Source organism: Nostoc sp. (genome assembly GCF_036917575.1).
In the GTDB taxonomy this organism is placed as follows: Bacteria; Cyanobacteriota; Cyanobacteriia; order Cyanobacteriales; family Nostocaceae; genus Nostoc.
The window spans coordinates 57,672-173,014 of record NZ_JBALDC010000018.1 but is presented as its reverse complement, the minus strand read 5'-3'; the positions used below and the strand labels follow the sequence as shown (position 1 = coordinate 173,014).

103 protein-coding genes (1 of these 103 only partly in view) are annotated in these 115,343 nt (G+C 40.7%); 55 read left to right on the top strand and 48 right to left on the bottom strand.

Translation table 11 applies throughout. The features are described 5' to 3' along the window. Nucleotides 1-568, bottom strand: partial view of an ADP-ribosylglycohydrolase family protein gene (locus V7K79_RS04820; protein ID WP_335045196.1) — the 5' portion only. The gene continues 374 nt to the left of window position 1, outside the view; only the first 568 of its 942 coding nucleotides appear in the window; its start codon is at nucleotides 566-568; the stop codon falls past the left edge of the window. Between the two features lie 67 nt (nucleotides 569-635). Between V7K79_RS04820 and V7K79_RS04815 the strand changes: the two genes are divergently transcribed. From V7K79_RS04815 to V7K79_RS04795, 5 genes are all read left to right on the top strand, one after another. After that, nucleotides 636-845 carry a hypothetical protein gene (locus tag V7K79_RS04815; protein WP_335045194.1) on the top strand — a complete coding sequence of 70 codons (210 nt, stop codon included), beginning with the start codon at nucleotides 636-638 and terminating at the stop codon, nucleotides 843-845. 116 nt (nucleotides 846-961) lie between these two features. Further along, the gene (locus tag V7K79_RS04810; RefSeq protein WP_335045191.1) at nucleotides 962-1,501 is read left to right on the top strand and encodes a hypothetical protein; all 540 of its coding nucleotides are present in this window, start codon (nucleotides 962-964) and stop codon (nucleotides 1,499-1,501) included. 238 nt (nucleotides 1,502-1,739) lie between these two features. Beyond that, entirely contained in the window at nucleotides 1,740-3,656 is a 1,917-nt protein-coding gene (gene sir, locus V7K79_RS04805; protein ID WP_335045188.1) for a sulfite reductase, ferredoxin dependent, read from the top strand. A gap of 88 nt (nucleotides 3,657-3,744) precedes the next feature. Continuing rightward, a complete protein-coding gene (locus V7K79_RS04800; protein ID WP_335045186.1) occupies nucleotides 3,745-4,473 on the top strand; it encodes a 16S rRNA (uracil(1498)-N(3))-methyltransferase in 729 nt (242 codons plus the stop codon). 71 nt (nucleotides 4,474-4,544) lie between these two features. Beyond that, nucleotides 4,545-5,609 carry a tetratricopeptide repeat protein gene (locus V7K79_RS04795; RefSeq protein ID WP_335045184.1) on the top strand — a complete coding sequence of 355 codons (1,065 nt, stop codon included), beginning with the start codon at nucleotides 4,545-4,547 and terminating at the stop codon, nucleotides 5,607-5,609. 383 nt (nucleotides 5,610-5,992) lie between these two features. Here V7K79_RS04795 and V7K79_RS04790 read toward each other — a convergent pair whose 3' ends face one another. Continuing rightward, nucleotides 5,993-6,553, bottom strand: coding sequence for a hypothetical protein (locus tag V7K79_RS04790; RefSeq protein WP_335045181.1), 561 nt, complete (start codon nucleotides 6,551-6,553; stop codon nucleotides 5,993-5,995). Between the two features lie 517 nt (nucleotides 6,554-7,070). Here V7K79_RS04790 and V7K79_RS04785 point away from each other — a divergent pair. Next, nucleotides 7,071-7,706, top strand: a complete 636-nt coding sequence (locus V7K79_RS04785) for an esterase/lipase family protein (RefSeq protein WP_335045179.1) — start codon at nucleotides 7,071-7,073, stop codon at nucleotides 7,704-7,706. Between the two features lie 69 nt (nucleotides 7,707-7,775). Here V7K79_RS04785 and V7K79_RS04780 read toward each other — a convergent pair whose 3' ends face one another. Next, nucleotides 7,776-8,207 carry a VOC family protein gene (locus V7K79_RS04780; protein WP_335045177.1) on the bottom strand — a complete coding sequence of 144 codons (432 nt, stop codon included), beginning with the start codon at nucleotides 8,205-8,207 and terminating at the stop codon, nucleotides 7,776-7,778. A 422-nt stretch (nucleotides 8,208-8,629) separates the two neighbouring features. Between V7K79_RS04780 and V7K79_RS04775 the strand changes: the two genes are divergently transcribed. The 5 genes from V7K79_RS04775 (at nucleotide 8,630) to V7K79_RS04755 (ending at nucleotide 15,699) form a co-directional block, all read left to right on the top strand. Next, nucleotides 8,630-9,424 carry a TIGR00297 family protein gene (locus tag V7K79_RS04775; protein WP_335045174.1) on the top strand — a complete coding sequence of 265 codons (795 nt, stop codon included), beginning with the start codon at nucleotides 8,630-8,632 and terminating at the stop codon, nucleotides 9,422-9,424. A 300-nt stretch (nucleotides 9,425-9,724) separates the two neighbouring features. Then, nucleotides 9,725-10,507, top strand: coding sequence for a foldase protein PrsA (locus V7K79_RS04770; protein WP_335045172.1), 783 nt, complete (start codon nucleotides 9,725-9,727; stop codon nucleotides 10,505-10,507). Beyond that, nucleotides 10,456-13,158, top strand: a complete 2,703-nt coding sequence (locus V7K79_RS04765; RefSeq protein WP_335045169.1) for a type I secretion system permease/ATPase — start codon at nucleotides 10,456-10,458, stop codon at nucleotides 13,156-13,158. Before V7K79_RS04770 ends, V7K79_RS04765 begins: the two co-directional genes overlap by 52 nt. 456 nt (nucleotides 13,159-13,614) lie before the next feature. After that, complete coding sequence (locus V7K79_RS04760) at nucleotides 13,615-15,186, top strand: S8 family peptidase (RefSeq protein ID WP_335045167.1); 1,572 nt, start codon at nucleotides 13,615-13,617, stop codon at nucleotides 15,184-15,186. 339 nt (nucleotides 15,187-15,525) lie between these two features. Next, nucleotides 15,526-15,699: a hypothetical protein gene (locus tag V7K79_RS04755; protein ID WP_335045165.1), complete on the top strand. Its 174-nt coding sequence runs from the start codon at nucleotides 15,526-15,528 to the stop codon at nucleotides 15,697-15,699. A 252-nt stretch (nucleotides 15,700-15,951) separates the two neighbouring features. Here V7K79_RS04755 and V7K79_RS04750 read toward each other — a convergent pair whose 3' ends face one another. The 5 genes from V7K79_RS04750 to V7K79_RS04730 all read right to left on the bottom strand — a co-directional run bounded on the left by V7K79_RS04750 (nucleotide 15,952) and on the right by V7K79_RS04730 (nucleotide 21,986). Next, nucleotides 15,952-17,460, bottom strand: a complete 1,509-nt coding sequence (locus V7K79_RS04750; protein ID WP_335045162.1) for an HlyD family efflux transporter periplasmic adaptor subunit — start codon at nucleotides 17,458-17,460, stop codon at nucleotides 15,952-15,954. 56 nt (nucleotides 17,461-17,516) lie between these two features. Continuing rightward, the gene (locus tag V7K79_RS04745) at nucleotides 17,517-18,392 is read right to left on the bottom strand and encodes an SDR family oxidoreductase (protein WP_335045160.1); all 876 of its coding nucleotides are present in this window, start codon (nucleotides 18,390-18,392) and stop codon (nucleotides 17,517-17,519) included. Between the two features lie 320 nt (nucleotides 18,393-18,712). Then, the gene (locus V7K79_RS04740; RefSeq protein WP_335045158.1) at nucleotides 18,713-19,810 is read right to left on the bottom strand and encodes a fatty acid desaturase family protein; all 1,098 of its coding nucleotides are present in this window, start codon (nucleotides 19,808-19,810) and stop codon (nucleotides 18,713-18,715) included. A 404-nt stretch (nucleotides 19,811-20,214) separates the two neighbouring features. Beyond that, nucleotides 20,215-21,117 carry a S1 RNA-binding domain-containing protein gene (locus V7K79_RS04735; RefSeq protein ID WP_335045157.1) on the bottom strand — a complete coding sequence of 301 codons (903 nt, stop codon included), beginning with the start codon at nucleotides 21,115-21,117 and terminating at the stop codon, nucleotides 20,215-20,217. Nucleotides 21,118-21,245: 128 nt separating this feature from the next. Then, nucleotides 21,246-21,986 (bottom strand): dienelactone hydrolase family protein, encoded by a 741-nt coding sequence (locus tag V7K79_RS04730; protein WP_335045156.1) that lies wholly within the window; start codon nucleotides 21,984-21,986, stop codon nucleotides 21,246-21,248. Between the two features lie 276 nt (nucleotides 21,987-22,262). On the opposite strand from V7K79_RS04730, the gene V7K79_RS04725 reads away from it, so the two are divergent. Continuing rightward, on the top strand, nucleotides 22,263-23,246 hold the full coding sequence (locus tag V7K79_RS04725) for a GntR family transcriptional regulator (protein ID WP_335045154.1): 984 nt from the start codon (nucleotides 22,263-22,265) through the stop codon (nucleotides 23,244-23,246). 217 nt (nucleotides 23,247-23,463) lie between these two features. Next, nucleotides 23,464-24,663, top strand: coding sequence for an FAD-dependent monooxygenase (locus tag V7K79_RS04720; protein WP_335045225.1), 1,200 nt, complete (start codon nucleotides 23,464-23,466; stop codon nucleotides 24,661-24,663). A gap of 14 nt (nucleotides 24,664-24,677) precedes the next feature. Here the strand turns inward: V7K79_RS04720 and V7K79_RS04715 are convergent, their stop codons facing one another. From V7K79_RS04715 to tig, 4 genes are all read right to left on the bottom strand, one after another. Further along, nucleotides 24,678-25,595: an alpha/beta fold hydrolase gene (locus V7K79_RS04715; RefSeq protein WP_335045152.1), complete on the bottom strand. Its 918-nt coding sequence runs from the start codon at nucleotides 25,593-25,595 to the stop codon at nucleotides 24,678-24,680. 145 nt (nucleotides 25,596-25,740) lie between these two features. Beyond that, a complete protein-coding gene (gene clpX, locus V7K79_RS04710) occupies nucleotides 25,741-27,081 on the bottom strand; it encodes an ATP-dependent protease ATP-binding subunit ClpX (protein WP_334854361.1) in 1,341 nt (446 codons plus the stop codon). 9 nt (nucleotides 27,082-27,090) lie between these two features. Continuing rightward, nucleotides 27,091-27,789, bottom strand: a complete 699-nt coding sequence (clpP, locus tag V7K79_RS04705; protein WP_104905916.1) for an ATP-dependent Clp endopeptidase proteolytic subunit ClpP — start codon at nucleotides 27,787-27,789, stop codon at nucleotides 27,091-27,093. A 318-nt stretch (nucleotides 27,790-28,107) separates the two neighbouring features. Then, nucleotides 28,108-29,553 (bottom strand): trigger factor, encoded by a 1,446-nt coding sequence (gene tig, locus V7K79_RS04700; protein WP_335045150.1) that lies wholly within the window; start codon nucleotides 29,551-29,553, stop codon nucleotides 28,108-28,110. Between the two features lie 879 nt (nucleotides 29,554-30,432). On the opposite strand from tig, the gene V7K79_RS04695 reads away from it, so the two are divergent. The 3 genes from V7K79_RS04695 to V7K79_RS04685 all read left to right on the top strand — a co-directional run bounded on the left by V7K79_RS04695 (nucleotide 30,433) and on the right by V7K79_RS04685 (nucleotide 34,561). Next, nucleotides 30,433-31,470, top strand: a complete 1,038-nt coding sequence (locus V7K79_RS04695; protein ID WP_335045148.1) for an aspartate-semialdehyde dehydrogenase — start codon at nucleotides 30,433-30,435, stop codon at nucleotides 31,468-31,470. A gap of 152 nt (nucleotides 31,471-31,622) precedes the next feature. After that, nucleotides 31,623-32,507: a 4-hydroxy-tetrahydrodipicolinate synthase gene (gene dapA / locus V7K79_RS04690; RefSeq protein WP_335045145.1), complete on the top strand. Its 885-nt coding sequence runs from the start codon at nucleotides 31,623-31,625 to the stop codon at nucleotides 32,505-32,507. 281 nt (nucleotides 32,508-32,788) lie between these two features. Then, nucleotides 32,789-34,561 (top strand): ribonuclease J, encoded by a 1,773-nt coding sequence (locus V7K79_RS04685; protein ID WP_335045143.1) that lies wholly within the window; start codon nucleotides 32,789-32,791, stop codon nucleotides 34,559-34,561. 209 nt (nucleotides 34,562-34,770) lie between these two features. Here the strand turns inward: V7K79_RS04685 and V7K79_RS04680 are convergent, their stop codons facing one another. After that, nucleotides 34,771-35,382, bottom strand: a complete 612-nt coding sequence (locus V7K79_RS04680; RefSeq protein ID WP_335045140.1) for a hypothetical protein — start codon at nucleotides 35,380-35,382, stop codon at nucleotides 34,771-34,773. 515 nt (nucleotides 35,383-35,897) lie between these two features. On the opposite strand from V7K79_RS04680, the gene V7K79_RS04675 reads away from it, so the two are divergent. After that, on the top strand, nucleotides 35,898-36,275 hold the full coding sequence (locus tag V7K79_RS04675; RefSeq protein ID WP_335045138.1) for a Mo-dependent nitrogenase C-terminal domain-containing protein: 378 nt from the start codon (nucleotides 35,898-35,900) through the stop codon (nucleotides 36,273-36,275). A gap of 105 nt (nucleotides 36,276-36,380) precedes the next feature. On the opposite strand, the gene V7K79_RS04670 is transcribed toward V7K79_RS04675, so the two are convergent. After that, a complete protein-coding gene (locus V7K79_RS04670) occupies nucleotides 36,381-38,249 on the bottom strand; it encodes a caspase family protein (RefSeq protein ID WP_335045135.1) in 1,869 nt (622 codons plus the stop codon). Between the two features lie 202 nt (nucleotides 38,250-38,451). On the opposite strand from V7K79_RS04670, the gene V7K79_RS04665 reads away from it, so the two are divergent. From V7K79_RS04665 to V7K79_RS04655, 3 genes are all read left to right on the top strand, one after another. Next, nucleotides 38,452-38,943 (top strand): hypothetical protein, encoded by a 492-nt coding sequence (locus V7K79_RS04665; protein WP_335045132.1) that lies wholly within the window; start codon nucleotides 38,452-38,454, stop codon nucleotides 38,941-38,943. A 181-nt stretch (nucleotides 38,944-39,124) separates the two neighbouring features. Then, nucleotides 39,125-39,298 carry a 50S ribosomal protein L32 gene (rpmF, locus tag V7K79_RS04660; RefSeq protein ID WP_094328804.1) on the top strand — a complete coding sequence of 58 codons (174 nt, stop codon included), beginning with the start codon at nucleotides 39,125-39,127 and terminating at the stop codon, nucleotides 39,296-39,298. A 477-nt stretch (nucleotides 39,299-39,775) separates the two neighbouring features. Then, nucleotides 39,776-40,381: a sulfite oxidase-like oxidoreductase gene (locus tag V7K79_RS04655; RefSeq protein WP_335045129.1), complete on the top strand. Its 606-nt coding sequence runs from the start codon at nucleotides 39,776-39,778 to the stop codon at nucleotides 40,379-40,381. A gap of 71 nt (nucleotides 40,382-40,452) precedes the next feature. Here the strand turns inward: V7K79_RS04655 and V7K79_RS04650 are convergent, their stop codons facing one another. Then, nucleotides 40,453-41,835, bottom strand: a complete 1,383-nt coding sequence (locus V7K79_RS04650; RefSeq protein ID WP_335045127.1) for an aldehyde dehydrogenase — start codon at nucleotides 41,833-41,835, stop codon at nucleotides 40,453-40,455. A gap of 179 nt (nucleotides 41,836-42,014) precedes the next feature. After that, entirely contained in the window at nucleotides 42,015-43,172 is a 1,158-nt protein-coding gene (locus V7K79_RS04645; protein ID WP_335045124.1) for a hybrid sensor histidine kinase/response regulator, read from the bottom strand. A 185-nt stretch (nucleotides 43,173-43,357) separates the two neighbouring features. Here V7K79_RS04645 and V7K79_RS04640 point away from each other — a divergent pair, with 185 nt between their 5' ends. From V7K79_RS04640 to V7K79_RS04630, 4 genes are all read left to right on the top strand, one after another. Beyond that, complete coding sequence (locus V7K79_RS04640; RefSeq protein ID WP_335045121.1) at nucleotides 43,358-43,540, top strand: hypothetical protein; 183 nt, start codon at nucleotides 43,358-43,360, stop codon at nucleotides 43,538-43,540. Between the two features lie 12 nt (nucleotides 43,541-43,552). Continuing rightward, a complete protein-coding gene (locus tag V7K79_RS29925; protein WP_442938887.1) occupies nucleotides 43,553-43,702 on the top strand; it encodes a CU044_2847 family protein in 150 nt (49 codons plus the stop codon). A 9-nt stretch (nucleotides 43,703-43,711) separates the two neighbouring features. Next, complete coding sequence (locus V7K79_RS04635; protein ID WP_335045118.1) at nucleotides 43,712-45,277, top strand: AAA-like domain-containing protein; 1,566 nt, start codon at nucleotides 43,712-43,714, stop codon at nucleotides 45,275-45,277. A gap of 100 nt (nucleotides 45,278-45,377) precedes the next feature. Further along, entirely contained in the window at nucleotides 45,378-48,056 is a 2,679-nt protein-coding gene (locus V7K79_RS04630) for an ABC transporter substrate-binding protein (RefSeq protein ID WP_335045116.1), read from the top strand. Nucleotides 48,057-48,188: 132 nt separating this feature from the next. On the opposite strand, the gene ureC is transcribed toward V7K79_RS04630, so the two are convergent. The 8 genes from ureC to V7K79_RS04590 are packed head-to-tail and all read right to left on the bottom strand — an operon-like array spanning nucleotide 48,189 to nucleotide 55,258. Next, entirely contained in the window at nucleotides 48,189-49,892 is a 1,704-nt protein-coding gene (ureC, locus tag V7K79_RS04625; protein WP_335045223.1) for an urease subunit alpha, read from the bottom strand. Between the two features lie 25 nt (nucleotides 49,893-49,917). Further along, entirely contained in the window at nucleotides 49,918-50,586 is a 669-nt protein-coding gene (locus V7K79_RS04620; protein ID WP_335045114.1) for a Coq4 family protein, read from the bottom strand. A gap of 34 nt (nucleotides 50,587-50,620) precedes the next feature. Continuing rightward, nucleotides 50,621-50,935 (bottom strand): urease subunit beta, encoded by a 315-nt coding sequence (locus V7K79_RS04615; RefSeq protein WP_335045112.1) that lies wholly within the window; start codon nucleotides 50,933-50,935, stop codon nucleotides 50,621-50,623. Between the two features lie 21 nt (nucleotides 50,936-50,956). Next, nucleotides 50,957-51,259 (bottom strand): urease subunit gamma, encoded by a 303-nt coding sequence (ureA, locus tag V7K79_RS04610; RefSeq protein WP_190736634.1) that lies wholly within the window; start codon nucleotides 51,257-51,259, stop codon nucleotides 50,957-50,959. A gap of 25 nt (nucleotides 51,260-51,284) precedes the next feature. Next, a complete protein-coding gene (locus tag V7K79_RS04605; RefSeq protein ID WP_335045110.1) occupies nucleotides 51,285-52,121 on the bottom strand; it encodes an urease accessory protein UreD in 837 nt (278 codons plus the stop codon). Between the two features lie 55 nt (nucleotides 52,122-52,176). Further along, on the bottom strand, nucleotides 52,177-53,481 hold the full coding sequence (locus tag V7K79_RS04600) for a photosystem II assembly protein (protein WP_335045108.1): 1,305 nt from the start codon (nucleotides 53,479-53,481) through the stop codon (nucleotides 52,177-52,179). Beyond that, entirely contained in the window at nucleotides 53,474-54,412 is a 939-nt protein-coding gene (locus V7K79_RS04595) for an SPL family radical SAM protein (RefSeq protein ID WP_335045106.1), read from the bottom strand. The genes V7K79_RS04600 and V7K79_RS04595 overlap by 8 nt, the downstream gene beginning before the upstream one ends. Nucleotides 54,413-54,472: 60 nt before the next feature. After that, complete coding sequence (locus V7K79_RS04590; RefSeq protein WP_335045221.1) at nucleotides 54,473-55,258, bottom strand: methyltransferase domain-containing protein; 786 nt, start codon at nucleotides 55,256-55,258, stop codon at nucleotides 54,473-54,475. A gap of 118 nt (nucleotides 55,259-55,376) precedes the next feature. On the opposite strand from V7K79_RS04590, the gene V7K79_RS04585 reads away from it, so the two are divergent. Then, entirely contained in the window at nucleotides 55,377-55,607 is a 231-nt protein-coding gene (locus V7K79_RS04585) for a type II toxin-antitoxin system HicB family antitoxin (RefSeq protein ID WP_335045105.1), read from the top strand. 7 nt (nucleotides 55,608-55,614) lie between these two features. After that, the gene (locus tag V7K79_RS04580; protein WP_335045102.1) at nucleotides 55,615-55,842 is read left to right on the top strand and encodes a type II toxin-antitoxin system HicA family toxin; all 228 of its coding nucleotides are present in this window, start codon (nucleotides 55,615-55,617) and stop codon (nucleotides 55,840-55,842) included. A gap of 28 nt (nucleotides 55,843-55,870) precedes the next feature. Here V7K79_RS04580 and V7K79_RS04575 read toward each other — a convergent pair whose 3' ends face one another. From V7K79_RS04575 to V7K79_RS04560, 4 genes are all read right to left on the bottom strand, one after another. Further along, nucleotides 55,871-56,683, bottom strand: coding sequence for a DUF4351 domain-containing protein (locus tag V7K79_RS04575; RefSeq protein ID WP_335045100.1), 813 nt, complete (start codon nucleotides 56,681-56,683; stop codon nucleotides 55,871-55,873). Nucleotides 56,684-56,768: 85 nt separating this feature from the next. Continuing rightward, complete coding sequence (gene groL / locus V7K79_RS04570) at nucleotides 56,769-58,403, bottom strand: chaperonin GroEL (RefSeq protein WP_335045098.1); 1,635 nt, start codon at nucleotides 58,401-58,403, stop codon at nucleotides 56,769-56,771. Nucleotides 58,404-58,495: 92 nt separating this feature from the next. Then, nucleotides 58,496-58,807: a co-chaperone GroES gene (gene groES, locus V7K79_RS04565; protein WP_094348596.1), complete on the bottom strand. Its 312-nt coding sequence runs from the start codon at nucleotides 58,805-58,807 to the stop codon at nucleotides 58,496-58,498. A gap of 576 nt (nucleotides 58,808-59,383) precedes the next feature. After that, on the bottom strand, nucleotides 59,384-59,554 hold the full coding sequence (locus tag V7K79_RS04560) for a hypothetical protein (RefSeq protein ID WP_335045096.1): 171 nt from the start codon (nucleotides 59,552-59,554) through the stop codon (nucleotides 59,384-59,386). Between the two features lie 338 nt (nucleotides 59,555-59,892). Here V7K79_RS04560 and V7K79_RS04555 point away from each other — a divergent pair, with 338 nt between their 5' ends. Beyond that, nucleotides 59,893-60,570, top strand: a complete 678-nt coding sequence (locus V7K79_RS04555) for a response regulator transcription factor (RefSeq protein WP_012407592.1) — start codon at nucleotides 59,893-59,895, stop codon at nucleotides 60,568-60,570. A 1,130-nt stretch (nucleotides 60,571-61,700) separates the two neighbouring features. Here V7K79_RS04555 and V7K79_RS04550 read toward each other — a convergent pair. From V7K79_RS04550 to V7K79_RS04540, 3 genes are all read right to left on the bottom strand, one after another. Then, on the bottom strand, nucleotides 61,701-61,859 hold the full coding sequence (locus tag V7K79_RS04550) for a hypothetical protein (protein WP_335045094.1): 159 nt from the start codon (nucleotides 61,857-61,859) through the stop codon (nucleotides 61,701-61,703). A 77-nt stretch (nucleotides 61,860-61,936) separates the two neighbouring features. Further along, nucleotides 61,937-63,328 (bottom strand): asparagine--tRNA ligase, encoded by a 1,392-nt coding sequence (gene asnS / locus V7K79_RS04545; RefSeq protein WP_335045092.1) that lies wholly within the window; start codon nucleotides 63,326-63,328, stop codon nucleotides 61,937-61,939. Nucleotides 63,329-63,330: 2 nt separating this feature from the next. Beyond that, entirely contained in the window at nucleotides 63,331-63,693 is a 363-nt protein-coding gene (locus V7K79_RS04540; RefSeq protein WP_335045090.1) for a hypothetical protein, read from the bottom strand. 104 nt (nucleotides 63,694-63,797) lie between these two features. Between V7K79_RS04540 and V7K79_RS04535 the strand changes: the two genes are divergently transcribed. Then, the gene (locus V7K79_RS04535; RefSeq protein ID WP_335045088.1) at nucleotides 63,798-64,073 is read left to right on the top strand and encodes a DUF6439 family protein; all 276 of its coding nucleotides are present in this window, start codon (nucleotides 63,798-63,800) and stop codon (nucleotides 64,071-64,073) included. A gap of 86 nt (nucleotides 64,074-64,159) precedes the next feature. On the opposite strand, the gene V7K79_RS04530 is transcribed toward V7K79_RS04535, so the two are convergent. Further along, the gene (locus V7K79_RS04530) at nucleotides 64,160-64,609 is read right to left on the bottom strand and encodes an ATP-binding protein (RefSeq protein WP_335045086.1); all 450 of its coding nucleotides are present in this window, start codon (nucleotides 64,607-64,609) and stop codon (nucleotides 64,160-64,162) included. Between the two features lie 392 nt (nucleotides 64,610-65,001). Further along, the gene (gene rlmD, locus V7K79_RS04525) at nucleotides 65,002-66,408 is read right to left on the bottom strand and encodes a 23S rRNA (uracil(1939)-C(5))-methyltransferase RlmD (protein ID WP_335045084.1); all 1,407 of its coding nucleotides are present in this window, start codon (nucleotides 66,406-66,408) and stop codon (nucleotides 65,002-65,004) included. Between the two features lie 211 nt (nucleotides 66,409-66,619). On the opposite strand from rlmD, the gene V7K79_RS04520 reads away from it, so the two are divergent. The 5 genes from V7K79_RS04520 (at nucleotide 66,620) to purF (ending at nucleotide 73,025) form a co-directional block, all read left to right on the top strand. Beyond that, nucleotides 66,620-67,105, top strand: coding sequence for an allophycocyanin subunit alpha-B (locus tag V7K79_RS04520; RefSeq protein WP_335045082.1), 486 nt, complete (start codon nucleotides 66,620-66,622; stop codon nucleotides 67,103-67,105). Nucleotides 67,106-68,077: 972 nt separating this feature from the next. Beyond that, the gene (locus V7K79_RS04515) at nucleotides 68,078-68,392 is read left to right on the top strand and encodes a hypothetical protein (protein ID WP_335045080.1); all 315 of its coding nucleotides are present in this window, start codon (nucleotides 68,078-68,080) and stop codon (nucleotides 68,390-68,392) included. Further along, entirely contained in the window at nucleotides 68,379-68,687 is a 309-nt protein-coding gene (locus tag V7K79_RS04510) for a type II toxin-antitoxin system death-on-curing family toxin (protein WP_335045078.1), read from the top strand. The genes V7K79_RS04515 and V7K79_RS04510 overlap by 14 nt, the downstream gene beginning before the upstream one ends. A gap of 125 nt (nucleotides 68,688-68,812) precedes the next feature. Further along, on the top strand, nucleotides 68,813-71,209 hold the full coding sequence (gene purL / locus V7K79_RS04505; protein ID WP_335045076.1) for a phosphoribosylformylglycinamidine synthase subunit PurL: 2,397 nt from the start codon (nucleotides 68,813-68,815) through the stop codon (nucleotides 71,207-71,209). Nucleotides 71,210-71,525: 316 nt separating this feature from the next. Beyond that, nucleotides 71,526-73,025, top strand: a complete 1,500-nt coding sequence (gene purF, locus V7K79_RS04500; RefSeq protein WP_335045075.1) for an amidophosphoribosyltransferase — start codon at nucleotides 71,526-71,528, stop codon at nucleotides 73,023-73,025. Between the two features lie 73 nt (nucleotides 73,026-73,098). Here the strand turns inward: purF and lysS are convergent, their stop codons facing one another. Continuing rightward, the gene (gene lysS, locus V7K79_RS04495) at nucleotides 73,099-74,637 is read right to left on the bottom strand and encodes a lysine--tRNA ligase (protein WP_335045073.1); all 1,539 of its coding nucleotides are present in this window, start codon (nucleotides 74,635-74,637) and stop codon (nucleotides 73,099-73,101) included. A 64-nt stretch (nucleotides 74,638-74,701) separates the two neighbouring features. On the opposite strand from lysS, the gene V7K79_RS04490 reads away from it, so the two are divergent. From V7K79_RS04490 to V7K79_RS04475, 4 genes are all read left to right on the top strand, one after another. Beyond that, a complete protein-coding gene (locus V7K79_RS04490) occupies nucleotides 74,702-74,836 on the top strand; it encodes a hypothetical protein (protein WP_335045071.1) in 135 nt (44 codons plus the stop codon). A gap of 204 nt (nucleotides 74,837-75,040) precedes the next feature. After that, the gene (locus V7K79_RS04485; RefSeq protein ID WP_069068113.1) at nucleotides 75,041-75,256 is read left to right on the top strand and encodes a Nif11-like leader peptide family natural product precursor; all 216 of its coding nucleotides are present in this window, start codon (nucleotides 75,041-75,043) and stop codon (nucleotides 75,254-75,256) included. Nucleotides 75,257-75,524: 268 nt separating this feature from the next. Continuing rightward, nucleotides 75,525-75,953, top strand: coding sequence for a transposase (locus tag V7K79_RS04480; protein ID WP_335045069.1), 429 nt, complete (start codon nucleotides 75,525-75,527; stop codon nucleotides 75,951-75,953). A 130-nt stretch (nucleotides 75,954-76,083) separates the two neighbouring features. Then, on the top strand, nucleotides 76,084-76,317 hold the full coding sequence (locus tag V7K79_RS04475; protein WP_335045066.1) for an EF-hand domain-containing protein: 234 nt from the start codon (nucleotides 76,084-76,086) through the stop codon (nucleotides 76,315-76,317). 326 nt (nucleotides 76,318-76,643) lie between these two features. Here V7K79_RS04475 and V7K79_RS04470 read toward each other — a convergent pair whose 3' ends face one another. The 5 genes from V7K79_RS04470 to V7K79_RS04450 all read right to left on the bottom strand — a co-directional run bounded on the left by V7K79_RS04470 (nucleotide 76,644) and on the right by V7K79_RS04450 (nucleotide 80,421). After that, nucleotides 76,644-77,069, bottom strand: a complete 426-nt coding sequence (locus V7K79_RS04470; RefSeq protein ID WP_335045064.1) for a hypothetical protein — start codon at nucleotides 77,067-77,069, stop codon at nucleotides 76,644-76,646. Between the two features lie 72 nt (nucleotides 77,070-77,141). Beyond that, a complete protein-coding gene (locus tag V7K79_RS04465) occupies nucleotides 77,142-78,266 on the bottom strand; it encodes a geranylgeranyl reductase family protein (RefSeq protein ID WP_335045062.1) in 1,125 nt (374 codons plus the stop codon). 265 nt (nucleotides 78,267-78,531) lie between these two features. After that, entirely contained in the window at nucleotides 78,532-79,080 is a 549-nt protein-coding gene (gene frr / locus V7K79_RS04460; RefSeq protein WP_335045059.1) for a ribosome recycling factor, read from the bottom strand. After that, on the bottom strand, nucleotides 79,067-79,795 hold the full coding sequence (gene pyrH / locus V7K79_RS04455) for a UMP kinase (RefSeq protein ID WP_335045057.1): 729 nt from the start codon (nucleotides 79,793-79,795) through the stop codon (nucleotides 79,067-79,069). The genes frr and pyrH overlap by 14 nt, the downstream gene beginning before the upstream one ends. A gap of 71 nt (nucleotides 79,796-79,866) precedes the next feature. Beyond that, a complete protein-coding gene (locus tag V7K79_RS04450) occupies nucleotides 79,867-80,421 on the bottom strand; it encodes a thioredoxin family protein (protein ID WP_335045219.1) in 555 nt (184 codons plus the stop codon). Nucleotides 80,422-81,007: 586 nt separating this feature from the next. Here V7K79_RS04450 and V7K79_RS04445 point away from each other — a divergent pair. Further along, nucleotides 81,008-81,907, top strand: a complete 900-nt coding sequence (locus V7K79_RS04445) for an alpha/beta fold hydrolase (RefSeq protein ID WP_335045056.1) — start codon at nucleotides 81,008-81,010, stop codon at nucleotides 81,905-81,907. A 42-nt stretch (nucleotides 81,908-81,949) separates the two neighbouring features. Here the strand turns inward: V7K79_RS04445 and V7K79_RS04440 are convergent, their stop codons facing one another. After that, nucleotides 81,950-82,309, bottom strand: a complete 360-nt coding sequence (locus tag V7K79_RS04440; protein ID WP_335045054.1) for a hypothetical protein — start codon at nucleotides 82,307-82,309, stop codon at nucleotides 81,950-81,952. A 138-nt stretch (nucleotides 82,310-82,447) separates the two neighbouring features. Continuing rightward, a complete protein-coding gene (locus V7K79_RS04435; protein ID WP_335045052.1) occupies nucleotides 82,448-83,152 on the bottom strand; it encodes a diacylglycerol/polyprenol kinase family protein in 705 nt (234 codons plus the stop codon). Nucleotides 83,153-83,213: 61 nt separating this feature from the next. Between V7K79_RS04435 and yidD the strand changes: the two genes are divergently transcribed. The 5 genes from yidD (at nucleotide 83,214) to V7K79_RS04410 (ending at nucleotide 86,142) form a co-directional block, all read left to right on the top strand. Continuing rightward, a complete protein-coding gene (yidD, locus tag V7K79_RS04430) occupies nucleotides 83,214-83,465 on the top strand; it encodes a membrane protein insertion efficiency factor YidD (protein WP_334911188.1) in 252 nt (83 codons plus the stop codon). A gap of 117 nt (nucleotides 83,466-83,582) precedes the next feature. Continuing rightward, on the top strand, nucleotides 83,583-83,810 hold the full coding sequence (locus V7K79_RS04425) for a hypothetical protein (RefSeq protein ID WP_335045050.1): 228 nt from the start codon (nucleotides 83,583-83,585) through the stop codon (nucleotides 83,808-83,810). A 45-nt stretch (nucleotides 83,811-83,855) separates the two neighbouring features. Next, nucleotides 83,856-84,947, top strand: a complete 1,092-nt coding sequence (gene ychF, locus V7K79_RS04420; RefSeq protein WP_335045048.1) for a redox-regulated ATPase YchF — start codon at nucleotides 83,856-83,858, stop codon at nucleotides 84,945-84,947. Between the two features lie 515 nt (nucleotides 84,948-85,462). Beyond that, complete coding sequence (locus tag V7K79_RS04415) at nucleotides 85,463-85,702, top strand: AbrB/MazE/SpoVT family DNA-binding domain-containing protein (protein WP_335045046.1); 240 nt, start codon at nucleotides 85,463-85,465, stop codon at nucleotides 85,700-85,702. Then, a complete protein-coding gene (locus tag V7K79_RS04410) occupies nucleotides 85,699-86,142 on the top strand; it encodes a type II toxin-antitoxin system PemK/MazF family toxin (RefSeq protein ID WP_335045044.1) in 444 nt (147 codons plus the stop codon). Before V7K79_RS04415 ends, V7K79_RS04410 begins: the two co-directional genes overlap by 4 nt. Nucleotides 86,143-86,254: 112 nt before the next feature. Here V7K79_RS04410 and V7K79_RS04405 read toward each other — a convergent pair whose 3' ends face one another. The 4 genes from V7K79_RS04405 to V7K79_RS04390 form a co-directional block, all read right to left on the bottom strand. After that, on the bottom strand, nucleotides 86,255-87,166 hold the full coding sequence (locus V7K79_RS04405) for a hypothetical protein (RefSeq protein ID WP_335045042.1): 912 nt from the start codon (nucleotides 87,164-87,166) through the stop codon (nucleotides 86,255-86,257). Between the two features lie 135 nt (nucleotides 87,167-87,301). Beyond that, nucleotides 87,302-89,614 carry a hybrid sensor histidine kinase/response regulator gene (locus V7K79_RS04400; protein WP_335045040.1) on the bottom strand — a complete coding sequence of 771 codons (2,313 nt, stop codon included), beginning with the start codon at nucleotides 89,612-89,614 and terminating at the stop codon, nucleotides 87,302-87,304. 5 nt (nucleotides 89,615-89,619) lie between these two features. After that, nucleotides 89,620-90,069 carry a response regulator gene (locus tag V7K79_RS04395; protein ID WP_335045038.1) on the bottom strand — a complete coding sequence of 150 codons (450 nt, stop codon included), beginning with the start codon at nucleotides 90,067-90,069 and terminating at the stop codon, nucleotides 89,620-89,622. After that, entirely contained in the window at nucleotides 90,063-92,648 is a 2,586-nt protein-coding gene (locus tag V7K79_RS04390; RefSeq protein ID WP_335045036.1) for a GAF domain-containing protein, read from the bottom strand. The genes V7K79_RS04395 and V7K79_RS04390 overlap by 7 nt, the downstream gene beginning before the upstream one ends. 1,066 nt (nucleotides 92,649-93,714) lie before the next feature. Between V7K79_RS04390 and V7K79_RS04385 the strand changes: the two genes are divergently transcribed. The 9 genes from V7K79_RS04385 (at nucleotide 93,715) to V7K79_RS04345 (ending at nucleotide 107,434) form a co-directional block, all read left to right on the top strand. After that, a complete protein-coding gene (locus V7K79_RS04385) occupies nucleotides 93,715-94,539 on the top strand; it encodes a glycosyltransferase family 2 protein (RefSeq protein WP_335045035.1) in 825 nt (274 codons plus the stop codon). Between the two features lie 93 nt (nucleotides 94,540-94,632). Beyond that, a complete protein-coding gene (locus tag V7K79_RS04380; RefSeq protein WP_335045033.1) occupies nucleotides 94,633-95,859 on the top strand; it encodes a glycosyltransferase family 4 protein in 1,227 nt (408 codons plus the stop codon). Between the two features lie 199 nt (nucleotides 95,860-96,058). Further along, nucleotides 96,059-97,585, top strand: coding sequence for an efflux RND transporter periplasmic adaptor subunit (locus tag V7K79_RS04375; protein ID WP_335045031.1), 1,527 nt, complete (start codon nucleotides 96,059-96,061; stop codon nucleotides 97,583-97,585). Between the two features lie 3 nt (nucleotides 97,586-97,588). Next, nucleotides 97,589-98,962: a tetratricopeptide repeat protein gene (locus tag V7K79_RS04370; RefSeq protein ID WP_335045030.1), complete on the top strand. Its 1,374-nt coding sequence runs from the start codon at nucleotides 97,589-97,591 to the stop codon at nucleotides 98,960-98,962. A 2-nt stretch (nucleotides 98,963-98,964) separates the two neighbouring features. Then, complete coding sequence (locus V7K79_RS04365) at nucleotides 98,965-102,264, top strand: glycosyltransferase family 39 protein (protein WP_335045028.1); 3,300 nt, start codon at nucleotides 98,965-98,967, stop codon at nucleotides 102,262-102,264. Nucleotides 102,265-102,327: 63 nt separating this feature from the next. Next, nucleotides 102,328-103,296, top strand: coding sequence for a lysylphosphatidylglycerol synthase transmembrane domain-containing protein (locus V7K79_RS04360; RefSeq protein WP_335045026.1), 969 nt, complete (start codon nucleotides 102,328-102,330; stop codon nucleotides 103,294-103,296). 45 nt (nucleotides 103,297-103,341) lie between these two features. Further along, nucleotides 103,342-104,451 carry a hypothetical protein gene (locus V7K79_RS04355; protein ID WP_335045024.1) on the top strand — a complete coding sequence of 370 codons (1,110 nt, stop codon included), beginning with the start codon at nucleotides 103,342-103,344 and terminating at the stop codon, nucleotides 104,449-104,451. Nucleotides 104,452-104,649: 198 nt separating this feature from the next. Further along, entirely contained in the window at nucleotides 104,650-106,821 is a 2,172-nt protein-coding gene (gene ppk1 / locus V7K79_RS04350; protein WP_335045022.1) for a polyphosphate kinase 1, read from the top strand. Between the two features lie 196 nt (nucleotides 106,822-107,017). Continuing rightward, nucleotides 107,018-107,434 (top strand): response regulator, encoded by a 417-nt coding sequence (locus V7K79_RS04345; protein ID WP_335045021.1) that lies wholly within the window; start codon nucleotides 107,018-107,020, stop codon nucleotides 107,432-107,434. 129 nt (nucleotides 107,435-107,563) lie between these two features. Here V7K79_RS04345 and V7K79_RS04340 read toward each other — a convergent pair whose 3' ends face one another. After that, nucleotides 107,564-107,737 (bottom strand): hypothetical protein, encoded by a 174-nt coding sequence (locus V7K79_RS04340; protein ID WP_335045019.1) that lies wholly within the window; start codon nucleotides 107,735-107,737, stop codon nucleotides 107,564-107,566. Between the two features lie 543 nt (nucleotides 107,738-108,280). Here V7K79_RS04340 and V7K79_RS04335 point away from each other — a divergent pair. Continuing rightward, entirely contained in the window at nucleotides 108,281-108,850 is a 570-nt protein-coding gene (locus tag V7K79_RS04335; RefSeq protein WP_335045017.1) for a DUF2854 domain-containing protein, read from the top strand. 333 nt (nucleotides 108,851-109,183) lie between these two features. Here V7K79_RS04335 and V7K79_RS04330 read toward each other — a convergent pair whose 3' ends face one another. After that, nucleotides 109,184-109,444, bottom strand: coding sequence for a chlororespiratory reduction protein 7 (locus tag V7K79_RS04330; RefSeq protein WP_335045015.1), 261 nt, complete (start codon nucleotides 109,442-109,444; stop codon nucleotides 109,184-109,186). 756 nt (nucleotides 109,445-110,200) lie between these two features. Here V7K79_RS04330 and V7K79_RS04325 point away from each other — a divergent pair. Beyond that, complete coding sequence (locus V7K79_RS04325; protein ID WP_335045217.1) at nucleotides 110,201-111,232, top strand: GGDEF domain-containing response regulator; 1,032 nt, start codon at nucleotides 110,201-110,203, stop codon at nucleotides 111,230-111,232. 44 nt (nucleotides 111,233-111,276) lie between these two features. On the opposite strand, the gene V7K79_RS04320 is transcribed toward V7K79_RS04325, so the two are convergent. Beyond that, nucleotides 111,277-112,482 (bottom strand): histidine kinase, encoded by a 1,206-nt coding sequence (locus V7K79_RS04320; protein WP_335045014.1) that lies wholly within the window; start codon nucleotides 112,480-112,482, stop codon nucleotides 111,277-111,279. A 1,384-nt stretch (nucleotides 112,483-113,866) separates the two neighbouring features. Between V7K79_RS04320 and V7K79_RS04315 the strand changes: the two genes are divergently transcribed. After that, nucleotides 113,867-115,261 carry an S-layer homology domain-containing protein gene (locus tag V7K79_RS04315; protein WP_335045011.1) on the top strand — a complete coding sequence of 465 codons (1,395 nt, stop codon included), beginning with the start codon at nucleotides 113,867-113,869 and terminating at the stop codon, nucleotides 115,259-115,261. The last annotated feature ends 82 nt before the right edge of the window (nucleotides 115,262-115,343 follow it).

Genomic DNA, 115,343 nt, shown 5'->3' with positions numbered 1-115,343 from the left:
AAGCTGTTTGTGGGTCAGCCCCTTCTAAGAGCGCCACTGCAATACTAATATAAATGCCACAGGCCATTTGCGATCGCGCATGAGCATGAGTAATTGCCGAAACATCATGTACCCGCGCCAGCAATTCCCCCAAAGTTAAGTTTCTGTGACAATAAGCCATCGGCAAGATTCTCATTAAAGAACCATTGCCATTACTATTTTCAACCTTACCGCCAGCCTGATGGGGAACAACTCCCTGTTTCAGGCGCATAATTGCTGTATGAGTAGTTTGACCAATGTCAAAGACATCGCCACGGGGAGTCCAGTAAGCTTCCTTGTACCAGCGCCAGAAGGAATTAGCTATAGCATCCAACGAATACCCCCTACAAAGGCATTCTGCCAAGCAAAAGCTTAAGGAACTATCATCTGACCAAGTTCCTGGTGGTTGATTCCATGTGCCATAACCCAACATCTTTGTCACTGGAGATTTTACTCGTTCAGCACGGCTAGTAAACTCCACTGGCACACCCAACGCATCACCGACACACAAACCCATCAAACCAGATAACGTTTTTGCAGCGGTTAGCATTATTCAATCTCCACAAGAATTGCTCAAAATTAACTTTATAGATTCCTTCTATAGCTTGTTGCAACAGATGCTACAGCCTACTTTTTCATCATCTGTGAAAAGCTCGGCAAAAATTATTAATCGGGTATTTTATTTACCATATCCTGACTTAGTTTTGGTTCCAAAGATTGTGCCACTTTTTAAAGCGTCTATTTTGGGAACAAATAACCTGGATGAAAAGACCTTGAAAGTAATTATACCAGCTTATTTATTATTTTTAGGGATAGTTTATATTTAAGTTTTATGCATCAATAGTAAGATTCATTTAATAAAATCTGGAAAATATTTGGAACATTCTCACTTTATTTTCGACCTGGAATATACAAGTAAAAAATACAAAAACTGGTAAAAATTATGAAACGCTTACTCAAGTCTTTCGTGACAATTTCTACATTGTCTTGTTTAATAGTTGCTCCTTTTATTTTATCATCTGGTCAAGCTTCTGCTGAAACAAAAAAGGGTACTGATGCTAGTTATATTGGTGCTGGTGTTGCAGCTGGCGTTACCAGTGGCGGACAAGGTGTTAATGATAATGCCACATTTGGTGGTAATGTCACAGGTCGCGCGAAATTAGGAAATACACCATTTTCTGCACGCGGAAATGTCCTTTGGAGTGATAAAACAAGTGCCATCATCCCAGAACTTTCTGTGGATGTGCCTATTGCTAATAAAACTAATGCCTATTTAACTGGTGGTTATTCTTTTGTAGAAAAAGATGGTTCACCAACTCCTATAGGTAATAAAGATTCAGTAGTGTTAGGTGCTGGTGTTGAATCGGAAGTTGCTAACAACTTCCTTGTCTATACTAATGCCAAAGTCGGACTTGGGGCGTACCAAAATAGTGATGCTTCTGCTGTTAGCATCAATGGTGGTATTGGTTATCGCTTCAAATAAAAAATTATTGAGTCCTCAGTCAGTTTATACTTTACTTAGTACTCAGGACTCAGCACTTAAAACTCACTATTCTCAAAAGCTGGTTTTGCTAAGTATTACATCACTGACAAAGCCAGCTTTTGCCGTGCTAAAATTAAAATATTCCTCATTATTCCGGCCGGATTACCGGGGATGAAGTAGCCTAAGGGTGCTGATTCGGCGTCTACTAATGCTTTATTGAGAACACTATATAAGTCTAATGGTTAAATCTGCTCCTTCCCCCATCGCTAGCCGTAAGCCTTCCAAACTCGAAGGAATCAAGGAAAATAGTAATTTTTTACGTGAACCTGTAGCAACTGAGATCCTTGAAGACACTACCCATTTTACTGAAAATGCGGTGCAGCTTTTGAAGTATCATGGTTCTTACCAGCAGGATAACCGTGACAACCGTGCTAAGGGACAGGAAAAAGATTACCAGTTTATGCTGCGGACAAAAAATCCGGGTGGTTTGGTACCGCAGCAGCTGTATCTAGCTTTAGATAAATTAGCTGATGAGTATGGCAACCACACCTTACGAGTAACTACCCGTCAAGGTTTCCAAATGCACGGAATTTTAAAGAAGAATCTTAAATCAGCGATCGCCACCATTGTCAAGAACCTGGGTACGACTTTGGGAGCTTGCGGCGACATCAACCGCAACGTGATGGCACCACCAGCCCCTTTTAAGAATCGCCCAGAGTATCAGTATGCTTGGGAGTATGCCCAAAATATTGCTGACTTGCTCTCAGCACAGACAGGTGCTTATTACGAAATTTGGTTGGATGGGGAAAAAGCAATTAGTGCTGAAGAAGACCCAGAGGTGAAGGCAGCGCGACAACGTAATGGTAATGGCACAATTATTCATGACAGCGAAGAACCGATTTATGGCAATCACTATATGCCCCGCAAGTTCAAAATTTGCGTGACGGTGCCAGGGGATAATTCGGTGGATTTGTATTCTCAAGACCTGACGTTGGTAGTAATTACTAATAAAAAGAAACAATTAGAAGGATTTAATATTTTTGCTGGTGGTGGTTTAGGTAGAACCCACGGTAAAGAAGAAACTTTCGCTAGGTTAGCAGACCCCATCGGTTATGTGGCTAAGGATGACGTTTACGACATTGTGAAAGCGATTGTTGCTACCCAGAGAGATTATGGCGATCGCACCGATCGTCGTCACGCCAGATTAAAATATTTAATCAACGATTGGGGTGTAGATAAATTCCGCACCCAAGTCGAAGAATATTTTGGTAAAGCAGTCGAAGCTTTTAAACCACTGCCAGATTTTAAATATCACGATTTCCTCGGCTGGAATGAACAAGGTGATGGCAAGCTATTCTTAGGAATTTCCATTGACAATGGTCGAATTAAGGACGAAGGTTCGTTTCAACTGAAAACCGCCTTGCGGGAAATTGTTGAGCAGTTCAACTTACCCATCCGCCTGACAGCCAACCACAACCTGATTTTTTACGATATCGAACCAGATAACAAGGAAGCTATTCAAGACATTCTCAGCCGTCACGGTGTCGGAGATGACCCTAGCAAAATCGAACCTTTAGTACGGTATGCAATGGCTTGTCCGGCTTTGCCCACTTGCGGTTTGGCAGTCACGGAATCAGAACGCGCAATACCGGGTATTTTGGAAAGAGTTCGCGCCTTGTTAGATAAAGTTGGTTTACAAAAAGAGCATTTTGTGGTAAGGATGACAGGATGCCCCAACGGTTGCGCTCGTCCGTACCTGGCAGAATTGGGCTTTGTTGGTAGCGCTCCAGAATCTTACCAATTATGGTTAGGGGGTTCGGCAAATCAGACTCGACTGGCACAACCTTACATAGAAAAGCTGCACCATAATGACTTGGAAACCTTTTTAGAACCGATTTTTGTTTACTTTAAGAAATCTCGGAAATCGAAGGAAAAGTTTGGTGATTTTTGCGATCGCATTGGTTTTGATGCCATCCGCGAATTTGCTGCTACATACGAACCCCAAACAGCCGATGGTGCAAATAAATCGCGCCATCGGGTCAATTTGAAAGAAGAGATTTATAGCAAGTTGAAGGAAGTAGCAGAAAGTCAAGGTAAGCCGATGACTCAGTTAGTGACTGAAGCGCTAGAGGCTTACTTCCAGAATCTTTCGTAAGCTGAATAAATAATTAAACCATAAATGGATACAGATAGATTTATCTGTGTCCATTCATAGTTTGATATTCTTGAAATTCCAAAATCCTATGTCTCAACTGCAAAGAATTGCGATCACCCCCTCCCAACTCCAACAAGGGCAAATTTTGCTCACCAAAGAACAACAACATTATTTGGGGCGTGTGTTGCGATTGCGTGAAGGCGATCGCTTTATTGCAATGGATGGTAAGGGAAAATGGTGGTTAGCGCAGCTAGCAGGGGAACAAGCACAGATTTTAGAATCGCTTTTGGTAAAAACAGAATTACCTGTATCGATTACGCTGATGGTGGCGTTGCCCAAAGGTAATGGATTTGATGAAGTGGTGCGGTGTTGTACAGAGTTGGGAGTAGCTTGTATTGCACCAGTATTGAGCGATCGCACTTTACTTCATCCTAGTCCTCAAAAGCTTGAACGCTGGCGGCGCATAGCAGCCGAAGCCGCCGAGCAATCAGAGCGCTCATTCGTGCCAACAATTTTAGAGCCTGTTGCTTTTAATACAGGTTTGTCATTTGCAAACAGCCAGCAATATATCTGTGTAGCGCGTGGTGAATTTCCCCATTTAAAAGATTGCTTACAACACCAAGGACAAATGACAAATGACACAGGACAAAAAACAATTGTCATTGCTACTGGGCCAGAAGGGGGATGGACAACAGAAGAAATTGAAAATGCCAAGTCAGCTGGATTTAAACCTGTTTCCCTTGGTCGCCGCATCCTGAGAGCAGTTACAGCCCCAGTAGTAGCATTATCCTTAATTACCGCAACTTGTGAAGTATAAATGATTTATAGCTCACGCAAAATTACTTTTGCGCGAGACATCACTCCAACACATATTTTTTAAAATAAGTGATGATTGAGCAAGTTGCGATCGCTTTTGAGCATAAAGACTATCAAACAGCAGCTAAATTACTCAAACAGCTGCAAAAAGAATCACCTGAAAATCCTTGGGTACAATATTATCTCGGTCGGCTACATGAAGTAACTGAAAAGCATCAAGATGCAGAAAAAATTTATCGGCAACTGCTGCGAGGTACAAGGCATGTCAAAATAGTCACCCTCGCACGCCAAGGTTTGCGACGGTTACAAGAAATTGAGTTAGAAGAAAGACAAAGAGCTATTTCCCAAGCAAAATCTGAACTGAATAACACCGAACTTGGCGTACTAGTCTTAGAGCCACTCAGTAACGAACTGAAAACAAAAGCGTCTCGAAAATTCGCCCAAATTATGCAGTTAGACCCCTACACTGCACGACTGGTACTGCCAAGTCGTGGCTGGAAGTTGTATCGGACTGGCCAAGTGGGAGAACTAAAATTTTATGGCAAACAGCTACAGCAGGCTGGTATTCCTTGCTTTTGGGCAACAATAGCGCAAATTCAGCAAATTCAAGTTTATCAAGTCAAACATTTTCAAGCATCTACCCCACAAGCTACTGTTATTTGTCGTAACGAGGTAAATCAACTCGGTTCTCTCACCTTTGATTGGTCAGAAGTTACAGCAAGAGTAGTAGGACTTTTGCCCATTTTTGAACAAGTTGTAGATGTTAATCCCCGCCGTAAACTGGAATGGAAAACTCAAACACAAGACTATGCCCAGTTTTGTGATTTACACATACCCGGTAGACGCTGCATTCTCCGACTTTATGATAATGGCTATGAATTTCAGCAAGGTTTAGAAATTATTCCCCAAGTTAGCCAAAATACAATCAGAATTAATTGGAATAGTTTATCAAGTTGGATTGACCGGCAACTTCCTCAAGTCAAAATCTGGTCAGATTTCACATCTTTTGCAGATACAACATTATATAAAACCGAAATTTTGAGTCAAATCAAGTCTCACATCGATCTGTTTCGCAGAGAACAGACTAATTGGGATTCAACTTTCCATTTATATAGTGGACTGGTGTTTGTTAAATAATTTGTGCGTTGTACTTTTAACTGATGGCTACATCGGCAACGAAAATGAGATTTTAGCAAAGGTACAATAGCACTTACAACCAGGAAATCTCTTGCTGTAGCGCAGTTATGGGGACACGCTCGAATCAAATACTGTAAGGATTCAAATGGTGAGTTTTGAAACGTAGTGGTAAAATAGTCTTTGAGTTCACCGTCAACAAAGGTCAGGTAGAACGGGTAGTTTTGGATGAGCAAACCTCGACCTAAAAGATGCAATTGTAGTAGAGAAAATTAAGCGATCGCTCTTACTTTAAAGAGTTACCCTATCTACAATTGACGAAGTTATCTTAACCTTGCATCTTCACGTTTGATCTCTAGAGACCGTAAATTTACGGTCTCTAGGAATTATTTAGGTACTTTAATTTGACGTGCCATCTCTAGATAAGCACTCATATTCGCTCCTGGACGACGACGACCATTAGAGCTAGTAGCCGAAGGAGCAAGATATTTTGGTGCAAAGGTTGTTTCAGTTGGCTGCTCTTTAAGTACTTTGGCTGCTGCGGCTTTTTCTTTTTTGCCCGGTTCAACTTTAACACCTTCAGCAGTCTGGACTAGTTGAACGTCCGCTGGTTTGGGATTTTTAGCAGATTTTTCCTTAGTTTTAGCTTTAGTCGCGGCGGTTTTTGTTCCATTCGACGAATCTGGCTTAGATGCAGTTGGTGCTTCTGATGAAATTGTCTCTACTACTTTCTTCGCATTCGATGCAACTGTCGATGTAACTGTATCTGCTACTTTCTTCGCGTTCGATGCTACCTCTTGAGCAGCTTCTTTGGCGGCTTCTTTGGCTTCGTCCAATTCTAAGAAGTAGCCATTGCTTTTCTTCCCTGGCAACAATCCGGTAATGAAACCTAGAATACCGCCAAGGAAACCCTGAATACCCGAAATTAACTTTTTGATAAAATCCATTACAATTACTCCTGCCTTCTACCTTTTATATTTTGAACTCGACCGTAATTGTTAAAAATTACGACAGAATGTTACATTATCTAATTGGTGTCACCTCACCCTGGTGACAACCCTTATAGCCTTGTGCTTAATTAACATTGTAATAAAACCACAGGACAAATGTTCTATTACAAGCATTTGCAACCTGTACACACCGAAAACTAATTATTAAATTTTACTGTAGCTAAGAGCAAGATTCTGAAAGCAAGCTTTACAATAATTAACATTTCTTTGTTTGCTAAATACCCAATTGAAGTTAGACAGGCAGTTTACTCTCAACCAGTGAAAAGAGTGTCATAGCCAAATGGCAGATGGCTAAATTAATTTGTAAAACTTTATACAGATTATTTTTGAAAGCATTTCAGTTTTATTTGCAACAGTATTTTTTAAAGAATGCGAAAAGCAATAGCTTCAGTTCGTAGAGCAGTATGTATCTACAAAAGTGAAATAAATCCTTTAATTCAGTTAGATTTTGTAAATGAACATTGAAAATCAACAACGCAATCCCGTTTTGTTAATACACGGCATTGACGACACAGAAGCAGTTTTTCATAAAATGAGGGCATACCTTATACAACAGGGTTGGTCTGTATATAGCCTGAATCTAGTTCCTAATAATGGTGATGTGGGTCTTGATAAATTGGCAAAACAAGTAGCCGATTATGTTACAGCGACCTTTGCACCAGAACAATACCTAGATTTAATCGGCTTTAGCATGGGAGGAATTGTCAGTCGTTACTATGTTCAACGATTGGGAGGAATTAACCGCGTGCAGCGATTTATTACCATCTCTTCCCCCCATCGTGGAACTGTTGTGGCTTATGGTTCCCGGCGTCCTGGTTGCCTACAAATGCGCCCCGACAGCATTTTTCTCAAAGATTTAAATTCTGATGTTCTAATGTTGGGACAGTTAGATTTTACGTCTATCTGGACACCTTATGATTTAATGATTGTGCCAGCAAATAGTTCACAAATGCCCGTAGGAAGCCAAGTAATAGTACCAGTGACTCTACACCCTTGGATGCTGACAGACTCCAGGAGTTTAGCGGTAGTCACAGCAGCTTTAGCAAAGCCTATTAAGCTACCTTTGCTGAATCTAAAATCCAGTCAGTAGCCAGAATGCTTGCTACGCTTGATTTATTCATCTTTAATTACAAATTACGAATTACGAATTACGAATTTCTTAAGTCCTATCCCCAATTTGTGTATACTCGTAACTTCCAAAAATTGCCTCTGGGTGACGATAATACTTGAACTCCATGAGGTTATAAAAAGGATCTTCTAAAAAGAAAGTACGATGCTCAAGAGGAGAACCAACAAAGCGATTTTTGGTTGATTCGCGAAAAAGTAGCTGTTGTTGTTGTGCCCTTTTTAGTAAGTCTTGCCAGTCACGTTCTTCGGTAAAAATTAGCCCAAAGTGTCTGGGATAAATGGTTCGTTGCGGTGTCAAAGGTTCTTTTGTAAAATGAGCCACTAATTGATGACCGTAGAGATTAAGAATCAGGGCATGGTGATTTTCACGACCAGGAATACAACCCAAACCATCTACATAATATAGTTTTGTTTGAGCAATGTCATTTACAGGGAAAGCTAAATGGAATAAAGTTTGGCTCATAGCTTGTGTGAAAAAGACTAGTAGTTGATGTCATCTATAATTTATGCTATTAAGTTTTGATTGTGGTTAACTTGAACACAGTTTTTATTGACATTAAATTATATTCTTTATGCTTATGACTAAGATTGTGGACTGAGTAATACTTCAGCCACTGTACTCTGCGGTTACAAAAAAGAGTTTACCTAACTCAAAAGAAGTTTTGCATTTTGTTTAATGCACGTTCTTTAGTCAATATAGCAATAGTGTATGTATAAGACATGATTGATAGTTTGACACTCTGCTTTGAGAGCTATGTCTAGGCAATTTAGTTAACAATACAAACATATTACTTTACCTAGAGAGGTTTCAAAAATAAAGCACTAAGCATCACAAATTGGTTATTCTGTTGATATTCAGACAAAATTACTCATGATTAATTGCTGATGTCATCCTCAATTGATTCTATAAATCCCTGGTTAGTAGCAGTAGTATTAAACACAATTTTATTGGGTTTAGCTTGGATTGCTCCGAAAAAGCTACTTACCCCTGCTGGATTATTCCACGCCTGGTTATTGGCCATCTTAATTTGGGTAACATTAGGCTGGCAAGGATATGCAGTAGTAATGTTCTATTTTTTGGTTGGTTCTGGCGTTACCCGCATCGGTATGGCGCAAAAAGAGGCAGAAGGAATTGCTGAAAAGCGTTCTGGGGCACGAGGCCCAGAAAATGTTTGGGGTTCAGCTTTGACTGGGGCGCTGTGTGCCTTGGGAGTAGGAATAATAAATTCGGGATTCCTCGTACCTACTTCCCAGTTGCTAATTCCCAATCCCCTGTCGCTATTATTGTTAGCCTATGTAGCGAGTTTCAGCACAAAGCTAGCTGATACCACTGCTAGTGAAGTTGGTAAAGCTTATGGTAAAAGCACCTTTTTAATTACTACATTCCAACCAGTACCTCGCGGTACAGAAGGAGCGGTAAGCTTGGAGGGAACTTTAGCTGGGATTGTGGCTTCTGTAGCGATCGCATTTGTGGGTTGGGGAGTTGGCTTAATCGATCTATTGGGAGTAGCTTGGTGTGTGCTAGCAGCATTTATTGCCACCAACTTAGAAAGTGTGATTGGTGCAACACTGCAATCTAAGTATACCTGGCTGACCAATGAAGTAGTAAATATTTTTAATACATTAATCGGTGCGATCGCATCTGTGCTACTTGCTTGGACATGGATAACTTTCATTTAATGAGACAGAGAATAAACAATTACTCTGTTTAGGTGGGGCATTGGACATTGGTAGAAAATAACTGATTTGCCTTGCTACTGCGCCACCACTAATATTTTCAATCCTGATTTTGTTCCCACTAGACTGTAAAAGTAATCGTGGCAAATTATTTTATTTACTAACTATATAATTTTTTGACCATTTAGATGTAATTAGTTCATGGAATCTTTATCGTATTTATCCATTAATCACTAGATGATTTCTATATGATTTAAGTTAAAAGTACTATAAGATGTTTAACCATTTTCACACAATTAGTTCATGGAATCTTTATCATTTTTAACAATTAATGACCAAATAATTTCTATAGAGCAAGCAGTAAAGTACCTGCAAGCCTCTGGAAAATTAGGACAGTTCATTGGGGATATTCTCAAGCAGTACGTGATTGAAGAAGAAATCAGAACACGAGATGATATTGAAATTGGCAGTGCAATAACTGAACAGTCAATTATTGACTTTCGGCTGAAAAATCAACTTACTGACCCTCAAAGTTTTCAAGAATGGTTAAAGACAAATAACACAGATTACACTACCTTTCACACATCGGTCACTTTTGGTTATAAGTTAGAAAAATTAAAAGCTGTAGTCACGGAAACAAAACTTCCAGAATATTTTATTGAACGCAAAATTTTCTTGGATCGGGTGGTACTTTCCCGGATTGTTGTTGATAATCGAGAATTAGCAGACGAACTCCAAACCCAAATAGAAGAAGGAGGTAGTTTTGAGCAACTAGCTAAAGAGTATTCCCTTTCAGATGACCGAATTGTGAATGGCATGATGGGAATCGTCAGCCGAGGTAGTATGCCGGATATATTACGGGCAGCTATTGATGTGGCCAGTCCTGGACAATTGATCGGACCAATAGAAATCGTTAGCAAAGACTCTCCCCAAGGAGAAGGACCTTATGGTTTGTTTCGAGTAGAACAATTTCTACCAGCGTCTTTAGAAGATACTCAACTACAACAAGCACTACAAAATGAGTTGTTTGAAAAATGGCTAGCAGAGAAAATTCAAAAACTGACAGTCAAGTTACAAGTGAGTTAAAAATTCTAGATAATGAATCTTTACGATTAAAAGTGCTAGCTTCTTTGCCTTGGAATCAGCCGCCGCTATGCTGGTTGACTCCCGAACAACAATCCCGATTGGAAAATGAGTGCCAAACCCGCCAGTATCGTCTTGGAGAAAAAATCTGGTCAAACGATGTCGGTGGCTATCAATTCTTAATTGTGGCTGGGAAAGTCCGCTTGCGAGACGAAGGAATTGGCAAACCAATAGCCACCCTAGATGCAGGGGATTGGTTTGGCGACTTCCAAAAGCTGTCTGCGGATTTGAAAGCTGTAGCTGCTAGTAAAGAAGTAATAGTAGTTTATTGGGATACTGCACTGTGGGCAGAATTTTCTCACCCACAAATTCTGGAATTTTGGCAAGCTTTACCAGTAGAAATCGAGAGACAAAGAGAGACATTTTCCTTCTCTGCCACTCCTTCAGTAACATCAACCTTAGACGGTACTTCCAGCCCCCACAGCCTCCAACCTCAAAGAGGACTTCCAGCCGCCAATCTAATCACTGCAATTTATCCGTTTGTTGCCAACTGGAATACCGCTGCTGCCTGTTTGACAATGGTAGCGCAACAGTTAGAAAATTCTGTGCAACTCGAATGGGTGCAGCGCCAACTCAGAGGACAACGCCCAAAACAGGTTGTGGAAGCAGCCGAAAAGTTAGGGTTAGTGATGCGGCGGTTACAAGTGAGTTGGGGTGAATTGCGACAGTTGTCATTTCCAGCTTTATTACTGTGGAATTCTGACTCACCCCAAAGTCCATCCTGGGTGGTGGCTTATGGAGTTAAAGGCGATCGCTTAATTATCGCTAACCCTCTAAATCCCGAACGGACTTGTGAAAGCTTGCCGCAGTCAATAGTTGAGGCATCTTGGGATGGACGATTGTGGCAAATAGAACTCATATCCCAGCAAGAAAAATTTAACCTGAGTTGGTTTACCCCAGCAGTTTGGAAGTATAAAGGATTGCTTACAGAAGTATTGTTAGCATCTTTTACCTTGCAGCTTTTGGGGTTAACAACACCGCTAATTACCCAAGTCGTCATTGATAAAGTGATGGTGCAGGGAAGTTTGCCAACTCTTGATGTGATGGCGCTGGCACTTTTATGCGTAGCCATATTTGAATCCATACTGGGTATTCTGCGCCTATTTATCTTTACCCATACAGCTCGTCGTCTGGATTTGAGTTTATCAGCACAGCTATTTCGCCATCTAATGCGTTTGCCTTTGGCTTATTTTGAGTCGCGACGCGTCGGAGACACAGTAGCAAGAGTCCAGGAACTCGAACAAATTCGTCAGTTTCTCACAGGTACAGCATTAACTGTGATTTTGGATAGCATCTTTGCTGTGGTGTACCTAGCATTGATGTTTTACTATAATATCCCACTCACCTTTGTCGCCTTAGCAGTACTGCCGCTATTTGCCACATTAACGATAGTTGCAACACCAATTCTGCGTAACTGGCTCAACGAAACCTTTAACCGGAGTGCCGATAGTCAATCGTTTCTAGTAGAGACAGTGACGGGGATTCACTCCGTTAAAGCCCATGCAGCCGAACCAGTAGCCCGCGATCGCTGGGAAGGTTTATTTGCCCGCTTCATTCGCACAGGTTTTAAAGCTTCTACCACCTCCAATATCAGCAGCAACATTGGTGACTTTCTCACTAATTTATCCACCATGCTGATTCTCTGGTTTGGAGCCAAGTTAGTCATCGAACAAAAGCTCACAATCGGACAGCTAGTTGCATTTCAAATGCTGTCTGGTAGAGTCACAGGCCCGCTTTTGCGTTTAGTACAGTTGTGGCAAAACCTTCAACAAGTGCTACTTTCTGTAGATCGCATTGGTGATATTCTTAATGTTTCTCCAGAAGCTGAACTAGGAACTGGCCTAGTTTTACCACCCCTGAAAGGACAAGTCACCTTCGAGCAAGTATTTTTCCGCTACCGGCCGAACTTTGAGGCAATTTTGCGGGGAATCTCTTTTAGTGCCGAACCAGGGCAATTTGTTGGCATTGTTGGACGTAGCGGTTCTGGGAAAAGTACTCTGTCTAAACTATTGCAACGCCTCTATCAAATTGAATCAGGACGCATCCTGATTGATGGTTTTGATATAAAAAGCGCCGATTTAGCGTCACTGAGGCAACAAGTTAGTGTAGTTCTCCAAGAAGACTTTTTATTTAACGGTTCTATTTTGGAAAATATCACTCTCGGTAGTCCTGATATTACCGCAGAGCAAGTAGTAGAGGCGGCAAGATTAGCCGTGGCCCACGACTTCATTAGTCAATTACCCTACGGTTATGAAACCAATGTTGGCGAACGCGGTACAGCTTTATCTGGTGGACAGAGACAACGTATTGCTCTAGCAAGGCTGTTTCTTTCCCAAGCGCCGATTTTAGTTTTGGATGAAGCTACCAGCGCTTTGGATAGTGAAACAGAACAACAAGTGCTGCAAAATCTGCAAAAAATTTCCGCCAACCGTACCGTGTTCCTGATTGCTCATCGCTTTGCACCCCTTAAACGTGCTGACTTGATTTTAGTATTGGAGCAAGGCGTGATTGCTGAACGTGGTACTCACTCACAATTGTTGCAACAAAAGGGTTTGTATTGGTCATTATATCAACGGCAGCAAGCAAACATTTAATAGATTTAACTAACTTAAAGTTTATGGCTATATAAAAGATAAACTTTTGTAAAGCGACTTAAGGATAGCCTTTGGCGAATGGAGCATAAATCCATTCGCCATTTTAATTTTGCTGATTTCAATATTTGCTTCGGTCTTGGTAGATAAACACTTTTATAGCCAGCGATCGCAGCAGTTTTAAGAGGAACAAAAATAGTTATAACGGCCGATGACTATTTTTGGATTAGTTTTCATTAATACAACTCTAAAATTTAAGATTTACTCGATAAATTTACTCTTAATGAAAACTGTACTTATCAGAGTGTTTTTTGGTAATAGAATTAGCATTTTGTTATGGAATTTCATAGTAATTATTGACAAAGAAGCTTATTCGCACATTGATTGAAATCTTATTTTTGTCAAGGTTTCAAGGCTTCAAACTGTCAAAAATCGGTTGCTATCTTTGAGACAAAACTTATGCGCATTGATGATGTTAATAACAATATATTGTCAAATAAACGGCTCAATGTCACTTCAATCTCCTCATTAGATAGCTTTAATACGAAAGATGACTACGGCTTCAACTTCAGTAGACGTAGTAGCTATAAATCAGCCGATGCTAATGATGAATCTGAAAATTTTAGTACTCAAAATTATAACGCCACTAATGGCTATGGCTTGATTAATGGAGCAGCAGCAGTGGCTAGAGCTATTAATCAGAAAACCTTTGCTGATGTTCCCGATCTTGGTGGCAATAATTGGGGAGCAGACCTAGTTAAAGCACCGGAAGTTTGGGCACATGGATACACAGGAAAAGGCGTTGTTGTCGCTGTTGTAGATACTGGAGTTGACTACAACCACGAGGATTTAAAAAATAATATTTGGACTAATAGCAAGGAAATTGCGGGTAACGGTATAGATGATGATGGCAATGGCTATGTTGATGATACTTACGGTTGGAACTTTGCCGATCAAAACAACAACACCCTAGATGACAACGGTCATGGTACTCATGTTTCCGGCACGATCGCAGGAGAAAATAATAACTATGGTGTCACTGGTATTGCCTACGATGCCAAGATTATGCCCGTCAAAGCTTTAGATGAATCTGGCTCTGGTTCCTATAATTCCATATCTAAAGGTATTCGCTACGCTGTGGATAATGGAGCTAATGTGATTAATCTCAGTTTAGGAGGCTCATCTTCCAATCGCACTCTAGAGTCAGCTATTGACTATGCCAGCAGTAAAGGAGTGATTGTTGTCATGGCAGCAGGTAATGATGGTGGCTCATCACCAGAATATCCCGCCCGCTATGCATCCAAGTCGGGAATTGCCGTTGGCGCAGTAGATAAGAATAATAATTTGGCCGACTTCTCTAACCGCTCTGGAACAAATCAAATCGCTTACGTCACAGCTCCAGGAGTCAAGGTTTATTCATCAGTTCCGAATAATCAGTATGCAACTTATAGTGGCACATCTATGGCTGCTCCCCACGTTGCTGGTATTGTTGCTCTGATGCTTAGTGCAAACCCTAACTTGACAGATGCCCAAGTACGTGAGATTGTCACAGAAACCGCAGGAAATAGTACGCAAACTACAGGCTCTAGTTTTAATATTTCTAATGTCAGTTCTTTAGCGAGTCAAGTGATTGCAGACACAGCAGTAAATAAGACGCAAACTACAAACTCTAGTTTTAATAGTTCCAATTTTGGTTCTCGAATCGATCAGGCAATTACAGAAACAGGAAAATCTCTAACACCAGAAACTACCACTAGTTGGAATAATTATGATTTTAGCCCTGCGAGCAGTCAGGCAATGTCTAAAACGGGCTACACCTACGCAGAAACTACAAAATATCTAACATCAACTGAAGATAATTCTGGATTAGCCAATCCAGAATTATGGCCGCAATTCCAAAACTATGAAAATATTCTGGGCAGCATCAATGTGAATAGCAATGAGAATGAGAATAATCCTGATTATGGCAAACAACTAGAGGAAATGCAAAAACAAATAGATCAGTATAGAAAATTCTTCGGTATGACTTGAAAATTATAGCGATTTGCAGTCGAGTTCAATACTCCTCGGTTAAGAAAGAAAATCAACTAACTCGCCGATCAGTCGTGAATGAATGTAGGGGTTTAGCTTGCTAAACCCTTACGTTTTTAGGCGTGGGTTGGGCTATACATAAGTTGAAATGAGGTTTTTGTAATAGAGCGGCGCTGTAAGCATTGCAACTAGTTTTTAATAAATTCCACATTATGGCTGCCAAAATCTAAAGATAATGTTAAGCTTTACAGAACTTCATTAAATTTCAGATGGCAGTGTACAGCTAGTTAATGCTAATCGTCAACCAGGATTTTCCTCTTAATTGGAAACGTAATTAGTATGCTGAAGGATTATGACAATTGGCACCTTGAAACAGATAAAGGCTATCAACAGCAAAAAGCGCTTGAACGATACAGATACCTTAAAACTTTGAAAAAGTCTGAACTGACTTTAGATGACGAAATGTTAATTGAAAATTTTAAAACTGCATTACAATTATGGTTTTTTCCCTGAACAGTAGGAACACTGGAGTGACTTGCTACCATTAATGACTTGGCAACTTTAATTAAAGCCTGATATTGTGACTGACAACCTTCTCCCCTAGCAAAAGTCAAAGGTTAAAATGACCCTAAGACAGGTTTCCCAGGCAATGGATGTGTAGATTGTCAACCCAGTACTGCTGGGTCATTTTATCGTAGGTTAGTCTAAACTCCAGTTGTGAAGATGAAGGAAATAAGAAAGCGATCGCCGAACTCACAGACTTTCCTACCTAACGGAAAATGCCTCATTGAACCGCCGTGTCACAGGCTCAGTGATGAATGTCAAAATTGACTTTTTACGAGTGACAATTTCACCTGTAGCAGCCATCCCTGGTGTAAATTCTACTTCTTGACCCCGGACATTAACTGAGTGTTTATTTAGCTTAATTCTCGTCGGAAAAACTAAACCCAATTCTTTATCAGCAATTGCATTTGGACTGACTTGCATAACTTCGCCATCCACAATGCCAAATTCTTGGAAGGGAAAAGTCGCCATTTTAACTTTTGCCTTCATTCCTTGACGAATAAACCCAATATCGCGGTTGAGAACTTTCACCTCCAGAAGCATTTCTTCCCCTTCCGGCAAAATTGACAGCAATTCTTCACCCGATTGTACTGGCCCTTTGGTGGCTTTGACTTTATAAATTGTACCGGCTACGGGAGCCTCAATCGTTTCTAAAGCTTGTTGCTTCCTCGCCTGTTCTAATTGACCTTGAACTGTTGTCAGTTCTTCTTTTCGCTTATTATATTCCGTCAAAATTTCGCTTTGGCGTTCTGATGCTACACGCTGGGCTTGACTGCGTGCAGCGTTGTAAGCTTGTTCTGCTTGGCGAATTTCCTGGACTTGGGCAGCAATATCTTTTTCTAATGATGTGGCTTTATCTTGAGCTTCTGTGATTCGATTCTGGGCGTTGGTCACTTCATCTTGCGCTTTGGTGATTTCTGTCTTTGCACGAGTTAATCTTTCTTGAGCATCTAGGTAATCGACACGAGGTACAGCGCCAGGAATAATTAGAGTGCGTAGGCTTTTTTCCCTTTCTTGAGCAAGGGCTAAATTACTTTCAATTTTAATTCGGATGCTATCTGCATTGACAAGGTTGGTTTGAGCATTCGCAAAGCTACTTTTGGCATTAACTAAATTGTCTTGCAATCGAGTCAAGCGCACTTTGGCTTGATCGATAAGTGCCACTTGACGATTTGCTTCTGCTTCCGCTGCTGCTTGACGCGCTTGGTAGTCTTGCAGACGGGAGTTTAAAAGTTCATCTTGCAGTTTCGTTCCAGTAGTTTTACCTCCGGTGCGTTCTGCATCCAAACGTTGCAAATCGTCTTGAATCAATCTAGTAGATTTAGCTAGGCGGGAAACATCGGTTATTTGTAAGTCTGGATCTTTTTGAATCAGAACTTGACCTTTAGTAACGCGATCGCCTTCTTGAGCTTTAACAGCGACAATTGACCCTCCACCTAAAGATGTTACCGGTCTTACCTGTGTAGAAGCAATTAATTCCCCTGGTGCTGTTGCGACTTCATCTATTTGCGAAAAGTACGCCCAGGCGATCGCCCCAAAGACGATGGCGCTCATTGTTCCCGCTAATAATCTAGTGTACAGGGGTGGCAATTCCTGTACTGCCTTCCCCAATTCATAAGTAAGTTGTTCGTCCGGTTGGGCGAATCGCTCTTTTGTCTGACGTGCTTGAGCAGCATTTACCATATATTTTTGTCCTTTGTCACTTATCATTAGTCATTTGTCATTTGTCCTTGATTATTCACAAATGACCAATGACTAATGACTATTCAAACTGCTAAATAGCGCCGCAAAAAACTTTCTAATGTCTCTAATTGAAAGTTAAAAATTGCCTCTAAATTGACAATTTCATCTTTTGTGCAGAAAAATTCATTTGCTAGCAATGTACGAAAAGTTCCCAAAGCTTTTTGGGTTTGGGGATTAAATAAACCTAATGCACTCTGTAATCCATCAATGAGAAATAGAGGTGAGTTAATTATTACTGGTTCTTTGGCGAAAATCCGACCAAAAATCCGGGGAATATCTTCTCGTAATAAAATCTCTGGCCCTCCGACGGGTAAAATCTGGTTACGAGCGCCTTCAACCGTCACAGAATCCACTACTATCGTTGCCAAATCATCGGTACTGACAATTGAGGTACGGTTTTTGCGATCGCCAACCAGCAGATACAATCCCGTTTCCCGAAATCGTTCTACCAGTGGTAGCAAGTTAGATGCTAATCCAGCTGGGCGCAAAATAGTGTAATTTAAGCCACTAGCTGCTAAATATCGCTCTACTGCTCGTTTGGCTTTGAAAACGGGAGCATCTTCATAACCGCGATCGGCTCCCAGTACGGAAATGAAGACAAAATGCTCTACACCATTGGCTTTCGCCTGGTCAATGAGTTCAATATTGGCGCGGTAATCTAAAGATAAGGCATCGCTATCGGAACCGTGGGCGCTGATAATATACCGCACACCCTGACTAGCTTTTTGGATATCTTTTTCCTCTAGCAAATCACCAATGAAAATTTCTGCACCCCGGTGTTCTAACTCGCTGTAGCGCGAATTAAGACGGACAAATGCCCGCACAGACTGTTCTCGTTGTCGTAGGAGTCGCACAACTCTGCGGCCAATTCCTCCCGTTGCACCAGTTACCAGAAACATATAAATACCTAAATTGAATAGTTACAGCGTTTATAGTTGTCAAAATGGTCGATATATGCTCAAAATTCATTGAGCAATACTTAAATAGAGATATGAGCATATTTTTATACTTTGTTACCATGCTCAAGATATAGTCATGCCAATAAGTCATACCTTATTTATTTTAATACTTTAAAAATGATCCCCTACATCCTTGTAGATGGAGGGGATAGAGTAATAGGATTAGTTTTACTGGCTCAACAAGTCAATAGCTTGTTCAAGCGACATCTTAGCCTTGTGCAAATTCAGCAGGTTTTGCTGGTCGTATCGGTCAGGATAATTCATTTTCCTGCCCTGTCGCTTGTAGGGCAGGGAACAGACTTTTCTCCTGACCAATCTGTAAAAGTATTTTCATCTTTATAATGCCGGGGAGTTTTCAACAGCAAATACCAAGCTTCTCCAGCATCCAATAAATTAAAGCGTTCAGAATAGTGAGTTTCTAACAAATCCCTAACCAGAACATAATAGTCAGAGTTCATTCCTGGAAAAATATGATGTTCAGTGTGGTGAGAAAAATTTAGATGCAACAGGTCAAATATTTTATAAACTCGGAGAGACATACTATTAATCAGTGGATCGTTAACGCTGGTCATTCGACAAAGTAAATGATTTGTATAAATATAAAAAATTATTCCAGCATAACCAATTGCAATCGGTAAAAAGTAACCAAGTAGAAGTTTTATGGGTTCAAATTTGAGATAGATTATGATACTCAGATGAATCATTATCATCATCAGTAATTCCCCTGCGATCGCCCGACGATCTTTAGCACTGACTGTAAATGCAGCAGGAACATAATCGACGGATTCATTATTGAAAAATAGCACAGATGTCAGATTACGAAAAGTATATACTCCCCAAATTGAAGCAAATCCTACTGTCAACAATATAGGATTGACTTCAGTTGAAGGTACAAATAAGTCCTGAATCCATTTTCCCCAGGTTGCAGACTGTTCATATAGGTAATTACGATCTGGATCGCCTAAATCATTAGTGTGATTATGATGTACTCGGTTATGAACTGCTTTCCACAACGTTGGTGGCATCCACCCAATTGTTAGCGCTAGAAAGCTAATGATATAGATTAACCGGGTATTTTTAATTACGCTACCATGCATCAAATCATGGGTGCTAAATAGTAAGACAACCACGCTATTGCCCATAATGATGCTTAAAGGTAGATAAAGCCATAAAAGGTATGGCGACCAACAATCTAACCGCGCCGCTATCATCCAGCCTAGAATCAAAATTGCCAGATTAATGAACAAGATAATTAACTTACTAGGATCGGCGATAAATGCTTCAGGTGGCATCAGAGAACGTAATTCTTTTGCATATATTTTCTGGTGAATAAGTGTTTGCTCAGTACTAACATTCATAAATAATTGTCAGGTAGATAATTTAACAAAGTACAGTTTTGTGGTAAATTGTAGCGTTTTGAAACTCAGACAATTTAATTCACAATAAGTAGGCTTCTTACCATAACACAAAATATTTTTGCAAAAGGCATATTGCATAGTTTTGCTATTGCCCACACGTTTGCCTCAGAATAAATTCTGCGGCTGATAGCGAAAGTCATCTGAAACTGACTGAAATTATTGTATTACGCACATTTCCAGTCAAAGTCTAGAAAGGAGTTTAGGAAAAATTTTTCCAATTTTTAATCCCCCCACATCTTTGTAGAAGCAGGGGGAGTGTTAACAATTCAAAATTCAAAATTCAAAATTCAAAATTGTTTCAGATGAGAATTTAAACGCTTTGTGCAAGCAGTTCACTTCAATAACTATTCAGATGCTTTGTTATTAGCTCTATTAGCACGCGCCTCAGCCGAAGCCATCACTTCATCGAAATTTTCTAGCACTTCGCCAGGAAAGTTTTCCAAAACTCTAGTAGAAAGAGCAACCCGCCCTTTACCCTCATCCAAGTCAAGAATTACAGCTTTAATTGGCTGACCAACTTGAAATACTTTTTCTAAAGAATCAATAAATTTCTGGCTTACCTGCTTGATATGAAGTAAGGCGCTCATCCCACTTAAATCAACAAATACACCAAAAGGTTTTATACCAGTAACTTTGCCCTCCACCAGTTGACCTAGTTCTAGTAAGCTGAAGTTGCTAGAACGAGTTGCTAAACGCTGAGAAAGGATGAGTTTGTTGGTGTTTTTATTAATTTCCAAAAAGCCTACAGTCAGATTTTGACCTTTGAGTGCTTCTAAATTATCACGCTCTGCCAGGTGCGATCGCGGGATAAATCCCCGCAAAGAAAGAATATCGACGGTAACACCACCTTTATTCACACCCATAACCCGTACTTGCACAGTCTGAGCATTTTCCTGCATTTCGGCCAATCGTTCCCAGATGTGCTGAATTTCTAACTGCTTTCGAGAAAGGGTAACTTGACCTTCTGCATCTTGATCTCGGATAATCAAAAACTGCATTTCCTCTTGCAATGGCAGCACCTCCGACAAATCGGTAACTGCTCTCAAAGAAGCCTCATCGCGCGGCAGAAAAGCTGACGACTTGCCACCAATATCAACATAGGCTCCATCATGGTCAAGTTGGAAAACTTTGCCATGTACAATCTGTCCCTTTTGAAATTGGTAGTCGTGTTTTTCTAGTGCTTTAGCAAAATCGTCCATTGTAAAGGGCGAATTGGCTGTTTGAGAAAGTTTCGATTCGGAATTCATGACTTTTGAAGATTAGTTGTTATTTGATATGGTGCAACTGAAGTTTAGATTGTCATTTGTCATTAATCATTTGTCCTTTGTTATTCACCAATGACCAATGACTAATGACGAACTTGGCTGTGTATGCTTCAGTTTAGTTGACCAAAGAGTTGTTTTACTTGCTCCCAAGCATCAGCCGCAGCTTTAGGATTATAACTGGCGCGATGGTCACAGAAAAATCCGTGATCAGCTCCATCGTAGCGAAACACACGATAAGGAATTTTATATTTTTCTAACTCTGCTTCAATTTCGGCTACTTGTTCAGCTGGAATGCTAGTATCTTCCTTGCCAAAGAAGGCATAGAGAGTACCTGATATATCTTTGGTGCGGGTGACAGTAGGAGCGCCACCTCCGGGCGTGCGGCTGGTAACTCCAGCACCGTAGAAGGAAGCCGTAACTTTAATATCTGGTAAAGTGGCTGCAAGATATGCGACATGACCGCCAAAGCAGAAGCCAATACAGCCAAAACCATCTTTTTTCACTTGAGGCAGATTTTTCAGGTAGTCAATTGCTAGTTGAATATCGCTCAATAACTGTGAGGCTTGAGTTTGCATGGCGTAGCTCCTGCCCGTTTCAATATCTTCGGGTGTGTATCCGGTTTCAAAGCCAGGAGCTTGACGTTGAAAAAGTGCAGGTGCGATCGCTACATATCCAAGTTTAGCAATCCGTTCTGTAACTTCCCGAATGTGAACGTTGACACCAAAAATCTCTTGTAATACCACGACTCCTGGGTAAGATCCAGATTCTTTTGGCTCTGCAAGATAAGCAGACACTTGAATATTATCTTGCAAAAGATTAACTGTTGTGGTAATTATTGCTTGCTCTGTCATAATAATTTTTACCAGTGCTGTGTGATTAGCCGTGTGTTTATTTGATATAACTATGCCAGTATGCCCAGCTTTTTTCTAATTAAATTATCAATTACCAATAGTGAGAGTATTAGAAATTTGTATCAGAAAAACTTTATATGTAAATAAATATATTTGAGATGTAGCAAATGTAGCTGCTCACAAAAGAAGGCTAAGTTAAAAGTATTGAGTATAAAAGCAATACTTAATACTCAATACTCAGCACTCATTAGCACTTAGTATTCAGGAGGTTTGGTGATGATTCAATTCCGTATTCAGCCAGACAGCGAAATTCCCGCATCAACCCAGCTGTTTAATCAAATCCGATTTGCGATCGCTTCTCGGCAATATCCCCCTGCTTACAAATTGCCAAGCACAAGAGCGCTGGCAATGCAAACGGGTTTACATCGTAATACCATAAGTAAGGTTTACCGTCAACTAGAGGAAGACGGATTTGTTGAAAGTATGGCTGGTTCGGGTATTTATGTTCGTGCCCAAGGTCATGAAGGCGGTAGCAGGCTGCAATCACCAATTCTCAAACAAAATCCTCATGCCTATCAAGTTGTCCAGCAAGCACTTGACGAGTTGCTTTCCCAAGGATGTTCGCTAAATCAAGCTAGAGAGCTATTTTTAGCGGAAATTGACTGGCGCTTGCGTTGTAGTGCGCGGGTACTAGTTGCAGTTCCATCTTATGATATGGGTGCTGGTGAATTGATGGTGTATGAATTAGAGCGATCGCTAAAAATCCCAGTCCAGTTGGTAGCAATGGAAGAATTAACAGCTGTATTAGATAAAACTACCTCTGCGACAGTAGTCACAAGTCGATATTTTATCAGTAATGTAGAAGCGATCGCAGCTCCAAAAGCTGCACGGGTAATTCCTCTCGATATCTACGACTACAGCAAAGAACTCAGCATATTGAAAACTTTACCAAAAGAAAACTGTGTTGGGATAGTTAGCCTTAGTTCCGGGATTGCACGAGCCGCAGAAGTCATCCTCCACGGTTTGCGAGGTGATGAACTACTGGTGATGACTTCGCAACCAAAAGATGCCTATAAACTTCAGGCTATGGTTAAGCGGGCTGAGGTGATCATAAGCGATCAAGCCAGTTATGCGGCAGTGCAAGCAGCTGTGCAAGCATCTGATGAAGATATTATTCGTCCACCAAAGCTGATTAAAGTTGAAAATTATATCGGCGCTAACTCAATTAACTTGCTAAAACGAGAACTGGGTTTAAGTTAATCTCAAGATGCAGCAGTTTTCTTTTGCATGAGGTACAAAGTCACTGGTTTTGAGGCAGGAGGCAGGAGGCAGATCGCTTTTAGCGTCTCCCCTTGGGAGAAGGCAGGAGGAAGAAGAATAATTTGATTTGTGAATCCTTGGTTATGTACCTCATTTAGTTGCAAACTGCTGTAATTTTACTAATATCTTTGGGAGCAACTGATACAGGAGGGATGGGATAGTGCAGATTGTGATTGTGGGTGCAGGCCCAACAGGTGTAACACTTGCCCTGCTCCTTGTAAAACGTGGTATTGCTGTAACGTTAATTGAAGCAGCAAAAGACTTTCATCGTGTATTTCGCGGTGAAGGATTAATGCCCAGTGGGTTAGAAGCTTTAGAGGAAATGGGTGTATCGGCGTTGTTGGAGGATATTCCCCATCGACAACTCGACGCGTGGGAATTCATTATCGGGGAGAAGCAGTTGTTTCGAGTTGATGAACCAATGGGGGCAACCCAACCCTGTACACTGGTTTCACAACCACCACTACTTAAAGCACTGATTTCGTCAGCTCAAACCAATGATGGGTTTGAATTTATCCAGGGTGTTCCTGTCAAAGATTTACTATGGAGTAATCAACGTGTCGCAGGTGTAGTACTGAGCGATGGGAGAGAATTTGCTGCTGATTTGGTGATTGGGGCAGATGGTCGAAATTCCCTGGTGCGACAATGTGTAGGATTGGAATTGGTACGCCAGCCGAAAAATATTGATATTCTTTGGTTTAAACTTGCCGCCAGTTCTGAGTTTGCAGAGAATAATGTGTTTCGTACTATTTTAAATGGCGATCGCGCATTTACTATCTTTCACGGAGCAGAGTCAGGAAAATTGCATCTGGCTTGGATAATGTCCGCAACCGAAAACACTGATTGGAAACAAGCCAATTGGGCAGAAATTTTTGCCTCACTATCACCTTCATGGCTAGCAGAGTATTTCCGTAATCATGCAGACACCATCGAATCCCCCATTCGGCTTTCTGTTGTGGTCGGTTATTGTCCCCAATGGCACGCACCAGGAGTACTACTTCTGGGTGACGCTGCACACCCAATGTCTCCTGTCCGCGCTCAAGGAATTAATCTCGCATTCCGTGATGTGATTGTCGCCGCTAATCATCTTGTGCCATTGTTCCATAAAGAAGGTGGACACCAGGATCTTGATATGGCATTATCGCATATCCAAGCAGAACGGGAGCCAGAAATAATCCGCGCCCAGCAACTCCAGTTAGAAGAAGCTAAACAAGGTGAACTACTGCGAAAAAATGCACTGCTGCGATCGCTGTTGATTCAACTTGCTCCTTTACTCCGTAAAACAATTAAAAAGTCTTGGTTAAAGCGACAATATAAAATGCGTCAAGGTATCACACAGGTACACTTAACTGTTTAAAAAATCGCCATTAGTTATCCCACTTGTGGTTTTGGCGTGTTATGCAAAAACTCTTGTACCCGTTGCAGATAAGTTGGTACATCTTCCAACATTGGGAAATGCGCTGTGTTGGGAATCATCACAAATTCCACTTTGTCACTTAGTGCAGCTGCTTGACGCCCCATCTCAGCTGGAATAATCTTGTCATATTCCCCTGCTACAAGTAGAGTTGGCACTGTCAGCTTGGCAAACTCAAGGGGCATCACTTCAGATTGAGCCTTACTGACTGAAGTAAAAATTGTCCCTATCGCTGCATCGTAATCTGCTTCGAGAAAATCTTCTAAAAAAGCTTGCCGTTCAGAATGTGGTATGGAACTATATAAAAATCTCGCCATAAACATCCGGTCAACAAATGGAATTTTGCTTAACCATTTGGGACGGAATTTCACTACATAGCCACCAAATTTATGAAAAGCACTAAAGGATTTTTCATCGTACTCAAAAATACCGCTACAAGTTAAAATTCCTCGTTCCACTCGTTCGGGATAGCGGTTAAAAAATAAAGTAGCAACAGAAGCGCCCATCGAATGAGCATTGATATAGACACGCTGAAGGTGCAACCCATCTAAGAAAGCTGCCAAATCATCAGCGTATTCCTCTAATTCATAGGTTAGCTCTGTGATTGCCTCTGATTCTTCCTGTGGGGACTCAGATTCAGCAACAGCTTCACTGGCTTGAGCAATAGTTGGCTTTCCACGAGAACGGCCAAATCCCCGCAAATCGTAGAGTAAACAATCAAATTGCTCTGATAAAGCATTAGCAGTATTTTGCCAATATCTAGCTGAACCAGCCCAACCGTGGATAAAAACCATCACTGGTTTTACCAAAGAACCGGATGGTTTTTTCACCCATTCGTAGTAATGCTCAACGCCACGAACATTAATATAAGGCATTAGTCATTTGTCCTCTCTTACAAAGTTCTTATCGGAGGAAACCTCCGCTCAGACTTTGCGCTTTATCAGTTGTCATTAGTCCCTGGTACATGGTTATTATTCCTTATTTTTTGACCAATAACTAATGACCAATAACTAATGACTATTAAGCTGATTCTGGCTTCGGTAGTGAAGACGGATGTATTATCAGTTCGGCAGTCGATCGCTTCTCGACCATCTCCTTTGTAACTGTACAGCGTGTCACATCCTTACGGGATGGTAACTCATACATTACATCCAGCATTAATTCTTCAACAATACCACGTAATGCTCTTGCTCCAGTTTTACGGCGGTAAGCTTCTTGAGCGATCGCTCGTAAAGCATCTGCTTTAAAATCTAATTGGACATTATCCATCTTCAGCAGCTTTTGGTACTGCTTCACCAAGGCGCTGCGTGGTTGAGTGAGAATCGCCATCAGCGCTTCTTCATCTAGCGGATCTACTACTGCTACCATTGGCATCCGCCCAATAAATTCTGGAATCAGGCCAAATTTTACCAAATCATCCGGTTCTAGATGGCGAAGAGTGTCTGCTGCTCGTTTCTCCTTCGATTGCCCTTCTCCCGGTTGCACAAAGCCGATTGCTTTTTTGCCAACTCTCTGATCTACAATTTTTTCTAAGCCTACGAAAGCACCACCACAGACGAATAAAATATTACTTGTATCAATCTGGATGCAGTCTTGATAAGGATGCTTGCGCCCTCCTTGGGGTGGTACATTGGCGATCGTTCCTTCCAACATTTTCAGCAAGGCTTGCTGTACACCTTCGCCAGAAACATCGCGGGTAATTGACGTGTTCTCGCTCTTACGAGCAATTTTGTCAATTTCGTCAATGTAAATAATTCCCCGTTGCGCTTCCTCTATATCCAAATCTGCCACCTGTAACAGTCGCAGCAAGATATTTTCTACATCTTCTCCCACATACCCTGCTTCTGTCAGCGTCGTCGCATCGGCGACAGCAAAGGGTACATCCAAGATTTTCGCTAAAGTTTGCGCTAAGAGAGTTTTGCCGCAACCAGTCGGGCCGATTAACAAAATGTTAGACTTTTGCAGTTCTATGGCATCATCCGCCCCTGGTTTGCCACTGGCTTTAGACTGAATGACTGCCAATCGCTTGTAGTGATTGTAAACAGCTACTGACAGAACTTTCTTCGCTTCGTCTTGACCAATAACGTGTTCGTCTAAATACTTTTTAATTTCTCTTGGCTTGGGTATTTGATTAAACGAAATACTAGCAGAGTGGGTACGCCGTTTTTCAGGTGGCTCTGCTCTTGGTGCTGGTTGTGCTGCCGCACCATTAGTATCGAGTAACTCCTCGTCTAGTATTTCATTACACAAGTCAACGCATTCATCGCAGATGTAGACTCCCGGCCCTGCGATTAATTTACGCACCTGCTCTTGGGACTTGCCACAAAATGAACATTTTAAATGGGAGTCGTACTTAGACATACCAGCCTCTTATTTCAGAATGGTGACGTTTTCCCCTGCTACGGGAAGATTTTGCCTGGAAATGACCTGATCAATCAAACCGTAGTTTTTTGCCTCTTCTGCCGACATAAAAAAGTCGCGCTCAGTATCTGCTTCAATTCTTTCTAAGGGTTGACCAGTATGGTGAGCCATTAACTGATTCAACTTAGCCTTGACGTAAAGAATTTCTCTGGCTTGAATTTCAATGTCAATGGCTTGACCTTGAGCGCCACCAAGTGGTTGGTGAATCATAATTCGGGAGTCGGGCAGAGACATTCGCTTACCGGCAGCTCCTGCTGTCAACAAAAATGCCCCCATGCTTGCGGCCAATCCAAAACAGATGGTAACAACATCAGGGCGAATTTGCTGTATTGTATCATAGATTGCCATCCCTGCGTAGACGGAGCCGCCAGGAGAATTAACATACAGTTGGATGTCTTTTTCTGAGTCTTCAGCGTCTAGGAATAACAACTGAGCCACAATTGAGTTGGCTACGGCGTCGTCTATTGGCGTTCCTAAAAAGATAATCCGCTCTCGCAGCAGGCGGGAGTAGATGTCGAAAGCTCTTTCTCCCATGCCAGATTGCTCTATCACCATCGGTACGATGTTGCTAGGGCTGCTTAACTGGGAGTTAATGTTTATTCGACTTAAGTTGCTGATTGGGGAATTTCCCGACTGCGATTCAAGCATACAAGCTTTCTTTGACAATTATTTAGGACAAATCTTTCAGCAGCAGATGCTGCCTTTTCAACGAATGGAATTTTTATAAGCTACGTGTTAACCATTATGCCTCATATAATTTCCTCTCGTGTAACACACTATCAAGCTCAAGTGATAACAGGTGTCACTATTTGCCGAAAATTCATTAATTCTTTAATTCTTTTGACTTCATTCCTGAGTTATGGGGCATTGGTTATTTCTCCTTGTACTTTCTCGTCTCCCTTAGCTTACCCATTTCACCAGTACTTTAACTCAGAACTGGTGAATTAATGGCTGTGGGATTTTTTATTATCCTTCTGTAACTTCTGTAGAAGTTTCGCTGTTTGCTTCCTCTGTCTGAGGTGCATCAGCATCAGCATCAGCATCTGATTCTGCGTCTTCTGTTTCCTCCGCAGGAGTCAAAGAACCTTCGGGTACAAGTTCAACTGATGAGTGTTCTAAGAGCCAATCGATGATTTTTTCGGTTAACAGTTCGTTTTCCACGATTGAGCGCAGTTTATCTTCATCAACGTCTTGTTCTTCTCGGTATTGCTCCAAAAGTTCTGTGACTCTGGCTGCGATTTCTTCTGGTGTTACCTCGATAGATTCGCGTTTTCCGATTTCTCGCAAGGATAAGGAGCGTTTGATGCGTTCAATTGCTTCAGTACGCGATCGCTCCCGCAATTGCCCAATAATATCTTGGGTAAACAGCTTTCTCACATCCAATCCCTGCTGAGACAGCCGGATAGCTGTTTGCGTTAGCATTGCATCCACTTCTTGCTCAATCAATGTTGCTGGTAAGTCAACTTCTACGTGCTTGAGCAGTTCTGTTAACAAGGCTTCCTGTTTATTGGTTTTTGTTTTGTCGTCCGCCTCTTTTTGATATTGCTCTACCAAAGAAGCACGAAACTCTTCTAAAGTTTCAAAATCGCTGATTTCCTGGGCTAAATCATCATTTATTTCTGGTAGTTCCTTTTCCTTCAGGTCTTTGAGTGTCACGGTGAAAGTTGCCGCTTTTCCAGCTAAATCTTCATTAGCATAAGGATCTGGGAACTGTGCCGCAATTTCTTTGGTTTCTTCCGGATTCATCCCTACTATTCCCAAAATAAAGCCTGGAATAAATTTATCTTCTTGCAACTCGACTTGAAAATCAGTTGCTTCAGCTCCGGGAATCGGTTCTAGTTCCACTGTTTCGTCTTCGCCCTCAACTCTGGCGAATGAACCTTTAAAATCGACTACGGCAATATCACCGATTTGGGCTGCACGTCCTTCCACAGGAATCAATGTCGCCAATTCTTGACGTTCTTTATCTAGCGTGTTCTCCACTCGCTCTGGGTCAAACTTGACTTCTTCGGCCTTCGCTTGCAAATCAGTGTACTGCACGAGATTCACTTCTGGTTCTACATCGACAGCAGCCGAAATTGTCAGGGGTTTTCCAGGTTCATAATTATTAATCAAATCCTCAAAAGAGGAGCGCAATTGCGGCTGACCGATTGCTGGGATGGCTTCTTGTTTGACTGCTTGTTCAATGCCATCTTGAATTAGTTCTTCCAGCGCCGCTGCTTTGATTCGAGTTGTACCCAGCCGTTGTAGTAATATCGGCCGAGGCACCTTGCCTTTACGAAACCCAGGAATATTGGCAGTACTCGCTAAGTTTTTAATGACCTGTTCGTAAGTTTGCTTGGTAATTTCTGGCGTAATCTCTATTTCCAGGCCAATTTGGCTGGCGGGAAGTTTTTCCTGGGTAACTTTCATGCTTAGTCTCTAGTTTTCTGGTATTTTATACTCCGAGTACACACAAAACGCAATAAAATAATTGTTTGCGTTTATGGCTTGATGTCTCTTAGGGGTAATGGGAGTTTGCCAAAAGGTCTTGTGACATCCAAGAATGGATATTTGTCCTGGGGCAAAGATCCAGTTTACTGCCAATTATCAAGGACTTGACATTTTACATTTATAACAATTTGGTTAATGGGGCATTGGTATTGGGGGGAGGTGATAGGAAATAAATCTGTAACCTGTACCCTGTCACCTCTACCCTATTCCCTTCTTCACTTTCCACTCACTCTAAAACTTGGGAATTAATTATTCAGTGAGCTAACGCCGTGATATCCTGGTTTTAAAAGAGTGGTTAGTACCCCAAGGTTAAAGCTATAGTATTGAGTCTAGCTATTATCTAGCTATTATTAAGTTATGTGTGGTACGAAAGCGGATCTGTTACTTAACTGCATAGCTCAGTTTGAAGTTGTGCTGGCTTTATGCATTTAAATTTTAGTATATTCATCATCTTGGTAAGCAAGTTTGCAATCAATACATTTGTTTCTTTGCGGTGGATACTTAATTAAACGCCTAAGTGCAGATATATCTTCGTTCTTCTGATAAATGGCGATTTTTTGTATAATATATAGTTATAGTTAAAAACAATGAAGAAATGTTATTTGAAAATGCAACATCACTTAACTTATTAAACAGATAAGAAAATAAATGTATTAAATATATAGAGTAGATTAGATTAAAGAAAAATCTAAACCCATTACAAATATATTTTTAGATTGCGATCGCTATTTAAATATAACTAAATTGTCAATTGTTCCAAGAAATTGCAGACTAAGTATTTGAAAGGAGGAAGCAAGTTTGTCGAAATCCTATCGTTTAGCTATTTTGGGAGCGACTGGTGCAGTAGGCACAGAGTTGCTGGAATTATTAGAAAGTCGTAATTTTCCGGTTGCTAACTTGAAATTATTGGCATCAGAGCGGAGTGTCGGGCGATCGCTACGGTTTAAAGGTGAAAATATACCAATAGAATCAGTAAGCGATCGCGCCTTTGAAAATGTCGATATAGTACTAGCTAGTGCAGGCGGTTCTACATCTAAAGCTTGGGCAGCAATTGCCGTCGAAAAGGGCGCAGTGGTAATTGACAACTCCAGTGCCTTTCGGATGAACCCGGAAGTGCCCTTAGTAGTGCCAGAAGTGAATCCCCAAGCCGCAGCGAATCACCAAGGCATTATTGCTAACCCCAACTGCACAACAATTTTAATGGCTGTGGCAGTCTGGCCGTTGCATAAAGTTAAACCAGTGCAACGCATCGTCGCTGCAACCTACCAATCTGCTAGTGGTGCTGGGGCTAGGGCAATGGCAGAAGTCAAAACCCAAACAAGCGCTATACTACAAGGACAGCCACCAGTTGCCGAAATATTGCCTTACCCATTGGCATTTAATTTATTCCCGCATAACTCCCCATTAAACGATTTGGGTTACTGTGAGGAAGAAATGAAAATGGTCAACGAAACCCGAAAAATATTTGGCACGCAACAAATCAGAATCACTGCGACTTGTATACGGGTTCCCGTACTTCGCGCTCATTCAGAAGCCATTAATTTAGAATTTGAGACTCCCTTTAGTGTGAAGGAAGCCAAAGAAATTTTAAATTCCTCCTCTGGAGTAAAATTGGTAGAAGATTGGGGAACGAATCATTTTCCGATGCCCATTGAAGCAACAGGTCGAGATGAAGTTTTAGTGGGAAGAATTCGTCAGGATATTTCCCATCCTTGTGGCTTAGAATTATGGTTGTGTGGCGACCAAATTCGCAAAGGCGCAGCATTAAATGCAGTACAAATCGCTGAATTGTTGGTAGAGAAAAATCTATTAAAACCATTAGCTATTAGTCATTAGTCATTAGTCATTAGTTATTTGTCTTTGGGATGACAAAAGACAAATGACTAATGACAAAGGAAAAATGACACTTGAAAGCAATTTGCAGATAGGTTATTACAATAGAGAACCACCAAGATATAAAAACATGGGTAATCAGGAGTGAAAAAAGGGTGGGAGATTTTGGCAATGTTTTAACCGCTATGATTACGCCATTTAAAGCAGATGGTAGTGTCAACTATGATGTAGCGGCAGAACTGGCGGCGCATCTAGCTAACAACGGTACAGATACATTGGTGATGTGCGGCACAACCGGAGAATCCCCAACACTAAGTTGGGATGAGGAATACCAGTTGTTTGTCGAGGTATTGCAGTCTGTAGCCGGAAAAGCCAAGGTAATCGCAGGTTGTGGATCAAATTCTACCAAAGAAGCGATCGCAGCCACCCAAAAAGCGTCTAAGATAGGAGTACATGGTTCGTTACAAGTTGTTCCTTATTACAACAAACCGCCACAAGCGGGATTGGAAGCGCACTTTCAGGCGATAGCACAAGCCTGTCCTGACTTACCGTTGTTGTTATACAATGTCCCAGGTCGTACCGGACAAAACCTTCAGCCAAAAACAGTTGCCCGGTTAGCTGAGGTTAGCAATATTGTCGGGATTAAAGAATCCACTGGTAATATAGATCAGGCAAGCGAAATTCGTCGCTTGACACCAAAAGAATTTCACATCTATTCTGGTGATGATTACATGACTTTGCCCTTGTTAGCGATCGGGGCAAAAGGCGTGGTAAGTGTGGCTTCTCATCTGGTAGGAAACCAACTACAGCAGATGATTCAAGCTTTTAGTGCAGGAAAAATTGAGGTAGCAAGCGACATTCATCTGCAACTGTTTCCGTTGTTTAAAGCTCTATTTCTCACTTCAAATCCCATTCCAGTGAAAAAAGCACTGAAACTTCAAGGTTGGGAGGTTGGTTCAACTCGTCCGCCGCTATGTGAAGCTGATTTAGAAGTAAGTCAAAAATTAGAAGCAGTTCTAAAAGAACTTAGTTTAATCTAGCCACCAGCTAGTTAAGCACTAGTAGTTTCCTACTTGCCAAAGATACATATAAACAACGAGCATAATTGTTTATAAATTGCAATTTAAAAACCTGTGCTAGGACTGATAGATATACTATAAATTCTTGAGTTTTACAGTTGATTTTATTGAATAAAGAATTGAAATCTTCAATGAAAACTTGATTGCTTTGGAACTGACTTAAAAGACAGATGATGTTGTCTTAAATACAAGGAAAGTTAACTATCAACTTAATTAACCACAAGTAACAATCTAAGGAGAAAATGGCTAAAAACGAAGCTAATAATTCCGCCTTGAAAATTATTCCTTTGGGCGGTTTGCATGAAATTGGTAAAAATACCTGTCTTTTTGAGTATGACGATGAAATAATCCTGTTAGATGCAGGATTGGCTTTTCCCACAGAGGCGATGCATGGTGTCAATATTGTTTTACCAGATACGACCTATCTGCGGGAAAATCGCCACAAAATAAAAGGGATGATCGTGACTCACGGTCATGAAGACCATATTGGCGGGATTGCTTTTCATCTCAAGCAATTTGATATCCCGGTGATTTATGGTCCTAGATTAGCAATGGCAATGCTAGAGGGTAAATTAGAAGAAGCAGGAGTCCGCGATCGCACAGAAATCAGAACAGTTCTACCACGTGATGTAGTGCGGATTGGCAAAAACTTTTTAGTTGAATATATCCGTAATACCCACTCCATCGCTGATAGTTTCACTGTTGCTATTCATACTCCCCTGGGTGTAGTCATTCACACAGGGGATTTTAAAATTGACCATACCCCAGTGGATGGTGAAAAGTTTGATTTGCAACGCCTAGCAGAACATGGTGAAAAAGGCGTTCTTTGTTTGTTAAGTGATTCTACTAACTCAGAAGTGCCAGGATTTACACCTTCAGAACGTTCCGTTTATCCCAATCTGGAGAGAGTATTTAGTCAAGCACCTGGGCGATTATTTGTCACTACCTTTGCTTCTAGCGTCCATCGGATCAACATGATTTTGGATATTGCCAAAAAGCAGAATCGTGTAGTGACAGTTGTCGGGCGTTCCATGCTGAACTTGATTGCTCATGCTCGGAATTTAGGTTACATCAAGTGTGAAGATAATCTGCTGCAACCATTGCACGCTGTCCGCAATCTACCCGATGAAAGAGTACTGATTTTAACTACAGGTTCTCAGGGTGAATTGATGGCAGCAATGACCCGCATTGCCAATAAAGAACATCCTCACATTAAAATTCGCGAAGGAGATACGGTAGTATTCTCTGCTAACCCAATTCCTGGAAATACGATCGCTGTAGTCAACACTATTGATAAGTTGATGATTCAAGGAGCGAAAGTAGTCTATGGTCGGGATAAAGGAATTCACGTCTCCGGTCATGGCTGTCAGGAAGAACAAAAACTGATGATTGCCTTAACTCGACCCAAATTCTTTGTGCCATTTCACGGCGAACATCGGATGCTAGTGAAGCACGCAGAAACGGCTCAGAGTATGGGCATTCCCGCAGAAAACACGATAATTATTGAGAATGGTGATATTATCGAACTGACTGAAGATGCCATTTGCGTTGCTGGAAAAGTGCCGTCTGGTATCGAATTAGTTGACACTACTAGTTCGGGTATGGTAAGCGCCAAAGTGTTGCAAGAACGGCAACGTATGGCTTCTGAAGGCATTATCACGATCGCAGCTGCCATTGATTGGAATGGTAAACTGTTAGCAAAACCAGAAACTCACCTCCGGGGTGTAGTTACAAGTGTAGAGCGATCGCTGCTACAAACCTGGGTAAAACAACGCATTGAAGAAATCCTCACTGTGCGCTGGTCAGAATTTGCTCCTAGCGAAGGTGAAGCAGCAGATATAGACTGGGGTGGATTGCAAGGAACTTTAGAACGAGAATTACAACGTTCCATCCGTCGAGAATTGCAATGTCAGCCATCTGTGACTTTGCTGATGCAAATTCCTGATGAGCCACCTGTAAAAGTTGCTGATGGCAGAAGACGGCGGACTCGGACTGCTGCTCAAGTAGCATCGTAGGGAATTTACGGTAAAAATCTCAATCAGAGGCGCAGAGACGTAGAGTTTTTCTAACGTCTTTGTGCTTTGGCGTGAAATACAGTTTTTGAATATCAGTCAAGTTGTTTCTCAAACGTTCCCAAAATTAACCCTGACAGCCCAGCAGGTATTTTCATCTTAAGGTTGTTTGGTTCCTTCGGTGAAATCAAAAAATACTGGTTGCGATCGCCTCAAGCAACTCCAACCAATATCTCCTCATTTTTATTGGCTGCTAAAAGATACAGATTTCTCCACCGCTCGAAGTCCTCAAAACACCATTCATTTCTTGTAAACAGCGTTTCAGGATCAATCTGTCGAAAAATGCTGGCTCCTTCATTGACTAGCTCACGGGATATAAGTCCCAATGACTCTTCTGTTGACAACATTGGAGCAAGGGTTTGATCTCCAAACATGAGCTTTTCAACAATCTCATTAGCATTCGCAAACTTTCTTCTCGATAGCTCCTGCGACAAACGTTTCTCGATCTCAACAGATGTTTTTTCTAGTGATGCTGTTCTATCTTCAATCCCTGGATAGGCTTGACGAGTAAGCCTCAACTCAGACCGTAATTGAGCGATTACCCAATCTGCTTCTAGCTTAGATCCAAAAGTCTCTTGGTGTGTTTCGATAACATCTTCAAGGATTTCATTAATCTCTTCAGCCTCAATCTCAAAAAAGCGGAAAATACCGCAGCCATAGGGGAAAAGAGAAACTACAAGGATGCTAAGTGCTTTTTCACTTTGAAGGCGTGCGTATAGCGTACTGCCAGGAGGAATTGCGCTGTAAAGTACAGAAACACCCATAAGCAAGCTCATCTGATTTTAACGCTTCAGACTATATCATTCTCAAATCGCCACTGCCAACCTAAGTTTTTTGAAATGCAATCTATTCTACTCGATCAATAATCACTACCAGCATTCAGCCAGCAATAAACAGGACACACCTATGTGAGAAAGTGGGAACACAGAGAGGGAAAATGCCTTCAAGAATATTATTGATGTTTATACTTAGCAAAAATACTTTCGGAAAGACCTTATATTAAGTTCTGTAAATGTTACACTAAAACCTATCCAATGATGGATGTCTTTATTAAAATCTAAACTATATCAAGTTATGAACAAGATCGTAATATTACACTACCGATCCCCAGAAATTTGCGATTAACTTGACGTAATAATAAAGTAGGTTCTGACTTAAGTGGCTAATCAGGTATTACATTATATCGCAGTCAGAACGCGATTTTTCCGGGAAAGTTCGTTGCCACGTTGTATATATTCATCAAAAAGGTGAATAGCCTCAATAATACAGAGGGTTAACCATGAAGGTATTCGACAATACCACAAAAAAGATTTTTCTGGCTAGCTGGGTATCAATCAATCAAGCAGAGACTACTGACCATAAAGCAACCCAGCTAAACCATTCTGCTTCCAAGCCTCACTGGGATATTCTCCAACCCCTACGGCAACGAGTAGAAAACATTCAAGTCCGCGATCGCCAACTAGCTCACCGCTTGTGCAAACTGATTCCGTCTCAGTGTCCCTTTGAGCGCAATGTCAAACTATTTGGGAAAACCTTGTTTCACATTCCACCCATGTGCAAGCTCAACCCCTTATATGAAGAAGTGGTTGGTTTGCGTTTCCGAGCGCTGTGCTATTTAGCCGACGAATGTGGCGAAGATGTGTCACAGTATTGCTGAGTGCTGTAGGCTCAGACAAAAGTGAGGAGTAAGGAGTAATGATTGCTGAATTTAAAATATAACTCCTAACTCCTAACTCCTAACTGTTTTTTTACTATTTTTTTACTATTTCTTTTGCCATTTTTGGATGGCATCTTGAGCATCTTCGTAAGCGCCTGTCTCCTCTGGTACTAAAGCAGCAGTCGCAATTGCGGCATTACGTTCTCCTTCGGTGGCGCGATGCTTTGCCAAGTCTAAAATTTTCTCACTCCAGTTATTAATCGATTTTTGGGCAGTATCGAAGCCTGGTTGACCAGATGGTACTTTCTTGGCAACTTCAATTGCCCGATTGTAAGTAGATGCCTGTTCAGGCTTAATTAAAGCATTAGCTGCATCTAAAAGAGTTTTATTACTCACATACTGTTTACCCTCTAACCGCCACAGGTTAATTGCTGCTTGGGCTTTGGCGTAGGGGGCTTCATCTTTGGTGATTAATCGAGCAGCAGCAATAGCGCTGGCATACTGTTTTTGTTTAGCACGACCCTCTGCTAAATCTAAAATCATCTGGCTCCAAATATTAATATTCTCTTGAGCTTGTTCGTACAGTGGTTCACCCGATTGAATTTTCCGGGCTGTAGCGATCGCCATGCTCAAATCGCTAGCCTGAGTTTGTCTGAGCGACATTTTTGCCAGGTCTAATACTGCTTGATTTCGGTTTTTTGACTGGGAACTAGAGGCTATTTGAGCGCTAGATTGGTTGTTGAGTCTAACTGCTGGAGTGCGTAGGCGTAGCCCGTCGGAGACATCGCTTGGTAAATTCTCGACAACCTGGCGATCACTAACAGTAGCATTAGGTGATGTGCTTGATATTTGCTTAATTCTAAAAGTTTCTTGATTACGGAGAAAAACTACGGCGATTAAACCTGCTACCAGCAAGCTGCCTCCGCCCCATAAGATAAACTGTTTCCAATAAGGGATGCTTGGCTGATTCGCTGGCAATCGCGAGACATAACCTTTAGAGGAATTGGGGATAAATCTTCCTCTGGTATTCACTCCCAAGGAAGTTTCTGGCATTGGCTGGGAAACTAAGCTGCCACCTGATTCCTGGGCTTTTTTACCCTTCACCTGTTGGGAGGAGTTCACACTAGCTTTTCCCCGATCTGCTGAAGTTTTAGAGGAATCGTCAAGGGGAGGAGCTGCCAGGGCAACAGCAAAAGATTCTTCTGGATAAATCATTGGTTCTAGCTGAAAATCACTTTCCATTGCCAATTTTGGCAAGATTACCTGCTGCCTTGATGGGATGATAGTGGCAGGGTTTTGGATAGGACGCCAGTGGTGGTGACATAACTTTGGTACAATCAGGCTCAGATAGCTTTCTAAATCTGCCAAGTTGCTGCCATTACCAGAACGTAAAGCTTCTAACAAAGCTGCTGTAAAAAATCCGTGACCTAATTCGCTACTTTCATGGGAAAATTGCTCTGGTTGGCAAGAAAGAATTGTCGCCAGCTGTAGCTCTTGGGCTAGTTCTATTGTTTCTTCACCAACGGGAGCATCAGCTTGAGTGCCAAAAGCGCGGTTGATATCAAGTAGTAGCAATACATTCAGATTGGCAAGTTGCAGACTTTGCATTAGCGATCGCAATTCTATGCCAGTCTCTTGCACGAGTTCGGGGTTGCCCTCTGCTGGCATTAAGTAATCTTTGCCCTTGTAATTGACTCCATAACCGCTAAAGAATAACCACAGATAGTCTTCCGGTTGCCAACTTGTTGCTGCCAAATCTTCAAGTAGCAGCAAAATATTCTCCTTCGTCGGGTAAGTCGATTTATCCCCAATCGGCGGCGAAGTATCTGTCATCACTAAACAGTGCTTGGGGAGAAAACCTGCCTCTGTCACTAAAAAATCTTCTAGTGCCTCAGCATCTGCTTGGGCACAACTTAAAGGTTGAAATAACTGATATTGATTGATACCAATCGCGATCGCCCAGTAATTTGCCATCCCGCTCTTTGTCAGTTATTGTTGTTTGCTGGTCTTAAAATTGCGGTTGGCTTTGCTAAAAAAACAAAGCTAACCTATGTCTTATAATCTAGGTGATTCTGATTGAATCTTAAGTTAAAATGTAATTTTTATTACTTTAATTAGCAGGAAAATACTTTTACCTAATTTCAATAACAGATCATTACTAAGGAGATAGAAGGTCATGAGCAAAATTTCTGCTCACCTACCATCATCGCTCGCTCCCTTTTCAGTTATTAGCCAAATTGCCAGAAGAATCCGGATAATTCCGTTAGTAGTTTTGCTCATATCTACTGTTCCTGCGTGGTTTTTGATGGAAGCGATCGCACCGCAGGTTGTGCGAGCTTACACCGCTAGAGTCGATCTAGCTATTGACCGCTTGCCGGAAGAAAACTATGAAACCGTTCTCAGAAGGGCGGAAGCGGTCGCTAGGGCAGCTGCTCAAAGGAGTTTTGACCAAGATATCTTGGTGACAGATGTTTCCATCATTGTATCCGTACAAAATTATGGTGCGATCGCACCAGTCCTGACATTAGATGTCAGTCGTCCTGAATGGCGATCGCGTCCCGATGCTCAAAGTTGGGCTACTTACTTCAAAACTGCACGATCTTTACTTTTCTTTGAAAATAACTCTAATCAAGTTCCAGCAGCTAGCGCTGTGTCAACGCCAAAATGACAGTTTGAGCTAGACACGTGGAGTAATCCGAGCTAAAGCTTTCTTGGCTCGGAACCTTGGGGGACTCACGTCCTTGCGTCAGTCTTAACCCAACTTATTTATTCCTGACTTAACTGTTGTCTTTGGCGTCAGTGGATGGCCTAGAATAAGAAGGTTGTCAAAAATCGCGATATCTGCTGACATGGCTGTTCCTAAGAAGAAAACTTCCAAATCAAAACGAGATAAACGTCGAGCTACCTGGAGGCATAAAGCCGTCGTTGAAGCTCAGAAAGCCCTATCTCTGGGCAAGTCAATTTTAACTGGACGTTCTACATTTGTTTATCCTGCTGCTGAAGAAGAGGAAGAAGAATCATAATTTATTAGTCAGGAAAAGCACAAACAGCACCGATAGATTTGATTGCCAAACTCAATAATCAAACTTCTGATCGCTAGATAAATGCTTTTTCTAAGCTTTCCTGATTGCATTATGAATCATACACACTCTACATAAGCTCATTAGCTCAAAAAAAATTGGTAGTGAGTAATTGGAAATATCCATTACCCATTACCTATCATTCAAGAGTTTATATAAAGAGTAAAACATCTGATACTGTTTGCAAATCAGTAAAAAAAGCTTTTGAAGAATTCAGAAGTCAGAATTCAGAAATCAGAATCAATCAGTCAGGGATTCAGACCCATGACTGTCTTGTTGACCTCCAAATCGTAGATTTGGAGGGAGTCTTAAACCCATCTATTCATTCACCAGTCGCACATAATTCATGCTGAATTCTGGCTCCTGACTCCTGAATTCTGTTTCGATAAACATCTTGAGAAAACTTATTTTTCTCTAACTATGATAGGAAAATTTTTTCATAAACCAGGCAAAGAAGAAAGCGATCGCGTCCCTCCTGGGCAACATTTAGCTAAAGGTTTCCCGGTATTAACTTACGGTGAAACTCCCCAAGTCAGCACTGAGGAATGGGAGTTTCGAGTTTGGGGTTTAGCAAAATCTGCTACCTTTAGTTGGTCAGATTTTATGGCATTACCTCAACACGAATTTACAGCTGACTTCCACTGTGTAACGCGCTGGTCTAAACTTGATGTCAAATGGACTGGCATTAAAGTTACAGATTTTATGAATCTGATTGAATTAGACCCGAAAGTAGCCCACATTATGGAACACTGCTATGGCGGCTACACCACCAATATTTCTGTAGAAGATTTTCTGCGCGAAGAAAACTTCTTTGCTTTTAAAGTCTTTGGTGAAGAGCTTCCATCCGAACACGGTGGGCCGATGCGTCTAGTTGTACCCCACCTCTACGCTTGGAAAAGTGCTAAGTGGATTAATGGATTGGAATTTTTAACTGCTGAAGAACTTGGTTTTTGGGAACGCAATGGCTACCATCGCCGTGGTGAACCTTGGGCTGAAGAGCGTTACAGCAATGCTTTTGGGTTTTAATAATTAATACTTAAGAGTTAGAAGTTAGGAGTTAGGAATTTATAGTTAAAAACTCATAACTCCTAACTTTTTTAACCCAAAAGTTTTTTTATGAGTGGCAATTTGCCCTGATATGGAGCGTATCGCCATTTTAAATCGAGCCAGAAGGAGTTTTGCAATACACTTTTTTTATGGGAAAAGGTGTCAAAGCTAGCTTTGCCATGATAGTTGCCGATACCGCTATCTCCCACTCCACCAAATGGTAAAGACGAGACACCAACCTGCATAACTGTGTCGTTAATACAAACTCCACCAGAGGAAGTTTCTTGCAAAACTCGCTTTTGCAGGTTTTTGTCTTGAGAAAATAAGTATAATGCCAAGGGTTTAGGCCTAGAGTTAATCAAGGCGATCGCTTCTGCAATGTCAGTGTATTCAATCATCGGTAAAATGGGCCCGAAGATTTCTTCCTGCATTACAGAATCTTCTAGCGAGACATTATCAATCAGTGTTGGGGCGATATAACGCTCTGAAGGTTGATTTTCGCCACCGATGATAACTTCACCGTCCTTGAGAAAACTCACCAATCTATCAAAGTGTTTTTGACTGATAATCCGGGCATAATCAGGACTGTTTACAGGATTCTCACCATAAAATTCTTTTAAGGATTTTTCCAGCCCATCTATTAAATCTTTCTTGATTGTTTTATTAACTAAAAGATAGTCGGGGGCGATACAAGTTTGTCCAGCATTAATAAATTTGCCCCAAGCAATTCGTCTAACAGTGTGTTCAAGATTAATGTCAGTATCTACAATGCAAGGACTTTTACCACCCAATTCTAAAGTCACTGGTGTGAGATATTTTGCTGCTGCTGCCATGATGATTTTGCCGACGGCTGTACCACCAGTAAAAAAGATATGGTCAAATTTTTCTGCTAGTAATTTTTGACTTGCTTCCACACCTCCTTCAATCACTGCAAGATAAGCAGGATCAAAATGTTTGGCAATAATCTTAGCAATGACATCAGACGTATGAGAAGCAATTTCTGAAGGTTTGATAATTGCGCAATTACCAGCTGCGATCGCACCTATTAACGGTGAGATAATTAAGTTAAATGGATAGTTCCAAGGCCCAATAATTAAGACAACCCCTAATGGTTCTGGATAAATTTTCGCTGAGTATGAAAAAAAATCCCAGGAAACTGGTGCTTTTTGGGGTTTAGTCCAGTTTTGAAGATGTTTAATCGCGTAATCAATATCCTTAATTACGCTGATTTCTGTAAGGTAAGTTTCTACTTCTGGTTTATGTAAATCCGCTTCTAATGCCTCGACAATTGGCTGTTCGTGCTCAATGATTGCTTGCTTAAGATTTTTCAGTTGTTCAATGCGAAAAGTTACATCTTTAGTTTTGCCTGTTTGAAAAAACTCTCGCTGAGTCTGGATAATATTGCCAATTTTAGATAATTCAGTGGTAATCATTTTTTGTCCTATAAAAAAGTATTTCCAGCTAATGCTTTTATCTCAGCATATTTGATTCGTTAATTCTTAGCGCTTGATTTTCTAATGAATTTTTTTACTTTAAATTATCGGCAGATAGTAGTAAGGTTATAAATCATAAATTGCCAAGATAAAAAAACTCTACAACTCCTAATTTATAATTAATAACTTTCTCGTGTTTTAGTGGGTAGAAGCACAATAAATACACTACCTTTGCCCAACTCAGAATTAAGCAGAATAATGCCTTGATGTGCTTCGACAATTCGACGAGCAAGATACAATCCTAAACCACTACCAGAACTCTTATGACTGCCTTGGCGAAATCGTTCAAAGATGGTGGCTTGTTCTTCAGGGGGGATACCTGGGCCAGTATCCGCAATCTCAATTCTAATGTAGTCAATAGAATTGGATTTTTCAAAGAACTGAGATTGATTACTTTTGTCGAACTGGGATTGAGAAGTAAGACGAATAGTAATAGATCCAGCTTCGGTAAATTTGATCGCATTGCCGATGAGATTGGTAAATAGACGATGCAGTTCCAAGCGATCGCCCATCACTGTGTTTGTAATTGACTCTTCAGTAACGTCAAAATTTAGGGAGAGTGTTTTATCTTGAGCTAAGGGTGACAATTCTCCAGTCACTTCATCTAGTAATTGACCCAGATTAACTGGTTGAAACGCTAAACTTTTGCGACCCGCTTCAAAACGATAAACTTCTAATAAAGTATTCACCATAGAAAGCAGGTTGATATTGCTACGGGCCATGATGACTATTACTTCCTGCATTTGCGTTGATAATGTTCCCAATGCACCTTGCTGAAATAGCATTAACATCCGATCGGCGGCTACCAAGGGAGTGCGTAAGTCGTGAGTGAGGCGGGAGACAAAATCTTCTCGCTGACGGGCTATTTCATCACGTTCATCCATACTATGCTTCAAACGCAGGAGCGATCGCACTCGTGCCAGCAATTCATCTACTGTTACAGGTTTGCGGATAAAATCATCAGCACCCAAATCTAATCCGTGGGCAACGTTGGGCGCATCGTGGGCAGTTATCAGCAATATGGGGATATATTGCGGCAATTTCATCTCTCCACGAATGTGCTTGGTAACTTCGTACCCATCCATATCTGGCATCATCAAATCCAGTAGAACTAAGTCGCAAGGGGATGCTTTCAATTCTGCCAAGGCGGAAATCCCATTTTCTGCGGTGCTAATGGTGTAACCTTCTTCCTCCAAAATAGTTTTGATCAAAAACACGTTATCAGGAGAGTCATCGACAACCAGAATTTTGTCAGAGCGAGAAGATTGTGAAGTCATATAGATGCAAGGTATGGGGTAAAAGGAAATTTTTTTAGAAGCTGGTTTATTGGTATAGTTTTTTTAGATATTACCCTTAGATATACTTTCTCCAAAAAAAATTGTTTACCTAGAAATTTATATAAATCTATTTCAAAAACTACTTTACTTACCTTTTTCAGATATAGCCACAAGTGAATTAAATTATGGCTCGTAAGCTTCTAGAACTGAATACAGAGGATGGCGGCACGATTTTGGTAGCAGTTGAGCTACCAGATGCATCAGTAGGTCGTGTATCGCCCACTGGTGAGTTACCTATAGAAAAAGTAGAGGCTAACTTCGATGCAGTTAAGGATTTGATTGTTCGCGGGTGTCGCCCAATTACATAAGCGTTTCGTACCTTGCAGCAAGAATCGCAACCTGTAAGCGGAGAAGTTGAGTTTGGGGTAAATTTTACTGCCAAAGGCTCGGTTTATGTGGTCGAATCCACTGGGCAGGCATCACTGAAGGTGAAAATAACTTGGAAACTGGCACTAGAAGAAAACAAGTAATAAATTTTCATGAATTGGGAATTAGTTAAAGCTTGTACCGTGGCGATCGCTACTCCACAATGTTGTATCCAAGGCACGGGCTTTTTTATCTCACCTAATGGACATTTACTCACCTGTGCTCATGTAGTTGAGTCGGCAGGAGGTTGGGAAGAAGTGCGAGTCAATGGGCGAGGGGTTGAGTTGGTTTATTTAGGCGATCGCACCCGCGATGATTTTGCCATATTGCAGTTATCCGATTATCAAGGTCAAGGTGTACCCTTATCGCTAACTTTTGCGCCAGGAAATCAATTTCGCTCAATTGGCTATGGGCGTCCAGACTTCCCAGAAGGCGGAACGATTGAGGGTTATATCACTGATGCTAACCGCCATTCAGGTTTTGGTAACTTATCAATGTTACGGTTGCGGGTAATGGCAGATGCACAACAGATCATCGGTGGCTATAGTGGTTCCCCTGTGTTTGATATTCAATTGCAAGCAGTAGTTGGGATGATCGCCGCTTACGACAATACCCAAGGGGGATTAGCTCTACCATTAACCACAGTTCAAGAAAATTGGGCTGAATTGTCAAGTTTGCTGCATCGAGAACTAACCTCAGAGCTGGAATTTCCGTTTTTCGATCAAGCTTTTTATGCTGATTGTTACAAAGAAGTGAAAAAGCCAGGGGCATTAATTCGGATAAAGGCTCCTTTGCAATGGGGCAAAACCTACTTAATGAAACAAATTTTGGATTATGGAACTCAGCAAGGCTATCAAACAGTACGAGTAGACTTTCAAGAGCCAGAAAAAGAAATATTCAACACTCTAAAGCCTTTCTTGCAATGGTTCTGTGCCAGTATAGCCAGAGAATTAAATCTACCAGATAAACTTGCTGAGAAGTGGAAAAGTACAGCCAGTGCCAACATAGACTGTACAAACTACTGTGAAGAATATTTATTGCCAACAATCAATAGTTCGTTAGTTTTGGGATTAGATAACGTTGATGTCATATTCTCCTATCACATAGCTCGTAACTTTCTTCCATTACTACGAGCTTGGCATGAGAAAGCCACAACTAAGCCTATTTGGCAAAAGTTACGGTTGGTGATTGCCTACTCCAAAGAAGATAACATTCCTATAGATAGGAATAAATCACCGCTCAATGTGGGGAAAGGCATTGAAATACCAGAATTAAATCAGCCACAGGTGCAGAATTTAGCACAGCGCCTCCAACTCTGTTGGAATGGAGAGCAAGTTGCCCAACTAATGGTGATGGTTGGTGGGCATCCTTGGCTGGTGAAAGAGGCACTGTATAAAATTGCGCGACGTGAACTAACGTTGAAAGAACTATTGAAAATTGCTCCTACCCAAGAAGGCTTATACAGCGACCATTTGCTTGTTCAGTTATCAATTTTGCAGGATAACCCAGAACTAAAACAAGCCATGAAGCAAGTAGTTATTACCAATAGCCCAGTTAGAATAGACGCTGATAAAGCATCTAAGTTACGCAATATGAGACTTGTAAAATACACAGGCAATGATGTTCTGCCCTTGTGTGATTTGTATCGCCTGTATTTTCGCGATCGCTTAGGTGTATAGTGATGATTTCAAATTTCCCCGAAATTTGCCCCAGTACCTATTTGCAAGTAGACAGAGGAGACGGAGAATGATGAGTGTGCAACTGCATTGGACATAACTCATGAATCCATCGCTTAACCCAAACTACGAATACCAAGTTGGGGGTACTTTACCTTCAGATTCTCCTACCTACGTTACCCGGCAGGCAGATGACGACTTATACAAAAAGTTGAAGGCGGGGGAATTCTGTTATGTCCTGAATTCGCGGCAAATGGGTAAATCGAGTTTGCGGGTAAGAACCATGCAAAGGTTGCAGCAAGAAGGAATTGCTTGTGCTGAGATTGATATTACTGCGATCGGCACTCAGGATGTCACCCCCGATCAATGGTATGCAGGTGTAATTGACAGCCTGGTTAAGAGTCTAAAACTAAACGATAATTTTGATTTAGAAAGTTGGTGGAGCATGCAAAGATTACTGCCTCCATTGCGGCGATTGGGCAAGTTTCTTGAAGAAGAGATGCTAGCTGCTATTCCTAAAAAAATTGTCATTTTTGTTGATGAAATCGATAGCGTTCTCAGCCTGAATTTTTCAACTGAGGATTTTTTCGCATTGATTCGAGCCTGTTATAACCAACGTGCTGATAAACCAGAATACAAACGCCTGACATTTTGTCTTTTAGGAGTAGCAACTCCCTCTGATTTGATTCAAGATAAACAGCGTACACCTTTTAATATTGGTCAAGCAATTGAACTCAAAGGTTTTGATCTAGTTGAAGCCGAGCCTTTAGCTGAGGGATTAGTAGGTAAAGTCAGTAATCCCCAAGCAAAGCTACAAGAGGTTTTGGAATGGACTGGTGGGCAACCTTTTCTTACCCAAAAGCTTTGTCAATTTATTCTAGATGATAAACAAAGATTGTCTATAGAAGAATTAGTGCGATCGCGGATTATCCAAAATTGGCAATCACAGGATGATCCAGAGCATTTAAGGACAATACGTGATCGAATTTTCAGCAATAAGCAGCCTGCGGATCTATTGCTTGAATTATATGAACAAATTTTACGAAAAGGAGAAATAGAAGAAGATAACAGTCCAGGGCAAATAGAATTGCGCTTGTCAGGATTGGTAGTAAAGCAAAATGGCAAGTTAAAAGTTTATAACCGCATTTATGAGTTTGTTTTTGATAACAACTGGGTTAATCAGGCGTTAGCAAATTTGAGACCTTATGCAAAGGAATTAGCAGCATGGCTAGAGTCTAATCGTCAGAATAAATCTGATCTCTTGCAGGGGCAGAAATTACGACAAGCTCAAGCATGGGCAGAACATAAACAGTTGCTTGTCGAAGATTATCAATTTTTATATGCTAGCCAAGAATTAGCAACGCGAAAGCAGCAGCGCCTTGTCTTAGGGCTTGCTCCAGTAATACTAATTTCAGTACTTGGATTGTCATACTGGAAATTCTCAGAAAAAGTTTCAGTTACTAACAATCCGCCAGTCCCAACACCGTCAATAACGGAACAACCAAAACAGCCACAACCAGGATCGCCATTTTTGATTAGCGAAGGGAAGTTTACTTTATTTGTTAGAAGTGAAAATCCAAGTCTTGCTCAGGCTTTTGAAGCCTTTCAAAACAAGAATTATACCCAAAATCAAGTTGTTGACTTTTTTCAAAAAGCTAGACAAGCCTTTCCTTACGATCCAGAATTACGAATTTATCACAACAATGCCAAAGCATATCAAAAAGGTAATCCACTCACTCTGGCAGTGGTTTTACCAGATACTAATAAAGAAGCAGATATTTCTAAAGAACTATTGCGAGGAGTTGCACAGGCACAAGATAATTTTAACAGTTTAGGTGGAGTGAATAAGCGATTTTTAAATATAGTAGTTGCCAATGATGGCAACGATAAAACTCAATCTCAAAAAGTTGCTGAAGAGCTAATTAAAAACAAAAATATTTTAGGAGTTATTGGACACTATACTAGTCAAAGTAGTGCGGCAGCACTATCTAAATATGAAAGCGCTGATATAGCAATGATATCTCCTGGGAGTACAAGTACCTCAATAAATAACAGAGTATTTTTTAGAACAGTACTTTCTACTAAAGTAGATGCTGAGAAGTTAGCAAATTATACTATCAATCATGGCTATAAAAAAGTAGTGGTTTTCTACAATCCTAATGATATTTATAGTAATAGCGTAAAGGAAGATTTTGAAGAATTATTTAAAGATAAGAATAGGGAAATTATAGATACTCATAATTTGGCTGATGCTTTACTGGATACATCTACCGAAATTTCAAACATTAAGGAAAAAAATGCAGATGCAGTTGTTCTATTTCCGGATACAAAGTTAACTTCAGTGGCACTTGCAATTGCCCGCGCTCAGGGTAGCCAAAAATTGCCTCTATTAGGAGGAAATGCTTTGTACAATCATCAATACACTTTGAAATCAGAAGCTTTTGAAGGTTTGGTTATATGTGTAGATTGGTTTGCAGAAGATCAAAACTCAAAAAAATTTGCAGAGGAAGCTAAGGGAATGTGGGGAGGACAGATTAGCTGGCGCACAGCTACAGCTTATGATGCGACTAAAGCTTTTATTAAAGCTATATCTCTGTCTAACAATCCCACACATCAAACGGTTTTAGAAAACCTCAAATCTCCAAAATTTAATGTTCCAGCAAACGAAACTTCAGGGTATGCACTGCATTTTAATAAAAAAGGCGATCGCCAACTACAACCTGTTCTTGTAAAAGTAGTGAAAGGTAGCGACGGTCTGTTGAAATTTGAACAAGTTAAATAACGAAGAAATTTATCAGAACTCCAAAATAAGCGATCGCTCATTCTCCAGACGTGAGATTATCTAAAACTTGCTGAAATTCTGCTGTGGAAGGAATAGCGATCGCTCTTTTATGAAGCATTTTTAGCACATAAATTAAAACAAAAAGTACCTCTGTGCCATTGGCAAAACTGTCGCAGGTTCACAAATTAGCAACTCACCATCTGCCCTGACTTGGTATGTTTCTGGATCTACTTCAATGTGGGGTAGTGCATCATTCAGCTTCATATCCTGCTTACTCAATTGGCGTGTCCCAGAAACTGCAACTGCTGTCTTTTGTAAACCTAGCTGGCTGGGAATTTCTTTCTCTAAAGCTGCTTGGGAAACAAAAGTTAATGATGTGGCATGACGCGCCCCTGCAAAACTACCAAACATCGGTCGCATATACACTGGTTGTGGTGTAGGAATACTGGCGTTAGCATCGCCCATTTGCGACCATGCAATCATTCCGCCTTTAATTACTATCTCTGGTTTCACGCCAAAAAATGCCGGACGCCACAAACATAAATCTGCTAATTTTCCCTCTTCCACTGAACCCACATATTGAGCAATTCCGTGAGCGATCGCTGGGTTAATCGTATACTTAGCAACATATCTTTTTGCTCTAAAATTGTCTGCTTTTTCCTCAGTTCCTTGTGGGTTCAGAGTTCCTCGTTGTACCTTCATTTTGTGAGATGTCTGCCAGGTGCGAATTATCACTTCGCCTACTCGTCCCATAGCCTGGGAATCGGAAGAAATCATACTAAATGCGCCTAAGTCGTGCAAAATGTCTTCAGCAGCAATGGTTTCCCGACGAATACGAGACTCGGCAAAAGCGACATCTTCAGCGATTGCAGGATCGAGGTGATGGCATACCATCAACATATCCAGGTGTTCGTCTAAGGTGTTGAGGGTGTAAGGACGTGTGGGATTGGTGGAAGATGGCAGAACATTGGCTTGGCTGCAAACTTTGATAATATCTGGTGCGTGTCCTCCGCCTGCGCCTTCAGTGTGGTAGGTATGGATGGTACGATTCTTAAAAGCTGCGATCGTATCTTCAACAAATCCGGCTTCATTCAGGGTATCAGTATGAATCGCTACTTGCACATCACAAGCATCGGCAACGCTCAGGCAAGTATCAATTGCTGCGGGTGTGGTTCCCCAATCTTCATGCAGCTTTAACCCCATTGCACCGGCGGCTACTTGTTCTACAAGTCCTTGGGGTTGACTGGCGTTACCTTTACCCAAAAATCCTAAGTTGACGGGAAAAGCATCAGCAGCTTGCAGCATTCGGTAAATATTCCAAGGCCCGGGGGTGCAGGTAGTGGCATTTGTACCCGTAGCTGGGCCAGTACCACCGCCGATCATAGTGGTAATACCGGAAGCGATCGCCACTTCAATTTGTTGCGGGCAAATAAAATGAATATGGGCATCGATACCGCCAGCAGTGAGAATCATTCCTTCACCAGCTAAAGCTTCAGTTCCAGGGCCAATAATGATATCTACATTATTTTGAATATAAGGATTTCCGGCTTTACCAATTTTGAAAATTTTGCCATCTTTAATGCCGATATCTGCTTTGACAATACCCCACCAATCGAGAATTAAAGCATTAGTAATTACTAAATCTACAGCACCATCAGCGTTAGAAATGGGGGATTGTCCCATTCCGTCTCTAATGACTTTACCGCCGCCGAATTTTACTTCATCGCCGTAGTTGGTGAAATCTTGTTCAACTTCAATAAATAATTCTGTGTCTGCAAGTCGGATGCGATCGCCTACTGTGGGGCCATAAGTTTCAGCGTAGGCGCGGCGATCCATTCTGTAACTCATTATTTCATTCCTATTAATTTAAAATATCTGGATCAATTCCTAATTCAGTTCTCCATTCTAATAAAGGTTTATCCCAATGTTCTTCCCACTTTTGCCCTAATAATGGTTTTGCTTTTAAACCCATTGTGTAGCCGACAGCTATCTGTTCTAATAAATCAGGGAGAACATCTGGAGATTTTACGAGGATGGATAATAACCCGCCTCCTACTAAGAAAACAGCTAAATTTCTCCGAGTTTGGGCTAATTCAAAAGCTTTAAGACCTAGTTCTCCTAGTCCATCAGTTTTAAAACCTGTAACTACATGCCAAATATCATGAGTTTGACGGCTGCGTAATAGCACATAACTGACATCGTCTTCTACTTGAATTTGACGATAAAAAGCGGGATCAAAACCAGATTTCTTAATATAAGATGCATAGGCATATCCTAATGAATCTTCAGGATAGTGCAGCAATACTTCGATATTAGGATATGGTGCAATATAACGTTCTTGAATTAACAGTGATACTTCCGGTTTAGTTTTTAACCACTCAACAGCTAATAAACTCGCTGGAGTGGAACGCAACTCATCTTCCAGATTGTAAATATAGTTTAGATTAGTTGGTTCTCTAAAAAGACACACCATTGATTTCAATATAGTTTTAAAATCACGGCTGATGCGTTGCTGTTCTGCTATTAACATATAATAAAATCCTCAATTCATATCTGAGTGTATTTTAGATTAGTGGCAAGTTTCCGTTAATTTTGGCGTTGAAGCCGTAAACTTGGCGAGTACCAACAAGGGGGATTAGAGTTATTTCTTTTTCATCACCTGGTTCAAAGCGAACTGCGGTTCCGGCTGGCATATCAAGGCGCATTCCTCGCGCTTGTTCTCTGTCAAAGTTTAAGGCTGTGTTGACTTCATAAAAGTGATAGTGAGAACCGACTTGTATGGGGCGATCGCCTGTATTTGAAACTCGCAATTTTATAGTTGGACGACCAACATTTAGTTCAATTTCACCTGCTGGTGTGATAATTTCTCCAGGAATCATAATAAATTTAAAATTTCCAAACTAACGAATTGGATTATGTACTGTTACTAACTTTGTGCCATCAGGAAAAGTTGCTTCTACCTGCACTTCATGCACCATTTCTGGTATCCCTTCCATGACATCATCTCGCGTTAAGAGAGTTGTACCATAACTCATTAATTCAGCTACAGTTTGCCCATCTCTTGCACCTTCTAAAATAGCAGCAGAAATATAAGCGATCGCTTCGGGATAATTCAGTTTTAAACCTCTTCCTTTACGTCTTTCTGCTAATAAAGCAGCTGTAAAAATTAATAACTTATCTTTTTCCTGCGGCGTAAGTTGCATTCGTACTTTCTCCTCTGTGGTTCGTTCAAACCTGCCACACTCTTGGTATACAATTACCACGATTCAAAAAAGAAACTCGAAGCAACTGCCAAACATCAATAAACCAGTTTCTCACCTCAGATGTAGAAACACCGCGATATCGACACAATAATCCATGTTGTAATCTGGTAACACCTGCTTCTCCTTCTCCATGCCATAAATTTCGCGTTTTTTCCACAATTTCTGCGGAAACTGCACTACTAACCCAAACTAGACTACCTACAATTGGTTTTCCAGCCAAGCCGTGGGGACTATGAAAAGTTTCCTCACTACCCCGTAACCATTGCCGATCAATCCACAAAGGAATACCTTGCTGCCATATTTCAGTGTGCGATCGCCATTCCCCTTGTAAGAATTTTTCTCCTCTAGCACTGCGACCAAATCGGGTAATTTCCCAGCCTAACCAACTAGCCCCGGTTGCTAATTCTACCCGTAAATCTTGCCGATAAATCGCGTCGTTAAATAAAATTGTCTCTTGCGGCAACCATTCTAAACAAGCACCAGGATCAACTTGCATCTGGATGGTTTGTCTAGCTTGTAAGCCATTGCTGCGGTATATCTTGCTTGCAGCAGCTGTAGTGATTAAGGCTTGGGCTTGGGGTTGAAGGTGGATGTTAGAGGATAAGCGATCGCCTCCCACCATTCCCCCAGCCGTGTGTAAAATTACGCTATGACAAATTTCCCCTTCTGGATAAAATGGGCGTTGTACCTTCAGAGGCGCTTGTTGGTGGTTGTAAATTAATTGGGTTTTATCCTGGCGATCGGCATAAACTAAATTAAGTTTGCCATGCCAACCTTCTGCTACTTGCGGATTGCAGGTCATTTATAAATTCAAGATTAAAGTTCACATACCTGATATTTATTTAATACATTCTCTGCTACTTTACCTGCAATTTCTCATTATTTATCGCCAAGATTACATAATCATCTAATGTATAATGTAACTTATACTTATGAGCAAAATACTGCTGTAAGAGTGGACTCATATATAGTTGTTTTGGTAACTTTTCTCCAGCAAACTTACCAAATTCAACACCAGACAAAGGTGTTCTTGAACCTGTAGAGGTTAGATATTTATACCAAACTAACTCTAATCCCAGTTCTGCCAGAAATTTGTCCACTATGTTTTTTTCTTGTTCTTGATTTTCAACTTGGTGAACATCGGAAATTTTGAATAGTTTCTTATCTTGTATAATTATCAGAATATAACCTGAATTTTTTAAGCTTGTGGCAAATATTTGCTTGTAAGTATTATTAGCTTCAATCCTCTTGGTTTTATCTATAAAGAAGCAGTGCGAAATTACGATAAAGTCGAAAAAATCTTTGGGTAAATTATTCGATTGAGTTTTCCAAGTAAAAATATCAGCAGTAACAAAGCGGAAGTAAGCATTTACTGAGTTTAGCCGCGACTCTATATATCGTCGCCAAAACTGAAGTCCGCGAAACTGGAAAGCATCTTGTTTTTCTAAAGAGTAGTAAGATATGTGCATTTGCGGGATATGAAAAAAACCGCTACTACTTTGGAGAAATAAAGCTAAACCATAAGCAACTGTTCCTGGGCCCGCTGCAATATCAAGAATGTTAACCTTACTTGGTAGGAAAGCAGCCTGGTAAATGAGAAACCAAGCTAAATATATGCAATATACATTTTCTAAAAAATACTTCATAAAGTAGACATGAGGAGTTAGACTAAAACGATAGTCTGGATCTTGTCCATTTTTTAAATTATTAATATCTTCAAGAGCATCTTCTAGTTTAATAAATAATTGTTTGTCAGGTATCTTACTGAATTCTTCTCTGAGATATTCAACTAAACTTGATTCAAAATCGTCAAATATCCGCTCATCAATCCCAGTAGATTGCAATTTATACTCATCGTGGTGTATTAAATTAAAGTTTTTATAGATATATTTAACAAACTCATCATCTGGCATTAAGATAAGATTAGATTTTTGCTGAGATACTTCTATTAGTTCTTTACTTAAAGTTTCTGTTTGTCGATTGTCTTTTTGGGAAGAACGTTCAAGTTGAAGTTTATCCCTAAATAATTTTTCTAACCATGAGAATCTTGCACCTGACTTTTGAATCTCTTGCAATAGTTGCACTGCACGTCGAATATCTCCGCGTTTTAAAGCTAATTTAAACTGCTGACTTCGCCACCAATTTACAATAAGATTATTCATAACCAAATCCCTCTTTGCCTTCCATAATTTCTACACCTGAAAGCTGAGAAACTAGCTTTTCCTTAAATTTCATATAGTTTAATTTTTCATCTTCATACCACCAAGCGTATTTTTGCTTAATTTCTTCAGCTTCTTGGCGAGTTGATGCTATGAGAGAACGATTATCCCTAGCATGAAAAGTTTGAATTACAATTCTATCGGCGATGGCTAATTTTTCAATAAAAGCAGCTTCATCAGTTGCTAAAGTAGGAAGTAGGGGAGTGATGGTGATAGAAATTTTAGGAAGAAAACCTTTGAAATAATCAATACTTTGTTTAATTTTAGTGATAGCATTTAATCTAGCTTTAATACTTGGCGATCGCGGTTCAAAATCCTTTCTTACTAATTCACTCCCAGTCGGAATGCTCATATTAATTCGCAATCGCTTAAATCGCTGTAAATAATCAATATCTCTAATAATAATTGGGCTACGAGTTTGAATCACCAAAGTTGGAGTTGGATAACCGTCAATTCCCACATCTAGCATTACCTCCAATAACCGACGAGTCAATTGATGTTTAGATTCAAGTGGTTGATAAGGATCAGTAACGCTACTCATGTATATACTAGGAGGAGTCTGGGGATATTTTTTGTACCATTTTTTTAATTCTTTCGCTAAAATCTCAGCTGAATTTTCTTTAAAAATTACCCATTTACCCCAATCTTGACGCATTTGAGTATTAGGACTAAATGCAGCAGCATAGCAATAACTACAACCGTATTGACATCCCCTATAAGGATTTAGAGTAAAATCATAATTACCAATAAATCCAGTAGCTTTTGTTAAGAGCGATTTAGTATTTTGATAATAAACATTAACATCTCCAAACTTTTCTCTGACTAATTTGGTAGGAATGCATTCGCAATAACCTTGATATTTTGGTTTTACCATGTGAATCTTGATATTTATTGAGAGTGAATTTACGCACCCTACTTATTATGATTCCCATTTTTATTTTGAAATTGCTTCACCAAGGTGTACGCTAGTGCGATAGATTATATAGACAAAACCATCTTCATCACGAAAGCGCTGATATAATTCTTGAAACCTATCAATAAGCTGTTCGTATGCCCAACCTTCATGTGGGAGGTAAGAAACACTCATTGCTCTGCCAATAAGTCCAGTTAAATCCAACTGTTGTCTATGAGTAAAAATATATTCTTGAATGTTAATAAAATAGGGAGTTACTAACAGTGGCTCTACTGACTGCATTCGAGATTCGGCTGGATGATTATTAGATGCTTCGCGGACTATTTGGCTATATTCTGTAGTTAAGGCATCTTCTTGATCGCGATTATTCCATACCACAACCAAGCGTGCTGATGGTTTTAAAATGCGGTGAAATTCCAATAAAGTTGGTTCGGGATTGAACCAGTGAAAAGCTTGAAAACAAGTAACTAAATCAACTGAATTATCAGGTAGTTGCGTAAATTCTGCTGTTCCATCACGAAATTCTATCAAAGGATGTGCTTGGGCAGCTTCTCGCATCGCCGCATTTGGTTCTATGGCGATGACATTAATTCCCCGTTCAGCTAATAATCTTGAAGCAATTCCTGTACCTGCACCAATATCTGCTGCTACGAGTTGTGAATTCTCACCTAATTCTTCCAAAATAATATCAATTGCATCTGCAGGGTAACTTGGTCGATATTTTACATAATCTTCTGCTCTGTCAGAAAATCGGTTGAGTGGGTTTAAGGTATGTAAGGGGGTTATTTTGGGATTAATTTGGCTCATGCATTTTGATGTAAAAGTTGAAGTGCGTAGGCATAGCCCGTCGTAGACATCGCTGTAGTTCAGAAAAGCGATACGATAAGAATTAAACCGTTCCAAATAGTAACATCTACATACAATAATGGAAAGATTGCTAAATATCCACATTGAGAAATTACCTGAAGGCCTTTATTTAGCAACATCTGATGAGCTTCAAGGTTTAGTAGCTCAAGGACGGACTGTTGCCGAAACTATAGAAATTGCCCGTGATGTAGCGTATAAGTTATTAGAAGCACAATCTCAGGATCAAGAACTAGATTATTTGCAACCAATAGCTGAACAATTTAACTATCCTTTAGTTGTAGGTCGGTAGTCAATTCATGGGACGGCTAGCTGGGTTTAACTACAGACAAATTATTAAAATCTTAAAAACCTTTGGCTTCGTTTTTCATCGTCAAGCCGCAGGGAGTCATGAAATCTGGTTTAATCCTGAAAGTAACCGTTACACTACTATTCCCAATCATTCTGGCGATATGCCAGAAAGAACATTACGTGCAATTTTAAAGCAAGCTAGTATTGAACCTGAAGATTTTCTTAACCGCTCTTAGTAATAGAGAAGGTTTTTATTAATTTTAATTAAGCTTGTTGCTGCTGCTCTAACCAAGCTATCAAATCAGCAACTTCAGAAAAATCAAGCAAATCTTCTCCCAACTCCTCTAACTGTTCAGCAGATAAATTCCGAACCTGCTCAATTAATGAGCCATCAATAGCACCAAAACGCCGTTTAAGTAGACGACTAATCAATTTAAACGCTTCTTTTTGAACAATATCTTGATAAATTACAGACTCTTTCATAATATCCTCCCGCAAAAATTGCTGAACCAAATCCTTTTCAAACCGCAAACCAGCCAGAATTTCTACACAACCCGCGATATTTTGTCGCTCCTCCCTATCTGGAATTGTAGCGATTTGTTCAGCTACTTGTGCCAGTAAAGTTTGCGGTGAGTTTGTTCGCGTCAAACTTGCTAAAGGTAACAGCGCCGGATTAACTAAGAACAGTGTTGAATCTTGCTCCCAAAGACGAACAACCTGATATTGGTGAATCGTTGTCTTGTCCCGATATTCTTCAGTAAAAGCCATTTCGTTAGTAGTTTCCTGCAAAAAGATTAGTACTTGCACTACAGAACAACGATATTGACGCTTCAACCTCACAGAATAATCGAGCATTCGGAAATTAAGTGCCGGATTAGATTTCGCCAAAGTTTGAAATTCAATGTGCAAAATTTGGTTAGCCGCCTGCAAAAATGTCACAGAATCGGCACGAATTGGCTCAAGCGTGAGTTCCGTTTTTAAGACTTCAATTTGTTGCACCTCTATCCCAAGCAACCAACGCACAAACTCGGCTGGATACTGTTCAGCTAAATATTTACAAGCGTTGTCGTAACTCACCCTTTTCCTCTTCTGCTAACACAAAAAAAACGACCGCCTCCATAAGGGAAGCAGCCGTTTTAACAAATTATGTAACTACAAAGTATTAGTAATCGAAGTCGCCGCCACCAGCACCAGCACCCGCAGGAGCGCTATCTTTAGGCTCAGGCTTGTCAACTATAATACATTCGGTTGTCAACACCATACCAGCGATCGAAGCAGCATTTTGCAGAGCAGAACGAGTCACTTTGGCAGGGTCAACAATACCAGCAGCTAACAAATCGACGAATTCGTTTGTCGCGGCGTTGTAGCCAACACTAAATTCTTTCTCTTTCACGCGTTCAGCGATCACAGCACCATTCTGACCGGCGTTTTCAGCAATCCGCTTTAGAGGTGCAGGTAAGGCGCGAACGACAATCAACGCACCAATCAACTCTTCATCTTTAAGATTGCTCTTTGCCCAAACTTCCAAGTCGGGAGCAAGGTGAGCCAGAGTTGTACCACCGCCAGGAACGATACCTTCTTCTACAGCAGCTTTAGTAGCGTTGATAGCGTCTTCTAGGCGTAACTTCTTGTCTTTCATTTCGGTTTCGGTCGCTGCACCCACTTTCACGACAGCGACACCACCAGAGAGTTTAGCAAGACGCTCTTGCAGTTTCTCTTTGTCGTAAGAAGATTCGGTTTCATCGATTTGACGACGAATCTGTTCGACACGAGCCTTAACAGCAACTTCGTTACCTTCGGCAACAATTGTCGTGCTGTCCTTGGTGATGGTGATCCGGCGAGCTTTACCCAGGCTATCAAGCTTGGTGTTATCTAGCTTCAGACCAGCATCTTCGGTAACTAATTGACCACCAGTTAAAACGGCGATATCTTCTAGTAGTGCTTTGCGGCGATCGCCAAAGCCAGGAGCCTTAACAGCAGCCACGTTGAGTACACCGCGCAAACGGTTTACTACTAAGGTTGCTAAAGCTTCTTTTTCAATATCTTCGGCAATAATCACCAAAGGACGACCAGCACGAGCTACTTGCTCTAATACTGGTACAAGGTCTTGTACCAAAGCGATTTTCTTATCGGTCAGCAGTAGGAAAGGTTCATCAAAAACCGCTTCCATCCGTTCAGCGTCAGTAGCGAAATAGGGAGAGATGTAGCCTTTGTCAAAGCGCATCCCTTCAGTGATTTCCAACTCGGTGAACATAGATTTCCCTTCTTCTAGGGAAATTACGCCTTCCTTGCCTACTTTGTCCATTGCTTGGGCAATCATCTGACCAACTTCTTCGTCATTACCAGCCGAAATCGCACCAACTTGGGCAATGGCTTTGGAATCTTCCACTGGACGGGCGTGTTCTTTGATTTTATCTACGAGGAAGTTGGTAGCTTTATCAATCCCACGCTTGAGGGAAATTGCGTTAGCACCAGCTGCAACGTTCCGTAAGCCTTCTTTGACGATCGCATGAGCTAAAACGGTAGCAGTTGTTGTGCCATCGCCCGCAGCATCATTGGTCTTAGAAGCAGCTTGACGAATCAGAGCTACGCCAGTATTTTCAATGTGGTCTTCTAGTTCGATTTCTTTAGCGATCGTTACACCGTCATTGACAATTTGTGGTGCGCCAAATTTCTTTTCTAGGACTACGTTACGACCTTTGGGGCCAAGGGTAACAGCTACAGCCTCAGCCAGGATGTCAATGCCTCGTTCCAAGGCGCGACGGGCGTTTTCGTTGTAGATAATGCGCTTTGCCATAATTTAATGTTAGTTGTCCTTTGTGATTTGTCCTTTGTCATTTGTCCTTTGTCATTGGCTAATAATGATTAATGACCAATGACTAATGACCACTAAATAACAACTGCTAAAATATCTTTTTCAGAAAGCAGTACATATTCTTCAGTGCCGAGCTTGATGTCAGTGCCAGCGTACTTAGAGTACAGCACCTTATCGCCGACTTTAATTTCTAATTCTTGACGGTTTCCATCGTCATTACGCTTGCCAGGGCCAAGGGCGACTACTTCCCCTACTTGGGGCTTTTCCTTGGCGGTATCGGGCAAATACAGACCACCTGCGGTCTTTTCCTCAGAGGCGCTCACTTTTACGAAAACGCGATCACCTAAAGGTTTAACTGTAGAAACGCTTAAAGATAAAGCTGCCATAATTATTTTCTCCAGTTTAGCACTCTCAACTCCTGAGTGCTAATCTACCGAAAAGTAGCGTCCAATGGCAAGAATTCTTTGAGTACGGGTTCCCGAACTAGAGGGTCATATATTTACTTAAGTATAAATGCTTAATTATTTATACCTTGCGGGTTTTGTTCTGTAAGTTACGAAGAGAGTAAGGAGTGAGGAGTAAGAAGGGATGAAAATTATTCCCCACTCCTCAGTCAACTTTATTTGCAAAACTTGCAAATTGTTATAAAACTGTAATTAGGGAGCCGCTCGATGAGTAACAATACAGTGACAGCGATTCAGTCTAGGCATTAAATTTCCAAAACTACTAAGTCTCTGGAACATAAAACCCTAAGTAATTGTGTAGAAAGTTTAGGACTTGCAAAAATTCAGCGACATATTTTTATTTGCGCTGACCAGACAATTGCTGCTCAAAACGAGCTAGTCTGGAATTCTGGAATTACTTAAAAAAGCGACTTAAAGATTTAAAATTTAATGAGTTGCACTAAAGTAATTCTATTTGCGTCTATAAAATAAAAGTCAACTGCTTGCGTGTTTCTTGTTCTAGACCCATAATGGTGGTTTACCCTGATGGTGTCTGGTATCGCCAAGCAACCCGGAAGTTACCCTGCGGATTATCCGAGAACGCTTAATAGGCATAATGGCGGTTGAAAAATATGCGTTTTCAACCAATCCTTTGCCAGAAACTTCCCTAGTTTCTTGTGAATATTTCATAGAGGCTTAACAATCAAAGGATATGGTATAGCAGTAAGCTTTAAGAAAGTGCGGGTTGGTTTTGAGGTAGGGTCATCTTTAAGCCAATACTTACTTGTGAGTCAGAAGGACTATTATTTTATCAGTGCTTTTTACCCCGCCGCTTTCAAAGAGATATATAATAGCGCATTATAGATACTACTGCTATACGTATCCTTGCTGGACTTTTGCTATCGAGCTACTAGTCTATCGAAAGTGCTCGACATTTTTGAGACTTCGAGACAGCAAAGGCAAGTTAAGTAGGAAAAAGGACAACATCTCGAATAACCCACCATAGAGGATAAATATTCAAGACTTTGATGGACCGAAGCGCGACAAGTGCCACTGCTATGAAAGAACCCAGCATGAAAGATCACAAACGACTTCTATTGATTGATGATGACCCTAACCTCATCTTGCTGGTGAAGGATTACTTAGAATTCCGGGGATATGAAGTCATCACCGCTGAAAATGGACGTGAAGCTCTGGAAATTTTAGAGCAAGACGTTCCAGACATGATCATCTGCGATGTGATGATGCCGGAAATGGACGGATATACTTTTGTCGAACAAGTCCGGCAAAACGAACGCACTAGCTGGATTCCGGTTCTTTTCCTTTCAGCTAAAGGACAAAGTGCAGACCGAGTTAAGGGTCTGAACAAAGGTGCTGATGTTTATATGGTCAAACCCTTTGAACCAGAAGAACTCGTAGCGCAAGTTGAATCCTCGTTGAAACAAACTATCCGTTGGAAAGAACACCAAGCTAAAGGAGGCGAAAACGGTTCCCGTATCCAGGTTCCCTTCGATGTGCAATTAACTCCAACCGAACTGAAAGTAGTCCAGTTTGTCGCTAGGGGTTTAGCTAACCGGGAAATTGCTGAAGAACTAAATGTTAGTCAGCGCACGGTTGAAAGTCATGTGTCCAATATGTTGGGCAAAACCAATCTCCACAACCGCACTGAACTAGCGCGGTGGGCGATTGAAAATCAAATGGCATAGTGGATTTTAGATTTTGGATTTTGGATTGATAATCTAAAATCCGTCTTGGAAAGTCTGATCAAAGGAAACCTTCGATCAGACTTTCCGCATAATTCTAAAATCTAAAATTGATTACCACCCATCTTCTTCAGGGCTGGATTGATGCAAAACTTCTAAATCTAGTTCATCCAGGTAAGTTATGGCGCTTTCAATCTGGGAAACAGTACTTCACAGTTCCAGATCGAAGCAGCTATATTGTGGCACGTTTGCGCTTACCTGGGCATCATCAATAATGACTATGACCCTATAGTGATAAACCAGTCGTGAAATGACTGGTTCCTCATAGAAGTCTTTAGGAATGAAAACTTGGATACGAGTTTGGGTAAATCTATTATCTTAAATATCAGTATTATATTTTACTTGTTTATTTAGAATTGCCATTCTAGCTTCTTACTCGACTTCTGGAATGAGTGTTTTATCTTTGTACAATTTTTTTAACACCAGCGTCACTTATCCCACGCAGGCAAGCAAGAAAGTATTTGCCCTTGCAAACCATTAATATAAATGTAGTAAATGTGAATAATTGCTTATAATTCGGCACTTATAAGGTTAATTGTGATTTTATAACGGTTTTCGAGCAAATTAAATATAGCTAATCTGTAGGGTTACAACAATTGTTGTAACCCTAATTTATTGTGTATGAGATTTAATACTGAAGTCAAAGCTGCCATATATGTTACTTTGTCAAAGTTTTAGGGAACTCTATTACTAGAACTTTGTAGATTTAGCCCTCTGTTTAAATATCAATAAAAATCGATTATTTAGGATATTTACTTCTATGTAATGACCTATTGATCCAGTGAATGCAAACAACCTTATTTGCCGTAACTTTGGGTCATAAATACTGTTGCAAGGTCGCTATCGAGTAATCAAACAACTAGGACAAAGTGGCTTTGGTAACACTTTTGAAGTTAACGAGTGTGGTAAAACTAAAGTTTTAAAAGTGCTGACGAGAATAACCCCAAAGCCATTTAACTGTTTTAGCAGGAAGCAAAGGTTTTGAGTCAGCTAAACAGTGCAGGTATTCCCAATCTGACTAACGAGTTGCACTGGCAAAATATGCACTCAAGATTTCTCCCCTTTTGGCAGATTTAATGGGCATACACTATTAGATAAATTCCCTCACAGATAACAGCGACGTGAGGAGATTCAAAAATCTTAATTTTCACTAATCGCTTTAAAAAATACACGACTATACTAGCAAAACCCACATAGCCTGCGGCAACGGCAAAGCCGAATGCAGGTTTCAAAGTTTTAATTAGTCCTCGCAGACCGACTTGGTTTGTGTAGACGCGATTTTTAATCGCCTGGGTTTCAAATTCTCAAACTAAAACTCAGCACTTTGCGGTGTCCGAGGAAATGGAATCACATCACGAATATTTCCCATTCCCGTCATAAATTGCACGAGTCGTTCAAAACCCAACCCAAAACCAGCGTGAGGGACAGTACCATAACGACGTAAATCAAGATACCACCATAAATCTTCTGGCTTTAATCCTTGGGCTAACATCCGGCGTTCTAAAATATCTAAACGTTCTTCCCGTTGAGAACCGCCGACAATTTCGCCAATTTTAGGTGCAAGAATATCCATTGCACGAACGGTTTTTTCATCGTCGTTTAAGCGCATGTAAAAAGCTTTGATTTGCGCTGGATAATCTGTAACGATCGCAGGTTTTTTAAATAATTGTTCAGCTAGGTAACGTTCGTGTTCTGATTGTAAATCTAAACCCCAACTTACAGGATATTCAAATTTAACATCGGCTTTTTCTAAAAGTGCGATCGCTTCTGTATAAGTTAAACGTTCAAACTGATTATTAATAATATTTTCGGCTGTTGCTAACACAGATTTATCAATGCGTTCATTGAAAAATTCCATATCTTCTGGGCAAGTTTCCAACACATATTTAAAAATGTGTTTGAGAAATGCCTCAGCTAAATCCATATCGCCTTCTAACTCACAAAAAGCCATTTCTGGCTCAACCATCCAAAATTCTGCTAGATGGCGCGAGGTGTTGGAATTTTCTGCACGGAAGGTAGGGCCAAAGGTGTAGACGTTACTAAACGCCATCGCCATAACTTCCGCTTCTAACTGGCCGCTAACTGTTAAATATGTGGGTTTAGCAAAAAAGTCTTGGCTGTAATCTACTGCTTGATTTTCTGTACGGGGAATATTCTTTAAATCCAAACTGGTAACGCTAAACAGTTCACCTGCGCCTTCGCAATCGCTAGCAGTGATAATGGGTGTGTGTACCCACAAAAAGCCTCTTTCGTGGAAAAATTGGTGAATCGCTGTCGAACAAGCATTTCTGACGCGGAAAACAGCACCAAAGGAATTGGTACGCGATCGCAAATGTCCAATGGTTCGCAGAAACTCAAAGGAATGGCGTTTCTTTTGCAGGGGATATGTATCGGGATCGGCTTCCCCGTAGACTTTCACTGTCTCGGCTTTCAACTCAATTCGCTGTCCTTTACCCAGAGAAGCTACTAATACCCCTGTCGCCTCGACAGCAGCACCCGTATTTAATTTTTTCAAGATAGCTTCATAATCTGGCAAATCCTGATTAATCACGACTTGCAAATTAGCTAGTGATGAGCCGTCATTGACTTCAATAAAAGCAAACCCTTTGGATTCGCGCTTAGTCCGCACCCAGCCTTGCACTTGGAGGGACTCATCAGGTTGGCCACTTCGCAATATTTCTGCAATCCGTCGATTTACCATATTTATCCAGCATAAGACTTTAATATCCAGCCTATGATAACGCCCATTCCACCAAAGCGGACGACTTGCCAGAAAGGTTTTTTGAGGCTACGCCAAGAAAATAACTGGCTTTCTAAGTTTAGTTCTAGCATTTCCAACTGCCGTTGAATTTGTCGTAACTCTGCTTTGATTTCTGGTGTCTGAGATTTATTGTGCTTTAGTCGATCGCGGCGCTGTTGCCATTGTGCCTGTTGCTGGCGATCGCGTTGCACTTGATCGTAACGTTCTCTTAAGGATAGGAGCGATCGCTCTACTTCCTCTAGTTCTTGTTCAAAATCTGGTTCGGGATTTTCTGCTGACGGCTGTGATTGTTTAGACGGCTTCATTTACAAATAGTAAACTAAGATTAAATGCGACCTGCCAATAGTCAAAATCAAAACTATGAGTTTTTGACTCAGCACTTAGCACTCATCACTCAACACTCATAATTATGTCTCAATCTACTCAGCTGCCTAAAACCAGTCAACTGAATGAACTTACTACTCTGGAACTAGCTCAAGCTCTTATGGAAAGGCTAACTATTTCCCCTAACGATTGGCATCGCCTCAAGTCTAACCGCAATTCCCGCGCTAATGAACAAGTGGCAGCAGCAATTGTGTATCTTTTAAAGAATCAGCCAGAAGAAGCTCAAGTTAGATTACAACAAGCAGTTGGTTGGTTAGATCGCTCCATTTCTGCCCCTCCCTGTCCGACTCACGGAAAATAGGGAGTAGGGAGTAAGTAATAAAATAATCTAATCAACCAATAACTTTCTCCTTTTCCCAGGCGCGATTAATCGCGTCTCTAACCCTGTTACCGCCGCAGAGATAATCCTCGGCGATTTTCCATTTGTTTACAAAGCCTCAATTCTGTGCCTTTGCGGTTCCACTCTACCTGATCAAAAATTTGATGCAGAAGACATAAACCGCGACCATTTTCTGATTCATCTGGTGGAAGATAGTCTGTTGGTTCTTGATTACTAGTTGATGAAGGAGTAAAGCCACTACCCTGGTCTGATATTATCCACCAATATTGATTATCGATTACGGAAAAACGAACTACAACTGTTTTACTCGGATCGAGATTATTACCATGTTTAGCTGCGTTTACTAGGGCTTCTTGAAGTCCTAGCCGCAGTTCTGCTTGTAATCTTGCTGGGATTTCTGCCAACAATAAGTCTAATATAGGACAAAGGTAGAGGGTTGAGGCAAAACTAATAGTGCCCCAATAACGTCCAACTGGACGAAGTGAAATAGTAATCACAAGAGAAACCCCATAGCTTTCAGTTAGCTAGACATCAGTTTGCTATTACAGTCACCCTGATAAGTACTTGAGGTGGTCATGCTGCCTTCAAACTTGCGTCTTTGAAACTAAATTTTGAAAATGCTAGGGAGCATTGGTTCTATAGTCTCACATTAGGATTGTTTCGGTATATATCGGCTGGAATAAGTTTGAAAATCAAGTCAGCAAATTAAAAATATGCTGTTAATTTTAGAGAGTATTAGCCTACTCTAATTAGTTACCGATTTATGACTCACACAATCTTCTTCATATTTTTTAGAACCTATGCTACTTGAATTTATTTAAATAAAATGAATTTTTATTTTTCGCTTAATTCAATTTTAGCATCTTTAGTATGCACTAAACTAAAAACTTCAAATTTCAGTTTTTTTAAAGGAATTATTACCCTTGTCAAAATGTGATAGCACAAGAAAGGCGGCAGCTTCAACATGAGCAGTTTGAGGAAAAAAATCAGCAGGTTGTACCCGTGTAATGGTATATTCCCCATTTTGACAAAGCAATTTCAAATCGCGGGCGAGGGTAGCTACTTTACAGCTGACGTAAACGATCCTATATGGTTTCAATTGCCGTAAAGTATCTATGACTGCGCGATCGCACCCCTTACGTGGCGGATCGAGTATTACTACTTCTGGTATTGTGCCCATTTGGGGAAGCAATTTCTCTACTGCCCCGACTTGGAATGTGACATTATCAATTCCATTGCGGTGGGCATTTAAAATAGCTTGTTCTACTGCTGCTGGTTGCACTTCTAATCCTGTAGCAATACGAACTTTTTTGGCGAGGGGTAAAGTTAAAGTCCCTATACCACAGTATGCATCAACCAGGAACTCATGCCCTTGAAGATTGAGTTCTGATTGAATTATCTGCAATAGTTCCTCTGCCGTTTCTGTATACACTTGGAAAAATGTATCTGGGCGTACTTTAAATTCCAGTCCAGCAAAATGCTCACGCAGGTGGGGTACTCCAGCGATGCAACGGGTTTCTGATCCAAAGATAGCATTTGTGCGATCGCTATTGCGGTTGAGCGACACTCCTACTAACTGCGGATAGCGCTTTAACCATTCCTGGGCTTGAATTTCAATTCCTGATAAATTCCAGTCCTTTACCACCAAAGTCAGTAATATTTCCCCTGTGTGTCGGCCAATGCGTAAACCAAGATGGCGAATTTGTCCTTGATGACGCTGTTCGTCATAGATTCGCCAACCTCGTTGTTGGATATCCTGCTTAACTTCGGCAAGTAAAAGATTTAATCGCGCGTCTTGAACTGGACATTGATTTAAATTAATTAATTGGTGACTACCTTTTTGATAGTAACCAGCTTGTACCTGTCCTGTTGCCGATGTGCCCAAAGGATATGTAGATTTGTTACGGTAGCCGAAAGCAGAAGGGGCAGCAAGTACCGGATCTACTGGTGGTTGGATAAAACCGCCAATACGTTCCAAAGCTTGAATAACTTGATTTTGCTTGGCTACTAGCTGGTAATCATAATTAATATGCTGCCACTGGCAACCACCGCACTTATCCGCCACAATACAACTAGGTCGGATCCGGTGGGCGGATGGTGATAATAGCTGCTGGAGCTTCCCGTGGGCGTATTTTGCTTTAACATGAACCAAGCGGACAATCGCGCGATCGCCTGGGACAGTATCTGGGACAAACACTACACGCTCATCAGTGCGCCCCACACCATCGCCTGTATCACTCAGATTAGCGATCGTCACTTCAATTAATTCACCCTGCTGCCAAATTATTTTTGTCATTTGTCATTGATCATTGGTCATTGGTCATTTGTCACGGGTGCAAAGGGGTAGAGGGGAAAGACTTACTGCTACTTCTCCTCTGCTCCCGTGCTTCTCATTTCCCCCACTCCCCAAACAGATAAATTCAATACATAAGTAACTCTGATCCCTTCACTTGTGTACCTCAGACTCGCTAAACTAACAGATAATATTTCAGGTGATTTCAATAATCATGACTGTAATTAGCCAAGTTATTCTCAAAGCCGACGACGAACTGCGTTATCCCAGCAGTGGCGAACTTAAAAATATCAAAGACTTTTTGCAAACCGGGGTACAACGGACGCGGATTGCGGCTACCTTAGCCGAAAACGAAAAAAAGATAGTTCAGGAAGCAACCAAAAAACTTTGGCAAAAGCGTCCTGATTTTATCTCCCCTGGAGGTAATGCTTATGGAGAACGCCAACGCTCTCTATGCATCCGTGATTTTGGCTGGTACTTACGCCTAATTACTTATGGTGTACTTGCCGGTGACAAAGAGCCAATTGAAAAAATCGGTTTGATTGGTGTGCGCGAAATGTACAATTCATTGGGCGTTCCCGTGCCTGGAATGGTAGAAGCGATTAATTCCCTCAAAACAGCCTCCCTTAGCTTACTGAGTAAGGAAGACGCTGCTGAAGCATCACCTTACTTTGATTACATCATTCAAGCGATGTCTTAATACAAAGTGTGTGCTGGTTCTAGGAATATACTTTCGGTCTACTAGAGTGAGTGCGAGATATTAGCACTCAATAGGTATAAAATCCCCAATTTGATCGCACCTTCCCCACATTTGGTAGTGGCTATGGCAAAATCTCTGTCAAGTTACCAACCAGTTGTGGGGAAATTTTATAGGTATGGGGCACTGAGTGCCTAGCGTCCGTCTGGTAGAGAAGTATTGGGCATACCTTTGGCTTACCTCGACTTTTCTACGAGACGCTGTTCGCGTTCGCTCGGCACAAGTTGCTCAGGGCAAGTAGGCATTTAACTAATGACTAATAAAAATACAAAAAACCGACAGTCCTTGATTAAGGCTGTCGGCTATTAAGTGTGTTCCCTATTAATGACTCGGCTAGAGTTCAGTTGTCATTAATTATGCCTAGTTACCGATCGCTGGGAGACGATCCTAATCATCTATATGTGTGATTCTCGTCACTTGATTGTTACATCTAAACTGCATATACCCGAATAATCTCTGAGTGGGCACTAGATTCACGTAAGTAAAGGAGCCAGAAGTTTCACCAAGATTAAAAAATCAAGTTATCTTTAAAGATTAAAGCATTTGGTCTGCTAATGATCTTCATTTTGTCTACCTGACTGTCGGAATAATTTTGTTGAGTGGATTCTGAGGTTTTACTACCCCTCTATTCCAGAAACAATTTTGCTTGTAAGAAAGGTTGCACAAGCATCTTTTGCCAATATTTCTTAAGATGGAAATATAAGTATTTAGTTAGAGTTTAAATTAAAGAGCGATGGCTTTGCCAACGCCAAGGGCGAACGCCCTTCAATCTACAGGAAGTAAAAGTGCGTAGCTTGCCGCCGTAGGCATCGTGTTTTGCAGTTGCCTTCATTGAGTAAATCATAATAGCGCGATAAGCTGGAGTTAGCAGCAGAAGTGATTTACAACTGGCAAAAAACCTAGCTTGGGGTAACGATGGCAACAGAACAAAAGCACAGCAATTATTTATTAGAAGCCGAAAGCCATTTGCGTCAACTTTCTATTGAAAAGTTGCGATTAGCAGTTGCGTTTCTGGCTTATTTGCAAGAAACAGAAGAAAACGAAGTTACTGAAAAAGTATTATTAAATATTCATGATTTTGCCCAATCTTTCCGCGAGATTGGACAAAATGAAGACAAGTTAGAAAATACTGCTTCAAATCGGATTGCCTCAGATGAAGAGGTATGGCAGGCTTATTTAGCTTCTAAACAGAAATGGCAGGAGGTTTACCGTCGCCTTGCAGACTCCTAGATTTCTTTCTATTTCTCAAGTCCTAGACATTCACCAAGATGAGATAAACAGCTTTGGTGGAACATCTGGTGTTAGAGACGAAGGTTTGCTAGATTCAGCATTGGCACAACCTCAAGCTACTTTTGGCGGCGAACTTCTCCATCCTACAATTCGCGAGCAAGCAACAGCATACCTGTACCATTTAGTGATGAACCATCCGTTTATTGATGGCAACAAACGCACTGCATTTGCGGATGGATACCTTCATAACCTTAAACGGCTACAGTTTGAACTTATCCCAAGAGCAAGCTTATAATTTGGTGATTCAAGTAGTTCAGAAAGAAATATCCAAACAAGAATTATCTGCATTTCTGGAACTGCACTTACAGGGCAAGTAAATCGATAGAATAATGCTCTGTCCCCCCAAAGTGCATTACTTCCATGACTGCAACCTCAAAACCAGCCTTTTCCCCCCAAGAAATTGCTGCTGAAGGTCTTAAACCAGAAGAATACGCAGAAATTGTCCGTCGGCTAGGCCGTCATCCCAATAAAGCTGAACTAGGAATGTTTGGCGTGATGTGGTCAGAGCATTGCTGTTATAAAAATTCTCGACCTCTACTCAAACAATTTCCCACTGATGGCCCCCGCATCCTCGTAGGGCCTGGTGAAAATGCTGGTGTTGTAGACTTGGGTGATGGACTCCAACTAGCTTTTAAGATAGAATCTCACAACCATCCCTCAGCAGTCGAACCCTTTCAAGGAGCTGCAACCGGAGTCGGAGGCATTCTCAGAGATATTTTTACAATGGGTGCGCGTCCCATTGCCCTGTTAAACTCCTTACGCTTTGGTTCCTTAGAAGATGCCAAAACCCAACGACTGTTTAGCGGTGTGGTAGCAGGAATCTCTCATTATGGTAACTGTGTAGGAGTACCCACTGTTGGCGGCGAAGTTTACTTTGACTCTGCTTACTCTGGAAATCCTCTAGTGAACGTTATGGCATTAGGGTTGATGGAAACGCCAGAAATCGTCAAATCTGGAGCATCTGGCTTAGGCAATCCTGTGTTGTATGTTGGTTCCACCACTGGGCGCGATGGCATGGGAGGGGCAAGTTTTGCGAGTGCAGAATTGAGCGATAAATCCATAGACGATCGCCCTGCTGTGCAAGTGGGCGATCCCTTTTTGGAAAAGTCGTTAATTGAAGCTTGTCTGGAGGCATTTAAGACCGGTGCAGTTGTCGCCGCCCAAGATATGGGAGCAGCAGGGATCACCTGTTCTACCTCAGAGATGGCGGCAAAAGGCGCTGTGGGAATTGAACTAGATTTAGATAAAATTCCCGTCAGAGAAATAGGGATGGTTCCTTATGAATACCTGCTTTCGGAATCTCAAGAACGAATGCTGTTTGTTGCTCATCAAGGGCGCGAACAAGAATTAATTGATATTTTCCATCGGTGGGGACTTCAAGCCGTTGTCGCTGGTACAGTCATCGCCGAACCAATTGTGCGAATTCTTTTTCAAGGTGAAGTAGCAGCAGAAATTCCCGCCGAGGCTTTGGCGGAGGATACCCCACTGTATAACCGAGAGTTGTTGGCAGAAGCACCAGAATATGCGCGTCAAGCTTGGGAATGGACTGCTGATTCTTTACCTCCTTCTACAACTGCTGGAATAGAACTTCAAGGAGGACTGCAAAGTTGGAATGATATTCTCTTAACTTTGCTCGATACACCCACGATCGCTTCTAAAAATTGGGTATATCGTCAGTATGACCATCAAGTACAAAATAATACAGTTATGCTGCCAGGTGGGGCAGATGCAGCTGTTATCCGTTTGCGTCCCTTGGAAGAGGATAGGGGGCAAGGGAGCGGGGGGGCAGAGGAGCAAAGAAGAATTTCTAATGTCCAACGCGGTGTTGCTGCCACTGTAGATTGTAATCCTCGTTATGTTTATCTTGACCCCTACGAAGGAGCTAAGGCAGTGGTGGCAGAAGCAGCACGCAATCTTAGCTGTGTGGGCGCAGAACCTCTAGCGGTGACAGATAACTTGAATTTTGGCTCTCCAGAAAAACCCATTGGTTACTGGCAATTGGCAGAAGCTTGTCGCGGTTTGGCGGAAGGTTGCCGAGAATTGACGACACCAGTCACGGGCGGAAATGTCTCTTTGTACAATGAAACTCTTGATTCTCAAGGTATCCCCCAATCAATTTATCCCACCCCTGTTGTCGGTATGGTGGGCTTGATTCCTGATATAACCAAAATTTGTGGTCAAGGTTGGCAAGCATCCGGGGATGTGATTTATCTTCTCGGATTGCCTCTGACATCTCAAATCAGTTTGGGAGCATCTGAATATTTAGCCACTATCCACAATACTGTTGCCGGAAAACCACCACGGGTAAATTTTGACTTGGAACGCCGTGTCCAGAAAGTTTGTCGTGCAGGAATTCGTAATGGTTGGGTACGTTCAGCCCACGATTCTGCTGAGGGAGGAGTGGCGATCGCAATAGCAGAATGCTGTCTTGCTGGCAATCTTGGTGTCGAAATCAATTTAGAAATACCACCAACACAGTTAAACCGCCTCGACGAGGTGTTGTTTGCCGAAGGTGGTGCCCGAATTTTAGTTTCTGTAGCATCAGCACAACAAGAAATTTGGGAATCATATTTACAGGAACATTTAGGTCAAGACTGGCAAAAACTCGGTGTAGTTGGTAATTTTGAGACGGGTTTAGGGGTTTTCACCACCGATAACCAAACCTTAATCAAAGTTAGTATCGAAGATATGAACGATCGCTATTTCCATGCGATCGCCAGACGTCTCACCATCCATACCACTATTTCTGAGTGCTGAGTATTTAGATTTTACTTATAACTATTAGCGTCTGTGAGCAAATTTACGGTAGTGTTTTAATGGATGGTTAAAGATTTGTTAAGAATTCCGCAGCCATCTATATAATCCCAGTGACTGACTACTAATTTGAGATTTGGAATTTGAGATTTGGGATTAGGAGCGTTGCTTCTAATTCATATTTTGTTCTTACTGGGCAAAAAAATCTCAAATAGTCATTCTTGAATTCCAAGCCGCATCCTTACTACGGTGCGATCGATCCAAAATCGTCAATTTCAAATCCAAGATTGATTGACCCCCCACCAGGAGCAAAGCTAGCATGATTTCTATTCATTCTGTCACTTCGGATGAATACCCCGACCAGACCAACAACCCAATCAATAGTCATGAAAATCAGCCTGACAAGCCAGAAGAAGCTTGTGGTGTTTTTGGCATCTACGCCCCAGGAGAAGACGTTGCTAAACTGACCTACTTTGGATTGTATGCCCTCCAGCATCGGGGTCAAGAATCAGCTGGTATTGCCACTTTTGAGGGAACACAAGTACATCTTTACAAAGACATGGGCTTGGTGTCTCAAGTTTTTAATGAATCTGTGTTGGATAAATTGCCCGGTAGTCTTGCTGTTGGTCACACTCGTTATTCCACCACAGGTTCTAGCCGCAAAGTTAATGCCCAACCCGCAGTACTAGAAACCCGTTTAGGTTCATTAGCTTTAGCACATAATGGGAATTTAGTCAATACTGTGCAACTACGTCAAGAGTTGCTTGAGAATAAATGTAACTTAGTAACAACAACAGACTCAGAAATGATCGCTTTTGCGATCGCAGAAGCCATAGATACGGGCACTGATTGGCTAGAAGGTGCTATTCAGGCATTTCATCGTTGCCAAGGAGCCTTTAGTTTAGTTATTGGCACTCCCGTTGGCGTTATGGGTGTTCGCGACCCGAATGGAATCCGCCCCTTAGTAATCGGCACTTTGGCTGGTAATCCAGTCCGTTACGTTTTGGCTTCTGAGACTTGTGGTTTAGACATCATCGGAGCCGAATACCTGCGAGACGTAGAACCAGGTGAATTAGTTTGGATTACTGAAGAAGGTTTAGCTTCTTATCATTGGAGTCAACAGCCCCAGCGGAAATTGTGTATCTTTGAAATGATTTACTTTGCCCGCCCTGATAGCATCATGCACAACGAAAGTCTGTACAGCTATCGAATGCGATTAGGACACCAGCTAGCTAAAGAATCTGTTGTAGATGCCGATATTGTCTTTGGTGTTCCTGATTCTGGTATACCTGCTGCTATTGGATTTTCTCAAGCGTCTGGTGTCGCTTACGGCGAAGGACTGATTAAAAATCGCTATGTTGGGCGAACCTTTATTCAGCCAACCCAAATGATGCGGGAATCGGGTCTGCGGATGAAACTCAACCCCCTCAAAGATGTATTGGCGGGGAAACGAGTAATTATCGTAGATGATTCGATTGTAAGAGGTACTACCAGCCGTAAACTAGTCAAAACCTTACGTGACGCAGGTGCAGTAGAGGTACACATGCGAATTTCTTCTCCGCCTGTAACTCATCCCTGCTTCTATGGCATCGATACCGATTCTCAGGATCAGCTAATTGCTGCTACCAAGTCAGTAGCAGAAATTGCCAAGCAACTAGAAGTAGACAGTCTCGCCTATCTGAGTTGGGAGGGAATGCTAGAAGCGACACGAGAAGACACCAATAGTTTCTGTTCTGCTTGCTTCACTGGAGATTATCCCGTGGCGATTCCTGAGCAAGTGAAACGTTCTAAGCTGATCTTAGAAAAAGTAGTGGTATAAGGACTGCGGGGATTGGGGAGATGAGGAGGAATTAAAATCTTCCCCAGTACCCAGTCCCTAGTCCCCAGTTCAATTACGAATTGTTACTACTGGCTTCATCTGGGGATGATTCTGATTTTTCTGGCTTGAGTAAGGGGAAGGCGATCGCATCCCGAATACTGGCACAATCGGTTAATAACATCACTAACCGATCAATCCCAATCCCTAAACCACCTGTAGGTGGCATACCGTATTCCAAAGCGGTGAGAAAGTCTTCATCTACACCTTGGGCTTCTAAGTCGCCAGCAGCTTTCCGCGCCGCTTGAGCTTCTAAGCGTTCTCTTTGATCGATGGGATCGGTCAGTTCTGAGAAGCTATTGCCAGTTTCTCGCCCGACTATAAATAACTCAAATCGTTCTACCAAACCAGGGACAGAACGGTGAGGTTTTGCTAAAGGCGAAATTTCTATAGGGTAATCAATTACAAAGGTGGGTTGAATTAAATTAGCTTCTACTTTCTCTTCAAAGGCTAAATTTAATAATTTACCAATTGATTGGGCTTCATCCATACCAGGAATATCAGCATTTTTAGTTGCTGTTTTGGCTTCTTCTAAATTTTGGAACGAGTTAAAATCCAAGCCCGTAAATTCTTTAACTAAATCGTGCATTGTTACCCGCCGCCAAGGTGGTGTTAAATCTATCGATTCCCCTTGGTAAGTAATTTGTAATGTGCCGAGTACCTCTTGGGCAACAGTGGTAATAATTTCTTCTGTCAGCGCCATCATATCGTTGTAGTCGGCGTAGGCTTGGTAAATTTCAATTGTCGTAAATTCAGGGTTGTGTCGAGTTGAAATTCCCTCATTGCGGAAAACTCTACCTAATTCAAACACCTTTTCAAAACCACCTACAATCAACCGTTTGAGATGGAGTTCTGTGGCAATTCGCAGATACAACTCCATTTCTAAAGTGTTGTGGTAGGTGATAAATGGACGTGCGTCTGCACCCCCAGTCTCACTTTGCAAAACTGGTGTTTCAATTTCCAGAAAATCTCGCTGTTCTAAATAACGGCGAATACCAGCAGTAATTTGAGCGCGACGGCGGAAAGTTTGCCGTACTTCTGGGTTAACAATCAAGTCAACGTAGCGCTGACGGTAGCGCTTGGCAACATCCGTTAATCCATGCCACTTGTCAGGTAGCGGCAACAAGGATTTAGTAAGGATAGTATATTGTTTAACGTAGACAGATAACTCGCCCTTTTCAGTCCGTTTAATAGTACCTTTAGCTCCTAATATGTCACCTGCATCTGTAAGTTGCTTCAGGTGATTGAAGGCATCGGCATCAATATCTGCCATACCTTCTTGGATGCGATTTTTATCCAGATAAAGCTGAATTGTACCGGTTTCATCTTGCAAGGTGAAAAAAGCCAATTTACCGAAAACGCGACGCGCCATAATCCGTCCGGCTATGGCAACTTCTAAATCAACTTCTTCACCATTGGATAAATCGGTAAACTTTTCTTGCAACTGCGCTGCATGATGGGTAGATTCCCAATGATAGGCATAAGGGTTAGTCCCTAGCTGCTTGAGTTGTTCTACTTTCTCCAGCCTGGCGGCTCGGATATCTTCTTCCGACATGGTAACGAACTTTCATGGGGCAAGATTAATTATAGATGCTGCCAAAGTTGAGAGTGAGAGATAATTGCCCAAAAGTGACGTGCATCGGCTAGCAAAAGTAGAAGTTGCCTTAGTTCAGATGCAAAATTCCATTCAGTTGAGCCAATACTCTGAACCTGAGCCAGACATCGCTATTGTCCGCATCGATTCGCAAAAGTAGATTTTACTGTATCACCCAGGGTGTTGAAAAATCTATAGTGCGCAGTCGAGTCTCTTTATAAGCAAGATTCAGATAAATGAAGAGCAGCGCGTCGCGATAATCATCTTTTTCCCGAATCTTGATACCCTTGTGCTGCTAGTCTTAAAGAATATACTGCTGTTTTTCTTTATATTACGAGTAGCTAGCGAGGATCAAATTTTAAATATGGCTTTTGAGCAAATCGAAGCATTTTTAAAGAAAATGCAGTCTGAACCTGAACTTAAAAACGAGGTGCTCGCAGCACCAACCGCAGATGATGTTGCGCGAATAGCACTAAAGCTTGGTTTTGAATTTTCAGGTGATGAATTATTGAGAATGTCAGGTAAGAAAGTTGGCAGCATTACTGTTAGAAAAACTGATCTTCCTGGAGAGTACAACTAGGGGTCACGCGAGAATTTTTGAAGAAGGCAGAAGGCAGAAGGCAGAGGGCAGAGGGCAGAGGGCAGAAGGAACAATTGAATGGGGATTCAGACCCCAATCAATTGTCGGCGCCGTGTAGACAGCGGGACTTTAAACCCAAGTTCGGTTTGGTCACGGGCAGAGGGCTGGAAGCAGTATTCACTTATCACTTCTGCCTCCTGCCCTCTGCCTTTCTTCGGTAAAAAATGTACGCTAAGGGATCTAATCCCCAATCAAAGCACCATGATTATTGGTATTACCCTTCTTTACACACTGCACGAAAGCCAATGTTTCCGATGATGCTGGCTTGCTGGAGATGTTGAGGGAAAACATCAGCTATTTCCGGTCAAAACCAATGAACATTCCTAAAATTACCATCCTACTCGACCAGGGTTATCATCCAGAACATCTGACACAGGAACTAGAAAAGGTATACCCGCAGATCATGCGTCAGATTAAGTTTGAGCGCTCGACCAAGCCTTCCACCCAAGAAAAGGCAGCGCAAGGCAAGTCAGGATTTGTCCCAGCAGTAGCCAGGTGGGTAATTGAGCGGTCGAATGCTTGGATGGGGCGCTGCAAGATCCTGGTCAAGAACTTTGAGCGAACATTATCGAATGCCACGACCAAGCTCAATCTTTGTTTTGTTAAGCTCATGCTTAAGAGACTCGCAGCTTCTTAGAGATATCAAATGGGTTTTATAAGAAAACATTGCCAAGTATAAAAATTTCATTAAATTTTCCTTAACTGCCCTTGCATCTTTGTCAAGATTTTGGGATATTAAATTGAAAAATTAATTCAGATAAAAATTTATGACAACCGAGCAAGAGCTTCAATCTCTTTTTAATAAGTTAGATGGCGATCAAGACGGCAAAGTCTCCATTAATGATCTTTTCTTAAGTCCTGGCTTGAGTGCACTCATCTCAGCAGAAACAAATACCACTAGTCCCCAGGAGTTACTAGTACAGTATGATTCGGACAAAGACGGTAGTATTACCTTTGAAGAGTTAAAGAAAGCAGTTGAGAAAGCAAAGAATTTAAACTAGTAGTCAAAAAATCAACGCTACACTCACTCCAAAATCCCTCTCTAGGCAACTACTGAGGGATTTATTTGCCCCTTTGTGACACTTTGCTATCAGATACATTCTAGCTAGTAATAACTTACCATAGACTTTATAGCCATCTCTCAGATGGTTTTTGATTGGTTAGTGGTTTTAATTATTCAATCCACATTTCGCAGGTGCGATCAAAGTATGGAAGGTTATAATCTTAAATTTATTTTGCAGGAGATGCAACGTTATTTTTGATTGCCTTTCCAGAAATTGATGTCCAGATTAGTCAACTGTTTCCATAATTTTTACAAATCAAACTTTTATTTATCTTTTATTGTTAGCAAATGCCTAGATGAAATAGCTTTCATTTTCAAGTTAGTAAATTGTACGATCGCCTTGACTAAATCTTGCTGTTCTGGTTGTAAATTGAGTTTTTCTAGCGCTTGTTTGATATTATTACCAGCCCGGAGATTGTGATTAAGTTGCTCACGCTGAGATGAGTTTAGTACTGCCGCAATTTCCCTATTTCTTCTCTGACGCACAGCTTGGAGTTCCTGGCGTTGTAAGGGAGTCAGGCTAATGTTTGACGAGGTGGAGTAGCTTTCAGTTTTGGTACTTTGGGCGAAAATAACATCATAATTCATATTGATTTGAACGGGTGCAGCTAAAGCAATTCCCGGCATGAAGAGGACAAAAGCAAGAATATTAGCGAATATAGACAGCCGTTTTCTCAAGTAAATTGCCATATTGAAAAATACCTAGTCTGGCGGAAGTTTGCCTAACTTTAAGCAAGTTGCTCAAGTAACTTATCTGGTTAATTAACCTCCAAAACCAGAAATTAAACGCTTCAGGGCACGATCAGCAACATCCCCGTAGCGCAGTTCCCCACACATAATCTTACCCATGATCTGGGGAGCCGAGGGATGCTTAACACCAACTTTGTAGCTAATGTTGGAAAACCGATAAAATGCCCCAGCTAATTTTTGCGCCCAAGCCATCTCAGTACCTAATTCTTGATTAATGGCTTCGCTATATTTTTCTAAAGCGTTAGTGTCGCCAGAAAGTGCTTCATTAATGGTTGCGGCTGCAAGTAAACCACTAAAAATTGAAGGGCGAATGCCTTCTGCTGTCATGGGATCAACCACACAAGCAGCTTCCCCAGCTAAAATCGCATTTTGCGTGTGCAGCTTTTGATTACCATCCCAAATACATAGGGGATGACCATATTGTTTACTGGTTTTGAGGTCTAAATTTAACGATTTGGCGTACTCATCCAAAATCTTTTTGAAGTCCTGGGGTTGACGACCACCAATAAACGTCCCGACACCTATAGAATAACCATCAGCTTTGGGGAAGTTCCAGAGATAGCCGTTTTTGACCAAGCCAAACTCAAAATGAATTGTGGGTTTATTTTCTACAATGCCAGGGATTTCTGCCTCTAAAGCTGCCGAAAGCAGACGTTTACGTTCTTTGAAACCTAGCCATTTTGCCATTGCTCCTTTGGCACCATCAGCCGCGATTAAGTAGCGACCTGTAACTGGTTCATTAGCTGTGTTAACTTGCCAATAGTCACTTTGAAATTCAATACCAGTCACTACCGTATTATCTCGTAGTTCAGCTCCTTTTTTCTGTGCTTGCTGCACTAGAAAATGGTCAAAAATATCTCGTCGCACCATCCAGATTGGTTCTTTGGTGGCGATTTTTGCTTCCACGGGGTCGCCCAATTTCCAGGTAAAGCGAAGAAAGTCAGCTTTTATAGAAATTACTGGGCTAAAATCAAAGTCAAACCATTGAGCGATCGCTGGAGATACACCACCGCCACAAGGTTTATATCTTGGCAGAGATTCTTTTTCCAACACTAATACTGAGCGACCTTGTTTGGCTAAATGATATGCAGCTGTTCCACCAGCTGGTCCAGCGCCGACAATAATGCAGTCGTACATAAGCCTGAATTTTTGCTCCTCAATTAGTTTATTTTCTATTTAGATACTCGCTCAATTTTTGTAAGATAACGCGATGTGCGACTTTTTTTTATTCTTGTGGGATGGACATCTTGTCCGTCCTTTCTGGTATGGCAAGAACCCTACCCCACAATGGAATCAAGGTTTAACAAAATTAAGTTGCACACGGTGTAAGATACCTAAGAAATGATAAAGGCTGAAGAATTTATCCATTATCCTTCAGCCTTTATGCTTAAGACTTGAGACTTTAAACAGTCGTGATGTCTTTTTCTTTTTCTGCCAACAGCGAGTCTATTTTGGCATTATACTCATTTGTCAGTTTTTGCAAGTTGTCTTGTTGGTCTTTTGATTCATCTTTAGAAATTTCAGAGGCTTTCTCCTGTTTGCGAATCGCGTCTATGGCATCGCGGCGAATGTTGCGAATAGCTACACGACCTTCTTCAGCATATTTGGATGCCATTTTGACGAATTCTTTACGGCGTTCACTTGTTAAGGGCGGAATATTCAACCGGATTACAGAACCGTCGTTACTGGGTGTTAAACCCACATCTGAGAGGGAAATAGCCTTCTCAACGATGTTTAGGGTGTTGCGCTCGTAGGGTTGAATTAAGATCGTCGTAGCATCTGGTGTGCTAATATTTGCCAGTGATTTCAAGGAAGTAGGCGAACCGTAATAGTCCACCAATACCTTATCTAATAGACTCGCATTGGCGCGACCAGTGCGAATCGAGTTAAAAGCTCGTTGAGTTGCCTCAACGGTTTTTTGCATCGTACTTTCAGCTTCAGCTAATTTCACAAGAACCTCCCACAAGGGTGCCGATGGATTCTCCCAAGACTGCTCGGTGGATATTTCCTCGCACCGTTAGGTCAAATACCAGAATTGGGATATCATTTTCTTTACACAAGGCGATCGCAGTACTATCCATCACCCGCAAATCTTGGGCTAAAACGTGCGCGTAGGTTAAGCTATTGTAACGTTTAGCGTCAGGATAAATATGAGGATCAGCATCATATATTCCATCTACTTTGGTGGCTTTAAAAATCACCTCAGCATCGATTTCTGCTGCTCTTAATGCCGCAGTCGTATCTGTAGTAAAAAAGGGATTTCCAGAACCAGCACCAAAAATTACCACCCGCCCTTTTTCAAGATGACGGATGGCACGACGACGGATATATGGTTCTGCTAATTCTTGCATAGCGATCGCGGTTTGGACTCGCGTCTGTACTCCTATGCGTTCTAGCGAATCTTGCAGCGTCATGGCATTCATTACCGTGGCAATCATTCCGATATAGTCAGCGGTTGCCCTGTCCATCCCCGCCGACGCTGCTTTGACGCCACGAAAAATATTGCCGCCGCCAACAACTATGGCGATTTGAGTCCCAGTGGCTATCACCTCTGCTAATTCTTGTGCTATTCCTTTGACCACTTCTGGATCAATGCCATAGCCCATGTTGCCCATTAAGGCTTCACCGCTCAGTTTGAGTAAAACCCGTCGGTAATTGGTTCCCATGAAGTTACGCTTTATCAAAAAAGTTGCAATTGCCTCCAATTTAAGATAGCAGTTACAGGGACTATCTATGTCTAGTTACGCCAAATCAATGTAGTCCCGACTGGTTCTGTTTGTGGTATTACTATTTCTTCACCTCTAAACAGAGAAGCGATCGCAGTTCTCAAATAATCCTCTCCCACTGATAATGGCTCTTGGGGATAACTATCAATTTTACCTTTGTAACGGACTATACCATTTTTGTCTATGAGAAACGCCGTTGGTGTTTTTGTTGCGCCGAAACTACCAGTCACATCTTGCGTTGAGTCCCACAGGTAGGGGAAGTTCAACTGGTGATGTCGGGCAAAAGCTTTCATATTTTCAAAGCTCGATCTAGTGTTGTAATCAACATTACTACCATTGAGTCCAATTAGTGTAAAGCCTTTTAGGGCAAATTCGGCTTGAATGTTTTTTAGCCTGCCTAAATACCGCTCTACATAAGGGCAGTGGTTACACATAGAAATAACGCCGACTGCTCGGAACTTTTCAAGATAACGCCTGAGATGGTGTACTTGACCATCAATTCCTGGCAGTTCAAAATCTGGTGCGTAGCTCCCAACGGGAGTATCAATTCTTTCTAGTAAATTCATCATTTCTGGCTCGCAGAACTAAGAACAAGAAAAATATTGTTAAATTCAGCGTCAGTTTCCAGTTGCAAACCACCCTTTAGCCGATGCCTCATATTCGCCAATCTTATAGACCAAATTTGCGCTCGTAAATTGTGAAACTACTGAATCTAGCACTGATACTAATTCACTCACATCTAAAAAATAGCCAAAATATTACTCATATTAGATCAATTATGATTTCTAATACTGAGGTAATCTCAGTTATTGTCATTAGTTATTTGTCATTAGTCATTTGTCCTCTGTTACAAAGTTCTGATGCCTGCGGCGGGCTGCACCAACGGATAGCGCAGCTTCTTCGAGTCCGCGAGCGTCGGAAACCTCCGCTTAGACTTTGCGCTTTGTTATTTGCGATTCCAAAGGACAAATGACCAAGGACGACCATAACAAAAACTTTCACAATTTCATTTAGGATTGCTATATATGTATAGGCTATCACTAGAGCAAAGGATTTATTTTGAAAATATGATAAATTTTATGCAAATTAAAAACAATTTTACTTGTGCTTTGCTGTTGAAAATCTTTTAGCATTGTTTACATCAAATTTACCATGACAACCTCAAGTTCAAAAACAGCACTTAACTCTACAAAAACCTGGATTTGGCAAGATTTTCCAATCTGCTATCAAACCCAAGGAACTACTGGGCCAGCTGTTGTCCTGGTACATGGATTTGGTGCTTCTTGGTGGCACTGGCGAAAAAATATTCCTGTATTAGGAGAAAATTGCCGTGTTTATGCGATCGATTTGATTGGTTTTGGCGCTTCTGCAAAACCTCAACCTGGTGAAAAAATTACCTACACATTAGAAACCTGGGGACAGCAAGTAGCAGATTTTTGCCGGGAAGTTGTCGGTGAGCCAGCTTTTTTAGTCGGAAATTCCATTGGCTGTATTGTTGCCATGCAAGCAGCAGTAAGTAACCCAGATATTGCCTTGGGAGTTGCTTTGCTCAACTGTTCTTTACGGCTGTTGCACGATCGCAAACGGGTAACTTTACCTTTATCTCGTCGTTACGGAGCGCCTTTGCTGCAACGGGTGTTATCTATTAAACCAGTTGGTGATTTCTTTTTCAATCAACTCGCCAAACCAAAAACAGTGCGGAAAATTCTGCTGCAAGCTTATGCGAATGCTGAGATGGTGACAGATGAATTAGTAGATATTCTCACTTCACCAGCAAGCGATCCGGGGGCTGGGGCTGTGTTTCTTGCTTTTACTTCTTATTCTACAGGACCATTACCTGAAGACCTTTTGCCACTGTTACCCTGTCCGGCGATTATCTTGTGGGGAACAGCCGATCCGTGGGAACCAATTAAATTAGGGAGAGAATTAGCTAACTTTCCGCAAGTAGAAAAGTTTATTCCTTTAGAGGGGGTAGGGCATTGTCCGCAGGATGAAGCGCCGGAGTTAGTCAATCCGATTTTACTCGATTGGATTTTGGAGCGATCGCGGTAATCATCTGTGAGAGGTTATAATAGAGTAAATTTTGTCAATCAGCTAAAAAACACTTGCATACTGACTGTAAACAATAAAGACGACAATTCCAACGAAAATAAAGAGGACTAAAGTAGCTATTAAACCACGATGTCGAGAGACAACATCAAGAAGTACTAGTAGCCAGAATAAGGCAATCTCAACTGCGCTAGCAATGAACACAAGTCTGAAATTTAGTTCAATTTTTGGAGCCTGTAAACCGAATAAATAAAGCCTTGCTAAAGATAGAGAACTGCCTTCACGAGCGGACGATATTATTAGCTGCGACTGGACCAAGTTAACTAATAACCAAATAATTACTATGCCTCCCATTACTGTCAATACAACAGCTAGTCCTTTAAATAATCGATTTATAAGCATCATTTTTTGCTCCTAAAAGAAAATTTTGACATAATGATAAGTATTATTAAGTTCAAAGATATCGTCCAATTTCCTTTCTAAATCTAAAATATAGTGCTACTTTCTTTAAGACATTGTTTGAAATAGTATTCAAGGCAATTACTAATTCAACAAAACTAACTGAGTTAAAAAGAAGGCAAGTGCTGCACTGCCCAAGGGAACTGTCAAATTGTCAATACCTAAAAATGAAACAGCTTCTAAACCAGTAGCGATAAATGCAACTAACAGGGATATCGCCCAAGTTTGCCAACTGTTTCCTTGAGTTCCAACTAAAATCAAACTACTTACGAGATAGCTAACGAGCATCATAGTTAGGGAGCCTTCCCAACTTTTTTGCGTACCAAAAACTTTATACTTGTGTGTACCAAAGCGTTGCCCAATCAAGGCTGCTAATCCATCTCCCCAAGTCATTATCAAAATTCCGAGTGCTGCGTATTGGGGTTGTTGCAAATACCAAAACCAAGCAACTAAAATACCGAAACTCACAGAGTAAAAAAATGTCCCTAAACTTTGCCGTCCAACGCTATTAATACCAGGAAGAATGGGCAATCGGTAGGATAATAAGGTGATTGCACTCGCTAAAATAGAAGCTGTAATCCCTACACTGGCGGGAATATTGAGCCACCAAGCGATTAAAATCACATTACCAGTGCCAATATGAACAATCTTCCGCACAATTTCTGAGTTGGCGGTGAAGCGGTTTACCACCCATGCAATCAGGAGTATAAGTAACACCCAAATTGTAGCCAACGCAATTTGCAGCCAGAAAATCGGAATTGAGGTGAAGTCAGAAAATGTAATTAACAAAGATGCGACAAAATGAAAATTTTTATCCTTGTTACTAATTTATAAGATTTGGGTAGCTGCAATGAAATTATTATTTATTTGGCTGATTCGGGGCTACCGAATGTTTATCTCGCCGTTGTTTCTCCCGACTTGTCGCTTTCAACCAACTTGTTCGATGTATGCTATTGAAGCTATTGAACGATTTGGAGTGTTACGTGGTAGCTGGATGGCAACTCGGCGGATTTTGCGCTGTCATCCGTTTCATCCAGGTGGTTACGATCCAGTGCCAGAGGTGGTAGAAAAGCAGAGAGGCAATGGGGCAGAGGGGAAATAACTAATGCCCAATGCCCAAGTTAAGGAAGTGTTCGAGGGTATAGCTATTTAGGGAGATGTCAACAGATGAGGTTCTCATTTAGCGTGGGAAAGTTGAATAATTTAATTTAGACTTCCGATGATTAATCCCACTGCGATTTCTATACCCGATCCACAAATTCCTACTCCTGGCCCGAGTCCGCTACCGAGTCCCAATCCTGAGCCAAATCCGCTACCGAGTCCCGAACCTGTACCAGGGCCAGCGATTCCCCAACCTTTACCTGGGCCTGTACCAGAACCAGTACCTGCTCCCATTCCTCAGACGGTTCCAGAACCAATTCCCCAAACCATACCGGAACCTGTTTAGATTACCTTGGTAATGTAATCTAAAATCCCAAATCTAAAATCTAAAATGCTAAGAGCCGGAATTGTCGGACTTCCCAACGTCGGAAAATCTACTTTATTTAATGCTGTAGTTGCTAATGCCAAAGCAGAAGCAGCTAATTTCCCTTTTTGCACGATTGAACCGAATGTCGGCGTTGTCGCAGTACCGGATGAACGGTTAAATGTTCTTGCTAAGATTGCCAGTTCGGCACAAATTATCCCAGCGCGGGTGGAATTTGTAGATATTGCCGGTTTAGTTAAAGGTGCAAGTCAGGGTGAGGGACTAGGAAATCAATTCCTGTCCCACATCCGGGAAGTTGATGCGATCATCCATGTGGTACGTTGTTTTGAGAATGACGATATTATCCACGTTGCTGGTTCTGTTGACCCAGCACGAGATATTGAAATCATTAATATAGAACTCGGTTTATCAGATTTAGCACAAATTGAGCGGCGAATTGACCGCACTCGCAAACAAGCTCGTACCAGCAAAGATGCGCAATTTGAAATCACAGTTTTAGAAAAGTTAGCTGCGGCTTTAAATGAAGGGAAATCGGTGCGTCAGGTGAGCTTGAATGAAGAAGAAGCAGTAATTATTAAAGGACTGGATCTGCTCACTTATAAGCCAATTATCTACGCGGCGAATGTATCTGAAGATGAGTTGGCAACTGGTAATCATTTTGTAGAAACAGTGCGGCAAATTGCAGCAACTGAAAATGCCCAAGTTGTGATAGTTTCGGCTCAAGTTGAAGCTGAATTAGTGGAATTACCAGATGAAGATAAAGCGGATTTCCTTGCGTCTTTAGGTGTGGAAGAAGGCGGTTTGAAATCATTGATTCGGGCAACCTACACCCTTTTAGGCTTGCGAACATATTTTACCTCGGGCCCTAAAGAAACCCGCGCTTGGACAATTAATATGGGAATGTCTGCACCTCAAGCTGCTGGTGTAATTCACAGTGATTTTGAGCGGGGATTTATTCGCGCCGAAACTGTTGCTTATAAAGATTTAGTAACAAACGGTTCGATGAATGGGGCGAAGGAGAAAGGGTTGGTTCGCAGTGAAGGGAAAGAGTATATTGTGCAGGAAGGGGATGTAATGTTGTTCCGCTTCAATGTGTAGGCGTAATTAATGAGTGGCCGTTATCGATAAGATAATGGTCAACTTACACCAAGTTGCGATCGCTATAAATAAATTGACATTTTTTTCAATGCGTGCATCAAATGCTAGGCGATCGCAAATAAACCAGTAATCCTCAAAACATAGTTGCAATCAAGCAACCAACTATAATGCTTCTTTATCTTCCAGCCAAGCTGTAAGATATGCCATTGATGAGAAATTTAGGAGCGCCAAGGCTAAATACTTGCAGTCATTCCAAGCTCAAGGTAAAAATATGTAGGTGTAGCCCGTCGCAGGTATGGCGTACCTGTAGTAACAGCTGCTCCACTCGTCGCGTTAAAAGAAGGAGGACAAGCGATGGTTTTCCCTTTATCATTGCCTTGCTAGGGGACGTTGACACCCGTTAAGAAAACATGTATCTTCAAAGTATATACGTCAGACAAACTTTTAAAAGTATTTCACTCCGAAAATCTAAAATTCGGGCGTGTAAATCGCTAACAAAATTTTTGGAGATAGCTATGACCGCAGTTGTTGCTAAATGGGGAAATAGTTTAGCTATTCGGATTCCAAGAGCTGTAGCTGAACAAGCACATGTAACCGAAGGGACAAATATAGACCTTAGTGTGGAAGGTAATAACATTATAATTACACCACAAAAAAGAAAAAAGTACACCCTTGATGAGTTGCTCGAAGGTATGACTCCTGATAAATTTCATCCGGAATTTGAAACTGGAAACGCTGTGGGGAATGAAGATTGATAGTTAATCCATACTTTCCGAAAAGAGGAGATATTATCAAATTAGAATTTGGAGCTACACAGCAGTTTACGGTTGATTCGATTCAGCGTGCATTTGCCCTTTACGCATCAGGAATGTCATTTGATGACATTGCTAGGACAATGAACAATGAACTACAACAGCAAGGGCGGGAGCAAATGGGCTACCGCCCTGTTCTTGTTATATCTCCAATTAAATACAATCGAATGGCTTCTTTAGTTTTAGCGTGTCCGATAACTAGTAAAATAAAAGGGCTTAGTTTTGAAGTTCCACTTGTTGAGGGAATGCAAACAAAAGGAGTTGTGTTATCCGACCAAATTAAAACACTCGATTGGAAAGCTAGAAAGGTAAAATTTGTTGAGAGCGTTTCACAAGATTTAATAGAAGAAGTACAGGCAAAGCTCGAAACATTAATTTTATAAAACTAATTTTATTTAGATTTAAAAGTGCGATCGCACTCTCAACAAGCTAAAAGTGGATAGCACAAAGAATGTCCGCCCTCAAGTTTTTGCACAGGTTATCAAAGGACATAGTTCAGCTACTTTCACCTAAAATGTATACATAGGAACCCAAATTCTCATCATCTGTACCAACTACTACACCACCTTCTGCACCGGGAACAAGTTCCACACCTTCAATTTTGTGATAATCAGAGCGGTAGAGAGGAACAAATTGAGAATTTTGTCGCCATACAATTTTATTGCCATGCCATCCCAAGTAACCAGCGACATACACAGCTGACTGAAATGGGCCATCATCTCCGGCATCACTTGCTGAAGTGATATATACAACTCCTACGGGGTCTACCTTAATATCTGAAATATGGCGAACATTTCCAGATGGAAACGGTACTTTCAGATTGGTAGAACCTACGAGGGTAATTTGATATTTAGCTAAATCAAATATTCCCCAAAAAATAGTTGCTGGTTGTTCTGCTTCACCTCTATGTCCCCAAATAGCAACTAATTTACCATCTATATTTTGTAGTCCAAATGCTTCAAAATTATTTCCTTGAATAATTCCTGGTAGATTGAATTCCTTGATAATAGAGATAGTCTTCTTGGCAGGCTCTAACCTGATGTAATAAGCTTTTCCAGAACTGCTTAAAGCGATAAATGAGAATTTTGTTTTTTCTGGAACAGATGTTAAAGCTTCTAAATCTATGGGTAATTCTATGTTACTCGGCCAGTTCAATGGAAAATATTCAGGTTGATTTTTACCCTTAATGCTGATGATTGCTAAACGACCTTGGTTTTTTTGTTTGTTGTCATGGACAATCAGAAAATCGAGCGTATTGCTTTGTTGCTCTATCAACGCTATACCACTGATACCGAAAGGGATGCCACCACGAAGCGGACGCCAATCTTGCGCCCAAACTTGCAGGGATATGAGTAACAATGCACCTAAGACTACTATATTGATAATTAACTTAAGGAACCGAGGCATATTGATTTAGCCAAGCTGTGAGTATCGGTAAAACGAGTGTGTTAACGAATGCTCAATCATATCAAATCCAAGCAATTTGTACTTATATTAATAAAGCAGCGTTTTGTACTCACATCTAACAGTATAATTACGTAATTAGTTGACTTTTGATAGTACTTTCTGTAAAGAAAGCAATAATTCGTTGACAGTATAGGGCTTCGACAAAAATGTATTGACACCAATGGCTGCTACTGCACTGAGCTTATTGTCAGACATAAGTCCACTGCTGGCGATAATTCTGACTTGGGGGTTGATTTTTTGCAAGGTACGGATGGCAGTTAAACCATCCAGTGAGGGCAGCATAATATCCATGAGGACGGCACTAATTTTGTCTTTATTTTGAGCATATAACGCGATCGCCTCAATGCCATCGCTGGCAACTAAGATTTTATAGTTGTAAGCTTCTAATGATGTTATCGCAATCTCTTGAATGGCTGCTTCATCATCCACAACCAAAATCAATTCTCCATGTCCTGTGTGTGGTGGCAAATCTTTGGGGCTAGTTGTTTCCATTCCCTCTACACCTGGTAAGTAAACCTGAAAGCTAGTCTCACTCCCCGGCTCGCTATACACGTTTACAAAACCTTCGTGACTTTTAATAATCCCCAGTACTGTGGAAAGTCCTAAACCAGTGCCTTGTCCGACATCTTTTGTCGTAAAGAATGGCTCAAAAATTCTATCTAGCATTTCTTTAGGAATACCAATTCCAGTATCAGAGACAGTAATCACTATGTAAGGCCCCTCTTTGGCTTCTAGGTTCATACGGGCATAATTTGCGTCAATCAACATATTTTCAGCAGAAATACTCAAAGTACCGCCATTGGACATAGCATCGCGGGCATTAACGCAGAGATTCATCAGCACTTGATGCAATTGGGTACTATCTCCAGAAACCATCCACAAATCTTGCGGTACATTAGTGCTGATTTCTATCGATTTGGGAAAGGTCTCTTTAAGAATCTTGGCAATTTCCACAATTATATGTTTGAGTTGCAAAGTGATGTGCTTCCCTTCTACACCCCGCGTAAAGGACAGCACTTGTTTGACCAAATCAGCACCGCGTCTAGCGTTGATTTCTAAAATTTCTAGGAGATGACGAGTTCGCTCATCTGCATTGGGAAATTTCAACGGTAGCAGTTGCGCTCCTGCCAAAATCGGTGTCAGGATGTTATTGAGGTCGTGAGCAATACCACTAGCTAAAGTACCAATGCTTTCCAGGCGTTGAGCGCGAAATAATTGGGCTTCTAGATGCTTTTTCTCGGTAATATCTGTGTCAACGGTGAGAATTGATTTGGGTTTTCCTTGTTCATCGCATACCAGACTCCAGCGACTAGCAACAAGGATTTCTTTGTTCGTTTTAGTAAGTTTTGTTAACTCGCCCTGCCACTTACCTTGACTAATAACTTGCAATAAAGCCGCTTCAATTTCCGGTGAAGGTTCGTCATACAAAAGCTCGCTAGCATTTTTGCCCCAAGCCTCTGTAGCTTGCCAGCCGTAAAGTATTTCTGCGCCTTTGTTCCAGAAGATAATTTGATTGTTTAAATCTCGAACGCAAATGGCATCTGTAGCGACATCTAGTAATGCTGCTTGTTCGTGAATTTTTTCTTCTGCTAATTTGCGTTCGCGTAGCGCAGCTTGCTGTTCGCGTAGCGCAGCTTGTCGTTCGCTAATATCTATACTGGCACATGTCACCCCGACAATTTCTTGGGTTTCATTTCGTAGTGGCTCGACAGTTAAATCGTAATATCGTGTTGTATCTTTGATGGTAATTGATACTTCCTCTCGCGTTCCTATGCCTGTAGTCAGCACCCCACGTTTAATTGTAGTGAGATGTTGAGCATCTTCTACTGTGATGATATCTAAGTCTTGCTTGCCCAATATTTCCTCAACTATCAATCCAGATGGAGGATTGTAAACCCAGGTGTACCGTAAATCTTTATCTTGGTTGTAGACAAAAATTGGAGAGTTTTTCAGTGCAACCCGAAATCGCTCTTCACTCTGCCGCAGTGCATTGTCTGCCCGTTGACGTTCGATGGCATAACGCATAGAACGCACTAGCAAGTCGCCAGTTACTTGCCCCTTCACTAAATAATCCTGCGCTCCTTGTTGCATTGCGCTAGTTGCCAAGGTTTCATCATTTATACCCGTCAGCACAATAATTGGAGTTGCTTTTGCCTGATTATGAGCGATGACAAAGGTTTGTAATCCCTGGCTATCTGGCAGCGAGAGGTCTAATAAAATAACATCAAAAATTTCGTTTGTTAGATAGTTGACTGCTTCATAAAGCCGTTCAACGGGCATTAACTCAACTACAGCTGTAGTAACTTCTTTGAATAACTCTTGTAACAATAAGACATCACCAGGGTTGTCTTCTACTAACAAAACTTTAATAATATTTTCACCTGCCATTTCCACTACTCCGGTGGCAGTTTTACAATCTCAAACCAAAAATTTTCTATTGATTGGACAATTTTAACGAATTGATCGAAATCTACTGGCTTAGTTATATAACAGTTAGCAAAAAGGTTATAGGCCTTGAGGATATCCTCTTCAGCCTGGGAAGTAGTCAAAACTACTACAGGAATTCGTTTGAGGTTTTCATCTCCTTTTATTTCTGCTAATACTTCTCGTCCATCTTTTTTCGGAAGGTTAAAATCGAGTAGTACAATATCTGGATGAGGTAATCTAGCATATTTTCCCTGTTTTCGCAAGAATGCCATTGCCTCTACACCATCTTCGACTACGTTCAAGTGAATTGAAATTTTACTATCTTCTAGGGCGATGCGTGTAAGTTGGACATCGCCAGGATTATCTTCTACTAACAAAACCTCAATAGGCATAATCGCTGTTATGGTATTTACCATTGCTTACCTGCTCTATGTGGAATTGTGAAGTAGAAAGTCGAGCCTTGATTCGGTTTCGACTCAACCCAAATCCGGCCGCCGTGGCGTTCAATAATTTTCTTACAAATTGCCAGACCAATTCCAGTACCCGGATATTTGTCTCTACCGTGCAAGCGCTGAAAAACTATAAAAATCCGTTCAGTATATTGTGATTCCAAACCAATTCCATTATCGCGCACCCAGAACAAATATTCATTTTCAGTGAGAAACTGAGTATTGTTATTCTTCTCTGCCCCTCTGCCCCTCTGCTCCTCTGCTCCAGACTTCCCACTCCCCACTCCAATATGAATTCGTGGCTGTTGACGATCGCAAAATTTGATCGCGTTGGCAATCAGGTTTTGAAATACTTGTGTTAATTGGGTAGCATCAGCCATCACTTGAGGTAGAGTATCGTAAGTGATAACTGCCTTTCTATCTGCGATCGCAACTTGAAGATTAATCAGCACCTGTTCTAAGACAACACTACAATCAACTGATACTAAAGGCTGTCCACGGGTGCTGACGCGCGAATAGTTCAACAAATCGTTGATTAGGGTCTGCATCCGACTGGCCCCATTAACTGCATAGGCAATAAACTGATCTGCATTGGCATCCAGTTTGTTTTTGTATCTCCGCTCTAGCAGTTGTAAATAACTAGTTACCATCCGCAACGGCTCTTGTAAATCATGGGAAGCTACGTAGGCAAATTGTTCTAATTCCGCATTAGAACGAGTAAGTTCCTGACTTTGCTGGGTTTCTTTTTCTAATAGTTGTGCTTGGGATAAAGCAATCCCAATTTGGTTTGCTAATTGCTGTAACAAATCCATCTCAAACTGATTCCACTGTCGAGGTGCGTCACACTGATGAGCTAGCAATAAGCCCCAAATATCGTCCCTGATAAGAATCGGCACTACGAGGTTAGCCCTGACAGCAAACTGCTGAAGAAATTCTCGATGGCATGGTTGAATATGAGCAGCTTCAATGTCTTCAAGGGCAGTTACTCTTCCCTGGCGATATCTTTCTATATATTCTTCTTTAAAGCAAGGGTCAAAAATATTTTCTCCTAGAATTACTGGCCAACTAGGCAGCACTGCCTCTTGTACCACTGTTCCCGAACCGTCAGTTTCCAGTCTAAAAATTGATACACGGTCAGCTTGTAGTAGTTTTTGTACCTCTGTAACAGTGGTTTGAAGAATTTCATCTATCTGTAAAGATTCTCGGATTTTAAGGGTGATTTGGGCAAATAGTTGCGATCGCAGATTTTGCCGATTTAATTCTTCATCTGCCCGCTTGCGATCTGTGATATCAGTATAAGAACCAACCATCCGCACTATATCACCCAATGCGTCCCAAAGTGCTTGTCCTCGATCTAGAATCCATTTATAGCTGCCGTCTCGGCACTGGACTCGATATTCACAGACGTAAAACGGTGTTTTCTTAGCAAAGTGGTCTTGGAAAGTCTGAAGTACCCAATCTCGCTCATCGGGATGGATTCGTTTTGTCCATTCATCCCAACGGTTGGAAACTTCGCAGTCTTTATAGTCGAGCATTTCCTTCCATCGAGTTGAGAAGAACACTTCATTAGTTTTGAGGTTCCAATCCCAAATACCGTCATTATTACCATGTAATGCTAATTGCCAACGTTCTTCACTTTCTTGTAGGGCTTCTGCTGTTCTCCGTTGTTCAGTAACGTTTTGGAAATAAACAGACAAGCCGTCTTTTGCCGGATAGGCATGGACTTTAAGCCACTGCTGCTGTGGCAGATAAAACTCCTCAAATTCGACACTAACCTGTTCTAAGATTGCCCTGCGATATTCATAATCAAATGTTGTACCGATAATTTCTGGAAATACCTCCCAGATGTTTTTACCCAATAACTCATTGCAAGTTTTTTGTAATAGTTGTTCTGCTTGACCATTTATATAGGTGAATTGCCACTTTTGATCCAAGGCAAAAAAACCATCAGTGATACTTTCGAGAAGATTGGTGATGCGGGTTTTGGTGGCTTCAGATTGGGCATGGGCTGCTTGTTCATGCGCCACTAGTTTTTCAGTAACTTTAGATACCTCACTTATATGACGCCTGAGTTCTAGTTGGTCGATTACTAAGCGACTCAAATCCACAAACGCCTCCACTTGTTTTTGGCTTAGTTGTCGTGGAACTTGGTCAATTACACACAGAGTTCCCAATATATCTCCCTTCGGAGTAATTAAGGGTACACCTGCATAAAACCGTATATATGGATAGCCACTTACTGCTGGATTACTTGCCAACTTCTCATCAGCTAAGGTATCATAAATCACTACAACATGACGCTGCTCTTGGCAAAGATAAGATAATCCAACACTCCGGGGCATTTCCGATACATCTAAACCTACTTTTGCCTTAAACCATTGACGATTTTCATCAATGAAATTTACCAAAGATATGGGAGTGCCACAAATAAATGCCGCTAACTGAGCAAGATTGTCATAAGCTTTTTCGGGTTCGGTGTCAAGAATCTGATACTGGCGGAGGGCTTCTAACCTCACCGCTTCTGTATCAATATTTCCAGCTTCCATTAACTTTTTTTAATGTGATATTCAATTTGCAGTTTGACTACTTTATGAATAGATTAACCTTTTTTAATATTAGTTAACCATCTGTCTGCTTTTGATTATTCAGGGGAGTCTTTGAAAGTTTTTTGAAAAACCTACATTCATATTTTAGAAAAGCTATGCCTAGCAGTAAACTACTTGCTGTCTACGCCGCAAAGTTAGGGAAATTTATCTGTTAAGGCAAGCTGTTCTTGAGCAGGAGAGGCAGGGGGAGAAAAAAGCTTAAGTGAACGGTATTGGCTGATATAACATATTCCAGGGACGCGATTTATTCCTTTATGGATGGAAGAAACAAGTCAAATCCTCTTCCCTTCTGCCTCCTGCCTCTTGCCTTGTTTCTTGAAAGAGGGTTATCTAAATGTTATGTATGCAACAAAACCCACGTCTTTTAGCGATCGCCTATATTTGTGATGATCCGTAGGGAAAAATGGATAAAGTCGAGCTTACCATAATTATAAAATTTACCGTATACTTACTTATTTTTTATCTATAGCAATCGCTATTTTAAAAATAGTGATTATTAAGTATGAATATGAGTCTCTGTAATAACACACAAAAAGTTAATAATTTATTTTTTTTAGTTAAAGAATAAATAGTAAAAATACTATTAAAAACAATAAATTCGCTTCTTTAAAAACTATTAGCAAAAATAATAGATTAAAAAAAATGGCTATAAATACTGATTGATTTTATAACTTTAGAAATTATATTTGTTTACAAGGATAGGATTTTTAATGAACAACTGGATTGCAATTTTAGATTTATTTGATCTAAAACAATACTAGTTAAATTAAATAACTTATTTTTTTGCTACCAATCTTCTGGCTAAAATTGATTAGCAATTAATCAACTAGCTAATAATATTGACTCAGAGTATAGATATACATCTAAATATTACTAACATTTTGATTATTAGCAAATGTTATTAGTTATCTGTATATGCAGTATTCAAAATATTTTGGAAAATATTTATAAATTGTCTATCAAATTGTATTTTTAACATTATAACGAGAGTTTTTTTAGTGAAAAAATGATCAAACTAACTGCTAAAAACATATTTGAAAATTCTGATCTTAAACAAGAGATATTATCTCCTAATTATTCAATTACTATAGTTATCCCATGTCTTAACGAAGAAGGAAATTTAGAACGGCTCCTGCTTAATATAGAAGAAGCGTTTAAGGATATGGGCTTTAGTTTGCCAGTACTAGTGGTTGATGATGGTAGCACAGATAATAGCTATCAAATTCTCAAGAAAATGAGTGAAAAATGCGATTATTTAAGCATCATTCGCCATCCCTATAGGCTTGGTGTAACTGGAGTATGGAAGACGGCATTAGATTATGTCAGAACCGATTGGATATTTTGGGGACAAGCAGACTTAGAGTCAGATCCCCGGACTGACTTACCATTACTATTAAAAGCTTGTGTACCAGGGGTAGATGCAGTGGCTGGTTGGCGGCAGAAACGGGGGGATAGGAAGATTCTTGCTTCTAAATTAGCCAATACTACTTGTCGTTTACTCTTTGGTTTAAAAATCCATGATATGAACTGGATCAAACTAGTCCGTCGTGATTTATTATCGGCTTTGCCAATAGAAAAAATTACCCATCGCTACCTATTAGCAGTATTAGCAGCACAGGGATATAACGTTACAGAAGTTCCTACACCCTGGCATCCTCGGCACTCGGGAACAAGCAAGTTTGGCAAAAAGCGTCTTCTGACTTCAGCTATTGATTTTGTCAAGTTGTGGTGGTGGTTTCATACTCAAGGTCGTTTAATTAATCAACACCAAGAGAAAAGCATTGGTTCAGTTATAAACTATTTTGATGTTGTTCAACAGGAAATAATCTAGTCAATTAAACTAGCCATAAATAAACCCAGAAGGAGTTAGTCATATTCTTCTGGGTTTAATTTTTATCCCCAATGTAGTAATTTTTTTATATTTATGAATATTCAAGGTAAACACATTTTTGTTGTCACTTCTGTATATCCTACAACTGCTGACTGCAATCATGGTGCTTTTGTACGTGAGGCAATTTTACGCTTACAAATAACAGGGGCCAAGTTTACAGTATTTGCTCCTGCCTATGAAGGTTCTAAAAGCCATGTATTAGATGGAGTAAAAGTATTTCGCTTTCGCTACTGCCCAAAACGTTTTGAAAACTTGGCAAGGGATGGCGCTCCTACCAAGTTACAAAGACAACCTCTTTATTTGATAGTTGCTGCTTTTTATATCTTGTTTGGTATGTTGCAATTGTTTTGGGTATGCTGCAAGGAAAAGCCAAATTTACTCCAGATTCATTGGCCCTTTCCTCATGGGTTAATTGCTTTACCTGCCAGCATATTATTGGGTATTCCGATGGTATTTAGTTTCCACGGAGCCGAACTCATGTTAGCTAATAAGTTTGGTTTTGTGACACATATCCTCCGTTGGTTACTGTTTCTCGCTAAAGGTGTGACAGCTAATTCTTCTTTTACTAGTGGGTTAATTCGTAAGCTTTATGATGGGCCTGTTACCGTTATCCCTTACGGTATGACTATAAAGCCAAAGCCACCTAAAAAACGTTCTCCAGAGGAAGTGCCTAAGCTTTTGTTTGTTGGTAGGTTAGATGAACGTAAAGGTTTGCGATATTTATTAGCAGCTCTACCTTCGGTCTTAGCCAAATATCCTGTACGCTTACGCGTTGTGGGCAAGGGAATTCTCGAAGATGAGATTAAATCACAGTGTGATGCGATAGGTCTAAATGATGTAGTAGATTTCCTTGGCTTTGTCAGTAAAGAAGAATTAGCTGATGAATACGCTGGGTGTGACATATTTGTACTACCAGCAATTGTAGATAGCAAGGGCGATACTGAAGGCTTAGGAATAGTAATGATAGAAGCTTTAGCCCATCAAAAGCCTGTAATTGCCAGTGCTGTAGGGGGAATTGTCGATGTAATCCATTCTGGAACTACAGGATTATTAGTACCAGAAAAAGACCCAGAAGCTTTAGCACAAGCAATCTTGACTTTATTATCAAATCCCACTAAAGCCCAAAAAATGGGTCAACAAGGTTTAGCAGATATACAAGTTCGTTTTAACTGGCATAACATTACACCTATGTGGCAGCAAGTACTGGCAAACGCATTGAATAACACTGTACCCGCAAAAGCTACCGGAACTATTGCTTAGTAAAAATTTGCAATTAATTGTGATTTTTATAAGGAATGTTAGTTTGTTCTCCATTCAGGGAAGTATTCATATAACCTTTACACGATTAATTGTGATTTTTATGAGGAATATTAGTTTGTTCTCCATTCAGGGAAGTATCTATATAGCTTTTACAAAAATACTTAAATAAATCCAGACTTGAATAACGTTTCCGTATACCATGACACAACAACGTCTTCTTTTAACTCGCGGAATTCTCACTACTTGCGTAGTAGCCCCTTTAGGTTTAATGGGGATTTTAAGCTTTACTGTACTTTTTCCTGCTCTCAAAGACCCAGGTTCAAGATTTTACTCTTCAGGTTTTGGTTATCCAGCTTTACAACGTATGGCTGGTAAACCTATCCAAGTAGAAACTGCGTTAGTAGAGTCAAAAAGTTTAGAGGATAATCTAGCTGCTCCTGGTGAATCTGTTGGTATGGAGGAGGTGAATGTTCGTTCTTTAGTATCGGGACCTGTAGAAAAACTTTTCGTTGAGGAAGGGCAATGGGTGCGCCAAGACCAACCACTGCTCCAGTTACAAAAAGCTCCCTTTGTAAATGGAGTAAATACGGCTCGCAATAACCTCACTATTGCAGAAAAGAACCTTACAACCGTGGAAAACTCAGTATCAGAAAAGTTATCAGACTTGAAAGAGGATGTTAAGTCTGCTCAAGATAGGTTTTATTCAGCTAAAACTAGACTAAGAACAATTGACAAACTTGCAGATCAAGAATTAAACAACAATATCCAGGCTGCTCAGGTAAGGGTAGGGACTGCTGAAGAGAAACTGAGACAAATTAAAATTCTAGCAGATCAAGGAGCAATATCCAAGTTTCAACTCTATGATATGCAAGATATCTATGCAACTCGCAAAAGAGAATTAGCAGCTGCTCAACAGGGAATTATTAGTACCCAAAGCCAGCAATTTACCAACCAAGATTTCTACATTGCTCGCCAGAACGACTTCATTTCTTCTCACCAAGCTCTGTCATTAGCCCAGCAGACACTAGATAAAGATGTAAAAAATGCTCGCCTGACAGTTGACAATAGAAGAATAGAACTGCAAGAGGCTCTGAGAAATTTAAGTAGAACAGTTATATATGCCAGCACCGATGGTTTAGTGAGTTCGGTAAACATAAATGCTGGTGAAATAGCGGATGCACGAGACCGTAACTCATTAATAACCTTAACTCAGAATGTTGTATTTAAGGCTTACATTGATCAAGCTAGGCTTAATGCAGTCAAAGTGGGTAATAAAGCTATAGTGCGCTTGGTGGCATATCCTGGACGTACTTTTGAGGGACGAGTCATTCAGTTGAATCCAACTGTACAAACTAATACTAATAAGCCCAGTAAAGTGGGTATTGACCGACAATTTACTTATTCTGTTTGGGTTGCTATTGATAAGTTGCAAATGCCTCCGGGTTTGCAAGGTTATGTTCAGTTTACTGAGCAAAGTAGAACAGCTTTAATGATTCCAGAAAGTTCTGTTACTCATTTATCTGCTGGTGAAGGTATGGTGATGGTTGCCGAAGCAGGCAAAGCTGTTGTGAAAAAAGTCAAGCTAGGGAGAACATTTGATAATCAGCGTGAAATGCTGGCAGGCCTAAAGTCAGGAGAAGAAGTAGTGTTATCTCCCTTAGCTCTAAATCCAGGCGATCGCCTAAATACCAAATCTGCATCATTGCCAATCGCAGAGAGAAATTAACAGATGAATAAAAGTTATTGGACTTACAGATTTTTTGCCTTTACTAATTGGTTTAATCGAGAAAGGATTACTCTGTTAATTGGCTCTATTTTACTATTACTAGGAGCCATCTATCCTTGGTATCGGTTACCTCCAGAAACCCTAAAAGCATTCGGTACGAATCTATTTTGGGCAAATGCTGTGAGAGTGCCATTAGCTTTGTGTGCGATCGCAGGTTTTACTTACACTTTTGCATTTCATGTTCGACAAGCTCCACGCTTAGTTTTTTGGGGTGCATTAATACCAATATTACTTTTTCCCTATTTCATTACAACTTGGTCACCTGCTATATCTTTTATTGCAGCAGAATACTATAACCAGGGAGAAAAAGTATCATCTCATGTAGATAAAAATTTCTCAGAAGTTCAAGCTCAATGGAAACAGAATATAGTTTTGGATAATCCAGATGTTCCTGCTTCTACTTTTGGCATGGAAATTGATGATAGCCGATTTTTTCAACTTCCATCATGGGATAAAGTTATCCTTGAAGGATTTGGCTATAAAAATAGTTTTTTTGCTTTTATTGGGCAAGGTTGGAGCTTCAGCCTAATTGGAGTGCTGATTTGTCTAATGGGCCTTTATTTAGCCTACGAACAGCAGGGAATCAATTCTCTAACTAAAGATATGAAAATATTAGTGCCTGTGAGCTTACTATTATTTTCTGCTATTTTAGGCTCTCATATTTATTTTAATATTGTTAATTATCAATTAAATGTGCAGTTTGCTAAAGGTGAATATTCTCAAGTAGTAAACACCAGTCAATTTTTAACAAGATTGTATCCACCTTTGCAGGGAGATGAAGAATTTTTAGAGCGCCTGGCAAGAGCAGAGTTATATACAGATACAGCCGAACCAGGATTAATTAATTTCATTCAGGGTCTAGAAAATTATAAAGATAGTAATTTTTTAGAATCAGAAAATTATTTTCAAAAATCTTTAGAGATTCAGCCTAACCGCTTTTTAGTAAGAGGGTATTTGGTGGCAGCCGTTTTGAATAGAGGTGTTAATTATTTCAACGAACCTAATACTAGAAATGCTGGTACAGCAGCAGATATTTTTGAAAAAACATTCAGCATATTTCCCGGTCATGTTGAGGCTTTATATGACCTGATGCTAGCCAGAGTTGTTAATGGAGAATTTCAGAAATCGGCTGAAGTTGCTAAACAAATCATAGAAGGGCAGAAGTACTTTCAAGAACCAGGGATTGGTTTAATGGGACAAGCCTATGTCCATCTGACTTGGGATGAATATAACAAAGGTAATATTAGTAAAACTTGGGAAAGATACCGTCAATCGGTTGACACCAAAGCTTGGGATGAATCAGGAGTAGAGGAATAATAATGGAACGTTCAGAGCGTTGGTTACCATTGGGGTTGATATTAGCTTTAGGATTATTACTGGGAAGTTTGATGTTTTCTATTTGGGAGAAAATACCTACTTCTGTAGAGCGCGTAAATTGGTCGCAACAAGCTCAGTGGATTGCCCCTCAAACACCTACTTACCGTTTTTATACACGCAATACCTTTAATTTACCTGATAATCCAAAAGCAGGCTGGCTACGAATAAGTGCTGATAATGACTTTACCCTGTATGTAAATAGCAGACCTATAGCAAGAGAAAATAGTGTTCTCAATAATTCTCTTGGATTAGGTGCAGGATTGAGAATACCTTTTCAAGGCATTAATGATAGTAATCATTACAATACTAAAACATCAGTCAATTATTTACTGGCTAGTTCCAATGACTGGAAATTAACTGCTTATATAGACATAACTCGTTATTTACGACCAGGTAAAAATGTTATTGCATTAGAAGTTCAAAAAGGAAAAACTAATCCTCATGTAGTTGTTGAAGGGGCTGTTTATCCTACAGATGATGCTAAACCGATTAGTTTATCAACGGGAGAAACTACCTGGAGAGTTTCTAATCTGTCAGAAACTCGTCAATCTCTTCAATGGTTTGACCGAGATTTTTCAGATGAAAACTGGTCAGAAGCTAAATTACTGGGTTCAGTTCAAGAAGCAACTTACAGTCGCTTAAGTAAAAATTTATTTGACCGCCCTTTACAGGGTAATTGGATTACAGGAAATCAAAGTTCTCAAGGGCAAGCATGGCTTAGAGGTAGTTGGCAAATACCAACAGATCGGATTTCTCGCGCCTACATTCGATTTGCTGGGCAAGGTGCATATTCTCTGTTACTCAACGGCAATCTTATTAATAGTTATAAAAACGAAAACAACAAGCAGTTACATATTTTAGAAATTACAAGCTTTCTAAAACCTGGAAATAATACATTAACTGTAAGCTTAATTAGTTCATTAAATACCGTATTAACAGGGAATAACTCTATTAACCCTAATAGTATTCTTAATTTTTTTCTAGATGGATGGGCAGAAACAACAACTGGCGAAATTGTTGGCGAAATTACCACTGATAATACTTGGACAGGTTTAAATCAACCTATATCTAGATGGACAGAAGGTGCAGATGAGGATAAACCTGTAAGTCTTTTAGGTAAACCTAAAGCAGAAGGTTTCCAACGCAACTTTGAAGGTAATGCCTATCTGCTCAATTATCCTAATTATTTATGGCATCAAAGTCTATGGCTAATAGGAGGAGTTGTCTTTGCCGTAATTTATGCTTCACTTTTAGGTTTATGGCTGGGATATGGGAATCGTTGGTGGGATAATTTTGTTGCAGGATCTGCAATACTTTCACCAAGTACTTTATTTTTAGCGACTATTGGTTTACTAAAACACCGCTTTGCAGAAGCAGAAGTTGGATTACTATTTGCCCAACCACAAAGCAACTATATAATATTGTTTGGGTTTACAGCCGTAATTATATTGACATTAGTTTACATTCGCGTCAATAGAAAGATTAATAAATTACCTTTATCTTTTATTTGGTTCTCGCTGGGTTTAGTAGCTTGTGTTAGTTTCAGCTTGGCATCAGGTGGAAATGTCTTCTTTGTCTTTAGTTTAGCGTTTGTAGCAGCGATTATTGCCTACATTTTCGTTTGGATGCAGAAACGGGAACAATCACCAATCCGAGTATTGCAAGATAAATTTAATCTCATACAGCAGAGATGGCCAATTTGGGGTGAGTGGATATTTCTCATCCTCATCGTCAGTGTAGGGTTTGGGCTGAGGGTTTATAACCTTGGTTTTATCGACTTAGACTCTGATGAAAATACTTCCCTAGACGCTGCTAGAGGAATCCTTCGCACGGGCGCACCCATAGCTACTTCTGGTATTTGGTATACTCGTGGGCCTTTTTATCATTACTTGCTAGCTCTTTGGTTACGAGTAGTGGGAGATTCTATAGTTAATGCTCGCTTGCTATCTGCGCTTTGGGGTACAGCTACTCTAGTTTTAGTCTATATCTTTGCTCGCCAACTAACTGGAAAGGTTTGGATTGCTCTAGTAGTAACAGCAATTTTAGCTATCAACCCTTGGGAACTTTGGTATTCACGCAATATACGTTTTTATCAGGTTCTGCAATGTTTAACTATTCTATCTTTATGGTCATTCTTCAAGGGTTTTATTGAAAAATCTGGAAAGTATTATCAACACCTCTTCTTTATCTCTTTTACTTTAACTTTAATAACTCAAGAGATTAGCCTAACTCTACTGCCAGTATTTTTAATTGGTTTCCTTTATTTTTATCGTCCGTTTAGCTTATTGCAAGACTGGCACATTATTTTAGGATGTGTAGTTACTTTAGCTATTTTTATATATGACCTTGGTTTTGCGGCTATCCGTCTTTTAACTCCTTTGGCTGCAATATCTGACAGTACGGCTAGTTATCTAAGGCTACACTTTTCTGATATTACAATGTTAATTTCCAATATATTTATTGGTTCTAATAGAATGCAAATAATTTATAGTTGCTTCTTCTGTATAGGAATACTTTACTTTTTTAAAAAATCTGACCCTATATTATCTTTCTTTTTTGTTTTGTTTCTCTCTCAAGTAATTATTGTAACTCTTCTTACTTATCAATTACAAGAACGCTACATTTACAGTGTTTATCCAATATTTATCTCGCTAGCTATTTACAGCATGATATGTTTAGTGGAAACTATTGGGAATCAATTACAGGTAACAACAAATGGATTTATATCTATAAAAAATGCTATGTTGATATATAGTTTGATAATAATAATTATTAACTCACAACCAACTAAAGTATTAGCGGCTTATTCGGAAACAATTAATAGAAATAATACCAAAATCTTTGAGTATATACAACAACATAAAAATCCAGCAGATATAGTTATTTCATCTACCCCTTCATTTGCTGCAATTAACTTAAACAGGTTAGATTATTTTTTAATGGGAACAGAATATTTAGATGCTATTTACTGGCATAACGGGACATTAATTGATAGGTGGGCTGGTGGAGTAGTAGTCAATAATATAGATCAAATAAATCATATATTAGAAAGACATCAACGTGTATGGATTCATATAGATGATGCCAGAAGAGGGAGATTTGAACGCAATACTTGGGAGTATATCGAAACATTAGGTAAACCAGTTATAGATAGCTTTGGAACTCGTTTGCGATTTTGGCAGCCAGAAGATGGATTACCAAAACGTATACCCAATCAAGGCAAAGATTTAGGTGCTTATTAATTAAGATATCTGTATTTATCAACTGATTAATACAGATTTATATATAGAATAAAATATAAGAAAATGAAAATCAAACCAATCACATTCATCAAAACAACTGTAAGTATTGGTATACTTGCTTTTGTATTTACTCGTATAGATTTTATTCAAGCATGGAATCAGTTTAAACATTTATCTTTATCCTTTATCATCCTAGTTTTGGTCTATTACACTGGTTGCCAGTTTTTAAGTTGCTGGCGCTGGCAGATTGTTATTAATTCGAGCGGTCATTCAGCACCAATGAGCAGTTTGCTTAATAGCTATTTTGCAGGAATGTTTCTCAATATTTTTTTACCAGGCGCTCTTGGAGGAGATGTATATCGGGTTTATAGAGTTGCTCAAGTAACGAAAGATTCAGAAGTTGCATTAGTATCTGTATTTTTAGAAAGATTTACTGGGTTAGCAGCTTTATCTGCTTTGGCTTTAATTGGGCTACCTCCCGCTTTTAGATTAATAGGACGCTGGGATATTATTTTGTTATTTATTGCCTGTTTAGGTGCTTTAGTAGGAGCAGTCTTACTCATATCAAGCCCCAGACTATTAATATTAGCAGAACCTTGGTTAGAAAAGTTTCGGCTTGGCAAAGTAGCTGCTCGTTTTGCTAAAATTCAAATTCTGTTGCGAAAATTCGCCCAGGATCGTACAGCCCTAGCTGTGTCAATGGGGTTATCCATTTTACTACAATTGGCTATAGTTTATTACCACTACCTTGTGGCGCAACAGTTAAAAATACCTATTTCTTATTTACAGCTTTTAGTATTTATTCCCATCATCGTAGTAGTTACCTTGCTGCCCATATCTTTAGGAGGGCTGGGTCTAAAAGAGGGTTTATGGATTTACCTGTTCAATCGTATTGGCTTAACGACAGAACAGGCTCTGCTGTTATCCCTAACAATTACAGCCTTCAGCTGGTTGTTGAGCTTGCCAGGAGCTTTTATTTTGCTTTTGGATTCAACAGGATTTCAATTAGCAAGGCAAGGAAAAATGGAATGAGGTAGTAGGATAACAACTTTGAGATCAAGAAGGAGAAATGAGACGGTGAAAAAGCAATATTTAGCAGCTTGGTTAGTTTTGTTATTGCTGCTGATGACTAAAACTACTATGGTTTTTGCTAAACAACGTAGCAATTATCCCAATAGGCAGTTTGAAGTAAGTTTAAGAACAGAACAAAGTAATCTATCTCAGCGTCAATTATCCCAAAAAACAGATTTTGAGCATGAATCAACTGATTTAATCGCCAATGTTCTCTATCCACGTTTGTCAGATTTGCATAAATCAATGATGACCAATGGTGCTAATGGTGCAAACGTCCTTTGGATACGTAATCAGGCTAGAAATTGGTATATTGAAGATCAACGATATGGAGAAGACTTAATCATTGGTGGGTTGGTCAAGAATGATCCACAAGCCATTGAAGCAGGATTTAAAATGTTTGATTGGGGATTCGCCCACCAAGCTAATGATGGTAGCTTTTTTATAACGGGCGATCGCTTTCACAGCACATCTTTCTTTGTAGAAGCTGTTGCTCATACCCTTCTAGTAATACAACAATCTCCATATTCTGAAAAGTATGCTGACCAAGTAGCCAAATATAAACCTTTGGTGCATCGTGCAGCTCGATGGATGATTAAGCCAAATATCTGGAAAATCGGAATCGGACGTAATAAACCATACACCCATCGTCGTTACTTAGTTGCAATAGCTTTAGGACTTACGGGTAAATTAACTGGCGATCAAGAACTGATTGAGTACGCCCACAAGTCTCTTAAAGATGGTTTATCTCTGCAACGTCCAGATGGCGTTAACCCAGAAAAAAATGGACATGATAGTAGTTACCAGATGGTAGGTGTGATTTATGCCCAGCGATGGGTGACATACTTTCCGCAAGATGAAATAACACCTAAAGTTGTAGCGATGATCAACAAGTCGCTGCTATGGGAGCAGACAAGAATGTTGCCTTCTGGAGAAATTATTACTGAGGGCAATACCCGCACTGCTGGACAGGAAAAAGGACGTTCTGGAAAGGTAAAAAGTATGGATAGAAGACCAGTATTACGTGCTTTTGCTTATTGGGCATCTGTTACAAATAATCAAAAGTGGGAAGAAAGTGCCCGTAAATTAACAAAATTTTACTATAAAATACCGTAAATTTGACTACACATTATCAGAAAAATGATTTGCGGGATCTAAGTCTCTCGAAAAACCTGTATTTCAGATGACTGAAAGCTGCTGTAAAACTTAGCTATGGCTAACCATTGCCTCAGCGTTACGCTCAAGGCCCATTTAACTTACTATATTTATTGTCCCCCGGTTCAATGGGCTAATTCTGCCTGCCTTTAGGTCATTATGGCAAAATCGAAAAAAAGCTCTACCCCCATCAATCTCAGCGATTCACAATATTATCTTAACCGAGAGTTAAGCTGGTTAGAATTTAATGCCAGGGTTTTACATGAAGCCTGTGACGATCGCACCCCACTTCTGGAACGTCTTAAGTTTTTGGGAATATTTAACTCTAATTTAGATGAGTTTTTTATGGTGCGCGTTGCTGGCTTAAAGCAACAAGTAGAGGCAAAAGTTAGCCTTTTAACTCCTGATGGTCGCACACCACAACAACAGCTAGACGATATTAGGTCTACCCTCATTCCCCACTTTCAGAAACAGCACCAACATTTTGAGCAAGTACTTCGTCCGCTACTAGTAAATCATGGCATTCATATTCTGAATTACATAGATTTGAATCAAAAGCAGCGGACTCATCTCAACAGCTATTTTGAGGAACAAGTTTTTCCAGTTTTGACTCCTCTGGCTGTCGATCCTAGTCATCCTTTTCCTTTTATTTCTAATCTCAGTCTGAATCTGGCTGTTGTGGTGAAGAACCCAGATACCGAAGAAGAATTCTTTGCCAGAGTCAAAGTTCCCAGTCTTCTCCCACGATTTTTACCGATACCGCCTGAGTTGGGAGATCAGAACAGCGAAAAACCTGCCCATTGGACTGGAGTACCTTTAGAACAGGCGATCGCTCATAACTTGGAATCTCTATTTCCAGGAATGAACATTCAAGAATATCATCCGTTCCGCATTACCCGTGATGCCGATTTGGTGTTAGAAGAAGATGAAGCAGATGATTTATTGTTAGCTATCGAACAGGAATTGCGAAAACGGCGGCTGGGTGGTAGTCCAGTCCGGCTAGAAATTCAATCCCAGACTCCTGAAATAGTGCGATCGCGATTATTGCAAGATTTGGAATTAACAGAAAGTGATGTTTACGAGGTAGATGGTCTTTTAGGACTGCGGGATTTAATGTACTTTATGTCCTTACCATTGCCGGAACTCAAAGATCCACCACGCCAATCTGTTGTACCGCTACGCCTGCAAAGGCTGAGAGAACCGAGTTTAGACCCAAATACGCTAGAGACGGACGAAGGAAAAGACTTTTTTGCTGTGATTCGGGAAAAGGATTTATTAGTACACCATCCCTATCAATCCTTTTCGACTACAGTAGTGCGATTTATTACCCATGCTGCCTACGATTCAAATGTGTTAGCCATCAAGATGACCCTTTACCGGACTTCTGGTGACTCGCCCATCGTTAACGCCTTAATTGCTGCTGCTGAAAATGGCAAACAGGTATCTGTACTGGTGGAATTAAAGGCGCGATTTGATGAAGAGAATAATATTTACTGGGCAAAACGACTAGAAAGAGTTGGAGTTCATGTTGTCTATGGTTTAGTCGGGCTAAAAACCCATAGTAAAACTGTTATGGTGGTACGGCGCGAAAAAGACCGGATACGTCGCTATGTGCATATTGGCACAGGTAACTATAACCAGAAAACGGCACGGCTGTATACAGATTTGGGATTGTTCAGTTGCCGTGAAGAATTGGCTGCTGATATCACAGATTTATTTAATTTCTTAACAGGATACTCCCTGCAAAAATCTTATCGAGAGTTGCTAGTTGCGCCTGTGAATATGCGCGATCGCTTTTTGGCACTAATTCACCGCGAAATCGAAAACGTTCAAAATGGATTTTCTGGACGGATTGTCGCCAAAATGAATTCCCTGGTCGATCCAGAAATTATCGGCACTTTATATGAAGCTTCCCGCGCTGGAGTGCAAATCGACTTAATTGTTAGGGGTGTTTGTTGTTTACGCCCAGGAATCAAAGACATTAGTGAAAATATTCGTATCATCAGTATTGTCGGTCGCTTTTTAGAACACTCTCGGATTTATTATTTTCATAACAATACACAAGAGGAAATCTATATCGGCAGTGCTGACTGGATGCGCCGCAACCTGGATCGCCGAGTCGAAGTAATTACTCCAGTAAAAGACCCAGATATTGCCAAAGATTTGCAAGAAATTATGGGAATTATGCTTGCAGATAATCGCCAAGCTTGGGAATTACAAGCTGATGGTACTTACATTCAACGGCGTCCTTATGATGATTCTCCAGAAGCCAATTCACAAAAAATTCTCATGAACATGGCATTACGTTCAGCTGGTGTAATCCCAACTTGATTGATTAAAAAAAGTTACTTATACCTTGACAACTAGCTCAACTTGTTCTCTTTATAAAAATTGAATTTTTTGAGTATTTGTCTAAGTTGTTTGTTATAGATTTATACAAGTTATTCAACCATAGGATAGAGTTAGTGCTGGCACTTGTTCTCATACACTAGAGAGGTTATTCTGAGTAAATTTGTCTTTTCCCTCAATGTTAATGTTATCGTGCGAGCTTTCTACCTTGCGTGTTTTAGTAGTTGATGACCACGAATTAACTCGCTTAACCTTACAATTGGTTTTTTCTTGCCAGGAAAATATTCAAGTAGTAGGTTTAGCCAGTAATGGTGAAGAAGCTATAGAAATGGTTAAACGTTGCCAGCCTGACGTAATTGTTCTAGATTTACAGATGCCAGTCATGGATGGGTGGAGTGCATCTAGTCACATTAAAGCTATATCTCCAAACACCCAGATACTTGCTTACTCCTCAGTGGAAGACGTAAATTTTCATGGGACAAAGGCAATGTCTAGCTTTGATGAAGTTTGCAAGAAAGATGTACCGACAAGCGAACTTATTGCCTTAGTTAGGCGGCTGGGTGAGCATGCAGGAGATGGTTCAATGGCAGGATAAATGATGCAATGATTATTGCTTCGCCAACTTAGGCTCATTTAAATTCTGGGGATTTGAAGACATAATACTACTGAATAACGTCGGTCTAGCCTAAAGTTGAGGTTAAACCGACGTAGTTTTTCATAACTTCTACTCTACCGGAATGGTGCGTGTAAATTCATCAATTAGTTCATCCAGTTCTTCCAAAGCCTGATTTACGTCAATTCTCAAAGTTCCCAGGTTTGGTTGCTCCAGTAAGCTTAATAAGTAATCGCGTTTACTTTTAACTGCCACAATTCGTTCTTTTATAGTCTGTAAATCCATTATTTTTTCCCATCTTTAACTACCTTTAAATTTAAAGTTAACTCAAAATCTAATATTCTGGGACAGTATACGCCCCAAGTAGTCAACTTAGTACAGCTAACCCTGAAGGTTCGTAGCGAATGGACTCAAACAAACTTTGCCTCCTATGCGCTATACTCTGCGTCCCTCTGCGTTTGAACTCAAACCCTTAATTAGTTACGAATTTACGAAATTGTGTACTTAGAGCCACTTAGCCTTCCTGCGAGATGCTGCACGAATGTAAATTAAGGGAAGATTGAGTATTTGAAATTATAAAGACAAAGGTGAGTAAAGTCTCCTTTAAACCAAGTTAGTGCTTTGGGCGACAGTGCCTGCCTTGTTCACTCTTAGTGTGTTCCCTTCCCCACTCTTTAGCAATCGGCGTGCGGTTTCTAACCACCTTAATATGGCAATTTAGAGTTAATTGAATACTAGCGCTTGGGGGCGATGTTCTTTCCTAATTTGTTGCTCATAGTCGATGATAATAAAACTAAGGTTATTCAGACTTTATACTAATTTAAGCTCATGCTACGCCAAATCTCTTTAGGAACACTCGGTTTAACTATCGGTGGCATATTAACCATCATTGGCTTTGTCGCCTATGCTGATAATAATGCCACACTCAATCTTGTCGGATTTTTTTACGGGATTCCTCTATTATTGGGAGGGCTGGCACTAAAAGCTAATGAACTTAAGCCAGTACCATTTACCCAAACTACCTCACCATCAGCATTGATACTGCGCCAGCAGCAAGCAACTGATACGCAAAATAAAATTCGCAAAGACATCACCCGATATTGCTACGGTCAAGATGCTCATCTAGATACAACACTTTCTTTTCTGGGTTTAAGTCCTACTGACCAGGAACGACCAACAGTCATAGGATTACGAGAAACAGAAGTTAATGGGAGCTATACCCTAACTTTAGAATTTGATTCACCACTAATACCAATTGATGTATGGCAAAAAAAGCATGAAAAAATGACCAATTATTTTGGGCCTGGGTTGGAAGTTCAAATAACACAGCCAGCTGAAAATACAATTGAGCTAGCGTTAATCAACACTCAAAAAGAATCATTAGTAAGTAGTCAATAGTCAAGAGCAAAAATTATTCTTACCCAAAGTTCATTCCTTTATGACTTGTTGTTACTCATATTTTTACAACAGTCAACATAATTAAGAATTCATAATTAAAATTATTGCTAACTCCTGTACTCCGCATTCTCTTATTGAACACTAAGTTTTTGATGAGTGTGCTGTCTACTGTACAGTGTCTTTAACTATAAATAAATTATGAATTAGTAATTATTCCTTTTGAAATTCTCTTAACCACAATTTACATCCCCGGCTTCTTGAATAAATCGGGAATCTAGGCAGCAACTTTTACTTAAAATCTTTTGGGCTTCTCTTAAGCACTTAATCAAAAACTTACTTTTCTAAACGAACTGCGTACCACTGTAAATATTGTCCAGGGCTAATATCTAATTTGCAGCTAGTGTCAAGTAGGTATTGTGCTTGAGCTTCCACAGTATCAAATTTTTGCAAGTCAGGGGGCAAATCTTGAATCATGAGTTGTTGAAGAGTTATTTTGAGCTTTTCTAATAACTCTGATGTTGTCATAAATTGTTCTGGTTGATTTGTTTCGAGAACAACAAAATTCTCCTGCTGATACATTAATGAGTCTGGCATTTTAAAAATTTAGTGAATGTCAATATGTTTAAATTATTTTTGTAATAACTTTTCTTTGTCTGTCTGTCTGTGTAATCAAAAATATAGCAGTTTTATGTGCTGTATGTAAAGCAGTTAGAGGATTAGTTGTTCAAAACACTAATCTTAATTTAGGATATAATAGTAATAAATAGTGTTAGCTACTACATTGCTATTTTTTCCCAAAAAAGTCTATTTTTAGATAACCAGATATACTAAACCTAATTAAATAAAAATTTAACTTAATTTATTAGTTCAAAACGCTCCTTGCTCTGGATCGCTAGGTTTCTCAACTAACTACACAACTAAAGAATTAAGGTGTGTATTTGTAATTCTCAAAAAAATTGTAATTCGACTTGAACAATAGGGAAATATAAAAGTATAGCCGTAGTCACATAGGTTAGGACATTTGAAAAGAGTGAAAGCTAGGAATAGTAATAGTTTTACCTCCTGCCTCCTGCCTCCTGCCTCCTGCTATAACATTCCCTCTTATAACCATCGCTGAACAAAAAGGTAGCAATTGCCTTCGTGTTCCAATTACAGATTGTCTATGCAACTTATTTATCTAACGCTTGCTTGGTTCAACAACATTGGGCAGTCCATTGTCAAAAAACAGTTTATCGTGAAGCCGGACACACCTTTGCCGCAAATCCTGGCATTGATGAAAATTGCGATCGCCCCTATGCGATTGAGTTGCACGGCCTTTTTCAGGATAGTCCCGTATGTGGAAGGCAACTCATGTCAGGCATAAGCCCATCTTTTGGTTCTGAGCAACGGCCACTGATTCTAGTGGCTGATGATGACAAAGACATCCGAGTCTTCTTGCGTAAAGTTATGGAAAAAGAACGTTATCGAGTCATAGAGGTCAATGATGGTAAGCAATGTTTAGATGCTTACCAGACTATTAAACCGGATATAGTTTTGCTAGATGCTGTAATGCCTGTGATGGATGGCTTTACCTGCTGTAAGCAGTTGCGCCAGATTGCCAAAAATAATTTAAAATCAGCCGTTGATACCTATACTGACTCGACCCTTAACAATACTGTCATCTCCAAGATATGGGAACCCAGTACTCCTATATTGATGATCACATGCCTGGACGATGAGGAATCCGTAAACCGTGCTTTTGAGGCAGAAGCGACTGATTACGTCACTAAGCCAATTCACTGGCCTGTATTGCGCCAACGGTTGCGGGGACTGCTAAAGCAAGCGCACGTTTACAAACAATTAGAGGCAGCAAACCAAGCTTTGCAGCACCTAGCCAATGTAGATGGCTTAACTGAGTTGGCTAATCGTCGCCGCTTTGACGATTATCTCAATAATCAGTGGATTAATCTGGCAGAAAAGGAAGAGAAATTTCCCCTGTCAATGATTTTGTGTGATATCGACTTTTTTAAATTTTATAACGATAAATATGGCCATCCTGCTGGGGATATCTGTTTACAAAAAGTGGGTGCTGTCTTAAGCCTTAAGGCACAAAAGCATGAGGATTTAGTAGCGCGTTATGGTGGCGAAGAATTTGCTGTGATTATGCCATATACCCATGCATCTGGTGCAGTTCACATTGCTGAAGCGATCCAAGCGGGAATCAAAGATTTGCAAATTGTTCATGATGGATCTGCGGTTAGTCAGCACGTCACTCTCAGTATGGGTGTGGCAACTGTTATCCCGACTTGGGAATCTTCACCTTCAGAGTTGATTGTACTGGCAGATAAAGCACTCTACCAAGCAAAGGCCGGGGGACGCGATCGCTTTGTCTCAAGTTCTTAATTGTCATTTGTGAATGATTAAGCCTATGCCCCATGCCCCAATGTTTAAGAAGGATAAACTGGCAGTGTGAAGTGAAACCATGCTCCATTATTGGGGGCAGAATCCACCCAAATTTGACCATAATGTGCCAGAACAATGCGTTGGCATAAACAAAGGCCAATGCCGTAACCTTCTGTACCTTCATCCCGTTGCAGGCGGAAGTGGTTTTCAAAGATCCGATTGCGATTCTCTACAGGAATACCAGGCCCAGTATCGCCGATACTAAACTGAACTTTTTGGGTAGTGCGGTGCAATCCGGTGATGCTAATCTTGCCACCTTCTGGGGTGTATTTGATGGCATTATCCAACAGATTTACTAGCACTTGTCGGATGCGTTCTGGGTCAGCGTATACATAAGGTAAGTCATTGGGAATATCTGTTTCGACCTTTTGAGATTTGGCAGTGTAGCGATCGCACAATTCTTCTAATACATCTAGGCACAGTTTACCTAACTGGACTTTTTGTGGTAAAATCGGAAATTCCGTATCTTTGCCACGACCTACCTCTAAAAGGTCGGCAATCATTCGATCAATGATTTTAGTTTGATTGCGGGCTTGTTTTAATAGATGCGCCGTCAATGATGGTTTGAGGCGCTGAAATTGGCCTGTCTCTAAATTATAGTCAGATTGGAGAGTTTCGATGGCGATCGCGGCGGCAGTTAAGGGATTGCGGAGATCGTGTGCCAGCATCGCAATCACCCGATCTTTAAACTGTAGCTGCTCTTGGAGATTATCTTTTTCCTGTTTTAAGCGAAAAATTTCGTCTGAGAGTCGGATGAGTTCAGCAGAAACAGCAACTGAACTGATGGTGGATTTGGGTAATGTCGCCCTAACAGTATCATCTATCCGTTCTTGTAAGTCTTCCTGTAATTTTAAGTAGGCGTCTACAGCAGCTTGCCAGCGAGGCCACCAGTTTTTCAATTGCGCTATAATATTACTCCCAGCTAAAACCTGCCGTGGTTCTGGGTGAATTTTGATTAAAGCTGGCGTTGCTACCAATTTAAAGTGTTCTGCTAAGTCAGGTTGTTGTCCAACATCAATAGTTTGAAGTTCAAAACTATACTCAATATGCAATTCTTTTAAGTAAGCACGTATTCGCTGCACCTGTTGGCGGGACTTGGGACGTCCATCGACAAACAGTAACAGCTGGAGTGGAGCTTCAGAATGAATAGGCTGATCCTGGGAAACTTGCATGTAATCGTGTTTCAGCACTGGTAACAACCCGGTGACGCTTTATGGAAAGTAAAATGGACTGACGGTTGTCGATGGTCGTTGTTTTTTCTTCTTAATATCTATTTTAGATTTACATACTCCTATCCGATCTGCGTTTTTGACATCAGACATATATTTTTCAGCCTTTTGCTTCCTTTTATTTAACTTTATCCCCAAGAAACACCCAAGCCCTTTGAATATAAGTCTTAATTTGCCCTTGTTCAAAAATTTTCGCCAGAGCCAGCAGGTGAAAGGTTTAATACTATGTCAAATCGGCTAGTGCAACACTATAATTTGAGTATTCGCTTTCAGTAAGCGATGTCTACGACGGGCTACGCCTACGCCCAAGTAAACACAGATGCTAATTGTATCTAATTTATCAGGAAGCTGTTAACTGTTCAGACCGAGTTTTTAGAGGGTTTTCTCAACCGCTAGTACATTCGATGAAGTGTCTTTTTCGCCTCTAACCAATCATTAACTAGGATTGGAACAAACAGCTATAGTTAGCAATGTACTACTTCTATAACTTGCCAAGCGCACTTCCAGCTTTCCTAAAAGAAGCACCGCCCTATCCCAGAATAACAGGGGATCGGTTGATTAATAGAAAGTTTTGGATAACATAGAGGCGATGCCTACAGTGGTAAACTACGCACTTTTAGAGTAAGCACTCACTACTTTCTTGGCTGTCAAGAAACTTTTGACTACAACACAAGTAGCACTTTCCCCAAAAAATCAATTTAGAGATACTAGGGAAACTGCTGCTACACTTGACTGCTTTACCTATTACCCTAGTCGCCAAGAATAAGGAACTTACGCTAAATTCCTATAATTGATTAGCACTGGCATTTTTCAGCTATTGCCTTATTCAGCTTACCATCGTCAGATGAATAATTTTCAGAATTAGATTGTAAGCCAGCGTTAATTAACTCGATCTATTCCCCTCCTTGGGTGAGGCTAAGGGGGGGTTTGTTACATATAGCAGGTATTTCAGGTTTATTTATGTTTTTTCCAAAAATGTTAGTTTTTCAGAATTTTAGGGAACTCTATAAAGAAGCATGGGAATTATAAAAACCTAATGGCTGTAAAACAAAGACAATACGGTAGCTTTTGCTACCGTTTACTCATTTTTTGAGATATCATCACCAACAGAGACATTTATGAAAAAGACATACTTAGTCGGTAGTGTCTTTTGGTGATATAAAAAGTCAGAGGAGAGCAGGGGGGACAAGGTGACAAGGTGACTAAAGTTAGAACTTGCAACAAGTCTTTCCCTTCCCCTTGTCTCCAATTCTCAAGAGTCCCCAAGTCTCTCCCCAATGCCCCATTCCCATTTAATGAACAGTCTGCGCTAGGGTAGGAATTGAAACTCAATTTGTGATTTCCTGTGCTTCCCTGTAAACGTCCAGCTGTATTTTTAATTTGGGCTGTTCTACTCACTTCGTTAACAGCCTGTGCTAATAGTCCAGTCGCCAAAAACCTTGAAGAATCTTTGGCGGCAGATCCGAAACTGCAAAGCGATGGAGTTGTCTTTGGAGAATCTCAAGGTAATCAACCGCAAGCACAGCAAAATGATTCAGCAGTTCAGTTACCAGCTGATTTTCCTAAAGATATTCCCTTATATTCCAATGCCAAACTACAGGAAGTTACACCTACTAGCAGCTTAGAAAACAAAATCTCAACTCGTTGGTTAAGTTCTGACCCCAGTAATTTTATTGCTAGCTTTTATCGCAGCCAGTTTCAAACAAATAACTGGCAAATTTTACAACAGCCGACAGATGATGCTGGAGGGGCTTTTGAGGCACGTCGCAACGATTTGCTGTTGAAGGTTTCCATTCAGCCAAAATCAGTTACTAACGCCACACCTAATCAACCTCAAACAGCCACTGAATTACTGATTGATTACGTACCGAATAGTACTGCAACAGCACAACCTACCCCAAATACAAATACTAACGAAACTACTAACGCTGTTCCTCAACCGGGAAATTCACAGTTTATTGGCCCAATACCACCCACAAACTTGGTAGCACAGTCACCAAGCACAACTAATAACCAAATCCCTACAGCTACGACACAAAAATCTCAGGAATTCAACGATCTCAACAAGATACCGCAAGAATGGCGGCAACACATCCAAGACTTGGCTGCATTAGGTGTTTTGTCTTTAGAAGCAAACACAACTAAGAGCAACTCTACTAACACAACTAACCAGTTTGAACCCGGTAAAATCGTTACACATCGGGAATATGCTCGTTGGCTAATTGCTGCTAACAATGCTTTGTATGCCAATAATCCAACTAAACAGATTCGCTTGGCATCAGAAAGTACTCAACCAGCTTTTAGTGATGTGTCCGCAAAAGACCCTGATTTTCCAGCAATTCAGGGATTAGCCGAAGCTGGGTTAATTCCTAGTTCTTTGTCTGGAGATACTACAGTAGTGTTATTTCGTCCTGATGCACCTTTAACGCGGGAACAATTGCTGCTATGGAAATTACCTTTAGATACTCGCCAAGCTTTACCTTCTGCTAACTTAGATGCGGTTAAACAAACCTGGGGTTTCCAAGATGCAGCGCGAATTGACCCCAAGGCTTTAAGAGCAGTGTTGGCTGATTACCAAAATAGCGAACAATCGAATATTCGGCGGGTATTTGGTTATACGACTCTATTTCAACCCAAAAAATCAGTAACTCGTGCTGAGGCTGCTACGGCTTTGTGGTATTTTGGCACTCAGGGTGACGGTGTATCGGCTGCTGAGGCTTTGAAATTAAAGCGAAGTTAAAAGGCAGTTAGTCTATCCTCAGCATAAAAGTGAGCAATTATCACCTTTTATGGGGTAAATTTTGCCATTTATTTGTATAATT

What these genes read in the sequence shown, in the direction of transcription:
- V7K79_RS04655 (WP_335045129.1), top strand. Translation starts at nt 39,776, where the DNA reads ATGATAGGAAAATTTTTTCATAAACCAGGCAAAGAAGAAAGCGATCGC.
- V7K79_RS04620 (WP_335045114.1), bottom strand. Translation starts at nt 50,586, where the DNA reads ATGTTAATAGCAGAACAGCAACGCATCAGCCGTGATTTTAAAACTATA.
- V7K79_RS04595 (WP_335045106.1), bottom strand. Translation starts at nt 54,412, where the DNA reads ATGGTAAAACCAAAATATCAAGGTTATTGCGAATGCATTCCTACCAAA.
- groL (WP_335045098.1), bottom strand. Translation starts at nt 58,403, where the DNA reads ATGGCAAAGCGCATTATCTACAACGAAAACGCCCGTCGCGCCTTGGAA.
- ychF (WP_335045048.1), top strand. Translation starts at nt 83,856, where the DNA reads ATGCTAAGAGCCGGAATTGTCGGACTTCCCAACGTCGGAAAATCTACT.
- V7K79_RS04415 (WP_335045046.1), top strand. Translation starts at nt 85,463, where the DNA reads ATGACCGCAGTTGTTGCTAAATGGGGAAATAGTTTAGCTATTCGGATT.
- asnS (WP_335045092.1), bottom strand. Translation starts at nt 63,328, where the DNA reads ATGGTAAATCGACGGATTGCAGAAATATTGCGAAGTGGCCAACCTGAT.
- V7K79_RS04450 (WP_335045219.1), bottom strand. Translation starts at nt 80,421, where the DNA reads ATGAATTTACTAGAAAGAATTGATACTCCCGTTGGGAGCTACGCACCA.
- V7K79_RS04465 (WP_335045062.1), bottom strand. Translation starts at nt 78,266, where the DNA reads ATGTACGACTGCATTATTGTCGGCGCTGGACCAGCTGGTGGAACAGCT.
- V7K79_RS04715 (WP_335045152.1), bottom strand. Translation starts at nt 25,595, where the DNA reads ATGCCTTATATTAATGTTCGTGGCGTTGAGCATTACTACGAATGGGTG.
- V7K79_RS04605 (WP_335045110.1), bottom strand. Translation starts at nt 52,121, where the DNA reads ATGACCTGCAATCCGCAAGTAGCAGAAGGTTGGCATGGCAAACTTAAT.
- rpmF (WP_094328804.1), top strand. Translation starts at nt 39,125, where the DNA reads ATGGCTGTTCCTAAGAAGAAAACTTCCAAATCAAAACGAGATAAACGT.
- V7K79_RS04645 (WP_335045124.1), bottom strand. Translation starts at nt 43,172, where the DNA reads ATGACTTCACAATCTTCTCGCTCTGACAAAATTCTGGTTGTCGATGAC.
- V7K79_RS04405 (WP_335045042.1), bottom strand. Translation starts at nt 87,166, where the DNA reads ATGCCTCGGTTCCTTAAGTTAATTATCAATATAGTAGTCTTAGGTGCA.
- V7K79_RS04670 (WP_335045135.1), bottom strand. Translation starts at nt 38,249, where the DNA reads ATGGCAAATTACTGGGCGATCGCGATTGGTATCAATCAATATCAGTTA.
- lysS (WP_335045073.1), bottom strand. Translation starts at nt 74,637, where the DNA reads ATGTCGGAAGAAGATATCCGAGCCGCCAGGCTGGAGAAAGTAGAACAA.
- V7K79_RS04555 (WP_012407592.1), top strand. Translation starts at nt 59,893, where the DNA reads ATGGACCGAAGCGCGACAAGTGCCACTGCTATGAAAGAACCCAGCATG.
- V7K79_RS04560 (WP_335045096.1), bottom strand. Translation starts at nt 59,554, where the DNA reads ATGAAATATTCACAAGAAACTAGGGAAGTTTCTGGCAAAGGATTGGTT.
- V7K79_RS04330 (WP_335045015.1), bottom strand. Translation starts at nt 109,444, where the DNA reads ATGCCAGACTCATTAATGTATCAGCAGGAGAATTTTGTTGTTCTCGAA.
- V7K79_RS04540 (WP_335045090.1), bottom strand. Translation starts at nt 63,693, where the DNA reads ATGAAGCCGTCTAAACAATCACAGCCGTCAGCAGAAAATCCCGAACCA.
- rlmD (WP_335045084.1), bottom strand. Translation starts at nt 66,408, where the DNA reads ATGACAAAAATAATTTGGCAGCAGGGTGAATTAATTGAAGTGACGATC.
- V7K79_RS04535 (WP_335045088.1), top strand. Translation starts at nt 63,798, where the DNA reads ATGTCTCAATCTACTCAGCTGCCTAAAACCAGTCAACTGAATGAACTT.
- V7K79_RS04790 (WP_335045181.1), bottom strand. Translation starts at nt 6,553, where the DNA reads ATGGATTTTATCAAAAAGTTAATTTCGGGTATTCAGGGTTTCCTTGGC.
- V7K79_RS04765 (WP_335045169.1), top strand. Translation starts at nt 10,456, where the DNA reads ATGGCTAGCAGAGAAAATTCAAAAACTGACAGTCAAGTTACAAGTGAG.
- yidD (WP_334911188.1), top strand. Translation starts at nt 83,214, where the DNA reads ATGAAATTATTATTTATTTGGCTGATTCGGGGCTACCGAATGTTTATC.
- V7K79_RS04650 (WP_335045127.1), bottom strand. Translation starts at nt 41,835, where the DNA reads ATGATTACCACTGAATTATCTAAAATTGGCAATATTATCCAGACTCAG.
- V7K79_RS04815 (WP_335045194.1), top strand. Translation starts at nt 636, where the DNA reads ATGCTACAGCCTACTTTTTCATCATCTGTGAAAAGCTCGGCAAAAATT.
- V7K79_RS04600 (WP_335045108.1), bottom strand. Translation starts at nt 53,481, where the DNA reads ATGAATAATCTTATTGTAAATTGGTGGCGAAGTCAGCAGTTTAAATTA.
- V7K79_RS04445 (WP_335045056.1), top strand. Translation starts at nt 81,008, where the DNA reads ATGACAACCTCAAGTTCAAAAACAGCACTTAACTCTACAAAAACCTGG.
- V7K79_RS04630 (WP_335045116.1), top strand. Translation starts at nt 45,378, where the DNA reads ATGAATCCATCGCTTAACCCAAACTACGAATACCAAGTTGGGGGTACT.
- ureA (WP_190736634.1), bottom strand. Translation starts at nt 51,259, where the DNA reads ATGCAACTTACGCCGCAGGAAAAAGATAAGTTATTAATTTTTACAGCT.
- V7K79_RS04750 (WP_335045162.1), bottom strand. Translation starts at nt 17,460, where the DNA reads ATGATAAGTGACAAAGGACAAAAATATATGGTAAATGCTGCTCAAGCA.
- V7K79_RS04470 (WP_335045064.1), bottom strand. Translation starts at nt 77,069, where the DNA reads ATGGCAATTTACTTGAGAAAACGGCTGTCTATATTCGCTAATATTCTT.
- V7K79_RS04340 (WP_335045019.1), bottom strand. Translation starts at nt 107,737, where the DNA reads ATGGATTTACAGACTATAAAAGAACGAATTGTGGCAGTTAAAAGTAAA.
- V7K79_RS04725 (WP_335045154.1), top strand. Translation starts at nt 22,263, where the DNA reads ATGATTCAATTCCGTATTCAGCCAGACAGCGAAATTCCCGCATCAACC.
- V7K79_RS04440 (WP_335045054.1), bottom strand. Translation starts at nt 82,309, where the DNA reads ATGATGCTTATAAATCGATTATTTAAAGGACTAGCTGTTGTATTGACA.
- clpP (WP_104905916.1), bottom strand. Translation starts at nt 27,789, where the DNA reads ATGCTTGAATCGCAGTCGGGAAATTCCCCAATCAGCAACTTAAGTCGA.
- V7K79_RS04365 (WP_335045028.1), top strand. Translation starts at nt 98,965, where the DNA reads ATGGAACGTTCAGAGCGTTGGTTACCATTGGGGTTGATATTAGCTTTA.
- V7K79_RS04385 (WP_335045035.1), top strand. Translation starts at nt 93,715, where the DNA reads ATGATCAAACTAACTGCTAAAAACATATTTGAAAATTCTGATCTTAAA.
- V7K79_RS04800 (WP_335045186.1), top strand. Translation starts at nt 3,745, where the DNA reads ATGTCTCAACTGCAAAGAATTGCGATCACCCCCTCCCAACTCCAACAA.
- V7K79_RS04390 (WP_335045036.1), bottom strand. Translation starts at nt 92,648, where the DNA reads ATGGAAGCTGGAAATATTGATACAGAAGCGGTGAGGTTAGAAGCCCTC.
- V7K79_RS04580 (WP_335045102.1), top strand. Translation starts at nt 55,615, where the DNA reads ATGGGACGGCTAGCTGGGTTTAACTACAGACAAATTATTAAAATCTTA.
- V7K79_RS04520 (WP_335045082.1), top strand. Translation starts at nt 66,620, where the DNA reads ATGACTGTAATTAGCCAAGTTATTCTCAAAGCCGACGACGAACTGCGT.
- V7K79_RS04755 (WP_335045165.1), top strand. Translation starts at nt 15,526, where the DNA reads ATGCTGAAGGATTATGACAATTGGCACCTTGAAACAGATAAAGGCTAT.
- V7K79_RS04360 (WP_335045026.1), top strand. Translation starts at nt 102,328, where the DNA reads ATGAAAATCAAACCAATCACATTCATCAAAACAACTGTAAGTATTGGT.
- V7K79_RS04335 (WP_335045017.1), top strand. Translation starts at nt 108,281, where the DNA reads ATGCTACGCCAAATCTCTTTAGGAACACTCGGTTTAACTATCGGTGGC.
- V7K79_RS04640 (WP_335045121.1), top strand. Translation starts at nt 43,358, where the DNA reads ATGGCTCGTAAGCTTCTAGAACTGAATACAGAGGATGGCGGCACGATT.
- V7K79_RS04770 (WP_335045172.1), top strand. Translation starts at nt 9,725, where the DNA reads ATGGAATCTTTATCATTTTTAACAATTAATGACCAAATAATTTCTATA.
- V7K79_RS04745 (WP_335045160.1), bottom strand. Translation starts at nt 18,392, where the DNA reads ATGTTTCTGGTAACTGGTGCAACGGGAGGAATTGGCCGCAGAGTTGTG.
- V7K79_RS04425 (WP_335045050.1), top strand. Translation starts at nt 83,583, where the DNA reads ATGATTAATCCCACTGCGATTTCTATACCCGATCCACAAATTCCTACT.
- V7K79_RS04475 (WP_335045066.1), top strand. Translation starts at nt 76,084, where the DNA reads ATGACAACCGAGCAAGAGCTTCAATCTCTTTTTAATAAGTTAGATGGC.
- V7K79_RS04780 (WP_335045177.1), bottom strand. Translation starts at nt 8,207, where the DNA reads ATGAGCCAAACTTTATTCCATTTAGCTTTCCCTGTAAATGACATTGCT.
- V7K79_RS04665 (WP_335045132.1), top strand. Translation starts at nt 38,452, where the DNA reads ATGAGCAAAATTTCTGCTCACCTACCATCATCGCTCGCTCCCTTTTCA.
- V7K79_RS04730 (WP_335045156.1), bottom strand. Translation starts at nt 21,986, where the DNA reads ATGACAGAGCAAGCAATAATTACCACAACAGTTAATCTTTTGCAAGAT.
- V7K79_RS04585 (WP_335045105.1), top strand. Translation starts at nt 55,377, where the DNA reads ATGGAAAGATTGCTAAATATCCACATTGAGAAATTACCTGAAGGCCTT.
- V7K79_RS04485 (WP_069068113.1), top strand. Translation starts at nt 75,041, where the DNA reads ATGGCTTTTGAGCAAATCGAAGCATTTTTAAAGAAAATGCAGTCTGAA.
- purF (WP_335045075.1), top strand. Translation starts at nt 71,526, where the DNA reads ATGATTTCTATTCATTCTGTCACTTCGGATGAATACCCCGACCAGACC.
- sir (WP_335045188.1), top strand. Translation starts at nt 1,740, where the DNA reads ATGGTTAAATCTGCTCCTTCCCCCATCGCTAGCCGTAAGCCTTCCAAA.
- V7K79_RS04375 (WP_335045031.1), top strand. Translation starts at nt 96,059, where the DNA reads ATGACACAACAACGTCTTCTTTTAACTCGCGGAATTCTCACTACTTGC.
- V7K79_RS04785 (WP_335045179.1), top strand. Translation starts at nt 7,071, where the DNA reads ATGAACATTGAAAATCAACAACGCAATCCCGTTTTGTTAATACACGGC.
- tig (WP_335045150.1), bottom strand. Translation starts at nt 29,553, where the DNA reads ATGAAAGTTACCCAGGAAAAACTTCCCGCCAGCCAAATTGGCCTGGAA.
- groES (WP_094348596.1), bottom strand. Translation starts at nt 58,807, where the DNA reads ATGGCAGCTTTATCTTTAAGCGTTTCTACAGTTAAACCTTTAGGTGAT.
- ureC (WP_335045223.1), bottom strand. Translation starts at nt 49,892, where the DNA reads ATGGATCGCCGCGCCTACGCTGAAACTTATGGCCCCACAGTAGGCGAT.
- pyrH (WP_335045057.1), bottom strand. Translation starts at nt 79,795, where the DNA reads ATGGGAACCAATTACCGACGGGTTTTACTCAAACTGAGCGGTGAAGCC.
- V7K79_RS04400 (WP_335045040.1), bottom strand. Translation starts at nt 89,614, where the DNA reads ATGGCAGGTGAAAATATTATTAAAGTTTTGTTAGTAGAAGACAACCCT.
- V7K79_RS04795 (WP_335045184.1), top strand. Translation starts at nt 4,545, where the DNA reads ATGATTGAGCAAGTTGCGATCGCTTTTGAGCATAAAGACTATCAAACA.
- V7K79_RS04810 (WP_335045191.1), top strand. Translation starts at nt 962, where the DNA reads ATGAAACGCTTACTCAAGTCTTTCGTGACAATTTCTACATTGTCTTGT.
- V7K79_RS04635 (WP_335045118.1), top strand. Translation starts at nt 43,712, where the DNA reads ATGAATTGGGAATTAGTTAAAGCTTGTACCGTGGCGATCGCTACTCCA.
- V7K79_RS04775 (WP_335045174.1), top strand. Translation starts at nt 8,630, where the DNA reads ATGTCATCCTCAATTGATTCTATAAATCCCTGGTTAGTAGCAGTAGTA.
- V7K79_RS04735 (WP_335045157.1), bottom strand. Translation starts at nt 21,117, where the DNA reads ATGAATTCCGAATCGAAACTTTCTCAAACAGCCAATTCGCCCTTTACA.
- V7K79_RS04395 (WP_335045038.1), bottom strand. Translation starts at nt 90,069, where the DNA reads ATGGTAAATACCATAACAGCGATTATGCCTATTGAGGTTTTGTTAGTA.
- V7K79_RS04740 (WP_335045158.1), bottom strand. Translation starts at nt 19,810, where the DNA reads ATGAATGTTAGTACTGAGCAAACACTTATTCACCAGAAAATATATGCA.
- V7K79_RS04515 (WP_335045080.1), top strand. Translation starts at nt 68,078, where the DNA reads ATGGCAACAGAACAAAAGCACAGCAATTATTTATTAGAAGCCGAAAGC.
- V7K79_RS04615 (WP_335045112.1), bottom strand. Translation starts at nt 50,935, where the DNA reads ATGATTCCTGGAGAAATTATCACACCAGCAGGTGAAATTGAACTAAAT.
- V7K79_RS04345 (WP_335045021.1), top strand. Translation starts at nt 107,018, where the DNA reads ATGTTAATGTTATCGTGCGAGCTTTCTACCTTGCGTGTTTTAGTAGTT.
- V7K79_RS04675 (WP_335045138.1), top strand. Translation starts at nt 35,898, where the DNA reads ATGAAGGTATTCGACAATACCACAAAAAAGATTTTTCTGGCTAGCTGG.
- V7K79_RS04680 (WP_335045140.1), bottom strand. Translation starts at nt 35,382, where the DNA reads ATGGGTGTTTCTGTACTTTACAGCGCAATTCCTCCTGGCAGTACGCTA.
- V7K79_RS04325 (WP_335045217.1), top strand. Translation starts at nt 110,201, where the DNA reads ATGTCAGGCATAAGCCCATCTTTTGGTTCTGAGCAACGGCCACTGATT.
- V7K79_RS04760 (WP_335045167.1), top strand. Translation starts at nt 13,615, where the DNA reads ATGCGCATTGATGATGTTAATAACAATATATTGTCAAATAAACGGCTC.
- V7K79_RS04590 (WP_335045221.1), bottom strand. Translation starts at nt 55,258, where the DNA reads ATGAGCCAAATTAATCCCAAAATAACCCCCTTACATACCTTAAACCCA.
- V7K79_RS04380 (WP_335045033.1), top strand. Translation starts at nt 94,633, where the DNA reads ATGAATATTCAAGGTAAACACATTTTTGTTGTCACTTCTGTATATCCT.
- purL (WP_335045076.1), top strand. Translation starts at nt 68,813, where the DNA reads ATGACTGCAACCTCAAAACCAGCCTTTTCCCCCCAAGAAATTGCTGCT.
- V7K79_RS04370 (WP_335045030.1), top strand. Translation starts at nt 97,589, where the DNA reads ATGAATAAAAGTTATTGGACTTACAGATTTTTTGCCTTTACTAATTGG.
- V7K79_RS04685 (WP_335045143.1), top strand. Translation starts at nt 32,789, where the DNA reads ATGGCTAAAAACGAAGCTAATAATTCCGCCTTGAAAATTATTCCTTTG.
- clpX (WP_334854361.1), bottom strand. Translation starts at nt 27,081, where the DNA reads ATGTCTAAGTACGACTCCCATTTAAAATGTTCATTTTGTGGCAAGTCC.
- ppk1 (WP_335045022.1), top strand. Translation starts at nt 104,650, where the DNA reads ATGGCAAAATCGAAAAAAAGCTCTACCCCCATCAATCTCAGCGATTCA.